Annotated in this window: 105 protein-coding genes, 4 pseudogenes and 2 riboswitches (1 of these 111 running past the window's edge); of the genes and pseudogenes, 88 read left to right on the top strand and 21 right to left on the bottom strand. The window is 27.8% G+C overall.

The annotated features are described in order from the left end of the window. Positions 1–228: PadR family transcriptional regulator (locus JOC62_RS09025; protein ID WP_204594941.1), on the bottom strand; the 228-nt coding region annotated here is incomplete at its 3' end. Positions 229–382: 154 nt separating this feature from the next. Continuing rightward, positions 383–499: riboswitch (FMN riboswitch) on the top strand. Positions 500–859: 360 nt separating this feature from the next. On the opposite strand from JOC62_RS09025, the gene ribD reads away from it, so the two are divergent. Genes ribD through ribH form a run of 4 tightly spaced genes read left to right on the top strand, consistent with a single transcriptional unit; the run spans position 860 to position 4,341 of the window. Then, complete coding sequence (gene ribD / locus JOC62_RS09030) at positions 860–1,948, top strand: bifunctional diaminohydroxyphosphoribosylaminopyrimidine deaminase/5-amino-6-(5-phosphoribosylamino)uracil reductase RibD (RefSeq protein WP_204594942.1); 1,089 nt, start codon at positions 860–862, stop codon at positions 1,946–1,948. A 5-nt stretch (positions 1,949–1,953) separates the two neighbouring features. Then, positions 1,954–2,610 carry a riboflavin synthase gene (locus JOC62_RS09035; RefSeq protein WP_204594943.1) on the top strand — a complete coding sequence of 219 codons (657 nt, stop codon included), beginning with the start codon at positions 1,954–1,956 and terminating at the stop codon, positions 2,608–2,610. 34 nt (positions 2,611–2,644) lie between these two features. Further along, on the top strand, positions 2,645–3,844 hold the full coding sequence (locus tag JOC62_RS09040) for a bifunctional 3,4-dihydroxy-2-butanone-4-phosphate synthase/GTP cyclohydrolase II (protein ID WP_204594944.1): 1,200 nt from the start codon (positions 2,645–2,647) through the stop codon (positions 3,842–3,844). Between the two features lie 35 nt (positions 3,845–3,879). Further along, on the top strand, positions 3,880–4,341 hold the full coding sequence (gene ribH, locus JOC62_RS09045; protein ID WP_204594945.1) for a 6,7-dimethyl-8-ribityllumazine synthase: 462 nt from the start codon (positions 3,880–3,882) through the stop codon (positions 4,339–4,341). A 239-nt stretch (positions 4,342–4,580) separates the two neighbouring features. On the opposite strand, the gene JOC62_RS09050 is transcribed toward ribH, so the two are convergent. Both JOC62_RS09050 and JOC62_RS09055 read right to left on the bottom strand, forming a co-directional pair. Continuing rightward, positions 4,581–8,981 (bottom strand): glycosyl hydrolase family 95 catalytic domain-containing protein, encoded by a 4,401-nt coding sequence (locus JOC62_RS09050; protein ID WP_204594946.1) that lies wholly within the window; start codon positions 8,979–8,981, stop codon positions 4,581–4,583. Positions 8,982–9,539: 558 nt separating this feature from the next. Continuing rightward, a complete protein-coding gene (locus JOC62_RS09055) occupies positions 9,540–10,280 on the bottom strand; it encodes a helix-turn-helix domain-containing protein (RefSeq protein ID WP_204594947.1) in 741 nt (246 codons plus the stop codon). Positions 10,281–10,476: 196 nt separating this feature from the next. Here JOC62_RS09055 and JOC62_RS09060 point away from each other — a divergent pair, with 196 nt between their 5' ends. The 9 genes from JOC62_RS09060 to JOC62_RS09100 all read left to right on the top strand — a co-directional run bounded on the left by JOC62_RS09060 (position 10,477) and on the right by JOC62_RS09100 (position 22,388). Next, the gene (locus tag JOC62_RS09060; RefSeq protein WP_204594948.1) at positions 10,477–12,231 is read left to right on the top strand and encodes an NEAT domain-containing protein; all 1,755 of its coding nucleotides are present in this window, start codon (positions 10,477–10,479) and stop codon (positions 12,229–12,231) included. A 21-nt stretch (positions 12,232–12,252) separates the two neighbouring features. After that, on the top strand, positions 12,253–13,101 hold the full coding sequence (locus tag JOC62_RS09065; protein WP_204594949.1) for an NEAT domain-containing protein: 849 nt from the start codon (positions 12,253–12,255) through the stop codon (positions 13,099–13,101). A 27-nt stretch (positions 13,102–13,128) separates the two neighbouring features. Further along, entirely contained in the window at positions 13,129–14,016 is an 888-nt protein-coding gene (gene isdE, locus JOC62_RS09070) for a heme ABC transporter substrate-binding protein IsdE (RefSeq protein WP_204594950.1), read from the top strand. Between the two features lies 1 nt (position 14,017). Next, a complete protein-coding gene (locus JOC62_RS09075) occupies positions 14,018–15,007 on the top strand; it encodes a FecCD family ABC transporter permease (protein WP_204594951.1) in 990 nt (329 codons plus the stop codon). 1 nt (position 15,008) lies between these two features. Further along, complete coding sequence (locus JOC62_RS09080) at positions 15,009–15,791, top strand: ABC transporter ATP-binding protein (protein WP_204594952.1); 783 nt, start codon at positions 15,009–15,011, stop codon at positions 15,789–15,791. 143 nt (positions 15,792–15,934) lie between these two features. Continuing rightward, positions 15,935–16,876, top strand: coding sequence for an FAD:protein FMN transferase (locus JOC62_RS09085; RefSeq protein ID WP_243425041.1), 942 nt, complete (start codon positions 15,935–15,937; stop codon positions 16,874–16,876). Then, on the top strand, positions 16,873–17,265 hold the full coding sequence (locus JOC62_RS09090; RefSeq protein WP_204594954.1) for an FMN-binding protein: 393 nt from the start codon (positions 16,873–16,875) through the stop codon (positions 17,263–17,265). The genes JOC62_RS09085 and JOC62_RS09090 overlap by 4 nt, the downstream gene beginning before the upstream one ends. A 14-nt stretch (positions 17,266–17,279) precedes the next feature. Then, entirely contained in the window at positions 17,280–20,975 is a 3,696-nt protein-coding gene (locus tag JOC62_RS09095; protein ID WP_204594955.1) for an FMN-binding protein, read from the top strand. Between the two features lie 558 nt (positions 20,976–21,533). After that, positions 21,534–22,388: a YitT family protein gene (locus JOC62_RS09100; protein ID WP_204594956.1), complete on the top strand. Its 855-nt coding sequence runs from the start codon at positions 21,534–21,536 to the stop codon at positions 22,386–22,388. 108 nt (positions 22,389–22,496) lie between these two features. Here JOC62_RS09100 and JOC62_RS09105 read toward each other — a convergent pair whose 3' ends face one another. Continuing rightward, positions 22,497–22,745 (bottom strand): CPF_0552 family protein, encoded by a 249-nt coding sequence (locus tag JOC62_RS09105; RefSeq protein ID WP_204594957.1) that lies wholly within the window; start codon positions 22,743–22,745, stop codon positions 22,497–22,499. A gap of 501 nt (positions 22,746–23,246) precedes the next feature. Between JOC62_RS09105 and JOC62_RS09110 the strand changes: the two genes are divergently transcribed. Continuing rightward, positions 23,247–23,588, top strand: a complete 342-nt coding sequence (locus tag JOC62_RS09110) for a zinc ribbon domain-containing protein YjdM (RefSeq protein ID WP_204594958.1) — start codon at positions 23,247–23,249, stop codon at positions 23,586–23,588. 120 nt (positions 23,589–23,708) lie between these two features. Here the strand turns inward: JOC62_RS09110 and JOC62_RS09115 are convergent, their stop codons facing one another. Beyond that, positions 23,709–24,092, bottom strand: a complete 384-nt coding sequence (locus tag JOC62_RS09115; protein WP_204594959.1) for a VOC family protein — start codon at positions 24,090–24,092, stop codon at positions 23,709–23,711. A gap of 362 nt (positions 24,093–24,454) precedes the next feature. Between JOC62_RS09115 and JOC62_RS09120 the strand changes: the two genes are divergently transcribed. The 6 genes and pseudogenes from JOC62_RS09120 (at position 24,455) to JOC62_RS09145 (ending at position 30,663) form a co-directional block, all read left to right on the top strand. Continuing rightward, complete coding sequence (locus JOC62_RS09120) at positions 24,455–25,723, top strand: hypothetical protein (RefSeq protein ID WP_204594960.1); 1,269 nt, start codon at positions 24,455–24,457, stop codon at positions 25,721–25,723. 20 nt (positions 25,724–25,743) lie between these two features. Continuing rightward, positions 25,744–26,403, top strand: a pseudogene (locus tag JOC62_RS09125) (response regulator transcription factor). Positions 26,404–26,409: 6 nt separating this feature from the next. Beyond that, positions 26,410–27,747: a sensor histidine kinase gene (locus tag JOC62_RS09130; protein ID WP_204594961.1), complete on the top strand. Its 1,338-nt coding sequence runs from the start codon at positions 26,410–26,412 to the stop codon at positions 27,745–27,747. A 95-nt stretch (positions 27,748–27,842) separates the two neighbouring features. After that, positions 27,843–28,124 (top strand): DUF2087 domain-containing protein, encoded by a 282-nt coding sequence (locus JOC62_RS09135; protein WP_204594962.1) that lies wholly within the window; start codon positions 27,843–27,845, stop codon positions 28,122–28,124. Between the two features lie 163 nt (positions 28,125–28,287). Beyond that, entirely contained in the window at positions 28,288–29,556 is a 1,269-nt protein-coding gene (locus JOC62_RS09140) for an FAD-dependent oxidoreductase (protein ID WP_204594963.1), read from the top strand. 234 nt (positions 29,557–29,790) lie between these two features. Then, positions 29,791–30,663 carry a hypothetical protein gene (locus JOC62_RS09145; RefSeq protein WP_204594964.1) on the top strand — a complete coding sequence of 291 codons (873 nt, stop codon included), beginning with the start codon at positions 29,791–29,793 and terminating at the stop codon, positions 30,661–30,663. Between the two features lie 109 nt (positions 30,664–30,772). Here the strand turns inward: JOC62_RS09145 and JOC62_RS09150 are convergent, their stop codons facing one another. Continuing rightward, positions 30,773–30,937 carry a hypothetical protein gene (locus tag JOC62_RS09150; protein WP_204594965.1) on the bottom strand — a complete coding sequence of 55 codons (165 nt, stop codon included), beginning with the start codon at positions 30,935–30,937 and terminating at the stop codon, positions 30,773–30,775. 560 nt (positions 30,938–31,497) lie between these two features. Here JOC62_RS09150 and JOC62_RS19345 point away from each other — a divergent pair. From JOC62_RS19345 to larA, 5 genes and pseudogenes are all read left to right on the top strand, one after another. Then, positions 31,498–36,228 carry a S8 family serine peptidase gene (locus JOC62_RS19345; RefSeq protein WP_204594966.1) on the top strand — a complete coding sequence of 1,577 codons (4,731 nt, stop codon included), beginning with the start codon at positions 31,498–31,500 and terminating at the stop codon, positions 36,226–36,228. Positions 36,229–36,438: 210 nt separating this feature from the next. Beyond that, positions 36,439–37,584 (top strand): annotated as a pseudogene (gene larC / locus JOC62_RS09160) (nickel pincer cofactor biosynthesis protein LarC); the annotation flags it as partial. Between the two features lie 57 nt (positions 37,585–37,641). After that, positions 37,642–38,436 (top strand): ATP-dependent sacrificial sulfur transferase LarE, encoded by a 795-nt coding sequence (gene larE, locus JOC62_RS09165; RefSeq protein WP_341534802.1) that lies wholly within the window; start codon positions 37,642–37,644, stop codon positions 38,434–38,436. Between the two features lie 19 nt (positions 38,437–38,455). Continuing rightward, positions 38,456–39,202: a nickel pincer cofactor biosynthesis protein LarB gene (gene larB, locus JOC62_RS09170; RefSeq protein ID WP_204594967.1), complete on the top strand. Its 747-nt coding sequence runs from the start codon at positions 38,456–38,458 to the stop codon at positions 39,200–39,202. Between the two features lie 58 nt (positions 39,203–39,260). After that, positions 39,261–40,535, top strand: a complete 1,275-nt coding sequence (gene larA, locus JOC62_RS09175) for a nickel-dependent lactate racemase (RefSeq protein WP_204594968.1) — start codon at positions 39,261–39,263, stop codon at positions 40,533–40,535. Between the two features lie 253 nt (positions 40,536–40,788). Here larA and JOC62_RS09180 read toward each other — a convergent pair whose 3' ends face one another. Continuing rightward, positions 40,789–42,147 carry an MATE family efflux transporter gene (locus JOC62_RS09180; protein ID WP_204594969.1) on the bottom strand — a complete coding sequence of 453 codons (1,359 nt, stop codon included), beginning with the start codon at positions 42,145–42,147 and terminating at the stop codon, positions 40,789–40,791. 235 nt (positions 42,148–42,382) lie between these two features. Further along, complete coding sequence (locus tag JOC62_RS09185) at positions 42,383–42,724, bottom strand: DUF1622 domain-containing protein (protein WP_204594970.1); 342 nt, start codon at positions 42,722–42,724, stop codon at positions 42,383–42,385. Between the two features lie 242 nt (positions 42,725–42,966). Here JOC62_RS09185 and JOC62_RS09190 point away from each other — a divergent pair, with 242 nt between their 5' ends. The 5 genes and pseudogenes from JOC62_RS09190 to JOC62_RS09210 form a co-directional block, all read left to right on the top strand. Then, positions 42,967–44,346, top strand: coding sequence for an FAD-dependent oxidoreductase (locus tag JOC62_RS09190; RefSeq protein ID WP_204594971.1), 1,380 nt, complete (start codon positions 42,967–42,969; stop codon positions 44,344–44,346). A 308-nt stretch (positions 44,347–44,654) separates the two neighbouring features. Next, the gene (locus JOC62_RS09195) at positions 44,655–45,557 is read left to right on the top strand and encodes a 3'-5' exoribonuclease YhaM family protein (protein ID WP_204594972.1); all 903 of its coding nucleotides are present in this window, start codon (positions 44,655–44,657) and stop codon (positions 45,555–45,557) included. A 176-nt stretch (positions 45,558–45,733) separates the two neighbouring features. Next, positions 45,734–46,192 (top strand): hypothetical protein, encoded by a 459-nt coding sequence (locus tag JOC62_RS09200; RefSeq protein WP_204594973.1) that lies wholly within the window; start codon positions 45,734–45,736, stop codon positions 46,190–46,192. A 19-nt stretch (positions 46,193–46,211) separates the two neighbouring features. Next, positions 46,212–46,637, top strand: coding sequence for a MarR family winged helix-turn-helix transcriptional regulator (locus JOC62_RS09205; protein WP_204594974.1), 426 nt, complete (start codon positions 46,212–46,214; stop codon positions 46,635–46,637). Positions 46,638–46,732: 95 nt separating this feature from the next. Further along, a pseudogene (locus tag JOC62_RS09210) lies at positions 46,733–46,984 on the top strand (family 1 glycosylhydrolase); the annotation flags it as partial. 102 nt (positions 46,985–47,086) lie between these two features. Here the strand turns inward: JOC62_RS09210 and JOC62_RS09215 are convergent. Next, positions 47,087–47,452, bottom strand: a complete 366-nt coding sequence (locus tag JOC62_RS09215) for a CoA-binding protein (protein WP_204594975.1) — start codon at positions 47,450–47,452, stop codon at positions 47,087–47,089. Between the two features lie 105 nt (positions 47,453–47,557). Then, entirely contained in the window at positions 47,558–48,157 is a 600-nt protein-coding gene (locus tag JOC62_RS09220; protein WP_204594976.1) for a hypothetical protein, read from the bottom strand. 219 nt (positions 48,158–48,376) lie between these two features. Here JOC62_RS09220 and JOC62_RS09225 point away from each other — a divergent pair, with 219 nt between their 5' ends. Beyond that, positions 48,377–48,526 carry a hypothetical protein gene (locus JOC62_RS09225; protein WP_204594977.1) on the top strand — a complete coding sequence of 50 codons (150 nt, stop codon included), beginning with the start codon at positions 48,377–48,379 and terminating at the stop codon, positions 48,524–48,526. 489 nt (positions 48,527–49,015) lie between these two features. After that, positions 49,016–49,759, top strand: coding sequence for a hypothetical protein (locus tag JOC62_RS09230; RefSeq protein ID WP_204594978.1), 744 nt, complete (start codon positions 49,016–49,018; stop codon positions 49,757–49,759). A 10-nt stretch (positions 49,760–49,769) separates the two neighbouring features. On the opposite strand, the gene JOC62_RS09235 is transcribed toward JOC62_RS09230, so the two are convergent. Further along, positions 49,770–50,114 carry a hypothetical protein gene (locus JOC62_RS09235; protein WP_204594979.1) on the bottom strand — a complete coding sequence of 115 codons (345 nt, stop codon included), beginning with the start codon at positions 50,112–50,114 and terminating at the stop codon, positions 49,770–49,772. A 203-nt stretch (positions 50,115–50,317) separates the two neighbouring features. Here JOC62_RS09235 and JOC62_RS09240 point away from each other — a divergent pair, with 203 nt between their 5' ends. Together JOC62_RS09240 and JOC62_RS09245 are read left to right on the top strand one after the other, a co-directional pair. Further along, positions 50,318–50,545 carry a hypothetical protein gene (locus JOC62_RS09240; RefSeq protein ID WP_204594980.1) on the top strand — a complete coding sequence of 76 codons (228 nt, stop codon included), beginning with the start codon at positions 50,318–50,320 and terminating at the stop codon, positions 50,543–50,545. A gap of 554 nt (positions 50,546–51,099) precedes the next feature. Then, positions 51,100–51,516, top strand: coding sequence for a MerR family transcriptional regulator (locus JOC62_RS09245; RefSeq protein ID WP_204594981.1), 417 nt, complete (start codon positions 51,100–51,102; stop codon positions 51,514–51,516). Between the two features lie 116 nt (positions 51,517–51,632). On the opposite strand, the gene JOC62_RS09250 is transcribed toward JOC62_RS09245, so the two are convergent. After that, positions 51,633–51,989 carry a winged helix-turn-helix transcriptional regulator gene (locus JOC62_RS09250; protein ID WP_204594982.1) on the bottom strand — a complete coding sequence of 119 codons (357 nt, stop codon included), beginning with the start codon at positions 51,987–51,989 and terminating at the stop codon, positions 51,633–51,635. Between the two features lie 213 nt (positions 51,990–52,202). On the opposite strand from JOC62_RS09250, the gene JOC62_RS09255 reads away from it, so the two are divergent. Further along, positions 52,203–53,024 (top strand): nitroreductase family protein, encoded by an 822-nt coding sequence (locus JOC62_RS09255; protein ID WP_204594983.1) that lies wholly within the window; start codon positions 52,203–52,205, stop codon positions 53,022–53,024. Positions 53,025–53,251: 227 nt separating this feature from the next. Here the strand turns inward: JOC62_RS09255 and mscL are convergent. Next, positions 53,252–53,692, bottom strand: a pseudogene (gene mscL / locus JOC62_RS09260) (large conductance mechanosensitive channel protein MscL); the annotation flags it as partial. A 255-nt stretch (positions 53,693–53,947) separates the two neighbouring features. On the opposite strand from mscL, the gene JOC62_RS09265 reads away from it, so the two are divergent. After that, positions 53,948–55,315, top strand: coding sequence for an FAD-binding oxidoreductase (locus JOC62_RS09265; protein ID WP_204594985.1), 1,368 nt, complete (start codon positions 53,948–53,950; stop codon positions 55,313–55,315). 78 nt (positions 55,316–55,393) lie between these two features. Here the strand turns inward: JOC62_RS09265 and JOC62_RS09270 are convergent, their stop codons facing one another. Further along, positions 55,394–55,537 (bottom strand): hypothetical protein, encoded by a 144-nt coding sequence (locus JOC62_RS09270; RefSeq protein ID WP_204594986.1) that lies wholly within the window; start codon positions 55,535–55,537, stop codon positions 55,394–55,396. A gap of 226 nt (positions 55,538–55,763) precedes the next feature. Here JOC62_RS09270 and JOC62_RS09275 point away from each other — a divergent pair, with 226 nt between their 5' ends. The 10 genes from JOC62_RS09275 to JOC62_RS09325 all read left to right on the top strand — a co-directional run bounded on the left by JOC62_RS09275 (position 55,764) and on the right by JOC62_RS09325 (position 69,837). Next, positions 55,764–56,351 (top strand): hypothetical protein, encoded by a 588-nt coding sequence (locus JOC62_RS09275; protein ID WP_204594987.1) that lies wholly within the window; start codon positions 55,764–55,766, stop codon positions 56,349–56,351. 131 nt (positions 56,352–56,482) lie between these two features. Then, the gene (locus JOC62_RS09280; protein WP_204594988.1) at positions 56,483–57,697 is read left to right on the top strand and encodes a PocR ligand-binding domain-containing protein; all 1,215 of its coding nucleotides are present in this window, start codon (positions 56,483–56,485) and stop codon (positions 57,695–57,697) included. Between the two features lie 21 nt (positions 57,698–57,718). After that, positions 57,719–58,732, top strand: coding sequence for a response regulator transcription factor (locus tag JOC62_RS19170; RefSeq protein WP_243425042.1), 1,014 nt, complete (start codon positions 57,719–57,721; stop codon positions 58,730–58,732). Between the two features lie 981 nt (positions 58,733–59,713). Then, a complete protein-coding gene (locus JOC62_RS09295) occupies positions 59,714–62,125 on the top strand; it encodes a glycyl radical protein (RefSeq protein WP_204594989.1) in 2,412 nt (803 codons plus the stop codon). A 112-nt stretch (positions 62,126–62,237) separates the two neighbouring features. Then, complete coding sequence (locus JOC62_RS09300; RefSeq protein WP_204594990.1) at positions 62,238–63,170, top strand: glycyl-radical enzyme activating protein; 933 nt, start codon at positions 62,238–62,240, stop codon at positions 63,168–63,170. A 94-nt stretch (positions 63,171–63,264) separates the two neighbouring features. Continuing rightward, positions 63,265–63,993: an MBL fold metallo-hydrolase gene (locus JOC62_RS09305; RefSeq protein ID WP_204594991.1), complete on the top strand. Its 729-nt coding sequence runs from the start codon at positions 63,265–63,267 to the stop codon at positions 63,991–63,993. A gap of 201 nt (positions 63,994–64,194) precedes the next feature. Next, the gene (locus tag JOC62_RS19430) at positions 64,195–64,923 is read left to right on the top strand and encodes a MerR family transcriptional regulator (protein ID WP_204594992.1); all 729 of its coding nucleotides are present in this window, start codon (positions 64,195–64,197) and stop codon (positions 64,921–64,923) included. 244 nt (positions 64,924–65,167) lie between these two features. Further along, a complete protein-coding gene (locus JOC62_RS09315; RefSeq protein WP_204594993.1) occupies positions 65,168–66,727 on the top strand; it encodes a ClC family H(+)/Cl(-) exchange transporter in 1,560 nt (519 codons plus the stop codon). Positions 66,728–66,964: 237 nt separating this feature from the next. Continuing rightward, a complete protein-coding gene (locus JOC62_RS09320; RefSeq protein ID WP_204594994.1) occupies positions 66,965–68,584 on the top strand; it encodes a sigma-54-dependent Fis family transcriptional regulator in 1,620 nt (539 codons plus the stop codon). Between the two features lie 179 nt (positions 68,585–68,763). Then, complete coding sequence (locus JOC62_RS09325) at positions 68,764–69,837, top strand: 2,3-butanediol dehydrogenase (protein ID WP_204594995.1); 1,074 nt, start codon at positions 68,764–68,766, stop codon at positions 69,835–69,837. 84 nt (positions 69,838–69,921) lie between these two features. Here the strand turns inward: JOC62_RS09325 and JOC62_RS09330 are convergent, their stop codons facing one another. Further along, complete coding sequence (locus JOC62_RS09330) at positions 69,922–70,872, bottom strand: D-2-hydroxyacid dehydrogenase (protein ID WP_204594996.1); 951 nt, start codon at positions 70,870–70,872, stop codon at positions 69,922–69,924. 188 nt (positions 70,873–71,060) lie between these two features. Between JOC62_RS09330 and JOC62_RS09335 the strand changes: the two genes are divergently transcribed. From JOC62_RS09335 to gloA2, 24 genes are all read left to right on the top strand, one after another. Continuing rightward, entirely contained in the window at positions 71,061–72,557 is a 1,497-nt protein-coding gene (locus tag JOC62_RS09335) for a YjjI family glycine radical enzyme (protein ID WP_204594997.1), read from the top strand. Further along, positions 72,550–73,386 carry a YjjW family glycine radical enzyme activase gene (locus tag JOC62_RS09340; RefSeq protein WP_204594998.1) on the top strand — a complete coding sequence of 279 codons (837 nt, stop codon included), beginning with the start codon at positions 72,550–72,552 and terminating at the stop codon, positions 73,384–73,386. Before JOC62_RS09335 ends, JOC62_RS09340 begins: the two co-directional genes overlap by 8 nt. Positions 73,387–73,681: 295 nt before the next feature. After that, complete coding sequence (locus JOC62_RS09345; protein WP_204594999.1) at positions 73,682–74,371, top strand: FadR/GntR family transcriptional regulator; 690 nt, start codon at positions 73,682–73,684, stop codon at positions 74,369–74,371. A gap of 232 nt (positions 74,372–74,603) precedes the next feature. Continuing rightward, positions 74,604–76,124, top strand: a complete 1,521-nt coding sequence (locus JOC62_RS09350; protein ID WP_204595000.1) for an L-lactate permease — start codon at positions 74,604–74,606, stop codon at positions 76,122–76,124. A gap of 25 nt (positions 76,125–76,149) precedes the next feature. Then, complete coding sequence (locus JOC62_RS09355; RefSeq protein WP_204595001.1) at positions 76,150–76,938, top strand: electron transfer flavoprotein subunit beta/FixA family protein; 789 nt, start codon at positions 76,150–76,152, stop codon at positions 76,936–76,938. 13 nt (positions 76,939–76,951) lie between these two features. Beyond that, entirely contained in the window at positions 76,952–78,142 is a 1,191-nt protein-coding gene (locus JOC62_RS09360) for an electron transfer flavoprotein subunit alpha (protein ID WP_204595002.1), read from the top strand. Positions 78,143–78,144: 2 nt separating this feature from the next. Continuing rightward, entirely contained in the window at positions 78,145–79,545 is a 1,401-nt protein-coding gene (locus JOC62_RS09365) for an FAD-binding oxidoreductase (RefSeq protein ID WP_204595003.1), read from the top strand. A 152-nt stretch (positions 79,546–79,697) separates the two neighbouring features. Next, positions 79,698–79,894, top strand: a riboswitch (cobalamin riboswitch). A 230-nt stretch (positions 79,895–80,124) separates the two neighbouring features. Then, positions 80,125–80,868 carry an energy-coupling factor ABC transporter permease gene (locus JOC62_RS09370; RefSeq protein ID WP_204595080.1) on the top strand — a complete coding sequence of 248 codons (744 nt, stop codon included), beginning with the start codon at positions 80,125–80,127 and terminating at the stop codon, positions 80,866–80,868. A gap of 1 nt (position 80,869) precedes the next feature. Beyond that, positions 80,870–81,196: an energy-coupling factor ABC transporter substrate-binding protein gene (locus JOC62_RS09375; protein ID WP_204595004.1), complete on the top strand. Its 327-nt coding sequence runs from the start codon at positions 80,870–80,872 to the stop codon at positions 81,194–81,196. Next, positions 81,193–81,966, top strand: a complete 774-nt coding sequence (gene cbiQ, locus JOC62_RS09380; RefSeq protein WP_204595005.1) for a cobalt ECF transporter T component CbiQ — start codon at positions 81,193–81,195, stop codon at positions 81,964–81,966. Before JOC62_RS09375 ends, cbiQ begins: the two co-directional genes overlap by 4 nt. Positions 81,967–81,991: 25 nt before the next feature. After that, positions 81,992–82,843: an ATP-binding cassette domain-containing protein gene (locus JOC62_RS09385; RefSeq protein ID WP_204595006.1), complete on the top strand. Its 852-nt coding sequence runs from the start codon at positions 81,992–81,994 to the stop codon at positions 82,841–82,843. A 165-nt stretch (positions 82,844–83,008) separates the two neighbouring features. Then, a complete protein-coding gene (locus tag JOC62_RS09390) occupies positions 83,009–83,155 on the top strand; it encodes a hypothetical protein (protein ID WP_204595007.1) in 147 nt (48 codons plus the stop codon). Between the two features lie 701 nt (positions 83,156–83,856). Then, positions 83,857–84,603, top strand: coding sequence for a TIM barrel protein (locus JOC62_RS09395; RefSeq protein ID WP_204595008.1), 747 nt, complete (start codon positions 83,857–83,859; stop codon positions 84,601–84,603). A gap of 95 nt (positions 84,604–84,698) precedes the next feature. Continuing rightward, positions 84,699–85,310, top strand: a complete 612-nt coding sequence (locus tag JOC62_RS09400) for a VanZ family protein (RefSeq protein WP_204595009.1) — start codon at positions 84,699–84,701, stop codon at positions 85,308–85,310. A gap of 301 nt (positions 85,311–85,611) precedes the next feature. Beyond that, on the top strand, positions 85,612–86,724 hold the full coding sequence (locus JOC62_RS09405; RefSeq protein ID WP_204595010.1) for a hypothetical protein: 1,113 nt from the start codon (positions 85,612–85,614) through the stop codon (positions 86,722–86,724). 274 nt (positions 86,725–86,998) lie between these two features. After that, a complete protein-coding gene (locus JOC62_RS19355) occupies positions 86,999–87,133 on the top strand; it encodes a hypothetical protein (protein ID WP_279381515.1) in 135 nt (44 codons plus the stop codon). A gap of 167 nt (positions 87,134–87,300) precedes the next feature. Beyond that, positions 87,301–87,828: a GNAT family N-acetyltransferase gene (locus JOC62_RS09410; RefSeq protein WP_204595011.1), complete on the top strand. Its 528-nt coding sequence runs from the start codon at positions 87,301–87,303 to the stop codon at positions 87,826–87,828. A 235-nt stretch (positions 87,829–88,063) separates the two neighbouring features. After that, positions 88,064–88,699: a pentapeptide repeat-containing protein gene (locus JOC62_RS09415; RefSeq protein ID WP_204595012.1), complete on the top strand. Its 636-nt coding sequence runs from the start codon at positions 88,064–88,066 to the stop codon at positions 88,697–88,699. Between the two features lie 262 nt (positions 88,700–88,961). After that, the gene (locus tag JOC62_RS09420; RefSeq protein ID WP_204595013.1) at positions 88,962–89,651 is read left to right on the top strand and encodes a response regulator transcription factor; all 690 of its coding nucleotides are present in this window, start codon (positions 88,962–88,964) and stop codon (positions 89,649–89,651) included. Further along, positions 89,626–90,639: a sensor histidine kinase gene (locus JOC62_RS09425; RefSeq protein ID WP_204595014.1), complete on the top strand. Its 1,014-nt coding sequence runs from the start codon at positions 89,626–89,628 to the stop codon at positions 90,637–90,639. The genes JOC62_RS09420 and JOC62_RS09425 overlap by 26 nt, the downstream gene beginning before the upstream one ends. A 248-nt stretch (positions 90,640–90,887) precedes the next feature. Next, positions 90,888–91,643, top strand: coding sequence for an ABC transporter ATP-binding protein (locus JOC62_RS09430; RefSeq protein WP_204595015.1), 756 nt, complete (start codon positions 90,888–90,890; stop codon positions 91,641–91,643). Beyond that, a complete protein-coding gene (locus JOC62_RS09435; protein ID WP_204595016.1) occupies positions 91,643–93,721 on the top strand; it encodes an ABC transporter permease in 2,079 nt (692 codons plus the stop codon). The genes JOC62_RS09430 and JOC62_RS09435 overlap by 1 nt, the downstream gene beginning before the upstream one ends. A gap of 212 nt (positions 93,722–93,933) precedes the next feature. Then, on the top strand, positions 93,934–94,950 hold the full coding sequence (locus JOC62_RS09440) for a serine hydrolase domain-containing protein (protein WP_204595017.1): 1,017 nt from the start codon (positions 93,934–93,936) through the stop codon (positions 94,948–94,950). Between the two features lie 142 nt (positions 94,951–95,092). Next, positions 95,093–95,476: an SMU1112c/YaeR family gloxylase I-like metalloprotein gene (gloA2, locus tag JOC62_RS09445; RefSeq protein WP_204595018.1), complete on the top strand. Its 384-nt coding sequence runs from the start codon at positions 95,093–95,095 to the stop codon at positions 95,474–95,476. 49 nt (positions 95,477–95,525) lie between these two features. Here the strand turns inward: gloA2 and JOC62_RS09450 are convergent, their stop codons facing one another. Beyond that, positions 95,526–96,320: a hypothetical protein gene (locus JOC62_RS09450; RefSeq protein WP_204595019.1), complete on the bottom strand. Its 795-nt coding sequence runs from the start codon at positions 96,318–96,320 to the stop codon at positions 95,526–95,528. 461 nt (positions 96,321–96,781) lie between these two features. Between JOC62_RS09450 and JOC62_RS09455 the strand changes: the two genes are divergently transcribed. Both JOC62_RS09455 and JOC62_RS09460 read left to right on the top strand, forming a co-directional pair. Further along, positions 96,782–96,928, top strand: coding sequence for a hypothetical protein (locus JOC62_RS09455; protein ID WP_204595020.1), 147 nt, complete (start codon positions 96,782–96,784; stop codon positions 96,926–96,928). Between the two features lie 498 nt (positions 96,929–97,426). Then, entirely contained in the window at positions 97,427–97,882 is a 456-nt protein-coding gene (locus tag JOC62_RS09460) for an immunoglobulin-like domain-containing protein (protein ID WP_204595021.1), read from the top strand. Positions 97,883–98,181: 299 nt separating this feature from the next. On the opposite strand, the gene JOC62_RS09465 is transcribed toward JOC62_RS09460, so the two are convergent. Further along, complete coding sequence (locus tag JOC62_RS09465) at positions 98,182–98,526, bottom strand: SdpI family protein (protein ID WP_204595022.1); 345 nt, start codon at positions 98,524–98,526, stop codon at positions 98,182–98,184. Positions 98,527–98,881: 355 nt separating this feature from the next. Then, positions 98,882–99,370 carry a hypothetical protein gene (locus JOC62_RS09470; RefSeq protein WP_204595023.1) on the bottom strand — a complete coding sequence of 163 codons (489 nt, stop codon included), beginning with the start codon at positions 99,368–99,370 and terminating at the stop codon, positions 98,882–98,884. A 389-nt stretch (positions 99,371–99,759) separates the two neighbouring features. Between JOC62_RS09470 and JOC62_RS09475 the strand changes: the two genes are divergently transcribed. The 4 genes from JOC62_RS09475 to JOC62_RS09490 all read left to right on the top strand — a co-directional run bounded on the left by JOC62_RS09475 (position 99,760) and on the right by JOC62_RS09490 (position 102,796). Continuing rightward, on the top strand, positions 99,760–100,458 hold the full coding sequence (locus JOC62_RS09475) for a 5'-methylthioadenosine/adenosylhomocysteine nucleosidase (RefSeq protein ID WP_204595024.1): 699 nt from the start codon (positions 99,760–99,762) through the stop codon (positions 100,456–100,458). A 140-nt stretch (positions 100,459–100,598) separates the two neighbouring features. Further along, on the top strand, positions 100,599–101,144 hold the full coding sequence (locus JOC62_RS09480) for a 2'-5' RNA ligase family protein (RefSeq protein ID WP_204595025.1): 546 nt from the start codon (positions 100,599–100,601) through the stop codon (positions 101,142–101,144). A gap of 52 nt (positions 101,145–101,196) precedes the next feature. Then, positions 101,197–101,772: a GNAT family N-acetyltransferase gene (locus JOC62_RS09485; protein ID WP_204595026.1), complete on the top strand. Its 576-nt coding sequence runs from the start codon at positions 101,197–101,199 to the stop codon at positions 101,770–101,772. Positions 101,773–101,962: 190 nt separating this feature from the next. Beyond that, positions 101,963–102,796 (top strand): MBL fold metallo-hydrolase, encoded by an 834-nt coding sequence (locus JOC62_RS09490; protein WP_341534801.1) that lies wholly within the window; start codon positions 101,963–101,965, stop codon positions 102,794–102,796. A gap of 204 nt (positions 102,797–103,000) precedes the next feature. On the opposite strand, the gene JOC62_RS09495 is transcribed toward JOC62_RS09490, so the two are convergent. Then, entirely contained in the window at positions 103,001–103,837 is an 837-nt protein-coding gene (locus tag JOC62_RS09495; protein WP_204595028.1) for a deoxyribonuclease IV, read from the bottom strand. 210 nt (positions 103,838–104,047) lie between these two features. Between JOC62_RS09495 and JOC62_RS09500 the strand changes: the two genes are divergently transcribed. The 10 genes from JOC62_RS09500 to JOC62_RS09545 all read left to right on the top strand — a co-directional run bounded on the left by JOC62_RS09500 (position 104,048) and on the right by JOC62_RS09545 (position 113,494). Next, positions 104,048–105,088 (top strand): hypothetical protein, encoded by a 1,041-nt coding sequence (locus JOC62_RS09500; protein WP_204595029.1) that lies wholly within the window; start codon positions 104,048–104,050, stop codon positions 105,086–105,088. Positions 105,089–105,433: 345 nt separating this feature from the next. Continuing rightward, positions 105,434–106,816: a dihydropyrimidinase gene (gene hydA / locus JOC62_RS09505; protein ID WP_204595030.1), complete on the top strand. Its 1,383-nt coding sequence runs from the start codon at positions 105,434–105,436 to the stop codon at positions 106,814–106,816. A gap of 25 nt (positions 106,817–106,841) precedes the next feature. Continuing rightward, on the top strand, positions 106,842–108,152 hold the full coding sequence (locus tag JOC62_RS09510) for a M20/M25/M40 family metallo-hydrolase (RefSeq protein ID WP_204595031.1): 1,311 nt from the start codon (positions 106,842–106,844) through the stop codon (positions 108,150–108,152). A gap of 182 nt (positions 108,153–108,334) precedes the next feature. Continuing rightward, positions 108,335–108,559 (top strand): hypothetical protein, encoded by a 225-nt coding sequence (locus JOC62_RS09515; RefSeq protein ID WP_204595032.1) that lies wholly within the window; start codon positions 108,335–108,337, stop codon positions 108,557–108,559. A gap of 170 nt (positions 108,560–108,729) precedes the next feature. Next, positions 108,730–109,101 (top strand): hypothetical protein, encoded by a 372-nt coding sequence (locus tag JOC62_RS09520; RefSeq protein ID WP_204595033.1) that lies wholly within the window; start codon positions 108,730–108,732, stop codon positions 109,099–109,101. Between the two features lie 123 nt (positions 109,102–109,224). Beyond that, on the top strand, positions 109,225–109,545 hold the full coding sequence (locus tag JOC62_RS09525) for a hypothetical protein (protein ID WP_207758169.1): 321 nt from the start codon (positions 109,225–109,227) through the stop codon (positions 109,543–109,545). 380 nt (positions 109,546–109,925) lie between these two features. After that, positions 109,926–110,624: a response regulator gene (locus JOC62_RS09530; protein WP_204595082.1), complete on the top strand. Its 699-nt coding sequence runs from the start codon at positions 109,926–109,928 to the stop codon at positions 110,622–110,624. Between the two features lie 142 nt (positions 110,625–110,766). Continuing rightward, complete coding sequence (locus JOC62_RS09535; protein WP_204595034.1) at positions 110,767–111,684, top strand: ATP-binding cassette domain-containing protein; 918 nt, start codon at positions 110,767–110,769, stop codon at positions 111,682–111,684. Further along, the gene (locus tag JOC62_RS09540) at positions 111,684–112,538 is read left to right on the top strand and encodes an ABC transporter permease (protein ID WP_204595035.1); all 855 of its coding nucleotides are present in this window, start codon (positions 111,684–111,686) and stop codon (positions 112,536–112,538) included. Before JOC62_RS09535 ends, JOC62_RS09540 begins: the two co-directional genes overlap by 1 nt. A 65-nt stretch (positions 112,539–112,603) precedes the next feature. Next, positions 112,604–113,494 carry a sensor histidine kinase gene (locus JOC62_RS09545; RefSeq protein WP_204595036.1) on the top strand — a complete coding sequence of 297 codons (891 nt, stop codon included), beginning with the start codon at positions 112,604–112,606 and terminating at the stop codon, positions 113,492–113,494. Positions 113,495–113,703: 209 nt separating this feature from the next. Here JOC62_RS09545 and JOC62_RS09550 read toward each other — a convergent pair whose 3' ends face one another. After that, positions 113,704–114,003, bottom strand: a complete 300-nt coding sequence (locus JOC62_RS09550; RefSeq protein WP_204595037.1) for a YciI family protein — start codon at positions 114,001–114,003, stop codon at positions 113,704–113,706. A 461-nt stretch (positions 114,004–114,464) separates the two neighbouring features. Between JOC62_RS09550 and JOC62_RS09555 the strand changes: the two genes are divergently transcribed. Then, entirely contained in the window at positions 114,465–114,836 is a 372-nt protein-coding gene (locus JOC62_RS09555) for an eL24 family ribosomal protein (protein WP_204595038.1), read from the top strand. A gap of 99 nt (positions 114,837–114,935) precedes the next feature. After that, complete coding sequence (locus JOC62_RS09560) at positions 114,936–115,172, top strand: hypothetical protein (protein ID WP_204595039.1); 237 nt, start codon at positions 114,936–114,938, stop codon at positions 115,170–115,172. 74 nt (positions 115,173–115,246) lie between these two features. On the opposite strand, the gene JOC62_RS09565 is transcribed toward JOC62_RS09560, so the two are convergent. Beyond that, on the bottom strand, positions 115,247–115,343 hold the end of the coding sequence (locus JOC62_RS09565) for a hypothetical protein (RefSeq protein WP_204595040.1). It continues 578 nt past the right edge of the window; 97 of the gene's 675 nt are visible here — the last part of the coding sequence; its start codon lies off the right edge, out of view; it ends in the stop codon at positions 115,247–115,249.

Consider the following 115,343-nt stretch of genomic DNA (forward strand, 5'->3'; position numbering starts at 1 on the left):
GTATTTGCGACGCTTTCCAAAAGTTTCATCTCCATAAAATGCTATTATATAGCCATTTTTCTCAAGCCTAGTAAAGGCTGAGTATAGTGTGGTTTCTTTGATTATATATTTATCATCAGTAATAGATTTTATATTTTTTGATATCTCATAACCATATGAATCTCCTTCAAGAAGAATACTTAAAATTATTGTGTCGTTATAACCGCGAATAATATCACTGCTAATCAATATAAACTCTCCTTTCAATTACTTTATCTGTCGTAGTAATTATATAATATCATAATTACTACGACAGATAAAGTAGTTTTTTTAATATAGTATGAAATTAATATTTAATATTGACACAGGATAAAAAAGGGAATAGTATATAAGTATAAATTTAATAGATCTTCAGGGCAGGGTGAGAGTCCCTACCGGCGGTAAAGCCCGCGAGCTATTTTTAGCATGATTCGGTGAAATTCCGAGGCCGACAGTATAGTCTGGATGAAAGAAGATAAGTATAATAATTAGTAATATATTATAAATATAATTACGTTTATTTAGTGTATTTAGCTCTGAAATATTATATATTTCAGAGCTTTTTTATTTTATTAAGAAAGTATTTAACTTATGATTTTTTATTAAATCAGTTTAAGAATTCTATAAAATATTTTCTAAATAGGTGAATTGTTTTTATATTAGATTACTATATGAAAATGTATATTTTTAGCTATATAAATATTTAGATTTAAAGATTGAATAAATACTTATATAGAAAATTTGTGCATAAAAGCCCTGAGTTTTTAAACTCAGGGCTTTTATTTTTCTAATAATACTGAAGGTTTGTTAAAACAAATTATTAGAAAGTGAGTTGATTTGGATGGATGAAGATTATATGGGACTAGCTTTAGATTTAGCTAAAAAAGGTAAAGGAAAAGTTAATCCCAATCCGTTAGTTGGAGCAGTTATTGTAAAAGATGGGAAGATCATAGGAAAGGGATATCATGAAAGGTATGGCAGAGAACATGCTGAAATAAATGCTTTTAATAGTCTAGAAGAAAATCCAAAAGATGCAACTATGTATGTAACATTAGAGCCCTGTTCCCATTATGGTAAAACACCGCCTTGTGTGAATAAGATAATTGAAAACGATATAAGACGAGTTGTAATTGGATCAGTTGATGATAATCCTTTAGTATCTGGAAAAGGAATTGAAAAACTTAAAGATGTTGGAATAGAAGTAACTGTAGGAGTATTAGAGGATGAATGTAAGAGGCTTAATGAAGTTTTTAATAAGTACATAAGTGAGAAAAAGCCTTTCGTAGTTTTAAAATCAGCTATGTCTCTAGATGGAAAGATATCCACATATTCAGGAGAATCAAAGTGGATTACAGGGGAAAACTCAAGAAAAGAAGTGCATAAGTTAAGAAATGAATTAACAGGAATATTAGTTGGGGTTGATACTGTTATAAAAGACAATCCTAAATTAACTTGTAGACTTGAAAATGGAAGAAATCCAATAAGAATTATTGTAGATAGTACTCTAAGAATTCCTATGAATTCAGAGGTTATAAGAGATGGTGAAGCTAAAACTATTATTGCAACAACAGAATTCGCAGATAAAGATAAGATTTTAGAACTAGAAAATAAAGAGATTGAAGTGATAATCACTAAGTCAAAAAATAATAGAGTAGATCTAAAAGATCTTATGAGTAAGTTATATGAATTGAATATAGATAGCATTCTTTTAGAAGGAGGAGCTACATTAAACTTTTCGGCCCTTAAAGAAAATATTGTAGATAAAATACAGATTTATATAGCACCGAAGATAATTGGAGGAGAAAAATCTAAAACACCTGTTGGTGGACAAGGCATAGAAGAATTAAAAAAAGCTTTTAAAATAAAAGACATAACATCAAGAGTAGTAGGAGAAGACATATTGCTTGAAGGCTATATAGATAAGGAGTGAAGTGTTTGTTTACAGGAATAATTGAAGAAATAGGAGAAATCCAAAGCATAAAAAAAGGAGATAAATCTTCAAGACTTTTAATTAAAGCTAATAAGGTTTTAAAAGATACAAAGATAGGGGATAGCATATCCACTAATGGAGTTTGCCTGACTGTAACAAGTATAAGTTCTAATAGCTTTGAGGCAGACGTTATGGCAGAGACATTAAGAAAAAGTAATTTAGGAGATTTAAATAAATTAAACAAAGTAAATTTAGAGAGAGCGTTATCTATTAAAAGTAGACTTGGTGGACATATAGTAAGTGGCCATATAGATGGAGTAGGAAAAATTGTAGATTTTACTAAAGAGGATAATGCAGTTTGGATAACAATAAAGGCTCCAATTGCAATATTAAAATATGTTGTATTAAAAGGATCTATTGCAATAGATGGTGTAAGTCTTACAGTAGCTTATGTTGATGATGAAATATTTAAAGTATCAATAATTCCACATACAGGCGAAGAGACAATACTACTTAATAAAAAGACTGGAGAAACGGTAAATCTTGAGTGTGATGTAATAGGAAAGTATGTAGAAAAACTTTTAAAGTTAGATGATAAAAAGACAGAAGTAAAAGAAAATACCATAACAGAAGATTTTCTTAAAAATAATGGTTTTTTATAAATGATAATTTTTAAAAATAAAGGGAGGATTAATTATGTTTAAATTTAATAGTATTGAAGAGGCAATAAAGGATATTAAAGAAGGAAAAATAGTTATAGTAATTGATGACCCAGATAGAGAAAATGAGGGAGATTTATTAATGGCAGCAGAGAAGGTTACTCCTGAAGCTATAAACTTTATGGCAAAGCATGGAAGAGGACTTATATGTATGCCAATAGAAGAAAAAAGAATTAAGGAATTAAACATAGGACCAATGGTACATAACAATACAGATAATCATGAAACTGCTTTTACAGTATCAATTGACCATATAGATACTGAGACTGGAATTTCAGCTTTTGAAAGAGCATTAACAATACAAAAGATATTTGAAGAAGGTAGTAAAGAAACTGATTTTAGAAGACCTGGCCATGTATTTCCTTTAGTAGCTAAAGATAATGGCGTTTTAGTTAGAAAAGGGCATACTGAGGCAGCTGTGGATTTAGCTAAACTTGCAGGTCTTAAACCAGCAGGAGTAATATGCGAAATAATGAGTGATGATGGAAGGATGGCAAGAACAAAGGAATTAATAGAATTTGCAAAAATACATAGCTTAAAAATTATTACTATAGCAGACTTAATTGAATATAGAAAGATACAAGAAAAATTAGTGGAAAGAGTAACTGAAGTTAAAATGCCAACGAGATTTGGGGATTTTACAATGTACGGATTTATAAACAAGCTAAATGGAGAACATCATGTAGCTTTAGTTAAAGGGGATATATCAAAAGTAACTTCAGTTCTAACAAGAGTTCATTCAGAATGTTTAACAGGAGATGCCCTTGGATCTAAGAGATGTGATTGTGGGGAACAATATAATGCAGCAATGAATAGAATCTCAGAAGAAGGTGCTGGAATATTACTTTATATGAGACAAGAGGGAAGAGGTATAGGGCTTATAAATAAATTAAAAGCATATGCTCTTCAAGATGAAGGACTTGATACAGTAGAGGCAAATATTAAATTAGGTTTTAAAGCAGATATGAGAAGCTATGATGTGGCGGCTGCTATACTAAAAGATTTAGGAGCTACAAAGGTTAAGCTTATGACTAATAATCCAATGAAAATAGATGGATTAGGAAGTTATGGAGTAGAGATAACTGAGAGAGTTCCTATTCAAATGAATCATAATGAGAAGAATGAATTTTACTTAAAAACTAAGCAAAGAAAATTAAATCATATATTAAATTATTAAATTTCAGGGAAAAAATGAGAGTGGAGGAAAGAAAAATGAGAATAATAGAAGGTAATTTAGTAGCAGAAGGTATTAAGGTTGGAATTGTAGTAGGTAGATTTAATGAGTTTATAGTATCAAAATTATTAGGTGGCGCATTAGATGGATTAAAAAGACATGGAGTATTAGAAGAAAATATAGATGTTGCATGGGTTCCAGGGGCTTTTGAGATTCCGCTAGTTGCTAAGAAGATGGCAAAGGGTGAAAAATATGATGCAGTAATATGCTTAGGTGCAGTAATAAAGGGCGCAACACCACATTTTGATTATGTATGTGCAGAGACATCTAAAGGTATTGCAAGTGTATCACTATCTACAGAAAAACCTGTAATTTTTGGAGTGGTAACAACAGATACAATTGAACAAGCTATAGAGAGAGCAGGTACAAAGGCAGGAAATAAAGGATATGATTCAGCTGTTACAGCTATTGAAATGGTAAATTTACTAAATAATATATAAGAGTATATATTATCTAAATATATTTAAGATGATGCATATGTTTAGATAAAAATAAATAATATAAAAAATAGTAGATAGATTTATTTTACAAAAATCTATCTACTATTATTCTAAAAAGGTGTATCTACAGTTTAAAATTAGTATAGCTATTATTTAAGCTTAATTGAATTGAATTTGAGCTTAGTTAGATTAAAAGTAATAAATAAAGTCATAAATGTAGTAAGTGAAAATAGATTATATTACTTTCTCTTTTTTATCATTAGAATTGTACCAGCAGCTGTCATTAATCCACCTAGTATAAGCCCGCCAATTGGAATTTGTCCACCTGTGTCTGGAAGATTATTAGAATTATTTCCGTTACTTGAATTGATACTAATATTAGTATTATTGTTATTAGGTTTGTTTACGTTATTAGAATTATTATTGCCATTGCCTTGATTATTATTGTTATTATCACCAGGCTTATTAGTATCATTTGGTTTGTTAGTGTCATCTGGCTTATTAGTATCATTTTGTTCAAGCTCTTTTAATTTTTCTTCAGCTTCTTCTATTAACTGAGCTAAATCTTTAGAAGCTTTATCAACTTCAAGTTTTGTTGCTTCATCATTTTTGCAAAGATCTTCAGCAGAAGAAATAGACTTTTCTATATTTTTTATTAAAGTATTTGTTTTATTATGCTTCTTTAATCTATCAATTAGTTCTTTAGCCTTTGTAATTTGAGATTTTAAAGGATCTTTACTAACAATCAGAGCTTGTCTAAATTTCTCTTGTGCCTTTAATAATTCACGTGTAGCATTATCTATTTTATCTTGAGTAGTATTTTCATCATTAAGTATTGTAGTTGCTGCATTTACAGCTTCTTTATACTTTTTAATTGATGAAGGAGTATAGACGCCTTCAGCATTTTTTAATTCTTTATTAGCTTCATTTATTAAAGTTTGTAATGCACTTTTATTAATTTCAGGTTGATTTACCTCACCTTTAAGTTCTTCTAATTTTTCTTCACATGTATTTATTATTTCATTTAATTTATTTAATACTTCTTGAATTTCAGCTTCTGTTGCATCATCATTAATATAAACTTTTTCTGATTCTTCAAGAGAAGTCTTAATTAGACTAACTAACTCAGAAGTTCCATTATATTTATCAAGTTCAGCAATTATTTCCTTAGCTTTTTCAATAGATGTGCCTAAGGAATCCTTATTTATAATTAATGATTTTTGAAATTCTTTCTGAGCTTCTAAAAGGGAACTTAAAGCAGAATCTATTTGTTCTTGTGTTACATTTTCATTATTTAAAATATCAGTTGCTATGACTATAGCTTCTTTATATGATTTAATTGAAGATGGAGTATAAACTCCTTCAGAACCTTCTAATTCTTTATTAGCTTCATTTATTAGAGATTTTAAATCTTCTTTATTAATAAGATTTATAGATTTTATAATTTTAGCATCAGCCCAGTCTGCATGGTCAGAACCTATACCATTTCCACCATCACCAGCAACTAATTTTAATTCCTTTTTACCTTTAATATCGAGTTTAATGTGCTTTTGTGGAGTGTTTAGAGTCATTAATCCTGAATCAAATACTTCTTCACCATCTAGATAGACTTTAAAATCTACTGATGCATTTGCAACCATTTCTTGATCGGCACCAACATAGGCTTCAAATGAATCATAGTATTTATAATCAGATAAATCATAAATTATAGTAGAGACTGCATGAACGCCAAGTCCTTTATCATAAGTTGTATTAGAACCATCTTCACTCTTTAATGTTAATTTATTGCCATCAATACTTACGTCTTTACCAATAGTTCCCCAGCCATTTGTTGCAGAGGTCCAGTTAAGATCACTTAAGTATAATAATTTTTGTTCTGATACTAAATCAGAAGCTTCACCTTCACCGAGAGAATTTACAGCTTTTATATAATAAACATAATTGAAAGAGTCATTTGTAAGCGCACTTTCATCTATAAATGATGTTTCAGTAACATTTTCAGCTATTTTTACAAAATCATTACCATTAGATTTTCTATATATATTATAAGATTCAGCGAATTTAGTATTATTCCAAGTCAGCTTTATACAGGAATCATCAGCTCTTAAAACTTTTAATCCAGTTACTTTTTCTACTGGTTGATTTGATATATTTTCAATAGTATAAGTCATACCTTTCTCAGTTTTAAATGTGATTCTTCCTTCTGTAGTTACAGTAGTATCTACAGTATTTCCATTTGAATCTTTAACTACTGCATCCTTAATTCCAGGATAATCTACAGTACAATCATTTCCAGAACCAGATAGTATAGTAGCAGATTTTAAATTGCTATTTTTCCAAGTTGCAGAAACTTCAAAATTACCTCTAGCTTTTAATCCAGAGAATGAACCATCAGACCAAGCTGTTGGAAGTGCTGGTATTAAGCTTATATAGTCCATATGACTTTGTATTAGCATTTCTGCCATACCAGAAGTTGCACCAAAGTTACCATCTATTTGGAATGGTGGGTGAGTATCAAATAAGTTATCTAAAGTACCGTTTTTTAACAAATTACCAAGTAGCATATGAGCTTTTTCACCATTTAATAGTCTAGCCCAAAGGTTAATTTTATTAGCCATCGACCAACCAGTTCCACCATCTCCTCTTTCTTTCATTGTAACTTTAGCAGCTTCAAATAGATCAGGAGTATCTTTATTTATTTCTTTGCCAGGATACAATCCTACAAGGTGAGAAATGTGTCTGTGTTGCTGCTCTCCAGCTACTATATCATCTTTCCACTCTTGTATTTGTCCACGGCTACCAATTTGAGTAGGTAATAATCTATCTCTTTTTTCTATTAATTCTTGTTTAAATGTCTCGTCAGATTTTAAATCTAAAGTATCAATAGCTTTAATTGTATCATTAAATAATTGTCTTATTAATTGTTGATCAAAAGTTGTTGCAACAGTTCTTGGACCATGTTCTGGTGAATAACTTGGAGATGAAACTAAATAAGTTTTTCCATCAGAATGAGTATATTCAACTAAGAATTTGCTCCAGAATTTAGCTGCTTCTTTCATAATAGGATATATAGTGCTTTTTAAATAATCTTTATTATCGGTAAATTGATAGTTTTCCCAAAGGTTTTGTGAGATCCAAGCATTGGAAGTAGGAGCCCAACCCCAGTCAAAACTCCAACCCATTGCAGTAAATCCAAATGGGTTATTCATTGTATTAACTGTCCATCCAGGTTCTCCTGTTCCATCATCAGAAATTCCACAATGCATTTCTGCTGTAACTCTACCAGGTTCTCTAAGGCCATCAACATATTCAACTAATGGAGTAGCACACTCAGATAGATTTGTTACATCAGCAGGCCAATAATTCATTTGAAGATTTACATTAAAGTGATAATCTGATTGCCATGGAGCAGCATTACTATTATTCCAAACACCTTGTAAGTTAGCTGGAAGTGATCCTTCTCTTGAAGATGATATTAATAAATATCTACCATATTGGAAGAATAAAACCTCTAAACTATTAGAAGGATTTTTTCTATAGTCAGCTAAAAGGTCATTAGTTGGTTTATCAAGTTTTAATTCACCTAAGTTTAAAGAAACTCTATTAAATAATTCTTTATAATCGTTTTCATGGGAAGCTCTGAGTGCAGTATAACCTTTATCTCTAGCATCATTTATTCTTTTAGTAACTGCATTATGAGGATCTTCACCTCTGTAAGTTGGATATTCATTTTTATAATCTGTTCCAGCAGACATTATTAGAGTTACAGAATTAGAGTCACTTACTTGAACTCTATCATCTTTATCTAAGATAGTACCACCTTCATTAATTACTTTAACTTGAGATTCATATTTCATACCATTACCAACATTACCGTCACTACCATAGACAACACCAGGAGTTAATGCTCCTTTTAAAGTAATGGTATTATTAGAAACTGTTACTTGCTCATTAGATTTATTTCCTTCGTGAACGCCTTCATTTCTAACATTTAATGAAATAGAACCAGGTTTATCAGAAGTTAATTTAACAACCATTACATTGTCAGGGTAACTAGTGAAATATTCTCTTGTGTAATTTACATTATTATAAGTATATTTAACTCTTGCAACAGCTTCTTCTATATCTAATTCTCTTCTATAATTTGATATAGATGCATTATTTGGAATATCAAAATCCATAAATATATTACCAAAATTTTGATATGATCCATATCCTTTAACATCTCCACAAACAGCTTGATATAAGGTATCGGATGGAGTTTGGCCATTTGCTAGTTTTTCTCTTATTTGTTTAAGTGCATTATAAGCACCTTCTTTATTACCTCCATTATAGCCTTCTACAGAACCAGGTCCTCCAGACCATAATGTTTTTTCGTTGTATTGAATTTGTTCAGTTTTAACACCACCAAATATCATACCACCCATGTAACCGTTTCCTATGGGAAGGGCTTGTTTTTCCCAATTAGTAGCAGGCTCATCATACCATAACATTAATTTATTACCTGTAACATTAGTATCAGTAGAAATAATATTATCTCTTTTACTTTTATCAGTTGTAGCGGCATAAGATACCATAGTTTGTGTAGTTAAAGATACAGTAAGGACAATTGCTAGCTTTTTTAAAAGATTAGCTTTCATAATATTCCCCCATTTAAAATTTTCTTTTTTAAAATAAGAAAGGTTTATATAAGTAAGGTTTATAAAGTAGACTTTAAGTTTAGATAAGCTTGGGGAAAAATATTCAATTAATAATATTAATTTAAATTAAAGTAAATGATATAAAAATTCCCTCCAATCTTTAAGATATAAATTATTAATTAAATATTAGGACAATATTATAAATTCTATATATTTCCTTATTTTCCTTTAATTTTAAATAGAAAAATGTTCTTTTAGATATGTATGAATAAAGATAAAAGATATAGTTAATCTTATTCAGATCTAAAGATTGAGTGGCGCTACATACATGTGCATAAAAAATCTTATCATACCATAACTCCTTAAGAACTATTATAAAAATTATAAATAGATTTCAAAAACTATACAAATATTTTAAAGTGTTTCATGTATATATGAAACACTTTTGAAATGCTTATTGACTTGAAATAGTAAAGGACTGATTTATTTGGTATTAATAGAGAATACTATTATCAAGTTTTTTTAGATACTTATGTTTCTAATTTTGTTAATTTAAATTTATATATTATGTAATGATCTATTTCTAAAATCTACAGGAGTTATGTTAGTAAATTTTTTAAACATAGTACTATAATAACTTTGATTTGTATATCCAACCATTAAGGCAATATCTAATATAGATAAATCTGTATTTGAGAGAAGTTCTTTACTCTTTTCAATCCGGAAGTAATTTAAATAATTAGTAAATGTATAATTAGTTTCTTTCTTAAAAATATTGCAAAAATAACTTTTATTTATATTAAATTGACTACAAATAAAATCTATTGTTATGGGATTTTGATAGTTTTCCTTTATATAATTTAAAGATCTTCTTACATATGGAGAATATGGTTTTATAGTAGATATTTTAACAGTATCTTTAAATATCAAGTTTAATAATTCATATATATATTTTATACTGGTTAAATTTTTAGTTGATATTGTGCATTTATAAGAATTTTCTTCAAATGTAAATGGGCCTAATAAAAAACATATAGACTTGTCATTATGTTTAAAATAAGGCGTTAATACAAACTTTATTTCTTTAGGATAATCTAAAAAAATAATATTATCAATATTTTTTAAGGGTTTAAAATTTAATCTTTTTAATTCTACTATTATATCAATTTCTTTAAGAATATCTTCTAATTCGATAGTGTATCCACATTTACAAATAGTATCAAGATTTTCATCTAATACACATATGGGTAAGGAACAGCAGCTGAAAAAAATATTTATTACAGAATTTATAAAAATCATAGAAACTCCTTTCAATAATATTAAAAAAATAATAAAAAAACTAACATATAGTTAAAAAAAACTATATACAGTTAAATACTAAGGATAAAGAATGTGATAATATAAAAAACAAAAGTGATTATCATTCTCAATAATATTGTTAACTATTATTAATAATATGTCAAATAATAAAAAAATACTAGGGGGATTTATTTTTATGATAAAAAGAAAAGCAAATATATTAATTGCAGTTGCATTAGTTACATCAGTGCTTATGGGAAGCGGTATAGGAGTACATGCATTTGCTTCAGAATTAAGCAATAACAAAGAAATAGCAGAACACCTTAATGGTGGCATTTATGAAGTTGAAAATAAGACATCCTATATAACTCCAGGAAATGAAACTGGAGAAAGTATGGCTAGAAAAACTTTAGAAAAAACTACAAGACTAACAATAAAAAATGGAAATACATATATGAAATTAAATTTCAATAAAGGCTTATATTCTTTTATGCAAAATATTAAGGTGAGTATTGATGGAAAAGATCTAAAAATAAAAGAAAATAAAGATGATAAAAGTATAGAATTTGAAGTGCCATCACCAGAGGCTAAAGTTCATATAGGAATGTTTATAACTGCGATGGGAAAAAATGTTGAAATGTTTGTAGTTAATGATATGAGTACTTTAAAAACAATAAATGAAATGCCAATAATAAAGGCAAAAGATATAACTGTTTCAAAGGAGGATAAGATAGATTTATTATCTAATGTAACGGCAGAAGATAAAGAAGATGGAAATGTTAAAGTTAAAGTTTTAGGAGATACAAGTTTTATAAAAAATGGAGTAGCAGTAAAAACTGGAACTTATAAAGTTACTTACAAAGCTGAAGATAAAGGTGGACTTGTTGCAACTAAAGATATAAAGGTTACTGTAAAAGATAAATCAGAATCTAATAAAGATAGCAATGAAGCTAAAAAATACAAAGATGGCGATTACTCAATACAAAACGATGTTAAATATATAGGCGATGGAAATGCTGAAATAGGAAACAGCATGGCAAGAAGAGTTTTAAATGAAAATAGTGAAATTAATATAAAGAATGGAAAGATTTATGCAACTTTAGAATTAGATAAAGTTCAATATGGATTTTTAAAGAATATAAAAATAAATGTAAACGGAAAGAATGTAAATTTTACTGAAAATAATAGAAAAGTAAAATTTGAAGTGCCTAGCTTAAATTCTAAAATTACTATGTCAGCTTTTGTAACAGCTATGAATAAAGATGTTATTTTCCAAACAATATTAAAAGAAAATACATTGAAAAAGGTAGATTTATCGAAAGATTATACAAATAAAGCAGAAGAAAATAAAGGTACTTCTTCAAGTAATGAAAAAAAATCAAATAATGAAGTTAAAGATAATACATCTTCAACTAAGGGAAATAAGGGAAATAATAAAAGGGAAGAAGTTATAAAAGGAAAAGTATACACTATAAAAAATAAAGTAACTCATAAAAGCCAAACAGGAATAGATATGGCAAGAAAAAATCTAGATAGCAATTCACAAGTTGAAGAAGTAAATGGAAAAACTTATGTAACCTTAACATTTACAGGTGGTCAATATATGAAGGATTATGAAATACATGTAGCAGGAAATAAAGTTAATCATAAAATTACTTACAAAAATGGAAATGTAACAAAGGTAAGATTTGAAGTTCCAAACTTAGATTCAAAAATAAAAGTAAAAAGCTTTGTAATACCAATGGGTATGAATGTGGAATTTGGAGTTGAATTATTAAAAGATACATTAAAATTTGAAAAAGAATATAAGGTAAGTGATAGTGAAGTAAATAAGGAACATGGGATAAGTAATAAATTACCTGCTACTGGAATGGATTTTTTAGGAAGTGTCTTAGCTGGATTAGGATCAATAGGTGCAGGTGCATTAGCTATTTTTTCAAAGAGAAAATAAAAAGATAAAAGGAGAAAAGTTGTGAAAAATATAAAACATTTAATTGTAGGATTTTTAGTATTTACAATTTTCTTTATAGGAGGAATTAGTAACAGTATAGTTGCTAATGCAACTAATAAAAATCTATCTCCTGGAATTTATGAGTGTGAAAACAATGTAAAACATGATTCAGAAGTTGGAATGTCTATGGCAAGAACTTACACGAATAAAAAAATGAAGGTAGAAATTTATAAGGATAAAGTAGAGTTTACTATAGGTTTTTCAGGCGTGGAATATATGAAGAATTTCAGAATCCTTATAAATGGAAAAGAAGCATCTATAAAGAATATGAAAAAGGATAAAGAAAATAATGCAGTAACATTAAAGGTTCAAGGGCCTGATGTAAATTCTAAAATTGAGACTATAATCTATGTTGAACCAATGGGAAGAGATGTTAGATTTGGAGTTGTTCCTAATTTAAAAACAATGAAATTAATTAAAAAAATAGATGAACCAAAATCAAAAAATGATAAAACAGCTTCTAAAGAAGAAAAAAAAGAATCAAGTGATAATAAAAAGAAAGCTAATGAAACAGATAAAAACAAGGCCAAAGAAGAAAAAGTAAAAAGTATGCAAAATAACACAGATAACGATAAAACAGATAGAAATAAGGATAAAGAAGAGAAGAAAGAATCTGAAAATAAATCAGATATTAATGAAAAGAAGGAAGATAAAAAGGTAGAAGATAATATGAATAAAAGTATAACAGAAAAAAGTGAAGATCCAAAAGCTAATGAATCAAATAGCAAGGTTAAATATGGAGCTATTTTTGGAGGAGTTATAATTGCTGGAATTATAGGGGGGATAGTTATAAAGAGATTTAAAAAATAACATTTAAAGTTTAAGGGGAAATGATTTATGAAAATAAAAAGGTATTTTTTATTAGCTTTGGCAATGATAATGACCTGTGCCTTTGTAGGTTGCTTAGATGAGGCTAAAGATAAGACAACAGAAGATAAGAATAATAGCGGAAATGTAGTGGCGACATCTGTTGCTGTAACTCAAATACTAGATAAGTTAGGAGTTAAGCTAAAAGGAGTTCCAACTACTGCTTATAAGTTGCCAGAAAGTACAAAAGATGCTGTTAAAATCGGTAATCCAATGAATCCAGATTTAGAAATAATAAAATCATTAAAACCTAGTGTGGTTGTATCTGTTGATACATTAGGAGAGGATTATAAAAATATTTTTAAGGATAATAATATACCTAGTGAATTTGTAACACTAACTAGCTTAGATGGATTGAAAAACAGTATAACTAAGCTAAGTGATATATTTTCTAAAAAGACTGAGGGAGAAAATCTATTAAAGGACTTAGAAAATAAAGAAAAGGAAACGAAAAAATTAGGCAATGGAAAAAGTAAAAAGCAGGTAATGATAGTATTTTCAGTACCAGGAAGTATGATGGTTGCAAGTCCAAAGTCCTACGTAGGTGATTTAGTAAAAATTGCAGGTGGAGAAAATGTAGTTAAGGAAGAAAAATTACCATTTTACACTTATAACAATGAAGAAATTACAAAACTTAAACCAGATATAGTACTTGTTATGACACATGGAAAACCAGAAGAAGCTAAAGATTCTGCAAAAGAGAAATTTAAAAATGATCCAACATGGAAAAATATAAAAGCTATAAAAGAAGAAAAAGTTACATATTTAGATAGTGAATATTTTGGAATGAGTGCAAACTTAAATGTAATGGAAGCATTAAATACTCTTGGCAAAATATTATATGGAGATAAGAAATAAAATGAGATTAGTCAAAAACAGAACAAAACATATATATATTTTAATGGCAATAATACTTTTAGTTGTAGCTATAATAATCTCTTTAAAGATTGGAAGTATAAAGATTAGTTATAGGGAACTTATTCTTGGATTATTTTCTGATAATCCAAGTGGAAATATTGAAATAATTAGGGATCTTAGGATGCCTAGAGTTTTTGTAGCTGGATTAGTTGGAGCAAATTTAGCTATATCAGGAGTACTCTTACAATCAGTAATAAAAAATCCGTTGGCAGACCCATATATAACAGGGATTTCTTCAGGTGCATCATTAGTTGCAGTTTCAGTAATAGTTTTTGCACCAAAGTTAATTAAATTTGGACCTGTGTTTGGTCTTTTAGGAGGGGCAATATCTTGCTTAATTGTATATGGAATGGCTTACAAAAATGGTTTATCACCAATTAGAATTGTTTTAGCTGGAGCTGCTGTAAATGCATTACTTGGTGGATTAACTGTAATAGTAACATTATGTGCAGGCCCAGGAGCATCTAATATGCAAATGTGGCTTGCAGGAAGTTTAGCTAAAATATCTTGGATAGATTTTAGGATACTAATTGGATATTCAGTTGTTGGAATAATAGTTTCGATACTTTTAAGTAAGTCTTGCAACATTATAGTATTAGGTAATAAAAATGCAAGTAGCTTAGGATATAATTCCACATTGCAAATGATAATTATAACAACTGTAGCAGTTTTTTTGGCTGGAATATCAACAGCTATAGCAGGGATAATATCATTTGTAGGACTTGTAGTACCACATATTTGTAGAATTATTATAGGCTCAGATCATAAATATTTAATTCCATTTAGCGGGGTTTTAGGTTCGGCATTATTACTTTTAGCTGATACTTTAGGACGAAGTATAATTAAGCCTTATGAAATACCAGTTGGAATAGTAATGGCTGTAATTGGAGCTCCATTCTTTTTATATCTTCTAAAAAGGAGTGATATTTAAAATGATAAGAGCTAATAATATAAGTTTTTGTTATGAGGGTAATAAAAAAATATTAAAGAATATAAATATTCAAATAAAAGAAGGAGAAATTACTACAATAATAGGTCCAAACGGAAGTGGGAAATCAACGTTATTAAGTATATTATGCAATTTAAACAAACCCAAAAGTGGAGAGATATTTTTAGAGGGGAATAATATTAATAAGTTAAGCAAAAAACAAATAGCAAGAAAAATAGCTACAGTTTATCAGCATAATTCTGTACCTAATGATATTACAGTAGAAAAACTTATTAGCTATGGAAGGTTACCTCATAAAGGATATTTTGAAGTGTTAAATGAAACGGATTTTAAAATTATAAATTGGACCCTTTTAAAGTCAGGACTTTTAGAGAAAAAAAATAATATGGTTATGAGCTTGTCTGGGGGTGAAAGACAGAGAACATTTATTGCAATGGCTCTAGCTCAAAGACCTAATATATTATTTTTAGATGAACCTACAACTTATTTAGATATATTTCATCAGATTGAAATATTAGAAACTATTAAAGAATTAAATAAGAAGAGTAGGCTAACAGTAGTTATGGTTCTTCATGATATAAATCAAGCAATAAAATATAGTCATAATATAGTAGTAATGAAAAATGGAGAAATAATAAGAAGTGGAAAAACAGATGAAATAATAGATGAAAATTTAATAAGATCTGTTTATAAAGTACAAGGAACATTAAATAAAGATAAAGAAACACATGAGCTTTATTTTATACCGAAAAGCTTATATAAATAGGAAAAACAATGAAAGTTATGGATGGTAAATAAAACAATAGCAATAGTAGTGGTATTAGCGGTAAGTGGGAGTTTAGTAAGTTTAAATACTTATATAATGATTTAATAAGAATGATAAATTTTTGTTTTAAAAGGAGGGATGAAATGGAAAAAGAATCGATTATAAATAGCAACTTTTCTATGCAAGGGTTTTATTTTGATACAGTTGTGGAAATTAGTATATATTGCAATTTAAGCAAAGGTGAATATATATTAAACAAATCCTTTGATTTTTGTAAATATTATGAGGAACTTCTTAGTAAAACAAAAGAAGGCAGTGATATTTATAATGTAAATAATAGTGGTATCAACGGGTTCGATGTTCACAATGAAACACTGAGCATAATAAATAGAAGTTTATATTATAGTGAACTTTCTCATGGAAATTTTGATATTAGTATTCAACCACTTTTAAAACTTTGGAATTTTAAAAGTGAAAAAAAGATTATTCCTGTTCAAAATGATATTGATGAAAATTTAGAGCTCGTAAATTATAAAAATATATTGATTAATAAAAATCATATTAAACTTATAAAAAATGGGATGTCAATAGATTTAGGCGGAATTGCTAAAGGGTATATAGCAAACAAGATAAAAGAGTATTTAATTTCAGAAGGTGTAAGTAGTGGAATAATAAACCTAGGCGGAAATGTATTATGTATAGGAAAAAAAGAGAGCGGAGAAAATTTTAAAATTGGTATTCAAAAACCTTTTTCAGAGAGAGGTGAAATATTAGGGGTTTTAGAAATATGTGATAAATCAGTTGTTTCTTCAGGAATATACGAGAGGTTCTTTAAAAAAGAGGACAAGATATACCATCATATAATAAATCCTAAGGATGGAAGACCTTTTGAAAGTGATTTAATTCAAGTGACTATAGTATCGGAGGATTCTATGGATTGTGATGCATTAAGTACAATAGCATTATCACTTGGTGAAGAGGAGGGAATGAAGCTTATAAATTCTATAGAGGGAGTGGAAGGATTATTTATAAATAAGAATGGTAATATAAGAGTTACTGAAAATTTTCAAGGAGTGTTGGGATGAATAAAAAAGTTATTTTTTCGATAGTAATTATTTCTTTAGGAGCAACATTTGCGGGATGCTCAGATAAAGATGTTAGTATAAATGATAGTAAAAATGAAAAGGGAAGTATTACTTCTAATTCACTTACTTTTAAAAATGGAAATTTTGAGGGTGAAGGAGAAGGATTTAATGGAAAAACTAAAGTATCTCTTGAGATAAAGGATGGAATGATTAAAAAAATAGATGTTCTAAGTTCAAGTGATGATGAAAATTATTTAAATGAAGCTAAAGATTTAATACCTAAAATAATTGAAAAACAAAGTTCGAATGTTGATTCAATAAGTGGAGCTACTTTTAGTTCTAAGGGTATAATTTCAGCTGTGGAAAATGCATTGAATAATGCTAAATAAGGGGGGATTTTATAATGAAAAAATCAAAGATAATTGCAGGTGGGATTCTTATTACAAGCGCAATTGGTGCAACTAGTTTTGCAATAATTGATCCTTACAATATACTTAGTAAGAAGAATGTAGATGTTCCAAAAAAAAGTTCGGATTCTACAGAGACTATTATTAAAGAAAAAGAGTCTATTAATAATGAGAGTGATATAAATTTAAAAGGAATAAAAGATGGTACATATTCTGGAGTTTCAAAAGGTTATGGTGGAGATATTAATGTAAAGGTTACTATAGATAATAGTAAAATAAAAAATATTGAGGTGGTTTCTCATTCAGAGACGCCTAAATATTATGAGAATGGTAGCAAAGTTATTGCAAGTATTCTAAAAGAGGGTTCTACTAATGTAGATTCTATTTCAGGAGCAACTTTAACTTCTAATGGAATAAAAAATGCTGTTAGAGATGCATTATCTAAAGCAGGTTTCAATATAGATAAAACTAATAAAGAAGAAGTAAGTACATCTAAAAGTAATATTAAATCTGACTACTTAAAAGCTAAAAGCATAGATTTAAAAGAATATAATCTTCAGGATGGAGAATATATAGGTGAGGCTATGGGCTTTAGAGGAAATGTAAAAGTAAAAGTTATAATAAAAAATGATAAGTTAGCAGATGTTAAAGTAATTACTCATAATGATGATGCAGAATTTTTTAATAAAGCTAAAGGGATAATAATTAAAATATTAAAAAATCAAGGTACTGCTGGAGTAGATACAATTTCAGGAGCTACTTATTCAAGTAATGGATTATTAAATGCAGTTAATTCAGCTTTAAATAAAATAGATAAAAAAAATAATGGTATAAACAATACAATAAAAATTTCTAAAAATAATAATAATGGAGTAAATAATACCCCATTAATTAATATAAAAGATATTATAAAAGATATATTAGATAAAAATGGTATTAATGAGAATGAAAATAAAAACAATAATGTAAATTTAAAAGAACATAAATTTAAAGATGGGGAATACATAGGAGAAGCTAAAGGCTTTAATGGAAATGTAAAAGTAAAAATTATAATAAAAAGTGGTACATTAGTAAATATTGAAATAATTAAACATAATGATGATGTAGATTTTTTCAATAAGGCTAATGGAGTAATACTTAAAATATTAAAAAATCAAAATACTGGTGGGGTAGATACAATTTCAGGAGCTACTTATTCAAGTAGAGGAATAATAGATGCTGTTAATAAAGCTTTGAAAGAAAGTATGAAGGCAAATAATAAAGCTATTGATGAAAGCCAACTCAATAAAGATGTATTCGTAAAGAAAATTGATAAGACAGCATTAGATGCATTAATTGCCAAAAAGGTTGATACAGAAAATAAAAGATCTGACATTATTGATTATTATAAAGAAAAATTAAATGCTGCAAAAGCTGTATCATCAGATAAAAAGGCAACACAATCAGATGTAGATAATGCTATAACTAAATTGGAAGAAGCAATTAAGGAGTTAAATACTAGTAGTATTTTAAGACATGGACAAGTTTATGATGTGTCAGCTAAGTTTGATTATAATGCTACCTCTAGTGGAGTAAGTGGAATTAATAAAATACTTCAAAAAACTGAAGTTAAATTAAATGAAAATGGAAAAGTAGATGTGACGATGATATTTAAACCACAAAAAGGATACTCATTTTTAAAGAAAGGTAGATTTATAATTAAAAATGGTGAAGAAAGCAAAAATTTAAAACCGGAAATTAAAGATGGGATGGAGATATTTAAGTTTACTTTACCTAAATTTGATGAGATATATAATGTAGATGTTTATCTTCCGGATGAAGGAGTATTTGGAAGCAATGCCTATATAATGAAATTATTATGGAATACTCTAAGACCATCAAGTACAGTAGCACCAGAAACTAATCCTCTAGAAGCAGGAAATGATTATACTGTAATGGTTGATATGAAAAATTACAAGAGTCCTGATGTCAACTCTATGGCTAATCAATATCTGGAAAAGCCAGCTACTATATCTGTTGATAAGGATGGTGTAGCTAGATTGACATTTCGTATGAAGCAGGAATTTTCTGGGACTAGTATATATAAAGATAAGAATTTAGAAAATGCGCTAAATACCAAAACTATAGGAAATAAAGAGGTTACCTTTAATCTTCCTACCTACGATAAAGAAGGATTGGTTTGGGGAACTAGTAATATTTTAGCCATGAAAATGGATGTAAAATTTGGATTGAAAATAAATTGGACAACTTTAAAGAACATAAAGGAAAGAACAAGTGTATTAGTAAAAGATGGAGAAGTTTCAGGTAAATTTGGATCTTATAATAGAAAATATCCGATTAATGTTAATATTTTAGTAGATGATGAAAAAGATATATTTAAAGATTTGATTGTTACACATAAAGGAGATACTGGTGACAATAGCTTTATGGATAGGGCAACTAAGGATATATTGGAAAAGATTTTAGATAAACATGCTACTATGGAAACAGTTCGAAATATTGATGCCGTAAGTGGAGCCACAATTTCAGCTAAAGCCATAAAAGAAACAATATTAATGGCTTTGGAGGAAAGGATGGAGAAAAGTAATACAGCTATTATTGATTTTGCTGTTGCTGGAAATGGAAGTTTAGAAGGGGAAAAATTATTTAAATCAAAATTAGGGGGTACTTGGAAGGAAAAAGGGGTCATAGCACCTAAACCAATAGCTGCTGAAGGCTATTTCTTTGATCATTGGGAGCCAGCTCTTCCTAACGGTGATGAAGTTATTAAGGGAAATAAGACATATAAAGCTATATTTGTAAAAAAAGCTGATAAGACAGAGTTAGATGCATTAATTGCAAAGAAGGTTGATACAGAAAATAAAGTATCTACAATTGTTGATGATTATAAAGAAAAATTGAATGCTGCAAAAGCTATATCAGTAAATAAAAAGGCAATACAATCAGATGTAGATAAGGCAAAGAAAGATCTAGAGTTAGCAATTTATATTTTAGAGCTTAATTTTAAAATTGGCCAAAGTTATGATGTACCAACTAAATTTTCTTATTCTGATAATGTAGGTGGAGGTGCAATTAATGAAGCACTTCAAAAAACTGAACTTAAGTTGAATGAAGATGGAAAAATAGATGTGACGATGACATTTAAACCACAAAAAGGACACTCATTTTTAAGTAAAGGAAAATTTATAATTAAAGATGGTGGAGGAAGCGAGAACTTAAAACCGGAAGTTAAAGGTGAGTTAGAAATATTCAAATTTACTTTAAATAAATTTGATACAAGATATAATGTAAGCATATATTTACCTAGTAAATCTCTTTATAATGGAATGGCATTTATAATGGAATTATCATGGGATAATTTAAGGCTAGTGGAACCTAGTATAGAAGTTAAACCAGAGATTAAACCAGAGATTAAACCAGAGATTAAACCAGAAGTTAAGCTGGAAGACAAACCGGAAGTTATTTTAAAAAGTGATGAATATAGACACTTATTACTGAATATATCTTATGGTGAAGTATTATCGTATAAAGATAAAGTATATACAAAAGAATCATTAAATAAACTAAAGCAGGAATTAACAAAAGCTAAAGAGGGGATTAGTAATCCGCAGAAACTAACTAAGAAACTAGTTGAAGATATAAAAGATTCCGTAGATAAAGCTATAGGGGATTTAGTTAAAATAAATTATTAGGATTAAATCACTTTATTTTTAAGTTATTACTCTAACAATATTAATATTTGAACTGGCATAGTATCAATTGCATATGAACCTAATAAATGTTTATATAAAACAAGGGAATTAATTAATGGAGCTTTGTATGAAAACAAAGCTCCATATTAATTTAAAATTATTCATTTTGAAATCTTGAAGTAGATTATCGGAAGCACAGTAAAAATTCTTGCTATTATTAAAATGAGAATTATATATTCAATTAATTATAATGAATTTAGATAAGATTGAGGAAAATATATTTAATTAACAATACTAATTTTTATTAAATGGTATAAAAACTCTCCCCAATCTTTAAAATATAGATTAACGACACTAAATTATTAATTAAATATTAGAATAATAGTATGAACTCCATATATTTACTATTATTCCTTTAATTTGGAATAGAAAGAGTATTTTTTAGCTATGTATGAATAAATATAAGAAATATAGTTGATTTTATGCAAAATTACTATAGATAAAAAATATAATAATAGGTATGATATAATAAAAAATAAAATATAAGGGGGCTTTAGTATGAATAGAAAAATATTATATAGAATAGTAGCAATATTATTTTATGGATTTTTAGCTGGTATTGGGATAAACACATTCTTAACTCCTGCACATGTATACTCAGGTGGAGTTACAGGTTTATCTCAATTGCTATCATCAATGGGCAATAGCTTTTTACATATTAATATTGGTATTTCAACATGGGTTTTACTTATTAATTTACCACTTATCTATTTATCATGGAGAAAACTTGGTAAGAAGTTTACTTTGTATACATTACTTGCAGTTGTATCGTCATCATTCTTTATTAGATGGCTTCCGGTAAATCCAATAACAAATAATCCACTTTTAGCTTCAATTTTTGGGGGCGTTTTAACGGGCGCTGGAGTTGGAATTTGCTTTAGACTTGGATTTTCTACAGGTGGAACTGATATTATAGTTCTTGTTGTACAAAAGTTAACAGGTAAATCTGTAGGTCAATTAGGATTAATACTTAATGGAATTATAGTATCAATTGCAGGAATAGCATATGGATGGGAACTTGCATTATATAGTTTAGTATCTATCTTTGCAAGTACAAAAATTATTGATTTATTGTATATTCAGCAGTATAAATTAACAGTTACAATATTTACAAGAAAAGAAAAAGAAGTAGTTGAAAGTCTTATTAAAAATAGTGTTCGTGGAGTAACAGTTAATCCAGGCTTGCATGGTGGATATACAAATGAAGGGTTAACTTCAGTAGTAACAGTTATATCAAAACATGAACTATTCTTTGTTAAGAAAAATATATTAGATATAGATCCAGAGGCATTTGTAAATGTACAGCCAACAATTGAGGTTATTGGTAAATTTGCAGATAATTCATTATTATAATACATATAATGAAATTAGAATAGAAAACACCCAGAAATATAATTAAAGATTTCTGGGTGTTTTTAAGTCAAATATATGTGAAAAAATTTATTTAAATAGCTTATATTATTAAATCTCCATTACTTTAGCAGTTACACCATCTAGAGAATTTAAATCTTCTTTTAAAGTTTCAATTTCTTCTGGATTTTCGTTTAAAAGATCTAAAATTACTAATCCAGATTTAGAGCAGCTACTAACACTTGCTTCATGAATACCAAGTCTTGTCTTTATAATGCAACCATGTTTAGTTAAAATCTCTTGAACTGTTGGTGCAATCTTATTTCTTGGTGATATTTTTATTGCCATAATTGAAAACATATCAATTCCTCCTAAGGTTTATTTATAAAAATTCTCAAAATATTACCCTTGCTAATATTTTATATTCTATATTATGGATTAAAATCCTTCAATTAATACTAATTTTAAACATAAAAAATATAATTTTTACAAGAACAACTTTTATTATAAATAATTTTTATATTTTATATATGGAATATTGATTAAATTTTAGTAAAGTATAAATAAAAAAATTCCTATATAAGAGATCATAATTAGGAAGGGGAATAAGCATTAGATATTACATAATAGAGTATAGATAGTAGAAGCATAATAACTTAATTATAATAGAAGAAAAATAAAAAGTTTTTATTAACATTTGTCAAAGCTAAAAGACTATGATATCATATAAACCTATAAGTAATTCCCTATATACATTTTGTAGACTGTAAGCTTGTAACTACTGATATTACAAAGCTTTATAAAGGGAAGAGGAAAATTTAGATATTATAATTGAAAAGAACGAATGGAGGAAATTAAATTATGGTTAATTTACCAAATTGCCCAAAATGTAATTCAGAATATACTTACGAAGATGGAAGTCTTTTTGTTTGTCCAGAATGTGCCCACGAATGGAATGCAGAAATGGAAGCAGAAAATAATGAAGATACACTTGTTGTTAAAGATTCAAATGGAAACATATTAAATGATGGTGATTCTGTAACAATAATAAAGGATCTTAAAGTAAAGGGAGCTTCATCAGCCTTAAAGAAAGGGACAAAGGTTAAAAATATCCGTTTAGTTGATGGAGATCATAATATTGATTGTAAAATTGATGGCTTTGGAGCTATGCAATTAAAATCAGAATTTGTTAAGAAGATATAATATAGATTTAAGTAATATTAAACTTAATAATTATTAAATTTAGTGAGCTAGGCATTATAAGCCTAGCTTTTTTACTTATATAGGTAGAGTAAATTTATTATGAAATATAAAGATAATTGCTTACTCAGTTATTTCAATTTGATTGCCTTCAGGTCCTAATACACAACTTTCGTAATAACCATCACCTGTTGTACGTGGTCCACTTAAGATTTCATAACCAGCTTCTTTTAATTCACTTGTTAATTCATCTACCTTTTCTTTACTTCCAACACTAAATGCTAAATGTATATACCCAGTGTGCATAAGTGATTTTTCTGAAGAAACTACATCAGGTCGTGTCATTATTTCAAGTCTTGTATTATCCTCGAATGTTAAGAAATAAGTTTGTAACCCCGTTTTAGGATTATGATATTTGTTATTAGATGATGCTTTAAAAAACTTAATAAAAAAGTCTTTAGTAGCTTCTAAATCATTTACATACATTGCAATATGTTCTATTCTCATTTTTATGCTCCTTTTTTACCCTTTATAAATTTAACTTAAATACTAACAATATAATAAATTGTTCATTATCGTTACATTAATTATACACGAACAATAGGGCCTTTAGAATAAATTTCGATATTTGCACAGATATTAGTTTTCTTATTTTAGAGACACATTTATATTTATTTCTTTTTCACATTTTTTTGATTTTATTGGAATATAAAAGCTATAATTCTTACTGGGATTAATTTTATAGTTTATTTCAAAATAAGTTTCATAAAGCCAAAATAAATATAAGAAATAATTATAGCAGGTAATAATTTTGTAATAACTTCCATTTAAAATAAAAATATAGAAATTAATTTTAAGGGGGGAAGGGTATGAAGAAAAGAAAAATAGTGTTTCTAATGAGTTGTGTTATGGGAGTAAGTATTATATTTAGTGGGTGTAGTAAAGAAAAAACTATAGTATTGGATCAAAAGGTTCAAGAGAGTAAGGAAATTGGAGAGAGTATCAATGAAAAGATTATAAATTTAGATGTACAGGTTAAGCAATTATTTATTCCACTTTATCTTGAAGGAGATAAAATATATGGGACATTTGGATTAAGCCAAGGAACATTTGGGGGAGAAGGAACAAAAGAATATCCTGTCTATGGAATCTTTAAAAAGAATTTATATGCTTTAGATACTAAAGGAAATCTAGAAGAAAGTAATAAAGTACCATTAAATTATACTTGGGGTATAAATGCTAATGCAGAGGGGGTATCAGCATATATATTCAATAAGAATCTAAATGAAGTGTACTATTATAATAATAAAACTAATGTTGAAAGACATATTGGAGAGTTTACTGAGGGAGAGATATATGAATTCAATCAAGATATAGTAGTAGAGCATGAAAAAAAAGGAAGTTATGATGCAAAATCCCAGATTATAGAAGGAAATACTGATTATGCATATATAATAGAAAATGAAGAAAAAAGTGATGAAGTAGGAGAAGATAAATTATTAAAATTAGAAATTATAAATATAAATGATAATAAAAAATATATTTATAAAGGAAAAGATATACTAAGGATAGAAGAAATTGTTTATAGTAATATTACAGATGAATTTTATGTTATAGATTATACAGGAAATATTTATACTTTAGTTCTAGAGAAAGATGAAATTACATTAAAAAACAAATGGGAGATAAATATAAAGGGAATAGGTAGATTAAGAAGTGAAGAAATATCTATCACAAATGAAGGTGAAATAATTATATTAAATACAGAGGGAGATGGAGAGAGATTATCTATAATATATAATCCTAAGACGAAGGAAACTAAATATATAAATAAAAGTAGTGATGAGAATTTAAGAGTAGCTAAATTTTTTAATGAAAATAATAAAGTTATTTTGAGTAAGCAAACTGAGAATAAAACTGCAGATATATATATAGGAGAAATAGATAATGATTCATTAAAGATAATTAAAAAATTAGATTTTAGATTAGAAAAGGATGAAAAATCATTACTATCATCAGCTATTATGAGTGAGGATGGAAAAAAAATATTAGTTGGTACACACATATATATTTATGATAAAGATAAAAAACAAAACATTAAAGATAGATATCAATATAACTTATTAGAAATAAATTAAGCAAGTGGGGGATATGCATAATGGATAAAAGGGTTTTAATAATTGAAGATGAAGCTAGTATAAATGATATTTTATCAAGAGCTTTAAGTAAGGAAGGATATATCATAAAATCAGCATATACAGGAGAAGAAGCCTTAGAGCATATGAAAGATTTTAAACCACATTTAGTTCTTTTAGATATTATGCTTCCTGATACTACAGGATTTGAATTAGCTAAACGTATTAGTAATAATTCATATGTAATTATGATTACAGCAAGGAATGAAATATCAGACAAGCTTAAGTGTATGTAATTAGGTGCTGATGATTATATAACCAAACCATTTGATATAAGAGAAGTTAAAATGAGAGTGAAGGTAGTTCTTAGAAGAGAAAAAAAGATAATAGAAAGAAAAAAAGAGCTAGGATTTTATATTGATATTGAAAGTAGAAGCGTAGTTATAAATTCAAAGGGTATAGATTTAAATAGAAAAGAATTTGATTTATTATACTTTTTATATAAAAACAAGAATAGAGTATTTTCAAGATCAGAACTTTTGGATAAAGTTTGGGGAATAGGTTTTGAAGGAGAAGATAGAACTGTAGATGTTCATATTAGAAGAATAAGAAGTAAGCTAGGTGAATATAAAGACTCTTCAAAAATTGAAACTATATTCGGTGTAGGATATGTGATGAGGTAAATAGTAATGAAGACAATAAGACAAAGATTAGCTTTAACTATTGGGTTCATAATTTTAATTACTGCTTGTATAGGACTTATAGGAATATATTTTATTATAGATGATAATGAAGAGGAGTATATATCAGAAGATATAGGACAAATAGCAGAGTTCTCAAAAAACTATATATACACAGATGAAGTTTTAGGAACAGAAAAAGATGATTTTAATATAGTAAAAACTATAAATAATTTATTTAATGTATATGCTTCTATTGATTCAGGTAGTGATACAGTATCAATGGGAAAACTTATTTTAAATAAAGATATTGAAGATTTAAAGATGTGTGAAGATAAAACAAAGTCAAAATTAAAATTATATAGAAAAGATAATTTAATGATAGGTACATTATATCAGCCAATTTATATTGATGGGAAATTTTATTGTAGATTAATTGTACAGAAAGACTATTCAAAAGTATATAAATTAAATAAATCAATATTAATTAGTATAGGTATTATTTTAATGTTAATGACTATAATACTGATGGCTTTTGTATACTTAATAATTAAAAAGACAACTAAACCTTTAGAGAGTCTTACAAGTTCAATGAGACGATTTGGAAGAGGAGAAGAAGTAAAGCCTTTAGAAGTTAAATACAATGATGAGGTAGGCGTATTAACAGAAGAGTTTAATGAAATGAAAGAAAATATATCAAGTCTTCAAGATGCATCAAAGACGTTCTTTAATAATGCAACCCACGAACTTAAAACACCTTTGACAGTTATAAGAGGTTATACGCAGTTGTTACATGAAGAAGAATTTGAGGATAAAGATATAGTTAAGATGTTAAATAACATAGAAGATGAGACTGTAAGGATGAATAATCTAATACAAAAAAATTTAACATTATCAAAATCTGAAATGATATTAAATAAAGAAAAAGAAGAGATAAATTTAAAAAATGAAATAGAAGATATATTAAAGATATTTGATGTAATTATTCGAGAAAATGAATACAAGATAAATTTAAATTTGGAAAATATAAATATATTTGGAATAAAAGAGGATATAAGGACTTTGATATCTAATTTAATAGATAATGCAATAAAATATTCAGAAGGGAATGAAATAAATATAAATCTTACTGATAATAAAGAATTAATTATATCTAATAAATACAAAAATATAGAAAGTAATATTAAGAATAGATTATTAGATCCATTTATCAAAGGAAATACAAAGCAACATGTAAATGGAACAGGGCTTGGATTATATTTATGCAAGAAGATAAGTGAAAAAAATAATTTTAAACTAACATATAAGATAAATGAAGATAAGATTATTTTTATTATAAAGTTTTAAGTTAAATGAGAATTTAAATAAATATGTGCAAAATAAATTATTAGTAAGATTAGAATTTAGAAAGGTTAAAAATAACATATAATCGGGGTGAGAATATGGGTAAAAAGGTAGTAGATATTGAAAGATACTTAAATAATAAGAAGAAAATAGTAGTATGGCCTTCAAAAAGAAATGCTAAAAATATAATTCTAGAGTATCTAATAACTAAATTTGAAGATGAAAGATATTATAGTGAAAAAGAAGTCAATGAGGTAATAAAACTATGGAGCAATCTAGATGACTTTGTTTTACTTAGAAGAGAACTTTTTGATAACAAATTTTTATCAAGAGAATCAGATGGATCAAAATATTGGAAAAACATAGAGATTAATGAATAAGAGCTAGATTTAAATATCTAGCTTTTATTTTATGTTAAATTTTATTTGATATTAATATCATAATAGATCTTTCACATAGGTTTGATGTTTTTTAACAATATATGAAATTAATAAGCATAATTGAATACTATAAAATATAAAAATTAGAGTTAAAGGAGCAGATATGAAAGTAGTAATTATAGGTGGGGGATGGGCTGGATGCCAAGCAGCACTTCAAGCAATAAAATGTGGAGTAGAAGTAGAACTTTATGAGAGAACAGATTTGCTACTAGGTGTAGGAAATGTTGGAGGAATAATGAGGAATAACGGAAGATTCACAGCTGCAGAGGAACTTATAAATCTTGGTGCTGGAGAGTTTATTAAAATTATGGATTCTATAGCACTTCACAAAAATATAGAATTTCCAGGACATAAGCATGCATCATTATGTGATGTAAGTAAGGCAGAACCTATTATAAGAAGATACCTTTTAGATAAAGGAGTGAAAATATGTTTTAATAGTAGAGTTGTAGATGTAGAAAGAAAAAAAGATAAAATAATATCAATAGTATTAGCTGATAAAAGAGTTGTAACTGGAGACGTATTTATAGAAACTACAGGGTCTACAGGATCTATGCCTAATTGCGTTAAGTACGGAAATGGATGCACAATGTGTGTATTAAGATGTCCAAGTTTTGGCACAAGGGTAAGTATAAGCGAAAAAGCGGGAGTAGAGGATTTAGTAGGATTAAGAAAGAATGGACTTAATGGAGCTATGAGTGGTTCTTGTGAAATATCTAGGGATTCATTATCAAAAGATTTAATTGATACTTTGAAAAAAGAAGGTGTTGCTATTATCCCTATACCTAAAGAAGATATACATTTAGAGAAGTTAGATAATAAGGTATGTCAGCAATATGCAACATTAGCATTTGGGGAGAATGTTATATTATTAGATACTGGACACATAAAGTTAATGACCTCCCACTATCCTATAGATAAATTAAGAAAAATTAAAGGATTAGAAAATGCAGTATATATTGATCCACTAGCAGGTAGTAACGGGAATTCAATAAGATACCTTGCAGCTGCAAAGAGAGATAATACAATGAAAGTAGAAGGGTTAGATAATCTATTTTGTGGAGGGGAAAAGTCAGGATTCTTTGTTGGACATACAGAAGCAATGACAACAGGAGCTTTAGCAGGATTCAATGCAGCACAATATTTAAAAGGAAATGGTCTTTTAGAATTACCAAGAGAATTAGTTACTGGTGATATTATTGCATATGCGAATGATAAAATAGCTGAAGGAAATTTATATGAGAGACCTACTTTCTCAGGTGCTGAGTACTTTGACAGAATGAAAGAAATAGCATTATATACTACAGATAAAGATAAAATAAAGGATAGGGTTAGAAAATTAAATCTTACAGATATTTTTGATGGGAAGTAAGAGGAAAGTATTTTTATAGTTTTAGATATTAAACAGACTTAAAAATAATATTTTGTATATTTTATAAAAAGAGCTAAATTGTTTTATGTTTAGCTTTTTTTTATTAAAAAATTGATTAATTTAGCACATAAGTAAATCTTTTAAGTTTATTATATTAAAAAATATATATATTTTTTAATTTTGGGGAAATATAAGTTTTGTAAAAATAATAATACGATATCTTAGGAGGTACATATGAAAAATTTTTCAAAAGGTTGTTTAGTTGTAGCTGCAGCTTTAGCAGTTCAATTATCATTAAGCAGTACTGTGAATGCTCAAACTATTAAGGAGAATAATATTAATTTTAAAATATCTATCCAAGATGATAAGGATAATAAAGATGAAAAAATTAAAGATAGTAAAGAAAGTAGTGCTTTAGAAGTTCCAGATAATAAGAGTGAAAAGTCAGAAGATAGTAAGAAAAGTAATGCTACAAAAGTTCCAGATAATAAGGCTCAAAAGACTGAAGATAATAAAGAGCAAAAAATTGAAGATAGTAAAAAGAGTAGTGCTTTAGAAGATCCAGATAATAAGAGTGAAAAATCAGAAGATAGTAAGAAAAGTAATGCTACAAAAGTTCCAGATAATAAGGTTCAAAAGCCTGAAGATAATAAAGCTAAAAAGCCTGAAGACATTAAGGGAGATAAGGTTCAAAATCCTGGGAAAAATGAGACTGATAAATCTCAAAAAACTAAGGATACTAATATTCCAAAATTAATGAAGGTTAATCAAATATCACCTAACCAAATAGAAATAAGCTATGATAGGGATGTAGATGTTGAACTTGGATCTAAAGCAACTAATTATTGGGTTCAAGACACTATGAATGATAAAGCAAAAGGAATAGCATCTCTTGGTAAAAATGATAAAGTAGATGCTAGAAATTCACTTACAGAGAATAAAGTAAGAGTAGAAGCAAAGGAAGATTCACAAAGAACTTTTGTATTAACTTTCAGTAAAGATATTCCTAAAGGAGCAGAATATAAGCTTATAATTTGCTATGTAACAGTTGAAGGTGCACCTCCTTATAATGGGGATAATGGAATGATGACTTTTGTAGGTAAATAACATTAAAATATCTAGTTGAAAATTAATATAACATATAGATAAAAGGACTTTTTCACATAATGAAAAAGTCCTTTTAATATTCTAAAAAATTTATTTATAAGCTAACAATTTAAATATTAATATCCTTTGACTTAAGTATAAATGATAGGACATTTTTATCCTTATCTGTAGAAGATTTTGCATTATCAAATTTGTCGTATTTGTATAATTTTAATTTTTCTAATTTTATAACATCCTCAATACTAGATTTTTTACTTTTGCCAAAGAATAACATAAAAATCACTCCTTTTATTACTTTTATATCTAATATGTAACGCTCTTTAGTCAAGAAATCAATTCTTATATAAAACTTAATTTATAATTTAATTTGATAAATTATAAATTAAGCATTTGATTTTGCTGGATTATTTTCCAAATAATTAAAATTATATTATAAAAAACATAAAAATAATAAATAATTCAAGGATGTATTGACTTAATTTTACAATAATAATAAAGTATTTATAATAATTAATAAAATACAAATTTTACAATTAATAATTAATAAAATACAAATTTTACAATTAATAATTAATAAAATACAAATTTTACAATAAAATGTTCGGGAAATTTATCTAGTTTATTTATAATTGGGGAATATATTACTTAAAAAAGTATATATATAAATAATTTAATGAATTTTGTTGAGCTAATATGAAAGATAAATAATTTTAAATATAAAATCAATTTTTATATAAAATATTTAGCTTAAAGGCATGCCTAATATTTATATGTATTTATAATTATAAAATTTCATATTGCTTAATAGATTTCAATTAATAAGGGGGGCTTTTAATGAAATCTAAATTTAGCAGGGTTACTTCTAGCTTAGTAAGTGGAGCCGTTTTGACTTCAATTCTAGTTACAGCAAATCCTAGCATGGTAAAGGCTGATGAACATAAAAATGTATCATCTATTGAACAAGAACTATTAAAGGAAACAGCCAGCAAGATTAAGACTGGAGATAAGTTTGCCCACAAAAATTCAACTGGGATAAAGAAGAATGAAGACTTAACAGACTCAAATAATCCAGATGAAGTAGTAAGACTTATTGTACAACTAAATGAAAAATCTGCTGCTGAAAAAATTGGGGATGCTAAAAAGGCAACAAAGGCAGATGTTAATTCTGTTGTAAAGTCACAATTAAATGTAAAGGCAAAGGTAGAACAAATTACAGATAGTAAAGTTAGAAATTCTTATGGGAATGTAATCAATGGATTCTCAATTGATGCAAAAAGAAAAGATATTGATAAAATTCAAGACTTGTCTGGAGTAAAAAAAGTTACAGAAGCTAAAGTTTATTATCCTACAATGGCAACAGCTAAGAAATTAACTCAAAATATAAATCTTTGGAAAGACTATAAATATAAAGGTGAGGGTGTAGTAGTATCTATAATTGATACTGGAATTGATTATACTCATAAGGATATGAAATCACCAGCAAATGAAGCAAAATTAAAAATAACTAATAAAAAGCCAAATGGACCTGGTAAATACTATACTGAAAAGATTCCATATGGATATAATTTTGCAGATAAAAATGATAAAATTATTGATCAGTCTGGAAGCATGCATGGAATGCATGTAGCAGGTATAGTTGGAGCAGATGGAAATGCTTCAGATGCTGAAAAAGGAGAGGCAGTTCAAGGAGTCGCTCCAGAATCACAACTTTTAGCAATGAAAGTTTTCTCAAATAATCCAAAGATAAAAGGAGCATACTCAGATGATATTGTAGCTGCAGTTGAAAAATCAGTAGAGCTTGGAGCAGATGTAATAAATATGAGTTTAGGATCTATAGCAGGTTATGTAGATGCCAATGATCCAGAGCAAAGGGCCATTAAAGAAGCAACAGATGCAGGGGTAGTATGTGTAGTTTCAGCAGGAAACTCAGCAACATCAACACATCCATTTGTACATAAAAATCAAAAAGATACTGCTACAGTAGGATCACCAGGACTTGCAGATGATGCAATTGAAGTAGCAAGTTATGAAAATACAAGTACTACTTTAAGTGCCTTAACATTGAAACAGAATGGAGAGACTTCGCATATAGGCTTTACTCAGGGGAGTGTAGACCCAAGCGATGTATTTAAAAGTGATAAAGAGTTAGAGATAGTAGATTGTGGACTAGGTAAAGAAAGTGATTTTAAAGGAAAAGATGTTAAAGGAAAAATTGCTCTTGTACAAAGAGGTGAAATAAGCTTTGTAGATAAACAAAATAATGCACAAAATGCTGGGGCATCAGCTGTCATTGTTTATAACAAAGAAGAAGGATATATAAATATGCAGGAAGCCGATGGGTTAAAGATACCGGCATTATTTGTTTCAAAAGATGATGGTTTAAAATTAAAATCTAATGGGGCAAAGATTAAGTTTGAAGGTAAAAATTCAAGAATTCTTAATGTAGATGCTGGAGAAATGTCATCATTTACTTCTTGGGGTCCAACACCAGATTTACAATTTGCACCTGAAATTACAGCGCCAGGTGGAAATATATACTCAACTTTAAATAATAATAAATATGGTAGCAAGAGTGGTACATCTATGGCAGCTCCTAACACAAGTGGAGTAACTGCATTAGTATTACAAGGTCTAAAAGAAAGAGGAATAAAACTTTCAGGAAGGGACTTAGTAACTTATACAAAAAATACTTTAATAAATACAGCAGAAATATTAAATGATAAGAGACATAAAAATAATAATTTACCATACTCACCAAGGAGACAAGGCTCAGGTATGGTTCAAGCTGAAAATGCTTTAAAAAATAATGTAATAGCGGTAGGCGATGATGGACAAGCAACAATATCTATTAAAGAAGTTGGAAATAGTACAAGCTTTAATATAACTCTTAAAAATTATGGAGATAAGGAAGAAACGTATAGTCTAGAAACTCCAGGAGGAGTATTAACGTCATATGAGCCAGAAAAGGATAAAACTCAAGTAATGAATTATGATATTCCTTTTAAGAATGCAAAATTAAGCTTTGATAATAAAAAGGTAACAGTTCCAGCTAATGGTACAGTGAAAGTTAAGGCAACTTTGCATATAGATAAAGGAGCAGATAAGAATAATTACGCTGAAGGATATATAAGATTTAAGAATGAAAATAAAGATGGAATTTCTTTAGTAGTTCCATACATGGGTTTCTATGGAGATTGGTCAGCTGAAAAAATAATAAGTCCTATGATATGGGATAAAGAAAGCAAGGACTATGATATTTCATCTTTTGCAGTAGTACCTCAAAGTGGTGATTACAATTATGCTGGCTTTGAAGGAAGAGATAAAGATGGTAAGGTTAAGGTAGATGAAAACAAGATAGCAATCTCTCCTAATAAAGATAATTTATCAGATGAAATAACACCAGCTTTATACTTATTAAGAAATGCTAAAGAAATTTCAGTGGATATATTAGATAAAGATAATAATGTTATAGCTAAAAATGTTAATAAGGATATAAATTTTCATAAGAAAGTTTTAGGAGAAAAGGGTGGAGAATCAGCTAGCATCAATGGAAGTATTTCTTGGAATGGTAAAGTTTATAATAAGGATACTGGCAAAGAAGAAGTTGCACCAGAAGGCCAATATTATATGAGACTTAACTCAAAAATAGATTTTAAAAATGCTAAAACACAAGAAACATTAATACCTGTAAAAGTTGACGTTACAGCTCCTAAAATTCATATAACTTCAAAAAGTGTTTCTGATAATGATGATTATAAATTAACATATACAGTAGATGAAAATAATTCAGGAGTAAATGCTAGCATGGTATTTGTTAATGGAGCCAAAGTTAATTCAAAATCAACAGATGGAAAAAACTATACTGCAGATGTTAAGCTAAAAGATAATACAAACAATGTAATTCAAGTTGCAGCATCAGATAATGCATTTAATATAGGCAAGGAAGAAGTTAGAGTATCAACTAAAAAGAATGTAGAGCCTAAAGTAACTTTCTATAATCTAGAATCAGGCTCTCAAACTAATAATAAAAATCTTGTTATTAAAGGAAATGCTAATGAGGGAATTGGAAAGTTAAAGGTTAAAGGAATAGATGTAAAAATTGGGACAGATGGAAACTTTGAAGTGCCAGTTACATTAGACGAGGGAATAAATTATATATCAGTATATGCAGAAGATACCGATGGAAATGTGGTAATGGATTCATCAGAAAAAATATATTGTGACACAATAGCACCAGTAATAACTCTTGATAATTTAGCAGCTTCAAAAGATGGAGTAATAACAATACCTTCAAATAAATTAGTGCTAAAGGGAAATGTTTCAGACAATACTATGGGATATAAATTCTCAATTAACGGAGAAGTACTGTTAAAGGTATCAGTTGATGGAGAGTATGGATCAGATGTAACAAGAAGAACATTCAATAAGGAGTTAAATGTTAATAATAATGAGGTTGTTACAGTAAAAGCAGAAGATTTATTTGGTAATACAACTATTAATAAGTATAAGATTAATATTAATCCTATGCTTGGAGTTTCATTAGGAAATATATCAAATGGACAAATTTATAACAAGGATGTTAACCCAAGTATTAATTTTGATGAAAATACTTATTATGTGAATACTACATTGAATGGAAAACCATACAAAATAGGAACTCCAATAACTAATGAAGGAGATTATATTTTAGAAATAAGTGCAGGGCTTAAAAATGTAAAAGTTCTAGAAGCTAGGCAAATTGTTAAATTTTCTATAGATAAAACTGCACCAAAGATAGAAGTTCAAGGCGTAGAAAATAATAAAGCTTATAATTCAGCAGTAGTACCTACATTAAATCTTGAGGATGGATCAAGTCTTGTTAGTGCGACTTTAGATGGAAAGCCTTATGATTTTTCAGCAGTTTCAGAAGAAGGAAATCATAAGTTAAATGTTAAAGCAAAAGATTTAGCAGGAAATATAGGTGAATACTTAATAAACTTTGCTATAGATAAGACAGCACCAATTGTTACTGTAGATGGAATAGAAAATAACGGTAAATATGCTTCAGAAGTAAAACCAACAATTAAAGTTAATGATCCAAATAGTAAAGTAAAAGCTACGTTAAATGGAGAAGACTATGATGGAAAGCCTATAAAGGATAATGGAAAATATATTTTAACTGTTTTAGCTACAGATCCTGCAGGTAACACATCAGAAAAGAGTGTAAGATTTGTAGTTGATAAGCCGATTCCTGCAAATATGAAAGAAAATCCAACTCCAGTACCAGTTCCAGGGGATAATAATGGTGATTATGGAATAAAGGTAGATCCAATAAATGATGATAAAGAAATGTCAAAAGATAAATCAATAATGTCCAAGGGAAAAAATATAAAAGGTAAGGTAGGAGATAAAGCTTCAGAAAACCTTGATCCTAATAATAAGGAGAGAAATGGAGATTCTACAGAAATTCCTAAAACAGGATACAAAGAAAATATATTAGGAATTATACTTGCAGGTATTGGATGTGTGTTAGTAACAGCTTCAGGAATCTTTGCAGTATTACGTAAAAGAAAAAGAAATCTTTAATATTTTAAGCCTGTTTAAGCCATAAAGCTTAAGCAGGCTTTTTACTTAAATATGAATTTTAAAGATAATAGAAAATATATATAAAGTCTTATTATATCAATGTAGTAGTGATTAGTGGCCTATAATAGCCAATTAGAAGAAATTACTATCATTTACAATGATAATGATTACATATATAATCAAAATATAATAGTAGGAGGTCATACCAATATGAGAATATTATATTATGATTGTTTTTCAGGGATAAGTGGAGATATGAATTTAGGGGCCTTAGTTGACTTAGGAGTTCCTAGTGAATATCTAATAAATGAGTTAAGTAAATTAAGTATAAACGATGAATTTAGAATTAGCATAAAAAAATCAGTAAAACAAGGAATAACAGGAACCAGTGTAATAATAGATGATAGTATTTTACATAACGGTTTAGAAAATCATCATAATCATCATCATGGCAGAAGTTATAAAGATATAAAGAACATTATTTTAGAATCTAATCTAAATGACAACACAAAGATGATAGCTTTAAGAATATTCGATCAAGTAGCTATAGCTGAAGGTAAGGTTCATAATAAAAGTATAGATGAAGTTCATTTTCATGAAGTAGGAGCAGTGGATTCTATAGTTGATATTGTAGGTGCTGCAATCTGTATAGATTATTTAAATATAGATTTAATAATATCATCCCCAATAGAACTTGGGTATGGAGTCTTAAAGTGTGCTCATGGAATATTACCAGTTCCAGCTCCAGCTACAGCAGAAATATTAAGAGATGTCCCTATAATTGCTAAAAATGTTCCTTTTGAAGCAACGACTCCAACAGGAGCAGCTATATTAAAGGCTCTCGCATCTAAGTTTACATATGAAAAAGATTTCGAAATAAAAAATATAGGGTATGGCTTAGGATATAAAGATGGTGTAAACATGCCTAATGTTTTAAGAACTATGATAGGCGAAAGCAAAGAAGCTTCTTCAAAGGAATATGTAATAGAATGTAATATTGATGACATGATAGGAGAAGAATTTGACCTACTTATGGAAAGATTATTTCAAAAAGGTGCTTTAGATGTATTCTATACACCAATATTTATGAAAAAAGGAAGACCTGCATATAAACTATCAGTTATTTGTAATAATAAAAATTTAGATGAGATAAAGAAAATAATTTTTCTTAATTCCTCAACAATAGGACTTAGACAACATGAGGTATTAAGAGATAAGTTAAAGAGAAAAGAAGAAATTATTAAATGTGAATTTGGAGATGTACCAGTTAAGGTTGCTTTTTATGATGGGAAGGTATCAAATGTAAAACCAGAATATGAAGTATGCAAAAAAATAGCTAAAGCTAAATGTGTTGCATTAGGAGAAGTTCGCAGAGAGGTAATAAAATCGTATTCAGAAAATAAAGATTTAAATATTAAATCAGTTTATAATAATAAAATAAATAATTTAAAAGAGTACATAAAAGATCTAGGAAAGGTTGCTATAGCTTTTTCAGGAGGAGTTGATAGTACATTTCTTGTTAAGGTATGCAAAGATGTATTAAAAGAAAATGCTGTTGCAATAACAATTGCATCTCCATATATTCCAAAGTGGGAAATTGAGGAGGCTAAAGAACTAACTGCTTCTTTAGGAATTGAACATATAATTATAGACATGCCTATTGCAGAAGAAATTAAATTCAATCCAAAGGATAGATGTTATAAGTGCAAAAAAAAGGTGTTTTCTAAAATCATAGAAAAAGCAAATAGTCTTGGAATAGTTAATATAATAGATGGAACTAATAAAGATGATGTCAATGATTATAGACCAGGAATGGTAGCATTAAAAGAGCTAAAAGTAAAAAGTCCACTATTAGAAGTGGGATTTGGAAAAGATGATATAAGAAGCCATTCTAAAGAATTAAATCTTCCAACTTGGAATAAGCCAGCATATGCTTGCTTATTAACTAGACTACAAATTGGTGAAGAGATCACAGAAGAAAAGTTATATAGAACGGAAAAAGCAGAGGTGTTTATTTCATCTTTAGGAATTAAAGGTATTAGAGTAAGAAATCATGGAGAGCTTGCAAGAATTGAAGTTCAGCCAAAGGATATTGAAAATATTTTAGATAAAGAAATATTAGAGGCTATAGCACTAGAGTTAAAGACCATTGGATATAAATATATAACATTAGATATAGAAGGATATAAGGTTGGTAGTTTAAATTAGAAGAAATAGAGGTAGAAATATGGACAAACAATCTTTAGAAAATTTACTTAAAGCTATAAAAGAAGACAAAGTTTCTATTAATGATGCTTTAGAAGAGCTTACAACACTACCTTTTACAGATTTAGGATATGCGAAAATAGATAATCATAGGGAACTGAGAAATGGTTATCCAGAAGTTATTTACTGTGAGGGTAAATCAACAGAACAAGTTGCTGGGATAATTGAGAATATGCTTTTAAGAAATAAAAATATACTAGCAACTAGGGCAAATGAAGAGATGTATAATGCTGTTCTTTCAATATGTGATAATGCTAAATTTAATAAACTGGGAAGAACAATAACAATAGAAAAATCTACTAAAAAGGTTAGCGATTCTTATATCGCAATAGTAACTGCAGGGACATCAGATATACCAGTTGCTGAAGAAGCAGCTATTACTTGTGAGATATTTGGTAATAGAGTAGAGAGGGTGTATGATGTTGGAGTTGCAGGTATACATAGATTGTTTGATAGATTAGATATTTTACGTGGTGCAAAGGTATTGATAGTAATTGCTGGAATGGAAGGAGCTTTAGCTAGTGTAGTAGGAGGTCTTGTAGATAAGCCAATAATAGCTGTACCAACTAGTGTTGGATATGGAGCTCATTTTAATGGACTAGCCCCATTACTTACAATGCTAAATAGCTGTGCTAGTGGAGTTTCTGTAGTTAATATAGATAATGGTTTTGGTGCAGCTTATACTGCAAGTATGATAAATAAACTTTAATAAGATACCAATAAAAATTATTTAATATAAAAATACATAATAATAAGGAGTTGTTAATATGGCAAACTTTAAAATACCATATCATACAAAAATGATGAGTATAGAAGTGGATGATGACAATCTTGTTGGAGTACTAGAATCTAAGGCAGATGAATACAAGACAGAATTAACAGAGCAGGAAATAGTTGAAAAGGCTTTGGATAATCCTATTGGAAGCGAAAGACTAGAAGATTTAGTAAAAGGAAAGAAGGATATGGTTATAATAACTAGTGACCATACAAGACCTGTTCCTAGTAAAGTTACAATGCCTATTCTCTTAAGGAGAATAAGAGAAGTAAATCCAGATATAGATATAAAAATATTAATAGCTACAGGATTCCATAGACCTACCACAAGAGAAGAGCTTATAAATAAGTTTGGAGAAGAGATAGTAGAAAACGAAAATATAATTATTCATGTATCAACAGACGAAAATATGTTAGTGAATGTGGGAACACTTCCATCAGGTGGAGATTTAGTTTTAAATAAGTATGCAATGGAAGCAGAACTTCTTATTGCAGAAGGATTTATAGAATCTCATTTCTTTGCAGGATTCTCAGGTGGAAGAAAAAGTGTATTACCAGGGGTAGCCTCTGCAACAACTATAATGGCAAATCATTGTGGCGAATTTATATCAAGTCCTCATGCAAGGACAGGTAAACTATGCCATAATCCAATTCATAAGGATATGCTATACGCAGCTAATAAAGCAAATTTAGCATTTATATTAAATGTTGTAATAGACAGTGAAAAGAAGGTTATAAATGCTTTTGCAGGAGATAGTGAAGATGCGCATAAAGAAGGATGTAAATTTGTACTTGAGCTTTCAGAAGTTAAAAAAGTTGATTGTGATATTGCAATAGTAACTAATGGAGGTCATCCTTTAGATCAGAATATATATCAAGCAGTAAAAGGAATGACTGCTGCTGAAGCTACATGTAATCCAGGTGGAGTTATAATTATGGTAGCAGCCTGTGATGATGGTCATGGTGGACAATCATTCTATGATAATTTAGCAAATGCAAAATCACCTAGAGAACTTTTAGATAGAATAGCTACAGTTCCTAGAAATGAAACTGTACCAGATCAATGGGAATTCCAAATACTAGCTAGAATTCTTGATAAGTACACAGTTTATATAGTAACTGATATGTGTGATCCTAAGATGATAGAAAGTATGCATATTAAACATGCATATACTTTTGAAGAAGCATTAGAGAAGGCTTATGAGCTTAAAGGAAGAGATGCTAAGGTAGCATTAATACCTGATGGAGTATCAGTTATAGTTAGATAAAGATATAAAAATAAACTCATAATAATATAAAATTAATATGTGCTTATTTTTAGATATATAATTAAGATTTAATTCTTATATAATTAAAAAATACCTCTTTAGACTTTGTTTAAAAATAAATTTTAAACAAAACGGCTTTGTAGATAAAAGCCAAAACCTCTACACTTATTTTTAGAATGTTAAAAAGGACTTTTTCACTAAGTGGAAAAGTCCTTTTGCCTATAAAAAAATATTAATTTAAAACTGATTTTCTCTAATTATCTTTAAATAGCTTTTTAGTTTTATAAAATCTTATTAGTACAATAATTATTAAAATACCTTTTAATATACTAGTTATACTTACTGCCCACCATACGCCATCTATTCCTAAAACTTCAGGCTTAGATAAAATATAAGCTAAAGGTACTCTAGCACCAGTTAGAATTATGCTGATTAATGATGGTATGTAAGTTTTTGAAACACCATTAAATATCCCTGATGTAGTTATCTCTATACACATAAATATTTGAGAATATCCAAGTATTTTAAGGTAAGATGTACCTTGTATTATGGCATCTTGCTCTGGTATAAAGATTGAGAAAATATAATTTCCAAAGAATATAAGCAAGATAGAAGCAAAAACACCAACACATAGTGCAATTCCAAGTATTGCTTTATATCCATCCATTATTCTATGATACTTTTTGGCTCCAAAGTTTTGTCCAACAAAAGCACCAAGAGATATAGCTAAACCTTCTGTAGTCATCCAAGATATAGATTCAATTTGAGAACCTACCTTTTGAACAGCAATAGGTACAGGACCCCAAACAGCTACGATTCTGCCTAGTATCATTGCAAATACTGTAAATAAACCACTTTGGAAAGCTGTTGGTATACCAATCTTGCATATTGTCCTTATATGATTGAAATTAACACCTTTTAAAATATTAACCTTTAAGAAGTCATGATTGCTTTTAAGTATATTTACTATGAAAAGCACAGAAACAACTATTTGAGCAATAACTGTTGCAATAGCAGCTCCTAAAACCCCAAGGCCTTTAAAGTCTCCAATACCAAGTATAAGAATAGGGTCTAAAATAATATTAACAATAAGCCCACAAGTATTTATAAAAAATGGCATTTTACTGTTACCAATTGCATTAAAGATTGAAGTAAATACAGGATTAATAAAATAAAAAGGTAGTCCAAAAACAATTGCAACTAAATAAGTTTCAGCCATATGTATAACAGTTGTATCTCCAAGGTTAAAGAATCCAATTAGTGGTCCTCTAAAAAGTACCATAACTAATGAATATATAATACCTAAAACTATGTTGATTTGGACTGATGCTTTAATATAATTTTTAGCATTATCATAATCTTGTCTACCTACACTTTGGGCTACCTTTACCTCAGCACCCATTTTTGAGACAATAACAAATGCCATAGCAAGCCAAGTGAAGAAACCAGCAGTTCCTACAGCTGCAACAGCAGAGCTACCAACTCTACCTACCCATATCATATCTATCATATTGTAAGCCATTTGAATAAAAGAAGTTCCCATTATAGGCAATGAAAGTGCTATAAGCTTTTTTATAATAGGTCCTTCTGTAAGATTTAATTCTTTTCCCATAAATTGATTCACCCCTATATGTTGTAAATTAAAATAACAATATATTATAGCTTTTAATATAAATTTTATCAATAATATATTAGTATTTTTAGTAAAATATTATTAGTGTATATGTTTAAGAGTGTAAGCTATAGAGATGATAGTTTTTTAATAAATTACAAAGCGGGATAAAGTTAATTACACACTATATGCAAATTACTATACAAAGGGACTGTCTTTAAACAGTCCCTTTGTATTATGTATTTGCTTTTTTATGACCAGATTCTATTTCTTTATTTAAGAAGTAAGATATAAAGGTCCTTATAACAACAATTGATGCTAAAATTACCATATCATTAATTGTTGGATTTAAAATAGATTCAATAATATCTGCACAAATTAAAATTTCAAGACCTAACAATATATATGATCCTAAATGATTTTTAATAGTACCAATTTTCATTACAGTATCTTCTCTATTTTTTACATTTATTTCTGATTTAATAAAGCTTATAAAAGTTAATGCTGCTCCCCAGACTATAACTATTATAGATAAAGCATTCAATATTAATATTAGAATTTCTAAAAGATGTTTCATATATAATTTAATTACCTCCTATATTTGTATTTATATATAATAAATAACATTATTTATAAAATGTATTATATCATAACAAGAATAGTATATAGATAAAAAAGAATTTTATTAAATCCAAATAAAAGTAACGACGGGTTACTAAAAAGTGCCTAATTGAAAGAAATATTATAAGTTGATAAAGTGTAAATATAATTAAAAAAGCAAAAGATAATAAATGAATTAGTAGTATAGGAGTGAGAATTATGGAAGAAAGATTTGATGGAATAATAATAGGATTTGGGAAAGGTGGTAAAACACTAGCAGCTAATATGGCAAATAGAGGTTTAAAGGTAGCGTTAATAGAAAAGAGCCCTAAGATGTACGGAGGAACTTGCATTAATTTAGCTTGTATACCAACAAAGAGCTTAGAAAATTCATCTAATGAAATTAAGAGACAAAAGTTTGAAAGTTATGAAGATAAGAATAAAGCGTATAGAGAAGCTATAGATAAAAAGGAAGTATTAATTACAGCTTTAAGAAAAGCTAATTTTAATAAAGCAGATTCTAATGAAAATATAACAGTTTTTACAGGGGTAGCATCTTTTGAAGATAATAGAACTGTAAAAGTTGTTATGGAAGATACAAAAGAAGTTAAAGTATTAAAGGGAGATAAAATATTTATAAATACAGGTACACTTCCTTTCATACCAAACATTGAAGGCGTAGATTCTGCAAAGAATGTATTTACAAGTGAAACATTAATGAATTTAAGAGAATTACCAAAAGAACTTATAATAATAGGTGCAGGATTTATAGGTCAAGAGTTTGCATCTATTTATAGTGGATTTGGATCAAAAGTAACACTGCTTAATAATCTTCCTCAAATTCTTATGAATGAAGATAAGGATGATGTAGAAGCAATATTAAAGTTATATGAGAAAAAGGGTATAAGCTTAATAAATGAAGTTAATACAAAGAAAGTATATAACAATGCTGAAAGAGTAGTTGTAGAAACTGAAGATGGAAGAACATTTGAAGGAGATGCTTTACTTTTATCAACAGGAAGAAAAGCAAATATAGAAGGGTTAAATCTTGAAAAGGCTGGAGTAGAAACTAATGAGAGAGGATTTATTAAGGTTTCAGATACTCTTAAAACTACAACTGATAATATATGGGCATTAGGTGATATAAATGGAGGATTACAATTTACTTATATATCACTAGACGATTTTAGAATAGTTTTTGATAATTTATTTGGAGAGAAGAAGAGAAAAGTTAGCGATAGAAAGAATATAGCTACTTCAACATTTATAGATCCAACTTTCTCTAGAGTAGGTCTAAGTGTAGAGAAAGCAAAAGAAGAAGGTTATGATATAATGGTAGCTAAGATGCCAGTAAATGCGATTCCAAGATCTAAGCAAATTGGAGAAACAGATGGATTCCTAAAGGTAGTAATAAACAAAGAAAATGAAAGAATACTAGGAGCTAGCTTCTTATGTGTAGATTCAAGTGAATTAATTAATGTTATAAAGATGGCTATGGATAACAACATTAGCTATAAATATTTAAGAGACAATATTTATACTCATCCAACAATAATAGAAGGATTCAATGAATTATTTACAGGAGCATTTATGAAATGATTTTAGCTAAGAATAATTTAAGAAAATCTCTCCAATATATAGTTAACATTCCTAATTATAAAAATTAAGCTTGAGAATAATAATAAATGAATATTTAAATTACTAAAAAAGCTACTCAATATAAAATGAGTAGCTTTTTTATTTTTTTACATAGATTATTTTAAATTATTTCTAAGAATATAGCTATGGTTTTTATTTTGTTCAATTAATTAATATAAAATTTTGTTATAATTAGTTAGTCTAAAATATAAATAATATATTTCTACATATACTATTTAAATGAAAATAAATATAAACTGGAGGACAATATGAGCGCAAAAGATAAATTTTTATGTGATATAAAAAATGGGGAGAATATAAAGTTATCTTTAATGGTAATGAAAATTATATATAAGGATGCATCTAAAACAGTATGTATGTTAGCTGATAAAAGTGGAGATATAAAGGCTAATATACATAGAAAAGGTGAGGATATTACAGTAGGAAAAGTATTAGCAGTTGAAGGAACTCGTGATATTAATTTAGATGTTAAAAAGTTTCAATTTGTATCTGAATATGATGTATCAGACTATCTTCCAACTGTAAAACAACCAATTGAAGATATAATGAATGAAATTGAAGAGTATACAAGAGCATATATAACATCTAAAGAAGGAAAAGCATTAAATGATTATTTCTTCAAAAATGAAGAGTTTGTAGAGAAATTTAAAAAGGGAATAGGTGGAGTATCTATGCACCATAATTACATTGGAGGACTTGCAGAACATACTTTAAATGTTATGCATTTAACTTCTGTTCTTTGTGATAGGTATGAATGTAGAAGAAGTGAAATAGCAATGCTCTCAGCAAAGCTTCATGATATAGGTAAGATTTATGAACTTTACTATGAAGGTCCTTTTAAATATACTCTTAGAGGGGAAATGGAAGGACATATTGTAATCGGAATACAAATGATTGATGAAGCAATTAGAAAGAATCCAGAGATGTATAGTGATGATTTTGTTTGTAGAATAAAGGGCTGTATAGCTCAGCATCATGGAAAGTTAGAATATGGATCTCCTAGAGAGGCTAAGATGGAAGAAGCTTTTATAGTTAATTTTGCGGACTCTATAGATGCTACTATGAACAAAATAACTCAAGTAAAAGATAAAACAGAGAGTGGTACATGGTCAGAATATGATAGAAGACTTGAAACAAGACTTTACCTATAAAATTATATAAATATTGATGAAAAGGAGCATATATGTGTTCCTTTTTTATTTATATCAATTTATAAAAAATTACATTAATATTATTGACAAATTTCTACAAGGAGCATAAAATGGTTTGCATAGGAACTAATTTGTTTACATACAAACAAATTTATGAAATTTTAGGAGATGATATTATGGATTTTAAAAAATATATATTTAGAGTAAATAAAAGAACTTTATTACTAATTGCAGGAATTGTTTGGATGTTCGCTGGATTTAGAGTATTAACTTTAGGAGGGGAAGATGTACAAACTAATCATGGTACATGGATTATTAGCTTAATATTTGCAGCTATTATATTTTATGTATTCTTCAAATTCATATTTAGCAAGATGTTTAGAAAACATACTACTAGAATTATAAATAGTAAATTAGATAAACATTGTATATTTTCATTTTTTGATGTAAAGAGCTATTTAATAATGGGATTTATGATTTTCTTTGGAATAACAATAAGAACTTTAAAGATATTTAATCCTGTTTATATAGGAACATTCTATATGGGATTGGGATTTGCATTATTTATGGCTGGAGTATTTTTCTTAATAAGTTCATTAAAATTTGAAAATACTAAATTAAAATATAGCAATTAACTTTAGGAGGAATACTAATATGAAATATGATTCTTTTGAGATAGCAATGCTAATAAAAGAGATATATGCAAGTACTATGGGGATAGTTAGTGAGAATTTAAAAGAGAGTGGTCTTACTAATCAACAAATTATGGTTATGAAATTAATTGCTCATAATGGACAAGTCACTATATCACAATTATGTGATGAGATGTTTTTAGCTAAAGGGACAGTATCAGGTATAGTAACAAGATTAGAATCAGCAGGATATGTTAAGAAAGTTAAAACAGAAGAGGATAAGAGAAATACTTACGTAGTCTTTTCAGATAAAGGAATAGAATTTGCAAAAAATTTCAGAAATCATATAAATAAGAGTTTTGACGAAGTATTTAAGAATTTTACGGAAGAAGAAATTGCAGAAGTAAAAGGTAACTTAATAAAGTTAAGGAATAAAATTAAGGAATAAAATTAATTGATAAGTACAAGCAAAGAAGAAAAATATAAAAATGATAAAAAGAAGAAAGCAATATTCCACAAGTTTAGTGGATCAGTATGGTTTGTATTAGAAGACACATAGTAGAAATGAAAAAAGCAGTAGAGATAGATGGTGTTGACCTAACGGGATATAATCATTGGAGATGTATTGATTTAATTAGTGTAGGTAGTGGAGAAATGAAAAAACGTTATGGATTTATATAAGTAGATAAAGATAACGAAGGTAATGGAACATTAGAAAGATTAGGAAAGAAGAGTTTCTACTGGTACAAAAAAGTAATTGAATCAAATGGAGAAGAATTAGAATATAATCTATAAATAAAAAGTCAGTAGATATTAAAGTTTCTACTGACTTTATGTTTGTTAATATATAAAATGTTTAAAGAATCTATTTATATTTATTGATAAATACCAATTAGATTATCTACCTAATTTAACTAATGCACAGCCTTGGATTGATTTAATATCATTATCTTTGCAGTACTGTAATATTTGAGCGCTTTCAGCACCAGGTTGAATTAATACATTTTCTATTCCAACTTCCTTAGCTTCTTCAATAAATTTTAACCCATCTCTAGGGTTAATACATAAATCTATAGCATCAATTTTATAAGGAACGTCATGTAAAGATTTATAAACATTATCGCCACCTTTAGGATAAACTCCAGATACATTATAATCTTTATCCTTGAATTTTCTTAGAATTTTATAAGCATATTTTTCGCTATTTGTTATATCCCCAATAACAACCCAATTTTTAAATGAAGTTATATCTTTAGTAGTCATATTAAACACTCCTTTCATATAATAAGTATTTTACAAACAGCTATAAAATATTTATTTTATAGCTTAGAGGATTATTTTAGTTATTTTTATAATATAAAAAATTATTTATTTAAATATAGAGTAAGATTTATCTCCTCTAATATATTTCAATGATCCAACTGTAAAGTCTGAGGCGATTAAATATCCTAATTCTCCATTATCAAATTTTACACTTTCATAACTATAACTAATATCATTTACTCTAATGCTTTCAGGTGTAGGGAGAAGTTCAAAAGAATCCTCCATAGGTTTATAAGTAGTTTCAATCAATGAATTATCTTCTAGAGTGTATACATACATTTTTTCACTTGAACTATTATGAAGTTGTATTATAGTACCATCCTTATTTACTAATACTTCACAAAAGTTATCACCTTGAGTAGAGCTACAATTAATAGGTTTTAGATCAATACTTTTAATTATCTTTGAAGCTTTTGTATCAAACACGAAAAGTCCAAAATATCCATGAAAAATAATAATATCGTCAGATGCATAATCTAGTGTAGTCATATCTGCACCTAAGGTATCGTTTGAAGATATTTTAGGTTCTTTAGGTTCAATTTTTAAATTAGTATTATCAGTGTTCTTCTTATCATTTACAAAGCTACAACTAATAATTAGTGATGAAAGAATTAATGTAAATAGTATTAATATAAATTTTTTCATTATTATCTACTCCTTTTTATAATAAACTTTTAATACTAATGATAAATGAAATATATTTAAAATATATGTTAATTATACATATTAAGTAATTAATTTCTAAATAAGTAAATGTTAAAAATATATTTTAAATAAGAGTAATATTTTATATAGAAAAGTCTGTATGGAGATTATATGAATATATAATAAGTTAAATGGAAAACTAATCTATGAGGTGATTATATGTCAAAGGATAGATTAAAAGGAAAAGTAAATCCTTATATGATGGGAAACTATACAAAGGGTGCTGTACAAAGCTTTGAAGAAAATATAGTGGAGCAAACAGATTACTTAGAAAAAGTAGATAAGGATTTAAAGAATAAAGAAAAATAAATCAATAGCTAGTAAGTATATTTATATGTTTAAAAAATATACTTACTATTTTTTATTAACTAAAATAACTATACTATAGAAACTTTATAGTATAGTTATTTTAATCTTAAATCTAAGATAAATAATATAATAATTATTTTAACAAGTGGTAATGATTATTTTCATCATCATTTCCAAGCGGAAAAAAGAATAGAATAATAGGCAATATAGATACAGGTAATAATGCCCAGCTCATACCTGCAAATGATAGTGTAATTAGGATGCAGGTTATAATTAATAATACTATAGCAGGGAGTTTTTGTTTTATATTAGTAGTTTTCATTATTTTATACCTTCTAATAAATACATCTATTGTTATGTTAATAATATCATTAATTACATAAAATTGTATTTGTATAAGAGGTGAAATATTAAAGTTTAATAATTATTAATAAATGAGATTAATGAATTTAAATATATTTTATTAAAAAAAATATTGAGGTGATTACTATGTTTTGTAATATAAGGTTAGGAGTATTTATAGTTATTATAAGTTTAACATCGGTATTATCAGGATTAAGTTATTCTCATTTATATAGTTATAATATACAAGATCTAAGTAGTAATTATAAAAAAGATAATAAATTATTAGCTAAGATACAAGAAACCCATATTGAACTATATTCTTTAGCTTCAGAAAAAGATGTAGAAAAGAATGGAGAGTATAGGAAAATAATGCTTAAGGTAAAGGATAAAAAGAAGGAATTTTCTTGGCATGTTGATATTGGAGAATCCTTTAAGCCGATATTAATATTAAGTGATATAAATAGTGATGGAGTAGATGAATTAATTATAATAATAACTACAGGACATGGAACAGGAGTATATACACAAGAAGTACATGTTGTTAAAGTGAATAGCTTAGATGAAATAAAGGTTATAAATCCACTTAAAGTAATATCTAAAAATGTTAAAACAAAAATGACTAAAGAAGATAATAATATTGATATTAAAGTTGATATAAATGGAAAGCTATTTAAGAAATCAATAAAGGAATCGGAATCAGAGTTATGGTTTGATGATGTTGTTTTTGGGAATGTTATAAATTATGATGTGGTAAACAATAAATTAATTGCTATAATAGCTGCAGGTGCATCACCAACATTACGGTTTGGAGAAGTTGTAATAAGTTATATGTTTAAGGATGGAGTATTACAGCCAAGTAATATATTTTTTAGAGAGTATAAAGAATAAAGAGTACAATTTATTTGTACTCTTTTATTATATCCTCTGTGAATTTGTAGATTAATTTATCATAATCTTTCTCATCATATTTATCTTCTAAATTTTTTTTATTTTCTTCAAAATAGGTAGCCTTATCTATTATTAATTTATCAAATTCTATATCAGTTAGAGAATTTAAATTAATATCTTTTGATATTTCAGTAAAAGCATTTTTCATAGATTCTTCATGCTTAGAAATTTGATCATTAACCATAGATTTTAGTGCTTCCTCCCAATTGTCAAATCCACCAATATTAGTAGGTCTATTGTCTTGCTTCTTATCTTCTTTTTCATCTTCAGTTTTGAAGAAGTTCATAAATGCCATATCTATCTCTCCTAAGTTAAATAGTTTAATTAATGATATTATACTCCTTTAAATAGTTATTTCAACTTACTATAGAAAGAAATAATGTAAAAAATAGGTTAAAAAATATGTCTTCATTAGTAAAGAATAATTTACATAATTATTTAAATGAAAAAGGATTAATTAAAGAAGTATCATCATATATTTTATAGAGGGGTGATTTTATGAATAAATTAGATATTGCTACGTCTATGAATATAATAAATTTAAAGTTTTTAATTATGATAGTATTTATATGTGGTTTATTTGCTTTTATAAATGGAATACTTAAATCATTAAATTTATACTCTAAGGCAAATTTAATTAATAAATGTAGCAATTTTATATTTGCTTTTGGATGTACATTTATATCTATTAAATTACTAATTTCATTGATTACAATCTTTAAATAGAAAAGAATTTTAGTATATTTAAGGATTTAACATATTAAAAAGGTTGTCAATATGACAACCTTTTTAATAATTTATATATTATTTAATTATGTTACTAGCTTTGTGTATAAGATCTAAAAACTCAAAATGAAGCTCAAATAAATTATAAAATGCAAATAACAAGCCAAAGATTGATAAGAATATACAAGACATCTTGCCAAGGATATCCTTACCCATATATTTCATTATAAAATACATGGTTCCAAGAATAAATAGCATGAAAATATAACACTGAATCACAGACAAAACACAACCTCCCTATTTTAAAATAGAATTATAAAATTATAATAAGTAGATTCTGATAAGTTTTTTATTACTTAAATAAAGAATTAATATAAGTATATTTTACATTTGAAAAAATTATGTAATAAATTTTCTGATAAATATTTTGAAAATTAGGTATATAAATAAATTTTATTTATATATTTTATTTATATTTTAATTAAAATTACTGATTGACTTATAAATTTCTCCAATATATTATGATATAGTCATAATTAAGGGAGGGGTAGCTTTTGGAATATACAATTAAAGAAGTGGCAAATAAAACAAATTTATCAACATATACAATAAGATACTATGAGAAGGAAGGGCTCCTACCAACCGTAAGTAGAGATAAAGCTGGAAACAGAGTTTTTTCAGATGATGATTTAGAGTGGATTTCTATAGTTTGTTGTCTTAAAAATACTGGTATGCCAATTAAGGATATAAAGACTTATATGGATCTTAAAAAAGAAGGGGACTCAACTTTAGAAGTTAGAAGAACTATAGTTACAGATCACAAAAAAGCAGTAGAAAATAAGATATCTCAACTTATGAAAGAACTTAAAAAAGTAAATGAAAAAGTTAAGTATTACGATACAGCTTGCGAAGATGGAACAGAAGCTTTCGTAAAAAATAAGTGCAAAATTCAAAAGATAAGAATGAAATAATATTAAATAAAAAACTCCTCTCAAAATTTATAAAAGGGAGGAGTTTAATCTATCTATTACCAATGTTAATTCATTAATGGAAAAAGAATGAATTAAGGGCTTGATTTTAGTGAATTTTATTTATCATTAATATTATTTGATTCTTTAAAAACTTTATATCCCCAATCTTCAAGAGCATGAAGTACAGGGCATAAAGATTTACCAAGATCAGTTAATGTGTATTCAACTCTAGGAGGAATCTCATTATATTGTTTTCTTGAAACTAAATTATGCTCACCAAGTTCAGTTAAAGAACGAGATAGCATAATACTAGAAATACCATCTAAATTTCTTTGTAATTCATTAAATCTTATAGTGCCAAGTTTAGAAATTTCCCACATAATCTGTAATTTCCATTTTCCATTTAATATATTTAAAGCATATTTTATTGCAAACTCTCTTTCAGAATAATTTTTTATATTACAATCAGACATAAGTAAACCTCCATTACTAACTTTTTTGTTACCTACTTAATAAACTTTCAGTACTTGTTTTACATTAATTGAGTTACTATAATAGCTTATAGAAAAAAGTAATCATTGTAAAGCTAGCTTATATAAATATTATTTTAATAGTAAATCATTTATAAACTTAGGATTAAAAATTGGAATTAAGATTATAAAAGATAAGAGGAGTGTATCAGAGTTATGATGAAAGTTGATAAGGAAAAGTGTATAGGTTGTGGATTATGTGCAAAGGATTGTTTTGTTAATGACATTCAAATAGTAGATAAAAAAGCTGAAATAAATAATGTTACATGTATTAAATGTGGACACTGTATAGCAGTTTGTCCAAAGAATGCAGTATCTACAGATGAATATAATATGGATGACGTAAAAGAATATGATAAAGAAACGTTTAATATAGAACCAGAAAATCTTCTTAATTTTATTAAATTTAGAAGAACTATAAGAAACTTTAAAGATAAAAAGGTAGAAGATGAAAAATTACTTAAAATTATAGAAGCGGGAAGATTCACTCAAACAGGAAGTAACAGCCAAAATGTTTCATATATAGTAGTAAAAGACAACATAGAGGAATTAAGAGAATTAGTGCTAGAGAGTCTTAAAAACCTAGGTGAATATATTCTAAATAGCAAAGACGAACAAAATAAACAATATAAGAGATATGCACAAATGTGGCTACAAATGTATAATAGTCATAAAGAAAACCCTGATGGGGAAGATAAATTGTTCTTTAAAGCACCAGCTATTATAGTTGTTGTCTCAGATTCACCAGTAAATGCCGCACTTGCTTCTTCAAATATGGAGCTTATGACAGATGCATTAGGACTTGGAACATTCTTTAGTGGTTTTTTTGTAAGAGCTTCAAATGATAATAAAAAGATTAGAGAATTCTTAGGATTGCAAGAAGGTAAACAAATAGTTACTTGTATGGTAATTGGATATCCAAATGTAACATATAAGAGAACCGTACCTAGAAAAGATGCAGTTATATCATGGAAGTAAAATTGAAATTTTTAAAATTAATAGCGTTGATCAGTACTTATATTTAAATTAAAATATAAAATCACAAGTTATAGAACTCTACATTACACGTATAAGTTCTGGTAATAAAAATAATGCTGTAACATTAAAATGTTACAGCATTATTTTTATTCTTTATGTACAATACCCTCTAACTTAGAGTCAGTATCTTCTAGTTTAGAATCAACATTTTCTAGCTTATTATTATAGTTTTCTAGTATAGAAGTACAATTAGGGCATCTAGTTGCTTTTATATCAATTTCAGTAAAGCAATATGGACAATCTTTAGTAGTAACTACTACCTCTTTCTTTTTCATAGTTAAATCTTTAAATTTATTAATTTGTCTTATAACTATAAAAATGGAGAAGGCTATAATTAAAAAGTTTATGACATTATTTAAAAATAAACCATAGTTAATAGTGGCTACTCCTGCAGCTTGAGCTTCTTTAAGTGAATTAAAGTGCTGTCCACTTAAATTTATATATAGATTAGAAAAATCCACTTTACCTACTAAGTTACCTATGATTGGCATTATAACATCATTAACAAGTGAAGTAACTATTTTACCAAAAGCACCACCAATAACAACACCAATTGCTAAATCTACTACATTACCTTTCATAGCAAACTTTTTAAATTCATTCCACATATTAAAATTCCTTTCTTTTAAAATTATTTTAAAGTATAATAATCATCTGATTTTATCTAATTTGCAATTAATATTAAATAAAATTAAAAATTATACAAAAATAAATGCTTAGAGGTATTATAACATTAAAATTCTTGTTATGCATAAAATAATTTTTTTAAATTTATATAAAACTTTAAAAACTAAGCTTAAATATAAGAAAGATATGATACCATTATAATAAATAAAAAATTGCTTATAGAGGGTGTGAGACAGATGAAAAAATTCGATTATAATAAACTAACTGGAATAATAATTACAAGAGATGATTTTGAATATGAAGAGAGTAGATTATCTTGGAATAGAGCTATTCAAAAGTATCCCTTAGTATTTGTATATTGCACAAAAAAAGAAGATATTATTAATGCAGTAAAGTGGGCTAGGGAAAATGAAGTAGAAATAAGAGTAAGATCTGGATGTCATAACTATGAAGGTTATTCAACAGGAAATGATGTATTAGTAATTGATGTTAGTAAGATGAATAACATTCATATTGATGAAGAAAGTAATAAAGTTACAATAAATGCTGGAGTTCGTAATAGAGAATTATATGAAGCTACAGGAAAGTTAGGATATCCATTTCCAGGAGGAGGATGTCCAACAGTTGGAGTTATAGGATTTGCTTTAGGGGCAGGATGGGGATATTCAAGTAGATTGTTTGGATTAGCTTGTGATTCTTTAGTAGAAGTTGAACTTATAGATTATAAAGGTGATATTATAATTGCAAATGATGTAGAAAATAAAGATTTATTCTGGGCATGTAGAGGTGGTGGAGGAGGAAACTTTGGAGTAGTTACCTCTATGACATTTAACCTACCAAGCAAGATTGAGATGGCCACATTAATAAGCATTGAGTATCCTCATATAGATATTGAAGAGAATATTGATTTAATTGAAACTCTACAAAATACATACAAAATATTAGATAGACGTATGAACTTAAAGACTGGAATATATAATTCAAAGGAAAAAGGAAGAGGAGTACGTATCACAGGATTATTTTATGGTAATAAAGAAGAGGCTAATAAGGTTTTAGAGCCTCTTAGAAATGTTACTAGTAGAGTAAATTTTGACTTAGATTATATAACTGTATTGGATGCAAATAGAGAGATACAAGATAGTCATCCAGATTACGAGAAATACAAATCAACAGGAAGATTTGTTTGTAGGGATTATACTAGAGAGGAAATAAGAGAACTAATTAAATTAGTAGAAGATAGACCTGAGGGGTCAGTATATGCAGCTCTTTCATTTTATGGGCTTGGAGGAGCAGTATGTGATATAGATAAAGATACTACAGCTTTTTATTATAGAGATGCTAAATTTATAATGGGACTACAATCAGTTTGGGAAGAGGATAAATATGCACCAATAAATAGAGAGTGGGTTAAAGCACAATTTAAATATATGAAAGATATGACTACAGGATCATTTGTTAACTTCCCTATAGCAGAACTTCCAAATTATGAAGAAGAGTATTATGGAAATCATGTAGAAAAGTTAAGAGAAATAAAAACTAAGTATGATCCACAGAATATATTTGAATTTCCACAAGGAATAACAGTAGACAATAAAAATATATAAAATAATATAAGAAAAATGCTAGATTAGATTTATAATCTAGCATTTTTTATTTAAGGTATTAGTAAATTAAAAAAATTATCATTTCATATTAATTTTTTTCAGCTTATAAATTTTGTATCCTACAAAGCAGATAATAAAGATAATAGCTAAAATAAATATTATATCAATTGTTCCAAAGTTATGTCCTGTTAAGGTTTTAGTTATTTCTTCACCTTTATACAAAAGTATATCCTCCTAAATTATAAATATAGTATATATAGAGTAATTACTAGTTTAAAAAAATTTTCGTTATATGTATATTAAAAATGATTTATAGAAGTTAATCCTTTATTATATGGAAAGGCAATATCTTTATAATGTATTTTAAATATGAAAAAAGTATTACAAATGTTAAAAAAATATTAATTATGTGATATTCTAATATTTGTGGTTAGGAGGTGACATAAGGATGAATAAAATTTTGAAAAATACAATAATATTTATATTTTCTATTAGTGTTACATTTTTAATATTCTATCTTTGTCTAGATAATATATTTACTAGATTAAGAATATGTACTTCAGATGTGTCTTTATTAGCTTTAAAGATTTTTATTGGAATTATAATGTATTTATTTATTTGTATTATCATAAATAAAAAAGTTACTAAATTTGAATTAAATATATTTTTTATATCATATTTTTTACTCTTAATGATGGTTATATTTAAAGAGGATCACTTATATGTAAGACAAGTTATGAGCTTAGGTGATGGAAATAGCTCAGATATAGGTCACTTGGTAAGTATAATTACTGTTATTGGAGGAAATTTAATAGCTTATATTCCCATTGGAATTGCAATGAAATTAAATTTAAAAAATATTACTAATGTCTGGTTAATCATAATTTTCTTTATATATATTTTAGTAATAAATTGTATTAATTATATATCTAGATTAGATATATTTTATATTAATAATGTTATATTAAATTTTGTTGGATTTTATATAGGGTTAATAAGCTTTAATCTATATAACAAAAAGAAATTAAACAAGTAAATAGTGCTATTTTATATAGGGAATAAAATTAGTGTAAAGCTTGACAGGTTAGGGTAGTATGAGATAATTATATTAAATTATTTATTGAAAAAATGCTAAAATTATACTTTCAAGAAAGCAGTTGATTTTAAATGTGTAGCATTAAAAAACTAAAAAATTTAATAGATATAGACTTACTACAAAGTATTCAAAATAGGTTAGCAGAAATAACTGGACTGGCTTTTAACATAGTAGATTTTAGAGGAGAGCCTATGAATGAATACTCAAACTTTTGTGATTTTTGCAAAGAAATGAGAAGTACAAAAGAGGGAATGAAATTATGCTACGAAGCAAATGCACATGCAGGGCTTGAGGCTGCAATAAGGCAGAAACCATATGTGTTTAAATGCCCAGCTGGATTAGTTGATGTAGCTACACCAATAATAATTAATAATCACTATATTGGAGCTATTTTTTTTGGGCAGGTAAGAACAAATAATGAGGAAATTAACATAATAAAAGAATCTAAAGATTGCATGAAACTTATAAAAAAGAATTCTAAATTAAAGAAATATTATGATGAAACTAAATTTATAGATTATAAAAAGATAGAATCTATACATTCATTAGTAAGTATATTTATAAATCAATTAGTAGAGAAATCAGAATTAGAATTAATAAAAGAAGAGGCGAATTTTAACAATATAAAGTTAAATAGAGAGATTCAGGTAAATAAGAATCTTAAAAAGGAATTATTAATTTCTAATCTTAAGTTATTACAAACTCCAATTAATTTAAACTTTGAACTTAACATATTAAACTCTATATCCAATCTTGCAGTAATTGAAGATGCACCAAGAGTTAAAGAGATGAGCCATTACTTAGCAGATTTAATTAGATATTCTTCCAAAAATATAGGCTGTGAAGTAACATTAGAAGAGGATATAGAAAATATTATTACATATCTAAAAGTGCAATCAATAAGATTTGGAAATAGAATAAAATATAAGATTAATATAGACGAAAATATAAAAGATAAAAAAATACTTCCAATGGTTTTACTATCATTTATAGAGTATTCAATAACAAGGGGATTAGCTCCTAAAATTGAAGGGGGAACTATATCTATAAATGGAGAAGTTTTAGAAAATGATGTCATAATAACAATTGAAGATGATGGAATGGGTATTTCAGAAAATGAATTATTTCATATATTGAATGGAATCTATAATGAGAAAACTATAGGAGCAAATATATATGGTATAAATGATATGCTTGTAAATTGTTATGGTGAAAAATATAGAGTCCAAATAGCTAGTAGAGATAATATAGGAACAATAATAAGAATAAAATTTCCTTTGAATTAAGTGATAAATAGGGGGAGTCTTATGATTAATGTAATACTTGCAGATGATGAGAATTTAGAAATAGAAGCATTAAAGATAATCATAAATAAAAAGTTTAAGAATGCTCGTGTTGTTGGAGTAGCAAATTCTGGAGAAGAAGCTTTAAGTCTAACTGAAAAATTAAATCCAGATGTTATATTTATAAGCGTATCAATACCAGGAATAAATGGGTTTGATGTGGCAAAGATTATAAAAAAGAAATATAATGATAAAAAGATAGTACTTATGAGTATTTATGATGATTTTGAATTTGTTAAAAAGGCTCTTAAGATAAAGGTAGATGATTATATTTTGAAGCCTATACGGGCTGAAAAAATAGTTGAGGTATTAGATGAATTTATAAATACTGATAAAGGTTATTGTATTAATAAAAATAAGAATAATTTTCTTGAAGGTTTAAGAGAAGGTGATTATAAGAAGTCTAAGGATAACTTAGGCGAATTGATAATTAATTTAAAAGAGCTTAGTATGTGCGTGGCTAAAGATTATTATGAGCAGATACTTTGCGATATAAATGATGCTGTTACCTTTAGAAATAATAAAATAAATAAAGCTATAGAATATAAGAATACTTTAAGGAGTTGTACAAGTATAAATGATATAGAGAATAATTTAATAATTATATTAGATGATTTATTTGATATTTTAATAAATGAAGAAGATGGAAGTAGTGACTATGAATTAAAATATATTTTAAATTATATAGAGAAAAACTTTAGAAGTAATATAATGCTTCAAGATGTAGCAAATCATATTAAAGTTAGTACACCTTATTTAAGTAAGACTTTTAAAAAACATATGGGTACTAATTTTAATAGGTATGTTACTAATAGAAGAATTGAAGAGGCGAAGCATATGTTATCTAACACAAATATTTCTATAAGTGAGTTAACATTTAACATAGGATATAATGAACCAAATTATTTTTGTAAGGTTTTTAAAAAAATAGAAGGAATGACACCATTAGAATATAGAGAAAAATTTAAGAATACATAAAAAGAACCCTTTTTTATAAAAGGGTTCTTTTTATTAAAAAATAAATTGTTTCATTTTTTAGAGAATATTAATTTAGTATCCTAAAACAATATTTAAAATTGATAAAATTATTTGTATGTAGTAGATACATGAACTTCACAGCCATATTCTCTTAAAGTAGCTTTTATATGATTCATATTTTTATTGGATAATACAATAGGTTTATATTTGGTATTATTTCTTGAATGAAAAACTAATTTAAATGATGTATATGAGGGCTCTTCTATTATGATATAGTCTAAGTTTGATATAGGAACTACAGAGAATAAGTTTGATATATATGAGCTACTTATTATCAAAATATTATTAGCAGTAACAGATGTAGATAATAGTGAGAAGAATAATATTATTTTAAATGTACTATTATCAGTAAATAATGTGGATATTAAGCCTAGAATAAAGATAATTGTAGTAAGAATAAATCTGGTAGTTAATGAAGAACTTTTTAAAGAAATATTCTTTTTAAAAACGCTTAAAATTCTGAAATCTTCATTTTTGAAAAGCCTATATGAATGAATCATCCTATACATTATAAATATGTAAAACAGAAAAAATAAAAGAAATGATATGTAATCTAGTATAAGTATTCCCCCTTTAAATTTTGTAAGTTATATATAAGTTTAGCACTAAACATATTAAAAAATGGATAATTTAGGAGGAAGTTTACACTTAATAAACTAAAAATTAACATTTATATTAGAGTGAAAAATTTTTATAAGGTAAATAGCACAAAATTAACATATTTAAATAAAAAAATATCATTAGATTTTAAAATTATAAAAAATAAATAAATTTAGAAAAAAAGTATACTAAAGTAGGCAATTAAGTATTAAAGAAATATTAGAATTTAAGATAACATAAAGGTGTAAGAAAAATTAATCTAGCAAAAGTAAACGTATTCTATAATGCTAGTTTTTACTATAAAACTTAGGGGGATGAAATATGGATATTTTAGCAAAAGGATTCAAGACACCTACTGAGAGAGTGGCAAAGTTAAAAGAAGAAGTAATGTCAGCTTTTCCAGAAATAGAAGCTGAGAGAGCTATCATATTAACTAATTCATTTAAGGAAACTGAAAATGAGCCTATTATTATTCGTAAAGCAAAAGCGCTAGAAGCTATTTTAAATGAAATTCCTATAGTTATTAGAGACAATGAATTAATAGTTGGAAGCTTAACTAAAAAGCCAAGATCAGCTCAAGTTTTCCCAGAATTCTCTAATAAGTGGTTAGTTGATGAATTTGAAAAATTTGAAAGTAGAACGTCTGATGCTTTTAAAATTTCAGAAAAGACTAAGGATGAGTTAAGAGAAGTATTTAAATATTGGGAAGGAAAGACTGTAAGCGATCTTGCTACGTCTTATATGACAGAAGAGACAAAGGAAGCTATGGGAGCAAATGTATTTACTGTAGCTAACTATTATTTTAACGGGCTTGGACATGTATCTGTAGATTATAAAAAGGTATTAGAAAAAGGCTTTAAAGGTATTATTGAAGATGTTAAAGAAGAAATAGATAAGGCAGATAAATCTTCTGCTGATTATATAAGAAAAAGAAAGTTCTGGGATGCTGTTATAATCTCATGCAAAGCTGCAATAAGTTATGCAAAGAGATATTCAAAGCTAGCTATAGAACTTGCTAAAAAGACAGATGATATTAAGAGAAAAGAAGAGTTATTTGAGATTGCTAGGATATGTGATAAAGTTCCAGAAAATCCAGCTGAGACATTTTATGAAGCATGTCAATCATTCTGGTTTGTACAATTAATCATAAGCTTAGAATCAAATGGACATGCAATATCTCCAGCTCGTTTTGATCAATATATGTATCCATATTATAAGAGTGATATGGACACTAAGATTGCAAGTAAGGAATTTGATATAGAGATTTTAGATTGCTTATGGGTTAAATTTAATGATCTTACAAAGGTTCGTGATGAGACTACAACTAAAGCTTTTAGTGGGTACTCAATGTTCCAAAATTTAATTGTAGGTGGTCAAACTCCAGAAGGAAAGGATGCAACAAATGATTTGTCATACATGTGCCTTGAAGCAACAGGTAGTTTAATGTTACCTCAACCTTCTCTTTCAGTTAGAATATGGAGCAAAACTCCAGAGGAGTTTTTAATAAGAACATGTGAATTGACTCGTTTAGGCACAGGGCTTCCAGCATTTTATAATGATGAGGTTATAATTCCAATGTTAATAAATCAAGGATTAACATTAGAAGATGCAAGAGATTATGGTATTGTAGGGTGTGTTGAGCCTCAAAAACCAGGAAAGACAGATGGGTGGTATGATGCTGCATTCTTTAATTTAGCTAAGGTTTTAGAACTTAGTATAAATAATGGAATAAATGGTGGAAAGCAAGTAGGACCAAAAACAGGTGAATTTACTTCATTTAAAAGCTTAGATGATTTAATTGATGCATATGAAGGTCAAATGAAATATTTTGTTAATAACATGGTTTCAGCAGATAATTGTGTTGATATTGCACATTCAGAAAGAGCACCATTACCGTTTTTATCATGTATGCTAGATGATTGTATAAGCGTAGGTAAATCAATTCAAGAAGGTGGAGGACATTATCGTTTCTCAGGACCTTTAGGAGTTGGCGTTGCAAATGTTGGAGATTCATTTATGGCCATAGATAAGCTTGTATTTAAAGAAAAGAAGATAACATTAGAAGAACTTAAAAATGCTATAGATACAAACTTTGGTGAGTTTGAAGAAGATAACGATAAAAGAATGCGTTACGAAGATATTAAAGAGATACTTCTTCATAGAGCACCTAAATTTGGTAATGATATAGATGAAGTTGATGAACTTACTCGTGATGGATCACTTATTTATTGTACAGAAGTTGAAAAACATACTAATCAACGTGGAGGTAAATTTATACCAGGCTTATATCCAGTTTCAAATAATGTCCATTTAGGAAGCCTAGTTGGAGCAACTCCTGATGGAAGAGGGGCAAAAGAGCCAATAGCAGATGGGGTATCACCTACTAGAGGAGCAGATGTAAATGGACCAACAGCTGCGGCAAATTCAGTAGCTAAGTTAGATCATTTTAGTGCACCTAGTGGAACATTATTTAATCAGAAGTTTAATCCACGCTCACTTGAAGGGGATAATGGACTTAAAAATTTAGGAGCTTTAATTAGAAGTTATTTTGATAAAAAAGGAATGCATGTACAATTTAATGTAATAGATAAAAATATATTGATTGATGCACAAAAGAGTCCAGAAAAATATAGAGATTTAATAGTACGTGTTGCTGGATATAGTGCACAATTCATTTGTTTAGATAAAGGAGTTCAAGACGATATTATAAAGAGAACAGAACAATGCTTATAGATTAAAAGTTACACTAAAGCTCTGCGTTAAAAGAGATATTTTGAATTTAATATTTTCTTAATGCAGGGCCTTTATAAAATACTTATATATTTAAGGGGAGATAAGTAAAGTCATGATAAATAATGATATTAATTATAATGAACATGGAAGAGTTTTTAATATACAAAGATTTTCTGTAAATGACGGACCAGGAGTCAGAACAATAGTGTTTTTAAAAGGGTGTCCATTATCTTGCCGTTGGTGTAGTAATCCAGAATCTCAACATGAATATAGTGAATTAATGTTCAACGAAGTTAATTGTATAAGTTGTGGGAAGTGTGCAAAATTATGCAAGGAGAATGCTATAGATTTCGGTTCTAAATATAGAATAGATAGAGAAAAGTGCATAAACTGTGGAGAGTGCATAGAGGATTGTTATAGAGGTGCACTTGTAATGTCAGGTGAAGATATGACAGTAGATGAAGTTATTAATGAAGTTAAAAAGGATGAAACTCAATTTAGACATTCAAATGGAGGAATTACATTATCAGGTGGAGAGCCATTAATGCAACCAGAATTTGCGCTTGAAGTATTAAAGATGAGTAAATCTAAGGGATGGAATACAACAATTGAAACTACAGGGTTTACATCTAAAGAAGTTATAGGTAAGGTAATACCTTGGGTAGATTTAGTTCTTTTAGATATTAAGAGTATGGATTCAGATAAACATTTGGAATATGTAGGTCAAAGAAATGAAATTATATTAGAAAATGCAAAGAGAATATCAGACCTTGGAGTTAATATGATAATTAGAGTTCCTGTGATTCCAGGATTTAATGGAGATTTAAAAAGTATAAAGAAAATAGCTGAATTTGCAAAAGAACTTAAAATGGTAAAAGAGATGCATATATTGCCTTATCATAGACTTGGAGTAAACAAATATAGTTGTATAGGTCGAGAATATAAAATGGGAAAAGATATAAAAACGCCAGATGATGAATTTATTGAAGAATTAAAGCAGATTGTAGAAAAAACAGGGGTAAAGTGTAATATTGGCGCAGTATAAAAGATTACTGACTTAGCGTAGATTATCTTATATGAGAAAAATAGTATAAAATTAAGATAAGTAAGAAATTTTAAAAAATTTAGAGGGAAGAAACTTGTTAGTATCACTTAGTAATAGAATATATTACTTACCACATAATGAAGAAAAAGATAGACCAGTATTAGGTTATGTAAGAGGGAATAAATATTCTCTTATGATTGATGCTGGAAATTCAGATAAGCATGTAAGAGCATTTATGGAGGAAACTCAAAAGAATAATTTACCGTATCCAAATTATGTAGGTATTACCCATTGGCATTGGGATCATACGTTTGGACTTTCTTCTATTAAAACAACTGCAATTGCAAGTAGAGTAACAAATAACCAGCTTAAAAGAATGACTTTATGGAAGTGGGATGATAAATCCATGGAAGATAGAGTTAGAAATGGTTATGAAATTGAATTTTGTGATAATATGATAAAAAAAGAGTATGAAGATAGAGGTTACATAGATGTAAGAACAGCAGATATAGTTTTTGATGACGAGTTAACTTTAGATTTAGGTGGAGTTAGCTGCGAGATTATGAGAATAGGAGGATCCCACTCTAAGGATTCTACAATTTATTATATTCCTGAAGAAAAGGTTTTATTTTTAGGAGATGCTTGTTGTGAAGATATGTATAACGGAGAGCCACATTTCCGTATGGAGAAATTATATAAATTAATTAAGGATTTAAAAAATATTGATTTTGAAATATGTATTGAAGGACATAGTGAGTATACGACTAAAGAAGAATTAATTGAATATTTAGAGAGTGAGCTTAAGATAGAAAATATAAACTAATAAAGACATGTTCAGAACATCATAAGATATAATAAGTACATTTTAAGAACTTGAATTTGTTTAAAGGGGATTAAGTTATCTAAAGCTTAATCCTTTTATATATTTATAACATATATAGGATAAATATATATTAAATAGTAATTTAGTTATATTTAAGAACTATATAAGATAAATCTATATTAAACTAGGGAGGTAATTGATGTGAAATTAGTAAATGAGGTAGCAAGCCTTGCAGGAATTAGTAAAAGGACACTTCAGCATTATAATGACATTGGGCTCCTTGTAGCAAGTGAAAGTACGAGAGAAAAATATTTAGAGTACAGTAATAGAGATGTTGAGAGGCTTTGGAAGATTCTTTTATATTTAGAACTTGATTTTACTATTGATGAAATAAAAGAAGTATTAGATGGAGAAAAGATTAAAGAAGAAGCTATACTTAAAGAGCATAAGAACATTTTATATAATAAGAGAAAATGTCTAGAAGGACTTATAGATTCTATTGATAGTGCTATTTTAGGAGAATTTAAAGAAAGTATGCTAGAAGATTTTAATAAAAATCGGGTAATAAGAATTGAAGATGCATGCAGGAGTGATGGGTTTAAAGAGGAGTATTTAAGGAATAGTAAAGTAAAGAAAAGCAAAGGGGATGATGTTTTGGAATCAAATTTATTAGCAATAAAAACAGAAGGTGAAAAAATTCATGATTTATTTGTAGAGGTAATGCCTTATGGAGTAGAAAGTAAGAAGACACAAGTAGTTATGGAGGATTTTCAAAAGTATATGAATAATACTTTCTCTATATTTTCAATTGAAGAATTTGAAAAGCTTAGCGAAGTTTACATAAAAGATAAGAGTTTTAGTACTATATTAGATAGTAAAAAGACAGGGCTTGGAGAATTTATAGGACAAGCTATAGTATATTGGTTTTAAAATAAAATCCACATAAAAATATCTTTATCTATATAGATAAAGATATTTTTATTAAATTAAAGTAGGAATTAATATGAATTTAGGAATATGATTAAATATGAATAATAGATATTTATCTATAAATAGTTAAATAAGTTCTTTAAGTTATTCACCAAATATTAAGTCTATGTTAATAGTATAGTCTTTGAGTAAAACCTTATATAGGAGATATAATTAATCTATAAGAAATTATAGGAGGATAGTAATGGATAATAAAGCATCTAATATATATGAGATGATACAGACTTTAAAGCTAAGAACAGTATTAGAAAGTGTTTTAGTTGGAGCTATTACAGGACTTATAGTATCTTTATATAGGCTTGTACTTAAGTATTTCGGAAGCTATGGTTTAAAAGCTTATGACTTTATGTCAACTCATAAAACATATATTATTTTGGGGCTTATAGTGTTATTAATTATAGGATATGCAGTTGGACTTATTCTAAAACATGACACTATGATAGGTGGTAGTGGTATTCCACAGATTGAGGGTTTATTAAAGGGGTATTTTGATATAAAAAATCCAGTTAAAGTTCTTATAGGAAAGTTTGTAGGTGGTGTTCTTGCAATTGGTGCTGGATTATCACTTGGAATAGAAGGACCATCTATTCAATTAGGAGCTAGTGCTGCACATATTTATGGAAATATAACTAAAAGGTTAAAACTTGAAAAGAGATTTCTAATATCAGCAGCATCAGGTGCTGGACTTGCAGCTGCATTTAATGCACCATTTGCAGGCGTGATGTTTGTTCTTGAAGAGGTTCATAGAAGCTTTTCACCAATTCTGTTTGTATCAGCTATATCAGCTTGTGTGACTTCTGATTTAGTTACATGGATATTCTTTGGCGGACAACCTATTCTAGATGTACATAAATTATTAGTATTACCATATCAATATTATATATTATTAATAATACTTGGGATAATAGTTGGAGTATGCGGAGCCGTATATAATAGTACTTTACTTAAAACAATAGATATCTATAAAAAGATAAATGTGTCTTTACAGGTAAGAATGATGATTCCATTTGCAATTGTATTAATATTTGGGATATATCTTCCAGAAGTTTTAGGTGGAGGCAATGATCTTATAAACCATATTTTGGTGGATGGAGTAATATTAAAATTTGCAATTATATTATTAGTAGGTAAATTTATATTATCTATGACTAGTTTTGCATCTGGTATTCCAGGAGGAATATTATTTCCGCTATTAACACTTGGAGCTTTAGTCGGAGCAATATTTGGACAGGTGTCAATTGGTATGCTTGGAGGAGATAGTGGATTTATAATTAACTTTATTCTTCTTGCAATGGCAGGAATGTTTGCATCAATAGTTAGAGCACCTATAACAGGGCTTGTTTTAGTATGTGAAATGAGTGGATCATTTACTCAGCTTGGACCACTTGCTGTAGTTTGTGGTGTTGCATATTTAGTTGCAGATTTACTTGGAAGTGAGCCAGTATATGAGTCATTATTAAAACTTAGAATAGCATCTCAAAAAAAAGATAATCTTGAAAAGGATGCAGGAAAATCTGTTGTTGAATATGTTGTGGATTTAGGTTCACCTATTGTTGGTAAAAGATTAAAAATGATTAAATTAGTGGATAACGCATTAGTTATTACTATTGAGACAGCAGGAGAAGAAATAATTCCTAATGGAAATACTATAATAAGAGCAGGAGATACTATAACAGCTTTAGTAGATGAGTGTGATGAATCTAATTTGAGAGATAAGTTAGAATCTTTATGTAAATTATCATAAGTTTATGTTTGGTTTGAGAGATAAAATTCAAAGTTTTATCTCTTTTTTAATTCACTGAAAATTTTAGTAGATAAATTAGTTTTTAATATTTGGTAAAATTACTCTTATAATACATATGAACTTATTTATTCCACTAAATTGTGATATATTAAAAATAAGATAGTTATTTATTATGAGAAAGCCTATTCTAGAATCTCAATTAATAATAAAAAATTAGTTTAATATGAGGTGAGGATTTTGGAAAGTTATATTAAGTTCATGGCTAATGAGTGGAATGAGTTTATAAAAACAGGAGATATAAGCCATAAAGTAAAGAGAGAAATTGCAGATTCCTGGAGGAGATGCAAAGGTTATAAAGTAAATCCTATGAGTGGAAAGGGATTAGATACAGAAAAGCTAAGCATTAGGGCGATAACTGAGAAAAACAAAGAGTTAATGTCTGTAGCTAAACCTATAATGGAGAATATATATAGTATTGTAAAGGGGTCAGGCTTTGCAATCTTTTTAACAGATAGAGATGGATACATAATAGATATAATTGGGGATAAAGAAATATTGGAAGAGGCAAATAATTTAAATTTTAAAAGAGGAGCTTTATGGTGTGAAAGAACTGTTGGAACTAATGCAATAGGAACAGCCATTTATCTGAATAAGCCAATTCAAACTGTCGGAGCAGAACATTTTGGATTGGATCAACATTCATGGACTTGCTCAGCAGCTCCAATACATGATGATGCAGGAAATGTTATAGGGTGCATTGATATGTCAGGATGTTGTAATAGTGTACATTCTCATACCCTAGGAATGGTAACAGCAGCAGCACAGTCTATTGGTATACTTATAAAATTTAAAAATAAAAATTATAGAATAAATAACAAAAATAATACTAAGAATAAAGCATTATATAATTTTGATGATATTATAACTGAAGATAAAGCAATGATTGAAATGATAAGTCTTGCAAAAAAAGCAGCTAAAAGTGAGTGTAATATTTTAATTGAGGGAGAAAGTGGAACAGGAAAGGAATTAATCGCTCAATCTATACACAATTGCAGCAATAGAGTATCGGAACCTTTTATTGCAATTAATTGTGGTGCAATACCTAGAGAATTAGTCGAAAGTGAATTATTTGGATATGAAGGTGGAGCTTTTACTGGAGCATCAAGAGACGGAAAAATAGGAAAATTTGAGCTTGCAGATAAAGGAACTATATTTTTAGATGAACTTGGAGAATTACCATTAGATATACAAACAAAATTATTAAGAGTACTCGATAGTGGTAGAGTAAGTAGAATTGGAAGTGAATTTGAGAGACAATTAGATATAAGGGTAGTTGGGGCTACAAATAGAGTGCTTAAAGATGAAATAAAAAAGAAAAACTTTAGAGATGATCTTTATTATAGAATAAATGTAATAAACATAAAAACAGCTCCTTTAAGAGAGCGAAATAATGATGTAGGTGTTTTAGCAAGATATTTTATTAAGGAATTAAATTCAAAAAATAATTCTTATATTAGGCATATAAGCAATTCTTATATAAATGAACTTAAAAAGTATGATTGGCCTGGAAATGTTAGAGAACTTAAAAATGTAATAGAGAGAGATTATTATTTAAGTGATAATGATTTAATAGAAGAACATAATAATTTAGAAATAGAAAAAAGTGAAACAAAAAATAGAGAAAGAAGTAGAAAGCTAAATATAATTCCTATGAATGTAGCTGAGAAAAAGATAATTAAAAATGCTTTAGATAAATGTGATGGTAATATAGTTAAGGTAGCAAAATTTCTAAATATGAGCAGGTCTACATTATATAGAAAAATTAAAAAATATAATATTAATAATGATAGAAAATAAATTGTATTAAATTGAGAATTTATATTTTAGTGTATCATATTGCTACATAGAAAGTGTGTCTTATTGAAACAGATTTATTTAAGATAGTTGATATATAGTAAATTCTTTTATTGGCATAGCAATTGCTTATTATATATGTGAATAATTTAACAAATACATATATATGAGGGGGATGCGTAATGAAAGCAGCATTATGGTACGATAAAAAGGATGTAAGAGTAGAAGATATTGAAGAACCAAAGGTAACAAAAGATGGAGTGAAAATCAAGGTTAAATGGTGTGGAATTTGTGGTTCAGATTTACATGAATATTTAGGAGGACCTATATTTATTCCAGTAGGAACACCACATCCTTTAAGTAAAAATGTAGCACCAGTAGTATTAGGGCATGAATGTTCAGGGGAAGTAGTTGAAATAGGTGAAGATGTAACTAAATTTAAGATTGGCGATAGGGTAGTAATTGAACCAATAGTAGCTTGTGGAAAATGTCCAGCATGTAAAGAAGGAAAGTATAATCTTTGCACATCATTAGGCTTCCATGGACTATGCGGAAGTGGTGGAGGGCTTGCAGAATATACTGTATTCCCAGAAGAGTTTATTCACAAAATTCCAGATGATATTTCTTATGAACAAGCAGCGTTAATAGAGCCAATGGCAGTAGCACTTCATTCAATAAGAATTGCTAATTTTAAAGTAGGAGATACTGCATTAGTATTAGGTTCAGGCCCAATTGGTCTTGCAACAATAGAATTATTAAAGGCAGCAGGTGCTAAGCTTATTGTGGTACTTCAAAGAAAATCAATAAGACAAGAATATGCAAAGAGAGCTGGTGCTGATTTAGTTCTTGATCCTAATGAAGTAGATATAGCAGAGGAAGTTAAGAAAGTTACAGGTGGATTAGGTGTTGATGTAGCCTTTGAAACTACAGGAGCAAAAATAGGATTTGATACAGGAATTAATAGTTTAAAATTTGAAGGAACTATGGTTATAACAAGTATTTGGGAAAAGGAAGTAAGCTTTAATCCTAATTCATTAGTATTTAGTGAAAAGAAAATAGTTGGGACATTAGCATATAGACATGAATTCCCAGCAACTATTGCACTAATGAGTGATGGAAGAGTAAAGGCTGAAGGTTATATAACAAAGAAGATAGCACTTGATGATATAGTAGAAGAAGGCTTTGGTACTTTAACTGGACCAGAAAAGAAGAAACATGTGAAAATACTTGTAACTCCAGACAAGTCACTTTTATAATTAACAGATAGAAATATATTAAATTTATAAAATTAAAGGTGGTAACTTAAATAAAGTTACCACCTTTAATATTTACTTTTATTTTTAATAGCCTTCATCAAAGCTAACTAATTTTTTAGGTGATTTTCCATCAAGGACACGTTTTATATTTTCGCAAGCTATATCAAAGATAAAATCTTTAGTCTGAGGCATAGTAAATCCACCTGTTATGTGTGGAGTTACTAATGCAGAAGATATACTCCACAATCTATGATTTTTAGGAAGTGGTTCTGGATCTGTTACATCTAAAGCAGCTCCGCCTAATTTACCTGATATAAGAGCATCACAAAGAGCCTCTATATCTATAGAATTACCACGACCAACATTTATAATAAATGCACCATCCTTTAAAGAGGTTATAGTTTCCTTTGATAAGAATCTATCTGTCTTTTTAGTGTTTGGAAGAGATAATGCAATTACATCTCCACGAGAAAGAACATCTTTGCATTCATCTTGAGTATATACCTCATCTAAAAAGTCTGGTTTCTCACCTTTAGTTCTACGGATACCAATAACATAAGCTCCAAGAGCTTTAAGTTTTTTAGCATATCTTGAACCGATATCTCCAACACCAACACAGATTACTGTACTGCCACTAATTGAAGTTATAGTACCAGCACTTTCCCATAAGCCTTCTTTCATATTATCTCGATATATTGGAAGTTTCTTTATCATACTAAGATGCATAGCAAGCATATATTCAGATATTGCAAAACCGTAAGCACCAGATGCATTAGCTAAAATTACATCCTTATTTGCATATATATTTCTATCTGTATAATCATCTGCACCAGCACTACAAAGTTGTAAAAATTTAAGAGAAGTAGCCTGTTTAAGTTTCTTAGGGTATACATTCCCAACTATTATAGTATATTGATTAAGATCTCCTACAGGAGTATCTCCACCTCTAAAAACAATTTCTGTATTACCACAGGCCTTTTTAAATTTTTCTTTTTGTGAATCATCAGTACTAATTAAAACTGCAATTTTATGCATATTATAAACCTCCTTTACTCCTAAATATCTATTTATCAGTAATTATAGCATTTATAAATAGTAAGAAGGAGATAAAATTATAATATGCAATATCGTTATATATTATAGACTTAGAAAAGGTTTGCATAATAAAAGATTTGAATATACAATAATACATAATAAATTTTATAAATAGGAGTTGAGGATTCTTGAATAATACTTTAAATATAATAAAGGATAAAACTTTAACTTATGAGCAAAAGGTTTTATCTCTTGCTAGAGAAGCTGAAAATTCATTAGATGTACTAAACCTTTCAAAAGAGATTCAAAGTTTAAGAGATGAAGGTGTAATATGTGATTTATACGAAGGAAATGCACCATATAGACCTAGATATATCTGTCCAGATTATGAGAAATTTATCAAAGAAGGAAGTGAATTTCTTAATTTAAATCCACCAAAGGACATATGGGAGGCTACAACTAATTTACTTATTTTGTACAAGCATGTACCATCTATAACTTCTATGCCAGTATACATAGGAAATATTGATACTCTTTTAGAGCCTTTTGTAGTGGATGAAGAGGAGGCTTATAGAGCTATAAAATTATTTTTACTTCAAATAGATAGAACAATAACAGATTCTTTCTGTCATGCAAATATTGGTCCTATAGAAACAAAAGCTGGAAGGATTATATTAAAAGCGCAGAGAGAACTTGAAACTGCAATACCAAATATAACATTAAAATATGGAAAAGAAACATCAAAAGAATTTGCTATAGATTCTATAAATACAGCTTTAGTTACAGCTAAGCCAAGCTTTGCAAATGATGAGATGTTCTCAAAGGAATTTGCACCATATAAATATGCAATAGCTAGTTGTTATAACGGATTATACATAGGGGGAGGTAGTCTTACACTTGTTAGACTTAATCTTTATAGAGCCTCTAAGAAGGCTACATCTAAAGAAGATTTCTTAGAGAATATATTACCTTATGTTATGGAGCAAATGAGTGAATATATAGATAAGAGAATAAAGTTTATAGTAGAGGAGAGCAATTTCTTTGAAAGTAATTTCCTAGTAAAAGAAGGATTGATACATAAAGATAGATTTACAGCTATGTTTGGTATGTTTGGACTCGCAGAGTGCGTAAATAATCTACTTAATGCAAAAGAATTAAAAGATAGATTTGGACATAGCGAAAAAGCAAATAAATTAGGCTTAGAAATAATAGATAAAATGTATGAGATAGTAAATAGCAGAGTTAATAAAGATTGTTCTATTACAGGTGGACATTTCTTACTACATGCACAAGTGGGAATAGATACAGATAATGGTACAAGTCCAGGATGTAGAATACCAATAGGAGAAGAGCCAGATTTACCTATTCATCTTATGCAAAGTGCTAAATTCCATAAGTATTTTCCATCAGGTATAGGTGATATATTCCCATTTGAATCAACAGCAAAGAAGAATCCAGAAGCTATCCTTGACATAATAAATGGAGCATTTAAAGAAGGTATGAGATATTTCTCATTATATTCTTCAGATTGTGATGTAATAAGAATAACTGGATATTTAGTTAAGCTATCTGATATAAAGAAACTAGAAGAGGGAGAACAAGTACTGCAAGATACTGTAGTATTAGGACTTGGAGCTGTTAAAAATTCTAGGATTTTAGATAGAAAGGTTAGAGATAATGACTAAGGGGTTAGTTAATAAGATAATTCCTTTTAGTTCAGTTGATGGACCTGGAAATAGAACGGCTATATTTTTTCAAGGGTGTAATTTTAACTGCAAATACTGCCATAATCCTGAAACTATAAAAACTTGTATAGTATGTGGTAAGTGCGTAGAGATATGTCCTCATGGTGCTGTAGAACTTTTAAATGGTACTATAAAATGGGATGAAGATAAATGTGAAAATTGTGGTTTATGCCTTGAAAATTGTACAAAAAATTGTGGACCAAGAACTAAATATATGAGTGTAGAAGATGTAGTAAGTGAGATATTAAAGGTAAAACCATTTATATCTGGAATAACTGTATCAGGGGGTGAGTGTACTCTTTGGAGAGATTTCCTTGTAGAGTTATTTAAGAAAGTTAAGGAATTAGGACTTAGTATTTTTGTAGATTCAAATGGATCATTAGACTTTTCTAAAGATAAAGAATTTATAGATCTTATAGATAAAGTTATGTTAGATATAAAATCATTTGATTCAGAAGAGCATGAAATGTTAACTAAGAGAAAAAATGATATAGTTCTTGAAAATGCTAAGTATTTAGCTAGTATAGATAAATTATTTGAGATAAGAACTGTTATAGTTCCAGACCTTTTAGACAATGAGAATAATGTATATAAGATAAGTAATCTTTTAGTATCTTTAGATCCTAAGATAAGATATAAACTTATAAAATATAGACCTATGGGAGTTAGAAAAAATGAGGTTAATTCTAAAACCCCAACAGATGAATATATGGATTATTTAAAAGATATAGCTATTAAAAATGGTTGTAAAGAAATATTGATATTATAACTTATAGAGAATAACCTTCCAATTTGGAGGGTTATTCTTTTGTGGTCTTGATAAATTTATCCTTAATTTATAAAAAAGTTAATTAAATAAATAAAATATCCAATAATGTATATAGTTGATTATAAAAATTTATTTTTGTTATAATCATGTTAATATTATAGTAATACTAAAATGGCAATTTTAATTTATAATAAGAGTTATGAATTAAATAATTGAGGCTATGAATTAATAAGATGATGACTATAAATTAATATAATAGAATCAAAGTAGAGAAGATACAAGGAGATGAAAAGGTATGGACGCGCCAGCAAAGAATACAAAGGTCTATGAAGAAGTCGTAGAGCGTATAAAAAAAATGATTGAAGAGGGCGAGCTTAAAATAGGGGATAAGTTACCAACAGAAAGAGCTATGGCTGAAGAATTAAATGTTAGTAGAGCTTCTATAAGAGAGGCTATAAGATCTCTTGAGGTTATAGGCCTTATAGAAAGTATACAAGGAGCTGGAAATTATATAAAAAATGATTTTAGTGAAATTCTTTTAGAGCCATTATCAATGATGTTTATGCTACAACAAGGTTCAGCTATCGATATATATGAGCTTAGAGAAGTTTTAGAACTTTCAACAATAATGCTATCAGCTGAAAGGATAAGCAAAGAAGAACTTAAAAAGTTAAAGGAATTAATAGAGAAGTTTAAAGAAAGTGATATAGAATCCAATAATGTAATTATAGATAAGGAATTCCATTACACTATAGTTAAGTCTGCAAATAATCCACTTATAACAAATCTTTTAAATGTTTTATCACAAGTAATAGATAAGTTTATAACTGACTCAAGAAAAAATATTCTAGAGAGTAGTGAGAATAAAGAGAGATTATTAAAATTACATGAAAGAGTATATATCGCACTAGAAAACAGAGATTCTATGGGAGCTTATACAGCTCTTAAAGAGCACTTTGAATTAATAAAAGAGTATATTAAATAGAATAGTGTTAAAAAAATAACGATTTAATAAGGAAACTAATGGAAACGAAGAGTTTACAATTTATTCTTAAAGAGGAGTTGCCAAAGGCGACTCCTTTATTTGTACTTAATACGTTTACAAATGTTTATAGTTAAAAAAATAACAATACTGGTAATGCTTAGAATAAAGGAGTACAATGAAATTGGAAATTGGTCATACCACCTAATTAGTATATAATAAGAAGGAGGAAATGATGGATATTTATTTAAAATTTATAGTTGCATTATTACCAATAATTCTACTTATGGTGGCACTTGGAGTCTTTAAAGTTCCAGGACATATAATTTGTCCTATAACTTTGGTAGTTACTATTATACTTGCAATACTTATGTGGGAAATGCCATTTGGTATTACAGCATCAGCAGCATTAGAAGGCATTGCACTTGCAGTGTGGCCTATAATGATAGTAATTATAGCGGCAGTATTTACTTATAACCTTTCAATCTACACAAAGGGAATGGATGTTATAAAGAAAATGCTAACAGGTGTTACAAATGATAGGAGAATTTTAGTATTAATTCTAGCCTTTGGCTTTGGTGGCTTCTTAGAAGCTGTAGCAGGGTTTGGAACTGCAGTTGCAATACCAGCAGGAATACTTGCAGCACTCGGATTTGAACCAATGTTTGCAGCGACTATATGCTTAATTGCAAATACAACACCAACAGCCTTCGGAGCAATAGGGCTTCCAGTTAACACTTTAGCTAAAGTGTCAGATATTTCTGTAGGACCTTTAAGCTACACAATATCACTTCAACTTTTTGGTTTCATTGTAATATTACCTTTCGTTCTAGTAATGATAACAGGTAAGGGATTCAAAGGGTTAAAAGGAGTTATTGGAATAACTATTGCATCAGGCCTTTCTTTTGCTATAGTACAAATGATTGTTGCAAAATACTTAGGCGCAGAATTACCTGCGGTGCTTGGGTCAGTCGTATCAATGGGAGTTACTATATTCATTGCAAAGGTATTTTATAAAGATAAGAGTTTAGAGGAAGAAGAAAAAGTTTCCTTTAAGCAAGGAGTCATAGCATGGTTACCTTTCATACTTATATTTATATTTATAATTTTAGTCAGTCCATTATTTCCAGCAATATATGAACCAATAGCAGCAGTTAAAACATCTGTAAGCATTTATAAAGGGGCTGGGGCGCATCCATATACATTTGTCTGGCTTGCAACACCAGGTACTATAATAATTGTAGCAACCTTTATAGGTGGTTTAATACAAGGAGCTTCTTTTGGAGCTATTGTAAAGGTTTTCCTAGAAACTGTTAAGCAGATGTTTAAATCAGCAATAACAATAATAGCAATAGTAGCACTAGCGAAGGTAATGGGATACAGCGGAATGATAAAATCTATTGCTTTAGTTTTAGTAATGGCAACAGGAAGCTTCTATCCAGTAATATCTCCATTAATTGGAGCTCTTGGAACTTTTGTAACAGGTAGTGATACCTCAGCTAATGTATTATTTGGAGGACTTCAAGTTGAAGCTGCAAAATCATTAGGAGTAAATTCTTATTGGCTTGCCGCAGCAAATACTTGTGGTGCAACAGCAGGTAAAATGATCTCACCTCAAAGTATAGCGGTTGCAACAGCAGCTACTGGACTTGAAGGTAGTGAAGGTAAAATTTTAAACTCAACACTAAAGTATTGTGTTTCATATGTAATTCTCTTAGGAGTACTAACATACATCGGAACATTAATAGGTATGTGATAAAAAGAAATGGAGGAAATGTATTATGAATACTATAGTTTGTATTAAGCAAGTACCAGGAACATCAAAAGTTGAAGTTGATGAAAAAACAGGAGTGTTAAAAAGGGATGGAATAGATACAAAAATGAATCCTTATGATTTATATGCTTTAGAAACTGCACTAAATATAAAAGAAGAAAAGGGTGGAGTTATAAAGGTAATAAGCATGGGACCACCTCAAGCTATGGAAGTAATAAAAGAAGCTTTCGCAATGGGAGCTGATGAAGGAACTCTAGTTTCAGATAGAAAGTTTGCAGGAGCAGATGTACTTGCAACATCTTATACATTATCACAAGGAATAAGACAATGTGGAGATTTTGACTTAATAATTTGCGGTAAACAAACAACAGATGGAGATACTGCACAGGTTGGACCTGAAATGGCAGAATATCTTGAAATTCCTCATGTTGCAAATGTAAGAAGAATATTAGAAGTAAATGATAACTTTATAACAGTAGAAATGGATATGCCAAATACACTAGAAATAGTAGATATTAAGTATCCATGTCTTATAACAGTAGAGAAGGATATATTTGAACCAAGACTACCTTCTTATAAGAGAAGTATAGAATCTAAAGATAGAGAAATAAGAATGATATCTTTACAAGATTTTGAGGATAAAAATGAGAAGAAGTATGGATTAAATGGATCTCCTACTCAAGTTGAAAGAATATTCCCACCAGAATCAAATGATGACCACGAAATGTGGACAGGTAGTTCAGATGAGATAAGTGAAAAAATGACTAAAAGATTAAAGGAATTAAAGTTTATTTAAGGGGGAGTAAGTTATGGCAAAGTTAGTAATAAACCAAGATAAAGTAGGCAATATAGAAGAAATTATAAAGATTTGTCCATTTGGTGCTTTAGAAGAGAAGGACGGAAAACTTGAAATAAATGCAAGTTGTAAAATGTGCAAAATGTGTGTGAGAAAAGGTCCTAAAGGGGCTATAGAATACATAGAGGAAGAAGTCGTTAAGATAGATAAAAGCAAATGGAATGGAGTAGCTGTATACGTAGATCACGTAGATGGAGATATACATCCAGTTACATTTGAATTAATAGGTAAGGCAAGAGAACTTGCAGATAAAGTAAACCAAAAGGTTTATTGTATATTCATAGGAAGTAACATAGAAGAAAAAGCAGGAGAATTATTACACTATGGTGTAGATGAAGTAATGGTATATGACAAAGAAGAACTTGAAAACTTTAGAATAGAACCATATGCAGCAGTAATTGATGACTTTATAAAGAAGGTTAAACCAGCTGTGCTTCTTGTTGGCGCAACAACAGTTGGTAGATCATTAGCTCCAAGGGTTGCTGCAAGATGTAGAACTGGGTTAACAGCAGACTGTACAATACTAGATATAAAAGATAATACAGATTTAGTACAAATAAGACCAGCATTTGGTGGTAATATAATGGCTCAAATAGTCACTCCAAATTCAAGACCACAACTTGCAACAGTTAGATATAAAGTAATGTCAGCACCTGAAAGAAATGAAGAGGGTAGCGGTACATTAACAATCTGTGATATAGATTCTTCTAAATTAGCTTCTAATATAGAAGTAAAAGAAGTTGTAGCTAAAGAAAAAGAACATAGCATATCAGAAGCTGAGGTATTAGTAGTTGCAGGTAGAGCTGTAAAATCAGAAAAAGATATGGAAATGATAAAAGAACTTGCAGATCTATTAGGTGGAGAACTTGCAGTAACTAGACCATTAATAGAATGTGGATGGGAAGATGCTAAAAAGCAAGTTGGTTTAAGTGGTAGAACTGTAAGACCAAAACTTATAATAACTTGTGGTGTATCTGGTGCAGTACAATTTACAGCAGGTATGAATAACTCAGATTATATATTCGCAATAAATAAAGATGAAAAAGCACCAATATTTAAAGTAGCTCACTACGGAATAGTTGGAGATATATACGAAATAGTTCCAAAATTAATAGAAGAAATAAAAGGAAATAAGGGGGAATAGTCATGAGTTACAGCAAAGTTTCAGAAAATACTATAAAAGATATAGAAAAGATAATCAATGATGAGGACAGAGTATTTTATGGAGAAAATATAAATGAAGATTATAGTCATGATGAATTAGGCTCTATAAAAGAGTTTCCTGATATAGTAGTTAAGGTAGCTACTACAGAAGAAGTATCAGAAGTAATGAAGTATGCTTATGAACACAATATTCCAGTAACTGCAAGAGGTTCAGGAACAGGACTTGTTGGTGCAGCTGTTGCACTTCACAAAGGAATAGTTTTAGATTTAAGTGGTATGAACAAGATACTAGAACTTGATGAAGATAACTTAACATTAACTGTAGAACCTGGTGTGTTATTGATGGAAATTGCAAAGTTTGTAGAAGAAAATGACTTATTCTACCCACCAGATCCAGGAGAAAAAACAGCAACTATCGCTGGTAACATTAGTACAAATGCCGGTGGTATGAGAGCTGTTAAATACGGAGTAACTAGAGATTATGTAAGAGGATTAGAAGTTGTATTACCTAATGGACATGTAATGAACTTAGGTGGTAAGGTTGTTAAAAACAGTTCAGGATATAGCCTTAAAGATTTAATTGTAGGTTCTGAAGGCACTTTAGCAATAATAACAAAAGCTACACTTAAACTATTACCATTACCTAAAAAGGCAATTAGCTTACTTGTGCCTTTTGAAGATTTAGAAACTGCAATAGAAACAGTTCCTAAGATAATTAAATCAAAATCAATACCAACAGCTGTTGAATTTATGCAAAAGGAAGCAATAGTTGCAGCAGAAGAATATCTAGGAAAGAAATTCCCAGACCATACTTCAGATGCATACTTACTTCTAACTTTTGATGGAAATTCAAGAGAAGAGATAGAAAAAGATTATCAAAAGGTTGCAGATATATGCCTTAAAGAAGGTGCTATAGATGCATTCATATCAGATACAGAAGAAAGACAAGAGTCAATCTGGTCTGCAAGAGGAGCATTCCTAGAAGCTATAAAGGCATCAACTACTGAAATGGATGAAGTTGACGTAGTTGTACCAAGAAATAGAGTTGCTGAATTTGTTAAGTACACTCATAAATTAGAAAAAGAACATGATATTAGAATTAAGAGTTTTGGACATGCTGGTGATGGTAATCTTCATATCTATCTATTAAAAGATGCATTAGATGAAAAGACTTGGCATGAAAAACTTCAAAAGGTTATGCAATGCATGTATGACAGAGCAAAAGAATTAAAAGGACAAGTATCAGGAGAACATGGAATAGGATTCGCTAAGAAAGGATACTTAAATGAATCATTAAGTGATGAATTAATTGGTATCATGAGAGGAATCAAGTTGACTTTTGACCCTAAGAATATTTTAAATCCTGGTAAAGTTTGTGAATAGAAGATTGTAATATTATCCCTAAGTGTTACTTTAAAAATGATGCTTAGGGATAGTTTTATGGGGAAAATATATTTTAATTAAACAAATACCTGAAAAGTTTAGGTATTTATCTTGTGTAAGATTGTGAAATAATGTACAATTAATTTAGAAAATTTAAATATTTGAAAATAGGTTTAACAAATATTAATATATTTGAAGATTAAAAGGGAAGTGGGTTTGAATCCCACGCGGTCCCGCCGCTGTAATGGAGGAGCTTATTGTAAACTATGCCACTGGATTATTCTCTGGGAAGGCTTACAATAGGTGTTGATACTTGAGCCAGAAGACCTGCCTATTTTTAAAAAGACCAAAAACTCTACGGGATATAGGGGGGTGCTTTGCTTATGAATAAATTATGTTTTTTGAAATTCATAGGGCCTCTTGATTTTGAGTCAAGGGGCTTTTTTATATGCAATTTTATTGGTTTTACTTAAAGTAAGCTGACTTTAAAAAAGATAATTTAGAAAGCAGTATTAATAATTTATAATCTTTATATTTTAATAATTTATATTTAAGGAGCGGATTTATATTATGTCAAATATGTCAAAAAGAATTCAACTTTTTGTTGGTATCACATTAATGATATTATTTATACCAACTAAGGCATCAGCTATGCACATTATGGAAGGATTTCTTCAACCAAAATGGTGTATAGAATGGGGAGCATTCACTATTCCATTTGTAATTTTTGGAATATTCTCAATTAAAAAGACAATAAGTGCAAACCCTCGTCTTAAGATATTACTTGCAATGGCAGGAGCATTTGCATTTGTTTTATCTGCATTAAAATTACCATCAGTAACTGGAAGTTGTTCACATCCAACTGGTGTGGGTCTAGGCGCAATTTTATTTGGACCTACTGCTATGACTGTTTTAGGACTTATAGTACTTTTATTCCAAGCAATACTTTTAGCACATGGCGGACTTACAACTCTTGGCGCAAACACATTCTCAATGGCGGTAGTTGGACCATTTGTATCATACGGAATTTATAAATTAGTTAAAAAATTAAATGGACCAAGATGGCTTGGAATATTCCTTGCAGCTGCACTTGGTGATTTAGCAACTTATATGACTACTTCAATACAACTTGGAATTGCATTCCCATCAGAAGCAGGTGGTGCTATGGCGTCTATAATTAAATTTATGGGTATATTTGCAGTAACACAAATACCTCTAGCTATAAGTGAAGGTATATTAACTGTTGTAATATTTAATGCAATAGCAGCTTATGATAAAGAAGATTTAATGGATCTTAACATCCTATCAAAGGAGGGAATTTAATTTGAGTAATAATGTAGAAAAGAAAGAAAAGACAAGCAGTCTAAAGACTAATATTATACTTATATTAATAGTTGTAGCACTTGCAATAGTTCCATTTTTCATTGCAAAAGATGGAGAGTTTGGTGGATCAGATGATGCAGCAGAAGCTGCTATAACTCAAATAGATAAGGACTATGAACCTTGGTTCTCACCAATATTTGAACCTAAAAGTGGAGAAATAGAAAGTTTATTATTTGCACTTCAGGCTGCAATTGGTGCTGGAGTTATAGGATTTGGTCTTGGATACTTTAAGGGAAAAAGAAAGAGATTAGATGGAGAAAATAAATGATAAATATTGATAAGTATGCCTATTCATCAAAACTAAAAAAGATAAACCCAATGGAGAAGTTTGTATTTGCAATACTTACTCTAATAGTTTGTCTTTTTGCAGACAGGCTACCAGTATCAATAGCTGTATTTTTAATTATGGGAGTTGCCACACTAAAATGTAGTGGCACTCCTAAAAAAGTTTATTTTAAGCTTTTATTAGTACCAATGGCATTTTTAATTATTGGAGTACTTACTATAACAATTAATTTCTCTAAAGATCAGAGTATGTTTTTGTTTTCATTACATATATTTAATACATTTATAGGAGTATCAAAGTATGGATTATATAAAGCTTTAGGACTATTTTTTAAGGTTTTAGGGTCAGTGTCATGTCTTTACTTTTTATCATTAAGCACACCTATGGTTGATATACTTTCAGTACTTGAAAAACTTAAAGTGCCAAAGCTTATGATTGAAATGATGGGACTTGTATATAAGTTTATTTTTATACTTCTAGATACAGCAAATACTATGTTTACAGCTCAAAACTCAAGACTTGGGTACATGAATTTAAAGTCAGGATATCGTTCTTTAGGTGCACTTGCATCTACACTTTTTATTCGTTCTTTTAAAAGAGCAAATGATCTTTATATATCATTAGAATCAAGAGGATATGATGGAGAGCTTACTGTACTCCAAGAACCATATAAAAAGAGTGGAAAGATATATATTGCAGCAATAGTTATAAACGTGATTTTGATAGTGATTGCATTAATGTTAAAGTATTAGAAGACATAGGAGGAGAAGATAAAAAATGTATGAAAATATAATAAAATTAGAGGATCTTCATTACAAATATCCTGATGGAACTAATGCATTAAATGGGATTGACATGGAGATAAAAAAAGGTGAGGTAACAGCTATATTGGGTGGAAATGGAGCCGGTAAATCAACTTTATTTCATCATTTAAATGGAATAGTAAAACCTACTAAAGGAAGAGTTTTATTTAATGGAAGTCCTATAGATTACTCAAGAAAAGGGCTTATAAAGCTTAGACAATCTGTTGGAGTTGTATTTCAAGATCCAGATAGTCAGTTATTTTCAGCTAGCGTGTATCAAGATGTTTCTTTTGGAGCAGTTAATATGAAGCTTCCAGAAGATGAGATTAGAAGACGTGTTGATAATGCAATTAAAAGGACTGGGATAGAGCATCTAAAAGATAAACCAACTCACTGTTTAAGTTTTGGTCAAAAGAAACGTGTAGCAATTGCTGGAGTATTAGTTATGGAACCTGATGTTCTTATATTAGATGAACCAACAGCAGGGCTTGATCCAGTTGGAGTTAGTGAGATAATGAATCTTTTAAAAGAGACTCAAAAAGCTCTTGGTATATCAATAATTATATCAACTCATGATATAGATATAGTTCCACTTTTTTGTGATAATGTATATGTTATAAATGAAGGTAAAGTAGTTTTACAAGGTACTCCAAAGGAAGTGTTTAATGAAAAGAAGGCCATTAGAAGTGTTAAGTTAAGGCTTCCACGTATTGGTCACTTAATGGAGATATTAAAAGAGAAAGATGGCTTTGGCTTTAAAGATATTCCTGTTACAATTTCAGGTGCAAGAGAAGCTATAAAGGCTTGGAGAGATGAAAATAAATAGTATTGTGTTCTAGGATATTTCCTGGGACACTTTTTTATTTATATACTTATAAATAATTTAGAAAATATTATATGGATTAATTATACATAAATGTTTATTATTAATATATGAGATGATGAATAGTTATTTTATATTTAAAAATAAAAGTATAATTGGAGATTAGATATGAGTTTACGTATTGAAAAAGAAAGATTGATTATTAGAGAACTTGAAGAATTGGATTCAAAAGATTTTATTGATATGGCATCAGATGGAACATTATCAATAATATTTGATGAATGGGAGATATGTGCTGAGTGGATTATATTATAAATACAATAGAGCTTCATAACAAGGATATATTGGAACTTTGATGAGTTTCTCAAATATAATAATTCTAATATTGTTTATGGATATAATAAGGGGCTAGAGGGAGCAAATTATGAATTGGGTGTTATAGATACTTATAGTCACAAATTTAATTTACCTAAGAAAGAATATTTTATTGATATTTTTAATGGTCAATTTATGAGGAATAAAGGGAGCATGGGGGGAGTTGTGGAAGTAATAAAAATCAGTATTTCTTGGATTAATTTATTTTCTTATATAATTAATAACCTTAATAAATAGAAAAAGTATATTGATTTTAGTATCCTTTTTCTATTTTATCTTTTAAAAAATTAGTGCAAACAAATAATGTTGATAAAAGTGATGAAAAGCCAGTTAATAGTAATACCGTATCAAAATCTGAGAAGATATTTTCAATTATTATATTTGATAGGACTGATGATATAAAAAATAATGAGATCCATATAGTTACTGTTAGTAAAATTCATAATATAATATATTTTTTCATAGTAGTGCCTCCTAGATACATATCGGATATTTTGTTAGATACATTATATTATAATTACAAAGCAAATATTAATAAAAATGTAGTTTAATACCATTTAATGTTTTGGTAAAGTATATTTATATACAAAATAATATTTTACACAGAGAGAATTGAAAATAAAACTGGAGGAAAATTATTAATGATAAAAATAGGATGCTTAGCAAGATTCTTTAATAGATATGAAGATGAAGTTATATTTGCTAAAGAAAATAAGTTTGATTTTATGCAACTATGGTATGACAATAGAGGATTATGTTTACATGAAACTGATAAAGAATTTGTTGATACAATAAATAAGTACAAGTTTCCTATAATTATTCATGCAGTTCTAAATATAAATGAATTTAAGGAACATATACCAAAATTATTAGATATATTAAATAAATTAAATCATAAGGAATTAATAATTCATCCAATTTGTGAAAATGAGAGAATTGATGAAAAAACAATATATAAATTAGATGAAAGTATTAAATATGCTTTAGATATATTTATGACAAATGGTATTACGGTGTATTTAGAAAACAATAGCAAATTGGATCCAATATTTACAGATACTCATGAGATAGAAAAGATATTTAATCAAAATAAAGATTTAGAATTTTTATTAGATGTTGCACACATAGACGATCTTAATCATTTACAGGAGATGATTAAGATTAAGAAACCTAAAATACTTCATATCTCAGATAGAAGATTTAATGTGATTCATGAACATTTGCCTATAGGAAATGGAGATATAGATTTTGAGTATATATTTAGTAATTTATTACCTAAATATAATGGGAAGATAATACTAGAAATTGTAAATAGTAATTTAGATATAATAAATTCAAAGAAGATTATAGAAAGTTTAATAGATAAAAATATTAAATCAACTAAGTGAGATTAATTTATATGAGTTTACGTATTAAAACAGAAGATTTAATTATTATAAAATATATTTGTAGATAAAATAATGTTTTACACAGGAGGAAAAATATGAAAAGTATAGTAAAAAATATATGCATATTTATAGGGTGTCTTTTTATAACTTGGTTTTTATATTATAACTTTTTAGGAGATATAGTTTCTAGAGTTATTTCAGATGCACCATTAGCATATTTGTCTATAATGGTTATTACAGCATTAACGTTATTTATAATTGTTAGATCCATTATAGATAAGAAATTTAATAAGGGGTATACTGATATAATAGCTATTATGTATTTTATTATAATAATGATTTTAACTTTTTTTAAAGGGAATTATTCAGGTGTAAATCTAAATCCTTTTGAAATAATAAATGAATTTAATGATTATTTTGGACATGCATTGCTTCTTTTAATTTCTAATATATTTATATATGTACCAGTATCAATTTATATTAAATTTAAAACAAGAATCAGCAATAAAAATCTAGTATCAGTTTTTTTAGTCTATATAATAATTGTAGAAATTACTCAATTTACTTTAAATAGAGGAATCCTTGATATAAATGATATAATAACAAATACTTTAGGTTTTACTATGGGAATATACATTTATAGTTGTATTATAAGAATGATTAAATCAAAGAGTAAATATTTAGAATGTAAATCAGTATTAGATTAGCTTATGTTAGTGATTAAATTATTAGAGTATAGGAATTACTTTCTTTAGTCTATAAACATGAAGGTATTATACATTAAACCTAATATCTATAATTATATATATTGAGTTTTTACATTATAAATAAATTTATATTAAAAATATGTAGTTTAAACATGAAACATACAGTTTCAGTTTCAATATGAAAAATGTGGTAGAATAAATTTGAAATTTTAACCAATGATCGTGTTGGTTTGTTGATTATTTAATGGGGATAGTGGATAAATTTAAATTGCGTTTTACAAAATTAAGGGGGAAATTAAAATTGAAGTTAACTTATGAAATAAGTAAAGAAAGATATGAGGAGATATTAGAAAAACCTTTAAATAAAAAACTTGAATCACTAAATACTATAAAGAAAAGTAAATTCTATAGAGTATTTTTAGCTATTGCTATACCATTATTTTCTCTTGTGCTTTTAATAGGCATATTGGCAGATGGCATAGAATCAACGGTGAAATTATTTCCTAGAATAGTATCCTGTATAGTTTTACTTTTTATTTATTTCGAGCTATTATTTAAGATTGTACCTAAAATTCAAAGAAAGGTAATAATGACGAAAGGGAAATCTTTGATCGAAAATAGATTATTTAATGTCAACAAATTAATAAAATTTGTAATAGAAATTGATAAAAAGAGCATAAGGCAATATGGTGGGGTAAAAAGTACGGAAATATCTTATTGTGCGATAGATGAAGTAAATATTTTTGAAGATTTTATTCATATTGAATATTTAAAAAGCAATATTATTTATATTCCTTTAGAGGCATTTAATAATGAAGATGAATTAGAGCAGTGTTATAAAATAATAAAAGAAAACATAAAGAGTTCTAAAGATGAAAAGTTATCTATAGATAATTCAGATTTTTCTTATATAAAAAGAGAAGATGATATTAGAAACTTAAATAAATACATTTTTACTACAAAGGAAGGCGATCTTATTATAAAAGCTACTAAAGAAGTATTTTTATATTCTTTAATATTAGTTGCTGTGTTATGTTTAATTATAATTACTTGTCTAATTAGCTTTAAATATGGGTGTATGTCTCTAATAGTCTTTGCTATAGTAATACTTCTTACAAGAACAAAAATGTCAACAGATAGAATTAAAAAAGCGGTATTAAAAGAAGAAGTTAAAAATTTTAATAACCAAAATAAAAATATAAGTATTACTTTTAAAGATGATGGTATTCAATTTTATCAAGAAGATAATATTTGTACTATTAAATATGAGGGAATTAAGTCTATAGAGGAATCAAATGGATTAATTTTATTAAAAAATGATTTATTGCTTGCGTATATACCAAATAGAATTTTTAAGAGTGAAGGAAAACAAAAAGTAATAAATATATTGAAAAGTAAATGCAATATTTTATAAAAACATTACGCTATGTTCAATACGTATGTTGATATTTGATTAAATTATCATAAATAGGTTATTAGATAAATATAATATAAACTTATTCAATTAGAAAATGTGCAGAAATAGTTGGAATCAGTATACCTACATTATTTTTATAGAGACATAAAATTTTAGATGCTGTAAGAGCATATATAGGAATTGGTCATGTATCAGGGGTAGTTGAAGCTCATGAAACATTTTTTAGGATTTCTTATAAAAGGGAAACCATAGTAAAAGTAGTACCTTTACTATGCCGCGTAAGCCGTATAAACGTGGTCCTAAAAGTAAACCTTCAAGCCAAGAGGCAAAGAAAAAGAGAGGTATCTATAATAATCAAGTATCTGTAATTTGTGATACCGATAGGGAAATGTTATGTCAGAATTAATTTGTAATGGTAAATAATGTTTAATGTTTACTGTTATTTGTGTATAATTAAATAAGAAAGTAATTCGTAATAGTATACAAGACGAGTTAGTTTTACTTCTAAACTGTCAATAAATTCTAATTTATCAAACAGCTTGTAATAAGATTACTTATACTTTGGAGGTTTATATGAAATATATTAAAATAGAGACAGAAAGCATAAATCGGAAACTATTCGCTCACTTTCTACGTCATCAAAGGGTAACAAAATGTTGGAGAAAAATTGATGGTAAGTGGTTTATCAAAGAAATTACTTTTATCGATGACTGGACTGAAGAAAAATACGATAAACTGTTTATCAGTTTAAAAGATACTGTGGCAACTGGTGGATTAGTACTTGGAGCATTCTTGAATAAAGACTTAAAAGGCTTCATATCCATAGAGCCTAATCTCTTTGGCAAAAACAAAGAGTATTTGGACTTAGCTAACATTCACGTTTCAGAAGAGATGCGAGGAAAAGGTATCGGGAAAGAATTATTTCACAATGCAAAGATATGGGCAAAAGAGTGTGGAGCACAAAAACTATATATTTCAGGACATTCGGCAGTAGAGACCCAAGCATTCTACCGTGCAATGGGATGCGTGGAAGCACAGGAATATAGTATAAAACATGTAGTGAAAGAACCATGTGATTGTCAGTTGGAATGTAAAGTATGAGTATAAAATGTAATGACTAAATTCTAATTTGTCGATTATATTTTAATAAACAATCTTAAAAATAACGAACTAAAAGGACTAATAATTCATTGGTCCTTTTTAAATATCTTATTTTCAACATTATTCTTAAACATATCGAAACATTAAAATATTACTTTAAATTGACTTTTAGATGAATTATATATATGATTTAGTTTGAAATATAAACTATTATATTTTCGATGGAGGTAAATATATGGCTAGAAACCAAAATGGTAATGGAAATTTCCATTATAATAATACAGAGAAAAAAGATAAGAATTTTATGTATGCAGATATGAAAAGAGCCAATTGTTACAATTGTAATTTTTCAGGATCAAATTTTGATTATGTAAGTTTTAGAGGAGCACATTTTAAATCATGTAGTTTCTTAAATGGTACTTTTAAGGGAGCAGAATTTGTTGGTGCAAACTTAAAGGGAAGTAAGTTTAAAGAAGCAGTATTTGAAAATACTATATTTGATTCAGTAAAATTAGATGGTGCTAACTTTAAAGATGCAACATTTAAAAATGTTGTATTCTTAGGAACTGATTTAAAGACTGCTAAAAATTTAGATAGAAGCAATAAAGAGATTAGAATATTTGAAGAAATGCCAAAGATAGAAATTAGCGAAGAATTAAGGAATGCAGTTTTAGGTGCAATGGAAAATGAATTCGTTAAGAAGGCAAGAATTTTAGATACAAAAGATGGAGACATACATTTACTTAATCTAATGATTTTATTAGAAAACTTTGATGAAAAAACTTTAATTGAAGGGTTAAATAAGATACAAACAGAATTAGATAGAGATTTCCATACTTTAAGTTACATAATTAGATATTTAAATAAGTAATAAGAATTTATAAAAGATTAGATGTTTTATCTAATCTTTTTTATTTTGAGATAGAATTGTATAAATAAAAAATAGTAATTATACAGTATTTAAGTATTATTTACCAGTAGGGTTAAATCTTAATTATTATCAATGGTAGTAATGGGTGGTATAGGTTTTAAAATAATTTAATTAGGAGTAAATATTGTTTATTTATGTAAAATGCTATGGTAAAATATAGTAAAATTGAGCTTGAGCGTATTAAGCTATAAAGGGGTTTAAGATGGAGATTTTATTGATTGAAGATGATATTAAATTAAAACAATATATTAGTGAATACTTAGAAGCCTATGACTACAATGTAACAGTAATACATGATTTTGAAAGGGTCATGGAAACTGTTGAGGAGATAAGTCCAAGCTTAATAATATTAGATATTAATTTACCTAAGTTTGATGGATTTTATTTCTTAAAACTGATAAGGAAAAAGTATAAAACTCCAGTAATAATACTTTCAGCTAGAAGTGAAGAGGGAGAGCAGATAAGAGGTATGGAACTTGGGGCAGATGACTATGTGACAAAGCCATTTGTTATAGGGATATTACTTGCCAAAATTAATGCTTTATTAAGAAGAGTAAGTGAGTATAAAGATGATTCTAGCATTACAAATTATATAGATGAGAATGACTTAAATTTAATTCATGAAAGTATGAAATTAAAGTATGAGGGAGAGATAATAGAGCTTACAAAGAATGAATATAGAATATTAAATATACTATTACATAATAAAAATAAAGTTGTAACTAGAGAAGAGATACTAGAAGCTTTATGGGATGACACTACATTTGTTGATGATAATACTTTAACTGTTAATATGACTAGAGTTAAGAAGAGATTAAGTGATTTAGGAATAAAGAATTCTATTGTAACAAAAAGAGGAGTTGGGTATGTCTTTAATGGAATTGATAATTAGAGTATTTAAGATAAAGAGTAGAGATTTATTAATGTTTTCAATAAACACCTCTATAATATTATTATTTTACTATTTATTTTTTAAAGATAGCGAAACCTTATATCCACTAATACTTAGCATAACTGTGATAATTGTATATTTTATTATTGAAGTTATATCATATAAAAGATTTATAGAGAAACTAGAAGATAGCAAGGTAAGTCCTGATTATAATAATGCAGATGTTAATTACAGAGAAGAAGAAATATTAAATGTAATTAGTGATGTACATAAGAACTATCTTAATGAGATATATACATTGAGACAAGAAGTGAAAAATAGAGATATGGTATTTTCTAAATGGATTCATAATATGAAAACTTCAATAACTGTAATAGATTTAGCATGTGAAAAAAGCAATTTAGATATAGGAAGTAATAAATATATTAAAGATATAAAAGAAGAAAATAATATGCTTAAGAAGAATCTAGAAGAGTGTTTAAATGTAATAAGATTAGATGATTTCTCAAGGGATTATGTAACTGGTAAGTGTAATCTTAATGAGCTAATAAACAGTGTAGTTAATTTAAAAAAGAGAGATTTTATATATAAGGGTGTATTTCCTAAGGTTTCTATAGATAAAAATATATTTGTTTATACTGATAAGAAATGGTGTGGATATATGTTAGAGCAAATAATATCTAATGCTATAAAGTATTCAAAAAATGAAAAAGGAAATAAAATAGAGATATTTTCTATAGAAGAAAAAGACACAATAAAACTATTTATAAAAGATAGTGGAATAGGAATAAAAGAAGAGGATTTACAGAGAGTATTTGATCCATTCTTTACGGGGAATAATGGAAGAGAAGATAGAAGTGCAACCGGCATTGGTCTTTATATGGTGAATATAATAGGGGAAAAACTTGGGCATAATGTTGATATAGAATCTGAATCAGGGGTAGGTACAACAGTTAGAATTATATTTAGAAATGAAAGTGTTATCTAAGTTTAATAGAAATAGGGTTACAATGTTTCTAATTAATATTTATAATTTATAAAAGCTAATTAGAAACAGGTATTTAAATTATACTTTAGATTAATGGAAGTATAAAAGTATTATTAAATAATTATAAACCTTTCAAAAATGTAAGGTTATGTAAGGGGAATCCATTTGAGAGCTATGGGTTCCCCTTTATACTAAGATTATAAATAGAAAATAAATATAATTTTTGGTATAGAGAAAGGGAGAAAAGTATGGAGATTTTAAAAGTATGTGATTTAACTAAAGTTTATAGTTCATATAAAGGAGCGAAAGAGGTTAAGGCTTTAAATGGATTAGATCTATCAGTAAATAAGGGTGAATTTGTTGGGATAATGGGTCCAAGTGGTAGTGGTAAAACAACATTACTTAATATTCTTTCAGGAATAGATAAGAGTACATCAGGAAAAGTTATTATAAATAATAAAAATATAAGTAATATGAAAAAAGATAAATTAGCTTTATTTAGAAGAGAAAATATGGGATATATCTTTCAGGATTTTAACTTATTAGATAGTTTGACGTTAGAAGAGAATATAGGCTTACCACTTATTTTAGATAAAAAGAATGTAAGAAATATTAAAATGCGTGTTAGTGAGCTTATGAAGTTTTTTGATATTGAAGGTTTAAAAAATAAATATCCATATCATATTTCAGGTGGACAAAAACAAAGGGTAGCAGCTGCAAGAGCCTTAATAAATGATCCTTCTATAATATTTGCAGATGAACCAACTGGAAATTTAGATTCAAAGTCAGCTAATAATATAATGAATACAATGAGTAAGATGAATAATGATATAAATAGTACAGTCTTAATGGTAACTCATGATCCTTTTGCAGCATCTTTTTGTAAGAGAATTATATTTATTAAAGATGGACAAATCAAAATGGAAATTACATCAAATGGTGATAGAAAGAAGTTCTTTGATAAAATACTTGAGGTTCAAAGTGTTATAGGAGGACAAAACTAATGAAGTTTTCTTCTATAGTACGTAAAAATTTTATTTATAATTTTAATAAATATATATCATTTTATTTTGTTAATTCAATGATTATAGCCATGCTATTTATGTATGGAAGTTTATTATTTAATGATGAAGTAGTAGATAGTATAGGAAAAACATCATTATATGAAACAATTAATATGGCACTATTTGGGGTTATACTATTTTCTATAGTTTTCATTACTTATACTAACATGTCCTTCTTAAAGAATAGAGGAAAAGAGTTTGGAATGTATCTAACATTAGGTATGACAACAAAGGATTTAACTAAGCTTATTTTTGTAGAGAACTTAGGAATAATGTTAGCATCATTAGGAACTGGTATTTTAAGTGGAGCTATACTTGGAAGATTATTTTATATGGGATTAAATAAGGTGTTAAATAGTGTTGAAATCCCATATTCACTTAATTATAAGAGCTTTTTACTTAGCGTAGGAATTTTTGCATTAATATTTATAGGAAATTTTATATTTAATATATTTTATATAAAAAAAGTATCAATAATAGATGTTATAAAGTCTTCAAAGAAAAAGGAAGCAGGTAAATCTAATATGCTTATAGGATTAATATCTTTGGGGGTATTAATTATATCATGCTACTGTTTACCTAAGGTTATGCTTGGAGAAATATTAGGTGGAAAATCCTATATGATTGCAATTTTTGTAGGATTAACTTTAATATGTCCATATATGGTTATAGGCTCTGGAATAGCTGTAGTAAAAAATATATTAAGTAGATTCCCTAAATTATATAATAATAATTTATTGGTTTTATCAAACCTATCTCATAGATTTACAGCATATAAAAACATACTGTATATGGTATCACTTTTAATTGCTGGTGCAACATTCTTTGTTGGGTATAGTTACTCTATGTACACATCAGTTAGAGAGTTTACTGATATAGGAAATCCTTATGATATTATGTTTGTTGAAACAGCTCAATATAATAAAGCTGATAAGGATAAGGTTAAAGAAGTAATAAAAGATAACAATGGGAAAATGGAGAAGTATGATGTGTTAGAGTATGTAGAAGTACCAAGGTTTAAAGAGGATGATGGTATGATGACATATAATAGTGATAAGGAATCTATAGTAAGTGAGACAAATTATAATAAGCATATGGGAACGGAGATAGATGTAAAACCAAGTGAAGCTACTTATATAAGTTCATTAGATGAAAAAGTAGTAGATTTTTCATCATCTATATTAACTATTATGGATAAAGATCAATTACAAAAAATACAAGATGTATCAGCAGAGAATGGATATAAATTAAGTAAAGATGAGTATAAGAAAATTGCAGGAGAGTCTAAAAGCCTATATTTAGATGGAGATAATATAAGTGGAAGAAGTAATGTGCAATTTGCGAACTTTAGACATGGTGCAGATTATGCCGCAGGAAATGCACTTGTTTTAGATGATAAAGATTATGAACTGTTAAAAAATAATTCTAATGAAAAGTCATATAAAAAATTACACCTAATTAATATTAAGAATGGAGATAAAGCCTTTGAAGGATTACTTGGATATCTAATGAATATAAATAACCTTGATAATTCATTTTGGGCTGATGGTAGTTTGTTTGGAAAATATTCATATGATGAAAGAGGAATTAAAGAATCATATAGACCTATTTATAAAGAGGAGCTTATAAGTTTACAACTTGATAATAGTGGAATAATATTCTTTACTATGATATTTATAGGATTATTATTTGTAATAGCAAGTGGGGTAGTTTTATACTATAAGGTTTTATCAGATATAAATGAAGAAGAAGAGAGAATAACATCATTAACTAGAATTGGTATATTACAAAAAGAAGTTAAAGCTATAATTAGCAAAGAACTTGCAATAGTATTCTTTGTGCCTATTATTGTAGGCGGAGGAATGGGGATATATTATTTATATCTTATGAGCTATAATTCAGGAATGACAGACACTATCATGAAAAAATCAATGTTCATACTTATAATTGGAGCGATTATTCAATTCATTGCTTATTTAATAAGTAGAAAAAAATGTATTAGAGAAACTATTTCTTAAGGTTTTAATTTAATATACTGTATGTCAGAAATTAATAGATTATTAATTATATAAATCTTGAGAATATTTTAGATATTTATGAAAAAGATTAGATATTTTATCAACAGAACCAATTGATAATTTATCTAGTCTTTTTATTTTTAGATGAACTAGCTGGCAATAAAAGGTATAATGAAAGATAGAAATCTAAGGGTTATTAAGGGGGAGATAATATGAGAGATATTGATACTAATATAATTATTGAAGGTGATTTTAATGGGTGTATATCTATACAGAAAAATTGTACTACTATTTTTGAATCAGCTTATGGATATTCTGATTTAGCTAACAAAGTAGCAAACACAATAGATACAAAATTTGCAACTGCATCTGCTGGAAAAGTATTTATAGCAGTAGCAATTTTACAACTTGTTGAAAGAGGAAAATTAAACTTAAATGATACTATTGGTAAATTGCTAAATTTTGATTTACATGATATTGATCCAGATATAACAATTGAGCAATTACTTACTCATAAGTCTGGAATTCCAGATTATTTTGATGAAAGCGTAATGGATAACTATGAAGAATTGTGGATAGATTATCCTAATTATAAAATTCGAACATCAGAAGATTTATTGCCATTATTTATTACAAAGCCTATGATGTATACTAAAGGTGAAAGATTTCAATATAATAATACAGGGTTTGTTGTACTAGGTTTAATAATTGAAGCTATTACTAAAAAGCCTTTTGATCAATATCTTAAGGAAAATATATTTGATGTTATAGATATGCAGAGCACAGGATATTATGAATTAGATAGGCTACCAGCAAAATGTGCAAATAATTATATCTTTGATGAAGATAGAAAAGAATATTATACTAATATTTTTAGTGTTGAAGTAAAAGGGACAGGCGCTGGTGGAGCCTTTACTACTATTGGAGATATTGAGTGTTTTTGGAATGCATTATTATCTAATAAATTATTATCAACTGACATGACAGAAAAAATGTTAAGTGTACAAAGTTCTTGTGAGCATGATGATAATTACGGGTATGGTATTTGGCTAAATAAGAATTCTAAAGATAATAGTTTGCCATATTTTACAGGCTGCGACCCAGGTGTTAGCTTTATTAGCACTTATAAATTAGATGAGAATATTCTTATTACAATTGTAAGTAATTTTGGTGATGATGTTTGGAAAATTATGAGTGATATACAAAGTCAATTATTTGGAACCCATTAAAATTATATTAAATAAATATTTATGAAAGCAAAATGGTACCCATTGATATTTTATATAGTCTTCTTATTTTTAGATGAATTAATTAGTAAGAAAAAGTATAATGAAAATTAGGAATTTAATTAATTATTCAAGGGGGTATAATATGAAGCTTAATAAAATACATCATACAGCAATAATAGCATCAGATTATAAAAGGTCTAAGAAGTTTTATGTTAATATATTAGGGCTTGAAGTTATAAGAGAAGTTTATAGGAAAGAGAGAGATTCGTATAAGCTTGATCTTAAAATAGGAGATAGCCAAATAGAATTATTTTCATTCCTAAGTCCTCCCAAAAGACCAAGCTATCCAGAGGCTTGTGGGCTTAGACATTTAGCATTTGAAGTTGAGGATATAGAGGAAGTTGTAGAAGAATTAAAAACAAATAATATTTTAGTTGAACCTATAAGAATAGATGAATTTACAGGACGTAGATTTACCTTCTTTGAAGATCCAGATGGGCTTCCATTAGAATTATATGAATTATAGCTCTTAAAAAAGGGCTTTCCTATTGTAGGAAAGCCTTTTAAAGAAATCTTTATTTAATTTCTATTATATCACATTTAATACATGGAATAGTTATCTCGTTGCCTATAACTGCGGTATAGCTTACTAAGTCATAGAAAGTTCCCATAATAGTAACTGTATCATTTTCTAAAAGATTTCCTTTTAGCATATCATCCGTATATTCTATCAATATAATAGTATCATAATTATCATCAACAGCTAATCTAGCTTGCTTAAATCCAGCACCGTTCATAACTTGAAGAATTTTACCTGTAAATTTAACTTTTTTTCCTTGGTAATTTTCAGGATTTCTAGCTAAATTACTATATGTTATTCCTGTATTGTATCCTTTTTTTTCTTCTGCTAGTCTTTTAGCCTCAGCTTCTTTTTCTTTACGCTCTTTATCAGCTTTTTCTTTTGCTAGTCTTTCTTCCTCAGCCTTTTTTTCTTTTTCAGCAGCTTCTTTTTCTTTACGCTCTCTATCAGCCTTTTCTTTTGCTAGTTTTTCTTCTTCAATTTTTCTTTCTTCTTCTTTTTTATCGAACCAAGGCTTAGCTTCATCTACTTTCCCTTGTAATTCTTTATTTGTTTTTTGAAGATTTCTAATCTCCTTTTCGAGCTCTTTCTTTTCTAATTCAGCAGTATTAATATTTGATTTTAATACCTGTACTTCATTAACTGCATCTTGGGAAGGAGAGCTTACTATATTACCTATAATAATTCCTATAACTAAGCTAATAATTAATCCCATTATAAATTTACCTTTAGTTGATTTTAAAAATAATTCTCCTTTTTTCATAGTAATTTTAAAACTTCCTTTATTCATATATAGATCTCCTTGAATGTAATTATTTACTCTGCTTATAATATGATTGCACAAATATTTTGGTGATGAATGCAAATTACTGAAGATATCCCTGTAATATTATTAATTCTAGATTTATACAATATAAAATAATATAAGATGAAATTTTTTAATATTAACTAATTATTAAAACTAATACTAGATATTAAATTTACTATTTATTAATCAAATATTAAAATTAATATCATAAGTTTTTAAAAAATTTACAGACTATAATTAACTTTGGAAGTATATTTATTACGGAAAGCAGGTTAAGAGGTAGAGTTCTAATTATATAGTTACTATATAATTATTAGAATTTAGAAGAGTAGTATGGTTTTTAAAATTTAATAAAAAGATATAAGTTTAAAACTTATTGGAGAAATCTTTATATTACTTTTAATATAAAGAAATTTAGAATTATTTAAAGTAGGATGAGTAGTATGGTTAAGAATATTGATAGTTCTAATATTGAGATTGGAAGAAGACTTAAGACATTAAGGGTTTTAAAGCTTATAATTTTAATATCAATTATGATCTTAATTTTATATGGCTTTATTTACAGTAATGGGTGGTTTTTTAATACCTAAATTACTAAAATATTAAAATCTAGATAAAATAAAAACTTCTGTATTTGATTATGCAGAAGTTTTTTTATATAAATTTATTTTTTTGAGGTTTGAAGAATAGGTTGGATTATAAAGATACATAAAAGTGACCAAGTTATAGCGAGTTTGAAGTTATTTAAATAAATTAAAAGTATATTTGGAAGTAATAAAATAGCTAAGTATAAAATTTTGAACTGTGAAGTAAGTGAAAGTTTTGAATTACAAAAAGGACAGGAATTACTTAAATTAAAAAACTTTTTTGATAATGGAATTTCTTTTCTGCACTTAAAGCAAGTGGTAGATTTCATAATTATAACAACCTTTCTTTATAAGATATATATTAAAATATGTTAATGGGTTTCACATTTATTTACTATAATATTCTATAAATTAAGTATTAATTCTTTAGAATATTATATAATTATTATATGTAATAAAATTACAATTATAAGATGTTTAAATAAATGTAGGGGTAGATGTATGAAGAGAATTTCACTTGTTTCTTATTTATTAATAATACTAGTTACATTGATATCTTGTTCTCAAAAAATAAATTTTAGCAAATTAGAGAAATCTAAGTATGGAGATATAGGAGAAAGTAAAGAGATATCAGTAAGTATAAAGGAGACTGAAATAACCACTGATACTAAAGATATAACATTACTTTTTACGAATAATTCTGATATAGAATATAGTTATGGTGAAGAAACTCATCTAGAAATAAATCATAATAGAGCTTGGTATGTAGTTCCAATTTCGCAAAAAGTAATGTGGAATGATATAGGGTATATAATGCCTAAAAAAGATAAAACAGAGAAGAAGATTTTATTAAAGGATTACTATGGAAAATTAGAAAGTGGAAGATATAGATTAATAGATAAATTTTATTCTAATGGAAATGAAGTATTAGTATCAATAGAATTTAATGTTAAGTAAGGTTGAGATATAAGATTATCTACTATGTTAATTGATTATAAATTAAGCAAAGAATGCTATGATAGGAAAGTCATTCGTATATAAAAGGATAAAGAAATAAAATAAAAAATCTAAGTATTATAGTGCTATTTTATTAGTTAAGTTATCAAGTAAATAGAAAATGGATACTTATGTTAGTATCCATTTATATTTTCAGGTGGATATCTCCTTAGTATGAATCTAAAGAAAATAAATATAAAGCCAGCTATTAAAGAAATCAAGATTATCATCTCCTTATAGTTTTAAAGGATTTATATAGTTTATATATTAAATTTTGATTTTAATTTGCTTTCAACAAAAGGTATAGGAATTATTAGTGCTGATATTCCGAGCCCTGTATTTATAAGACTTAGATATTCAGGTTTCATATGAGAATTTGTTTTTAGAATAACAACAAAAATTAATAAGGCTAATCCTAATACACCCCATATCCTTCCAATCAAATGATTTGCATAGTTCCAAGCTTTTTTAGATGACATAGATCGTGTTGTTCTATAACCAGATAAACTATTTATTTGTTTACATGGATTTATACTATATGTTCTACCTACAATTATCATCGTTAATGGTATTATTAAATCTACAATCCAGAAAAAAATCTCCATAAAAACCCCCTGAAATAAAATGTTTTATTCCATATTATTATCCAGTATTTGTATATAAATATTATACTGAATTTCAGTATTATTTATCTAATGATAAATTCCTTAAATTTAGCTTTCATAAGAGAAATTATGCTGTTAATCATCATTTATTTAGATTAAGTACTTGTACATAACGTTTACAAATTTATTCGGGGTTTTACATTAAATAAAGGATATGCTTTAAACTAGTGTTGATTTTCAGGTAGAGCTGTAAGTACATCGTAATTAACACTTAAAATACAGCCTAAAATAAAAATGCAGATTAACTTTAAAATATAGAATTAATGTTGTAAATTAATTCTATATTTATATATAGCTATTTACTCTTTATTTCTTGTAGTTCTTTCTGTAATTCATTTATCATTTCATTGTGGGCATCTGGTTTACTAAATATTTTATTTTGTACTCCTTTTGGGAACATCTCTTTTATATCTTTTCCATAGTCATCACCAGAGCCTGGCATTTTGTATGACAATATATTTAAATTATCATTTTCTTTTTTAATTTCCAATACTAGAGGTACAGAACCTCCACCACCACTTTCATTTTCTTTTAAAACCCAAAGATATATTTCATTATCACTTGATCCTAAAATTTTAAAAGCACTATATGTCTCCTCATCACTCACAACTATATCATTTTCTGTTTTATTGTCGATATATTCCCTAATAGTCTCTTCATCTTTTTCTGTAATAGTCATAGTATTAATATTTTTTTCATTAATATTTTTCTTAGTAATAGCAGTACATCCTAAAAATAAAGTTACAGTAAGTAAAATAATAAATATACTAATTTTCTTATTCAAAGAACCCCTCCTCACTTTAATTTACCTTTATTGTATAATAAGTACAGTGGTGTCTCAATACTAAACTGATTTTTAAAAAATATATATTAAAAATATTTTCTATTATTTTGCTTTAATCACTTTCCCATCAGTGAAATTTTCATTGTCTTACAAGCTTAATCTTTTTAATTTCCAACCACTTTACACTTACATTACTTTTAATTTTATAGTATTACCTTTACTACACAATAATTTAAAACAAAGCCTTTTAAAAAGAGTATTTAAGTATTAGTGTTAAAATTTTAAATCTATATAAAATAGATAGAATTTTTATATGATATAGGATTATAATTAATACATTACTGGAAAATATGGAATAAATTTATTAGGTAATTTAAGGGGGAAGTTTTATGAGAATTGGAATTGTTGGACCATCAGAAGGCGAGATTATGCCTTTTATAGAATGTATAGAGAATAAGGAAGTAGATGATTTTGCTAGATTGAAATTTTATAGTGGGAATTATGGAAAAGTAGATGTCGTAGCACTTTACTGTGGAGTGTGTAAGGTTAATGCGGCAATAGCAACTCAAGTATTAATAGATAAGTTTGATGTTACTCATATTATAATAACTGGAGTAGCTGGTGGTATTGATGAGAGATTAAATGTTTGTGATACTGTAATATCAACAGAAGTTGCATATCATGATGTGGATGAAGCAATTTTAACAGAGTATCATCCATGGATGGAAAATATATATTTTAAGGCTGATAATAAGATGCTTTCTATATGTGAGGATATAATAAAGAAAAATAAATTTAATCAGAAAGTAGTATTAGGTAGGATAGTTACAGGAGAGGCTTTTATAACTAAAGAGGGTAGGACAGAGATAGTTTCTAAGTATAATCCACTTTGTGTAGATATGGAAACTGGGGGCATTGCACATGTGTGTTATGTAAATAAGATTCCTTTTATAGCAATAAGATCAATAACAGATACTGAAGGAGATTGTGGAATAGAAGTCTTTGAAGAAAATTGTAGCAAAGCATCACATAATTCTATTTATGTATTAAAGAAATGGTTAGAGACTATAACTGGATTTATAGAATAATTAATAGTCTCTTATATTTATGATGATAAAATTCAAGAAATCTATTTAATTGCTTTACCAATTCTCTTTATTATAATAATAGGAATGGTTTTTTAAAGTGTAATAAAACAATAATAATAGGTGAAAAAGGGGAGATTAAGATGGGATTCAATATTCAAAAAAGAACTATAATGATATTTCCACAATTTAAAAATATTAATATAATAGATGAAATAAGAGAAAGATATGATCCACTTGCGAAGCATGTTAGGCCTCATATTACTCTGGTATTTACATTTGAAAGTAATCTTACATCAATTGAACTTAAGAAACATTTGAAAAAAGTTCTTTCTGGGACAAGATGTTTTAGATTAACTTTACAAGAAATAATAAAGATTGATAATGCTTTAGGAATGTATCTATTTTTAGATATAAAACAAGGTAATAAGGAAATAAAGAAATTAAATGAAAAATTATACACTGGAATTTTAGAAGCATATAAACCAGAGTGGTTAAATGAAAAAACATTTATGCCTCATATGACTATAGGTAGTTTTACTTCAAGAGAATCTTTAAATAAAGCATTTAAAGATTCTGAATCTATTAAAAAAAGTTTTGAGACAATAGTGGATAAAGTTTCTGTTGAAATTATTGATGAAAATGAAGACTCTATTATTGAGATGGAAGTGGATTTAAGTGATGAGTAACGTAAGTTTTATATGAAAATATATTATATAGAATTAAAGGGGGATGATGAGAATGATACACAAAGGTACTCAAAGAATATATACAAACAGGCTATCATTAGAAAAATTCAAGTTAGAAGATAGCAAGGCTGCTTTTAAGAACTGGGTTAATGATCCTGAAGTTACAAAATATTTAACATGGAATCCACATGGTGATTTAAGTGTCACAAACTCATTAATAAATTTGTGGATTAATGAATATAAGAATCGTGATAATTACAATTGGGCTATCAACTTAAAAGATGAGAATGAAGTTATTGGTAGTATCGCTGTGGTAGAAATTGATGAAGAAAATAAATCTTGTGATATAGGATACTGTATGTCAAAGAAATATTGGGGCAAGGGAATAATGACTGAATCTTTAAAGGCTGTAATTGATTATTTATTTGAAGAAGTTGATTTTAATAAGATAACAGCAAGGCATGATACAAGAAATGGTGCATCAGGCAAAGTTATGGCTAAGAGTGGAATGGAATATGTTGAAACTTTAAAGGATATTGAAATACCTAATGATAAGGGAGTTTGTGATGTGAAAATTTATGAAATCTCTAAGGAGGAATGGGAAAAAGCAAGGAATATTATTGATTAATTTATATAAAGTATTAATAAAAGGGATGTTAAATTGACATTCCTTTTATTAATAATATCATCTCAATATAGAAATTTATTTATGATACTAAATTATATAGAAAATAAAAATATATAAAATTTATGGAATTGAAAGATTGTACTTATAATATAAATTAATTAGAATTAATAATAAAATTTTATTGGTAGAGGTGAAATATTTGAAAGTAACAGCATTAGTAGAGAATACTACTGTATCAACTGACTATAGGTGCAAGCATGGATTATGTTTGAATATAAAAACTTCAAATCATAATATATTATTTGACTTAGGATCAGATGATCTATTTATTGAAAATGCTAAAAAGTTAAATATTGATATAAAAGATATAGATATAGTAATTATATCTCATGGGCATAGGGATCATGGTGGAGGACTTAGTACATTTTTAGAGGAAAATAAAAAAGCAAAGATATATATTAATAGAAATGCTTTTATGCCACATTATGTATCTATATTTGGTATATTTAAAGGTTTTATAGGACTAGATATTTCTAATAAATTTAATGATAGAATTATATTTGTAGATAAAAATTTGAAGATAGATGATGAGCTATATTTATTTTCAAATGTATCAAGGAGAGAGTTAGTAGCAAAAGCTAATAACTCATTACTTATGAAGATTGACAATAAGTATATTAAGGATAATTTTAAACATGAGCAAAATCTAATAATAACAGAGAATGATAGACATACATTAATTACTGGATGTGCTCATAATGGAATAGTAAACATCTTAGATAAAGGTGAAGAAATAGTAGGACAAAACCTAAATACTGTAATTGGTGGTTTCCATCTATTTAATCCAGCAATGAGAAAGCATGAGAGTAAGGAATTAATTAAAGCTATAGGTGATATTTTAGCTATTAAAGATACTGAATTTTATACTTGTCATTGCACTGGGATAAGAGCTTTTAATATTTTAAGAGATGAACTTGGGGAACAGATTAAGTATTTATCAACTGGGGGTATTATAAATATTTAGAATTTAATGTAGATATGATATCTAAGGTGCTTTTATTATATTTTTAAAAGTATAGATATGTAATAAAAAGAGATAGTAAGATTAAGGTCTTACTATCTCTTTTTATTACAATATGTTTTCTATGATAAGTAGAAAAATATTTTGATAAATAATTTACTTAAAGTAGGTACATCAGTATAAGAAGATCATAGGCTAAGCTATAATTTAAATGTAACCTAAAATATTTTTTAAAGTTTGTATCTCTTTTTTGTGACCTTCTAGTTCAAGTGGAGTCTCTAAGAAAAATGGTTTACCTTTTATACTAGGATGAGACATAAAATTAATTATAGCTTGCATCCCAATTTGACCATCACCTATTGTTGTATGTCTATCTTTATTTGCCCCAAAGGGCATCCTACTGTCGTTTAAATGAATTGTTTTTAGATTATTAAGTCCTATAATTTTATCGAAATTTTCAAGAACTTTATCTAGGTTATTGACTATATCATATCCGGCAGAAAATACATGGCAAAGATCTAGACATATTCCTAATTTTTCATCGAGTTGTACACCATCTAATATTCTTTTTAAATGTTCAAATTTAAATCCTATCTCAGTACCTTTTCCGGACATAGTTTCTAAAAGCACTGTTATATTTTGATCTTTAGTTATACCTTGATTTAAACCATTTGTTATCTTATCTATTCCAGTATCAATGCCACAACCTATATGACTTCCGGGGTGCATACAAAGATATTCTATTGAGAGTGAATCCATTCTTTGTATATCTTCTTTTATAACTCTATTTGAAAATTCATACACTTCATCCTTTGCACTTGCAAGATTCATAGTGTAGGGTGCATGAGCTGATAGAGGACCAAAATTATTTTCTTTTCTTATTTTCTGAAACTTTTTTATATCATCTTCATCAAGAATCTTAGAATTACTTCCTCTTGGATTTCTACTAAAGAATTGAAAGGTATTTGCACCCATTTCTAAAGCAGTTTCTGCTGCCTTTGTAAATCCTTTTGCAATTGATAAATGAGAACCTATTACTAGCATTTTTATGTCTCCTTAAAATGAATTTATATATAAATAATTGTTCCCAATAAGGCTATATATAATTATTAAATATACAAATTAAGATTAGGATAACTTTCATTAGTATTGTTAAAAAATTGCACAATAAAATGTGAAATATAGAAAATAGATTCTATATATAATAAAATAACCATGTGTTTTATAAATTAAATAAATTAAAAGGGGAAATATATGAAGAAAAAGACTTTAACTTTAATAATAGGGGGATTAGCTGTAGTTATAGTATTAACAGCTGGGATATTAGGTTATAAATATAAGGAGTATAAAAAGTACTTGGTTCTAAGTAGGCAAGCTATTGATAATAAAAATTATTATGAGGCACTTAAAGATTTGCAAGCAGCTGCAAATATATATGATAAAAATTCAGATATTAAATTACTTCAAAATATAATTTCAACCTATGAAAAGGCAAATGAAAGCTATAATAAAAAAGATTATAATGAGGCTAAAAAGTACATAGATGAAATACCAAAGGAATATGAAGAGTATTCTATAAAGGAAGATATAGATAATCTTAAAGATAATATAGATAAAGCTCAAAAAGGAATAGAGACTGCATCAAAAGATATAGAAGAAAATAAAAAAATATTAAAAACTCAAGAGTTTAAAGAAGGTAAGAAGGACTTAATAAAAATAGATACAGCATATGCTACAGATGAGCAGAAAAAAGAGATAGATAATATTATAAGTGAAGGGAAAAAGATAAGAGAAGAGCAAAAGAAAAAAGAAGAAGATATAAAGATACAAAAAGAAAAAGAAGTAAAGGAAAAGGCAGCAAAAGAAAAAGCTGAAAAAGCCAAGGAAGAGGCAAAAGCAAAGTCTATAGATAGTTTTGCTGCAACTAATATACCTTTACAAGGCACCACTCAAGGAGGTTCAATTCATGTTGTTTCTCCTAAATTGGGGATACAATTTGATCTACCAGCAAGCTATAGAGGTAAGTATAGAATAGAGTATGTCAATGATGGAATGACTATATATTATAACAAAGCACGAGAAGGTGGACTTTTAGTTAAGATATATAAAGGTGACAAAAGTGATTTTGTTGATGGAGGAACAGTGAGTGTTGGAGGAAAAGTATTTACAGTTGGTGGCCCAATGGACTTTAATATCCCTCCAGATGATCCAAATATAAATGAGTTTGCAACTCTTTCATCAGGTGAGATAGGACCTATTAAAGTTTCAGAAACTATAAGACCTTATAAAGGATAAGATAATAAATAAAGATAACTTTAGTAAATAGAGCAAAGAGGGATTTTTTAATCTCTCTTTTTTATCTGAGAGTACTAAGTTTCTTATTAAAAACTATTAAATTGAGTTCTTTTAGTATAGTAAAATAAAGTTTAAAAAAACTAGATATCTAGATATATAGAGAAAAGTGGATTAAATTGAAGAAAATCTATATATGTATTATAAAAAAGAGAATAATTGACTACTAGTCAAATATAATGAGGGATATTGATATTTAAGTTCAGGAAGACATTTACATATAACTGATATAATGTAAATATGGTAGCGTGCTATGTTTAACTAAATATTAATTAAGGAGGAGATTATATGAAGTTTGATACTATTATTAGAAATGGAACTATTATAACTGCTACCGACATTTTTAGAGGTGACATAGGAATAAAAAAGGGAAAGATAAATAAAATAGGTATTTCTTTAGATGAGGATGGAGATATAACCATTGATGCCACAGGGAAATATATATTTCCAGGGGGAATAGACCCACATACTCATCTAGATATGCCTTTTGGTGGAACTTTTTCAAGTGATGATTTTGAAACCGGAACCATAGCCGCGGCCTGTGGAGGTACAACTACTATAGTTGATTTTGCAGTTCAACCAAAGGGTGCCAATCTAAAAGAAACTGCAAGGATTTGGAGAGAAAAAGCAGAGGGGAAAGCTGTAATTGATTATGGAATTCATATGAATATAACTCATATGGATGATGAAATTCTAAATGAAATTCCATTAATGATTAAGGACGGGTATCCAAGTTTTAAGGTGTTTATGACTTATGAAGGTATGAGAGTAGATGATGGAATCCTATTTAAAACTTTAAAGCAGGTTAATGAAAGTGGTGGACTTACTTGTGTACATGCTGAAAATTTTCATATTATAAAATGCAATGTGGAAAGATTACTTAATGAAGGAAAGATAGAGCCTAAATATCATGCTATATCAAGGGGGCCACTAGTTGAAGGAGAGGCTGTAGGAAGAGCTATCAAAATTGCTAAGATGGCAGAGGCACCACTATATATAGTTCATAATACTTGCAAAGAAGCTGTAGATGAAATAGCTAGAGCAAGGGAGGAAGAATATCCTATAATGGGTGAAACCTGTACTCAATATTTATTGTTATCAGAAGATGAGTATTTCAAGGATGGATTTGAAGGAGCAAAATGCGTTATGTCTCCACCTCTTAGGAATAAAGAGAATTTTAAATACTTATGGAAGGCTATAAGGAATAATACACTTCAAGTTGTTGCTACAGATCATTGTCCATTTTTTATGAAGCAAAAGGAACTCGGAAAGGAATCTTTTGATAAAATTCCAAATGGAGCACCTGGAATAGAGCTTAGAATGGCTCTTTTATATACTTATGGTGTTCTTAATAAAGAGATTAGTGTAAATAAATTTGTAGAAGTTACATCAACAAATGCAGCAAAGATTTATGGAATGTATCCTAATAAGGGAACTATAGCTGTTGGTAGTGATGCTGACTTAGTTATTTTTGATCCTAAAAAAGAAGTCGATATTACTTCAGAAAAGCTTCATGAAAATGTAGATTATACACCTTATGAAGGATTTAAGCTGAAGGGATTTCCAGAAGTTACATTAAGCAGAGGGGAAATTATTGCAAATAAAGGTGAGTTTGTTGGAAAGATTGGAAGAGGAGAGTTCTTAAGGAGAAATTCTCCTATAATTTTATAAACTACTAATTAGAGGAGGATTTTTTATGAACATATATGAAGAAATAACAAGGCTTGCAAGGGATATGCATCCAATGGCTGTAGACTTTGCAAAAAGGCTTTTAAAAGTGCCAGCTCTTTCAGGAGATGAAAAGGGAGTTGCAGATCTTTATATAAAAGAAATGAAAGAATTAGGTTATGATGAGGTATTTAGAGATGATTTTGGAAATGTTGTTGGGATAATAAATGGAGAAGAAGATGGTAGAACAATAATGTACAATTCCCACTTAGATCATGTGGATACAGGAGATTTAAGTGAATGGGGCGGATATGATCCTTATGGAGGAGAAATAGATATCTGTGAGATATTTGATCAGGACCAAATTAAAATAGAGAAAACAGAAGTTATACATGGAAGGGCAGCAGCTGATGTTAAAGTTGGTGGAGCATGTCAAATATATTCAGGAGGCATTTTGATAAAGCTTAGGGAAATGGGATTTAAATTTAAAGGAAGATATATGTTTACAGGAGTTGTACTTGAAGAACCAGCTGAACAGTTAGGGATGAAAATGCTTTTAGATAATACCTTTAAAGAAAGAGGAATAGAATATGATGGAGTTGTTTCAAGTGAAGCAACAAGTTTGAAGTTATATTTAGGACATAGAGGACGGGTTGAAATTTTAGTCACAGTTGAAGGAGTGACCTCACATGGCAGTGCCCCTTGGCTTGGAGTAAATGCAGTTAATAAATCCACAAAGCTCATAGATAAAATTGAAGAGGTTGTTAGTAAAAATGCAAAGAAAGATGAGCATCTAGGAAAATCAAGTATAGCATTAACAATTATTAATTGTACACCTGGTTCTATGTGTATAGTTCCTGACAGATGTTATATAACTTATGATAGAAGATTTATCCCAGGGGAGGAGTATAAAGATTGTATAAAGCAAATACAAGGTGTAATTGATAAACTTTCAAAGGAGGACAAAGATTTTAGAGCTAATGTTAAAGTTGCATCAGTTCCTAGAACAACTTATACAGGAAAAACTGTTGAGGTACCAAATATTAAAGAGGCGTGGAAGATTGATAGAGATAGTGAATTTGTAAAGGCAGCAGCTAAAGCTTTAGAGAATGTAGGACAAGAAGTTAAGTATGGCTATTGGGATTTTGGAACAGATTTATCTGTTATAGCAGGAAGAGATAAGAAGCCAGCTATTGGATATTCACCAATGCAAGAATTTTATTGTCATAGACCTGTAGATAGAGCTAGAATAGACTTCATGGAAAAGGCATTAGCAGGTAATGTTAGTATATTCTTATCTCTTAGTGAAGTATCAAAAGAGGAATGTCATATTAAATAATTCTTTAATACAGCAATCAAATATATATGTATAAGTAAAAGTAAGGTAAGTTATAGATTAATATAATTTACCTTATTTTTATTTATTGAAAATAAGATTCATATGTTTATGGATGGTGTGATTAATATATAAAATATAGAGTAATAGTAATAACTTATTCATTAATAAATATGGAGGTAAGTATGGGAAGACGATTTACAGGGTCAGTATTTTGTTTAATATCAGCAATTTTATTTTCAACAAAATATATAAGCGCTGCAATATTCGGATCTAATGTTGTATCATGGAATGCTGAATTATTTGGTGCTATGTTGGAATATGTAGGGGCAACTCTTAATATATTAAGCATAATTTCTTTAATAATAGGTATTGCCTATCTTGTTGCTGTAGAATTTAAAAAAGAATAAAATATTGTTAATATTTCCCTAAAAGATAAATAACATTTCGGTTTTTAATAAGTTTACTAAGTAAAATAATATTTATAAATAAACTTAATTATTAATATGATAGAAACGTTTGTTGGATAATAAATAATATTTAAGATACAATGGAAATAAGAGGAAAGAGATGGTGGCTTTTGAATTGTATTTACTGTGGAAAGAGATGTACAGAAACTAGTAGAAAAGTATCTATAGATAATATCACTTTGTGCACATGCTGTGATGAGTGTGAGAAGAGATTTAATAAATATTATAATGATATAAAGAAAAACAAAAATAAATTTTTATTATTAATAATAATTAGCTGCATTATATCTATATTTAGTTGCTTTTTAAATGGAGTATGGGGATTCGTTTTACCTTTTATATCTTTTGGTTTGACAATAATAAATTATCCCTATACAACTTTTGGTTTTATAGAGTTAGTTGGGGCAAGGAAAAGTATAACTATTACAAGAACATTTGGGTTGATGCTTATAATTATAGGAATTCTTATATATGCTTTTTAAAAATAATATATTTTTGTATATATTATGTAGAAAGACTAGTTCACAAGTAGCGTGTTACATAGGGAAAAAGAAATATTAATTTACTAAGGAAAAATTTTTATAAGAGTTACAGGGGGAGAAGTTATGACAGATTTTATTTTAGCGGCTTTGCCATGGGTAGTTTTTGGAATCACTATTGCAGTAGTTCTAACTAATTTCAGTAAGAAAAAGAAAAGTAGAAATACTACAGAAAGTCAAAATGATTTTGAAGATACAAATGTTGTGAAGGAAAAAGAAAATACCGAAGAAGATTATATGTCAATTGGAATGAGTCTTGGAATGTGTTTTGGTATAGTAATAGGTTCAGCATTTATGGAGGCAGTTGGGACAAGTGCTCTTACTTATGGTATCTGCTTTGGAATGCTTGGTGGAATGGTTGTAGGGATGAACGTTAAGAGAAAGTAATTTCTAATTTATTTGAGAAATTAAATTATAAAAAGTAGTAATAATTGATTGTTTAATAAAAATGTTATATTAATAGTTCCAGTATTTAATAAATCATAATTTATTGGTACTTTTAATGGTTAAATCCAAAGAATATAAATGTATAAATTAAAATTATTGATAAAATTAATGGTACTATAGTATCATTAATTTTATAATATGGGTATTTTTATGATATATATTTACTATAATTGCAATTGATACAAGAACAATTTATAGAAACTTAAAAATAGATGATAAAGAAAATTTAATTGATGTAGATAGTAATAAAATAGTAGAGAAAATAAGTATTATAAATATTTATATGTATAAAATTAATATTTGAGTATGGTTATGGGGGGATAAAATTGAATATTTTAATTGTTGAAGATAATGTTGATATAAATAATCTTATTTCTAGAATACTTGAGACGGAAGGGTACTCAGTAAGGGAAGCATATTCTGGTTCAGAAGGAATGATGTGTATAGAGCAATTTGAGTATGATCTTGTAATTCTTGATTTAATGCTACCTGGAATTAGTGGAGAAGAGCTTATAGAAAAGATCAGGGATAAGAGTGTTGTTCCAATAGTAGTTATATCTGCCAAGGAAGGAGTTCAGAGCAAAATAAATGTACTTAAGCTAGGAGCTGATGATTTTATAAGTAAACCTTTTGACAATGATGAAGTTCTTGCTAGAGTAGAGGCTCAGCTTAGAAGATATAAAAAGTTTTCTAAAAAAGAAGTTAAAAAAACTAAGTTTACATATAAAAATTTAGTTCTAGATTTAGAAACTAGACAAGCTTTTATAGGAAATAAAGAAGTACTATTAACTGCAAGGGAATTTTCTATAATAGAACTTCTAATATCAAATCCAAAGAAGGTTTTTACAAGAGCAAACTTATTTGAATCCGCATGGAACAATGAATTCTTAGGTGATGATAACACAGTAAATGTCCATATAAGCAATTTAAGAACAAAGCTTTCAAAACTAGACCAAGAAAACGAATATATAAAAACCGTGTGGGGTATAGGCTTTAAATTAGGTGAAGAGATTAATTAACTAGTTATTATTAAAGCCTAGATATAAAATAAATATCTTAAGAGAGCTAAATAAAAACTTAAGATTTGCTTAATCTTTGATTTATGATATCTTACAAAATTCTCTATAGAATAAGCCATAAGATATCAGGAGGGGATTTTAAATGAGAGATTTAGTTTTAAAAACATATGGCATAACTAAAAAATACGGAAATCAGCTATCAAATGATGATATAAACATCACTGTTAGAAAAGGTGATATTTATGGATTAATAGGTAAAAATGGAGCAGGAAAAACAACTTTGATTAGAGTTATAACGGGTTTGGCTCATAAAACAAGTGGACATATTGAGCTATTTGGTAGAAATGGAGAAAGGAAATTAAATGATTCTAGAACTATGATAGGAAGTTTAATCGAATCTCCTGCTTTTTATCCTAATATGACAGCAAGGGAAAATCTAGAGGTTTCAAGAATATTTAGGAATATAGCAGGCAAGGAGTGTGTTGATGAAGTTTTAGATTTAGTTGGATTAAGTGATACAGGCAAGAAAAGAGTTAAGAATTTTTCTTTGGGTATGAAGCAAAGATTAGGGATAGCAAATGCTTTACTTGGAAATCCAAAACTACTTATATTAGATGAGCCTATAAATGGGTTAGATCCAATGGGAATAATTGAAATAAGAGAGCTTCTTAAAAAATTAAATAAAGAAAAAGATATGACCATAATAATATCAAGTCATATTTTGGGGGAGCTTTCAGAACTTGCAACTTGCTATGGGATTATGAGTGAAGGTAAGCTTATAGAAGAGATTTCAGAAGAAGTGCTTAATGAAAAATGTAGACAAAATGTAGAGATTAAGGTTGATGATAAAGATAGAGCTGTTGTTTTAATTGAGAAAGAAATGGGAATAAAAAATTATATAGTACTAGAAAACAATATTATAAAAATCTTTGATAACTTAGACCAAGTTGGATTAATAAATTCAACACTTTCAATAAATGGAGTTATAGTTGAAAGTATAGGTTTAAAGGGTGAAAGTTTAGAAGAATATTTTATGACACTAGTTGGAGGTGCTAAATAATGAATAGATTAATTAAAGCAGAAGTATTTAAACTAATGAAAAATAAGGCTTTTAAGGTATTATGCATGATTTGTGTTATATTCGCTTTTATAAGTATATTTTCAATTTCAGATACAATGAATAATTTAATGAAAGAATCCATGTCTAATATTCCTGAGGAGGTACAGGCAATGGCTCAAACAAGCGAAGCCACTGGATCAATTGTTACTCCAGGAAGAATTGGATTTAATATGCCAAGAGGAAATAGTCCATTAGATGTTTATTATGTATCTTTTGGAGTAGGTATAATTGAAATTTTAATAGGAGTTTTAGTTGGTGGATTCTTAGCCAAAGAATATTCGGAAGGAACTATGAAAAATATACTAGCTTATGGAAAGAGTAGAACAAAATTTTATTTATCAAAGTTTATAGCTATGGTGGTAGGTGTTTCTATATTCACATTAATTATAACTTTAATATCTTTTATAGGAACGGGTTTTATTAATGGTTTCGGAGATATATTGTTAGCTGATGTAGGTAAAATGGCGATGACATTCTTAGCTTCAATAATGGCAAGTTCAGCAGTAATAGCTTTAATTATGATAATAAGTTCCTTGGTAAAAGGAAATGGAGCAACCATAGGAATTACAGTGGTTTTATTTGTATTAATTCCAACAATAATAAGTATATTCTATGGAACTTATCCTACATTTGATTCCATATATGAAATGACTCCATATTATAATAATGCTTTAGCAACATCACAGAATGCAGAGACTAGCGATTTAATAAGATCTATAGGAATTTCTTTAGTAACAATGGGTCTTTCTTTAGGAATAGGAACTAAGATATTTGATAAACAGGATATAAAATAAGATTTTCACTAAATTAAGGTGCTTCTTTTAGGAGTCACCTTATTAGTATTTTATGGGAGAGTAGTATGGTTATAAAGAGCGTATTGATTTTTCTTATTATATGTTTAGTATTTTACATAGTAAGGATTAAGTTGGAAATTAAAAATATATCAAGACAGATAAGGGAGTGGAATGGGGAAAATATTAATATAAAAACTAATTATATAGATAATGAAATAGAGGAACTTGTAAAAGATATAAATGGTATTTATGATGAGAATCAAAAGGTTAGAGCAGAAAATAAAAGAATGGATGAGGAGCTTAGAAGAAGTATATCAAATATGTCACATGATTTAAGAACACCTCTAACCTCTATTAGTGGATATATACAACTTATAAAAAATGATAAAAGTAGTGAAGCAGAAAAAAGGAAGTATCTTGATATAGTAGATAAAAGAGCAAGAAGTTTACAAAGATTGATTACAAATTTCTATGATTTATCAAGGCTAAACAGTAATGATTATATATTTAACTTTAAGAATATCAATTTAAAGGATATTTTGGTTGAAAACATAGCTACATATTATGGTAGTTTTATAAGTAATCATATTGAACCTAGTATTGAAATTCAAGATAATACTTCAAATATAATTTCTGATGAGAATGCTATCAATAGGGTATTTTCAAACCTTATTGGAAATATGATAAAGCATGGAGGGAAATTTATAAGTATTAATTTAAAAGAAGAGGAGAATTTTATAGTAACTGAATTCATAAACTCTGTTGATCATAGTGAAGAGATACAGGTTCATAAGATATTTGATAGATTTTATATAGGAGATAAATCAAGAACAAAAAACAATACAGGCTTAGGATTAGCTATAACAAAGACATTTGTTGAAAAACTTGGACATAATATAAGCGCTAAGTTGGATAATGATAAATTATATATTGAAATTATTTGGAAAAAAGTTTAACTTTTATAATAATTAAAAATCATCATGTCTACAGACTAAAATTAGATGAAATTTAATATGAAGAAGCGAAACTATAAGGTAGCCCAATGGTGGACTACCTTATAGTTTTGCTGAAAATTAACAAGTTACTCTATATAAATTTTATATTATTCGTTAAAGTGAATTATATAAACGAGAAAATAATAAGATAAGAATTTAAAATCACTTTATTAATTATTTACTAAATCATTTGCTAAGGATTGATTAAAGTAATGAGGAGTAAATTCTATAATTTTATAATCTTGTATCCCATGAACTTTTAATGGTTCAATAGATAAGTAGTCATCTATCTTTTCAATAGAATCTGCTATCATAACAAATAGTCCACCACTCATATTTGACTTAAGAGCAGACATTAATATTAATCCGTTATCTATTGCTTTTTGAGAATAGGCCATATGTTCTTTCATAATATCATCATTAATTAAATCTGGATTTTTTATTATTCCTTCAACCATAAAATATTTCATTTTTCTTCTCCTTCAACTATGAATTATAACTAAAGTTTTTAAATATATTTGATCTTATCTTTAGTTTAAATACTATCTTGTTTAATTTTATTATATCATATTTTAAACTTATAGCTAAGATAACAAAATATATAAGTGCTACAATATTTGGCTCTAATACTGCATCATAGAATGTTAAATTATTTGGTGATATGTTGGTGTGTATAGGGGACACTTTTAATATATTAAACATGATTTCTTTAATAGTAGGTATTTAACTATTTTGTTGTTACAGAATTAAAAAAGAATAAAATATCGTTAGTATATTCCTAAAATATAAATAATGTTTTAGTTTTTCATAAATTTCCTAAGTTGAATAGTATCTATAAATAAATTCAGTTATTAATATGATATAAGAACTTGTTGGATAAGAAATAATATTTAATATATAATGGAAATATGAGGAAAAAAGGTGGTGCGTTTTGAAGTGTAGTTACTGTGGAAATAAATGTACAGGGATTAGTAGAAAAGTATCTATAGATAATAACACTTTTTATACATGTTGTGATGAGTGTAAGAAAAGGTTTGATAAAGACTATAATGATGTGGAGAAAAACAAAAATAAGTTTTTATTACTACTAATAATTAGCTGTATTATATCTATATTTGGTTGCTTTTTAAGTGGAGTATGGGGATTAGTCTTACCCTTTATATCATTTGGTTTGACAATAACAATTTATCCATATACAACTTTCGGTTTTATAGAGTTAGCTAGAATAAGGAAGAGCATAAATATTGCAAGAACATTTGGAGTCATACTTATAATTATAGGAATCCTTATATATACTTTTTAAAAATAATATATTTTTGTATATATTATGTGGAAAGAACAGTGTGTAAGTAGTAGGTTACATAGAAAAAAGAAAATATTAATTTACTAAGGAGAATTTTTTATGAGAAAAACTAAAGTAGATCAAGGTTTTGAGCTAATATATTGGAATTTAAGTCATAGAAGAAAATTTATTAGGAATTTATGGGGGACACCTATATGTATTATTTTGTTAGCATTTATGTGGTATATAAGTGACAATATTATTTTAAATACTACATTTACAATATTGATTGCTGTAGTATGTTCAATAGGACTAATTTATAATTATATTGAGTGGAAGAAAACAGAAAAAGAGTAGATTTCTACTCTTTTAAATTTAAAGTATACACTTGTCTATTTTTACTACTATACCATCATTATGCACTGTATCAGTTATCGAAAAAATTTAACTTGTCCATTATTAGATATTGTACCTTTATCAATTAATCCATTACCACCATTTTTAATAGCATCATAATCCTTTATTATA

Source organism: Clostridium sardiniense, assembly GCF_016907995.1.
Taxonomy (GTDB): domain Bacteria; phylum Bacillota; class Clostridia; order Clostridiales; family Clostridiaceae; genus Clostridium; species Clostridium sardiniense.

Coding starts and splice junctions, on each gene's coding strand:
- ribD (WP_204594942.1), top strand. CDS start 860: ATGGATGAAGATTATATGGGACTAGCTTTAGATTTAGCTAAAAAAGGT.
- JOC62_RS09040 (WP_204594944.1), top strand. CDS start 2,645: ATGTTTAAATTTAATAGTATTGAAGAGGCAATAAAGGATATTAAAGAA.
- ribH (WP_204594945.1), top strand. CDS start 3,880: ATGAGAATAATAGAAGGTAATTTAGTAGCAGAAGGTATTAAGGTTGGA.
- JOC62_RS09050 (WP_204594946.1), bottom strand. CDS start 8,981: ATGAAAGCTAATCTTTTAAAAAAGCTAGCAATTGTCCTTACTGTATCT.
- JOC62_RS09055 (WP_204594947.1), bottom strand. CDS start 10,280: ATGATTTTTATAAATTCTGTAATAAATATTTTTTTCAGCTGCTGTTCC.
- JOC62_RS09060 (WP_204594948.1), top strand. CDS start 10,477: ATGATAAAAAGAAAAGCAAATATATTAATTGCAGTTGCATTAGTTACA.
- isdE (WP_204594950.1), top strand. CDS start 13,129: ATGAAAATAAAAAGGTATTTTTTATTAGCTTTGGCAATGATAATGACC.
- JOC62_RS09075 (WP_204594951.1), top strand. CDS start 14,018: ATGAGATTAGTCAAAAACAGAACAAAACATATATATATTTTAATGGCA.
- JOC62_RS09080 (WP_204594952.1), top strand. CDS start 15,009: ATGATAAGAGCTAATAATATAAGTTTTTGTTATGAGGGTAATAAAAAA.
- JOC62_RS09085 (WP_243425041.1), top strand. CDS start 15,935: ATGGAAAAAGAATCGATTATAAATAGCAACTTTTCTATGCAAGGGTTT.
- JOC62_RS09090 (WP_204594954.1), top strand. CDS start 16,873: ATGAATAAAAAAGTTATTTTTTCGATAGTAATTATTTCTTTAGGAGCA.
- JOC62_RS09095 (WP_204594955.1), top strand. CDS start 17,280: ATGAAAAAATCAAAGATAATTGCAGGTGGGATTCTTATTACAAGCGCA.
- JOC62_RS09100 (WP_204594956.1), top strand. CDS start 21,534: ATGAATAGAAAAATATTATATAGAATAGTAGCAATATTATTTTATGGA.
- JOC62_RS09105 (WP_204594957.1), bottom strand. CDS start 22,745: ATGTTTTCAATTATGGCAATAAAAATATCACCAAGAAATAAGATTGCA.
- JOC62_RS09110 (WP_204594958.1), top strand. CDS start 23,247: ATGGTTAATTTACCAAATTGCCCAAAATGTAATTCAGAATATACTTAC.
- JOC62_RS09115 (WP_204594959.1), bottom strand. CDS start 24,092: ATGAGAATAGAACATATTGCAATGTATGTAAATGATTTAGAAGCTACT.
- JOC62_RS09120 (WP_204594960.1), top strand. CDS start 24,455: ATGAAGAAAAGAAAAATAGTGTTTCTAATGAGTTGTGTTATGGGAGTA.
- JOC62_RS09130 (WP_204594961.1), top strand. CDS start 26,410: ATGAAGACAATAAGACAAAGATTAGCTTTAACTATTGGGTTCATAATT.
- JOC62_RS09135 (WP_204594962.1), top strand. CDS start 27,843: ATGGGTAAAAAGGTAGTAGATATTGAAAGATACTTAAATAATAAGAAG.
- JOC62_RS09140 (WP_204594963.1), top strand. CDS start 28,288: ATGAAAGTAGTAATTATAGGTGGGGGATGGGCTGGATGCCAAGCAGCA.
- JOC62_RS09145 (WP_204594964.1), top strand. CDS start 29,791: ATGAAAAATTTTTCAAAAGGTTGTTTAGTTGTAGCTGCAGCTTTAGCA.
- JOC62_RS09150 (WP_204594965.1), bottom strand. CDS start 30,937: ATGTTATTCTTTGGCAAAAGTAAAAAATCTAGTATTGAGGATGTTATA.
- JOC62_RS19345 (WP_204594966.1), top strand. CDS start 31,498: ATGAAATCTAAATTTAGCAGGGTTACTTCTAGCTTAGTAAGTGGAGCC.
- larB (WP_204594967.1), top strand. CDS start 38,456: ATGGACAAACAATCTTTAGAAAATTTACTTAAAGCTATAAAAGAAGAC.
- larA (WP_204594968.1), top strand. CDS start 39,261: ATGGCAAACTTTAAAATACCATATCATACAAAAATGATGAGTATAGAA.
- JOC62_RS09180 (WP_204594969.1), bottom strand. CDS start 42,147: ATGGGAAAAGAATTAAATCTTACAGAAGGACCTATTATAAAAAAGCTT.
- JOC62_RS09185 (WP_204594970.1), bottom strand. CDS start 42,724: ATGAAACATCTTTTAGAAATTCTAATATTAATATTGAATGCTTTATCT.
- JOC62_RS09190 (WP_204594971.1), top strand. CDS start 42,967: ATGGAAGAAAGATTTGATGGAATAATAATAGGATTTGGGAAAGGTGGT.
- JOC62_RS09195 (WP_204594972.1), top strand. CDS start 44,655: ATGAGCGCAAAAGATAAATTTTTATGTGATATAAAAAATGGGGAGAAT.
- JOC62_RS09200 (WP_204594973.1), top strand. CDS start 45,734: ATGGATTTTAAAAAATATATATTTAGAGTAAATAAAAGAACTTTATTA.
- JOC62_RS09205 (WP_204594974.1), top strand. CDS start 46,212: ATGAAATATGATTCTTTTGAGATAGCAATGCTAATAAAAGAGATATAT.
- JOC62_RS09215 (WP_204594975.1), bottom strand. CDS start 47,452: ATGACTACTAAAGATATAACTTCATTTAAAAATTGGGTTGTTATTGGG.
- JOC62_RS09220 (WP_204594976.1), bottom strand. CDS start 48,157: ATGAAAAAATTTATATTAATACTATTTACATTAATTCTTTCATCACTA.
- JOC62_RS09225 (WP_204594977.1), top strand. CDS start 48,377: ATGTCAAAGGATAGATTAAAAGGAAAAGTAAATCCTTATATGATGGGA.
- JOC62_RS09230 (WP_204594978.1), top strand. CDS start 49,016: ATGTTTTGTAATATAAGGTTAGGAGTATTTATAGTTATTATAAGTTTA.
- JOC62_RS09235 (WP_204594979.1), bottom strand. CDS start 50,114: ATGGCATTTATGAACTTCTTCAAAACTGAAGATGAAAAAGAAGATAAG.
- JOC62_RS09240 (WP_204594980.1), top strand. CDS start 50,318: ATGAATAAATTAGATATTGCTACGTCTATGAATATAATAAATTTAAAG.
- JOC62_RS09250 (WP_204594982.1), bottom strand. CDS start 51,989: ATGTCTGATTGTAATATAAAAAATTATTCTGAAAGAGAGTTTGCAATA.
- JOC62_RS09255 (WP_204594983.1), top strand. CDS start 52,203: ATGATGAAAGTTGATAAGGAAAAGTGTATAGGTTGTGGATTATGTGCA.
- JOC62_RS09265 (WP_204594985.1), top strand. CDS start 53,948: ATGAAAAAATTCGATTATAATAAACTAACTGGAATAATAATTACAAGA.
- JOC62_RS09275 (WP_204594987.1), top strand. CDS start 55,764: ATGAATAAAATTTTGAAAAATACAATAATATTTATATTTTCTATTAGT.
- JOC62_RS09280 (WP_204594988.1), top strand. CDS start 56,483: ATGTGTAGCATTAAAAAACTAAAAAATTTAATAGATATAGACTTACTA.
- JOC62_RS19170 (WP_243425042.1), top strand. CDS start 57,719: ATGATTAATGTAATACTTGCAGATGATGAGAATTTAGAAATAGAAGCA.
- JOC62_RS09295 (WP_204594989.1), top strand. CDS start 59,714: ATGGATATTTTAGCAAAAGGATTCAAGACACCTACTGAGAGAGTGGCA.
- JOC62_RS09300 (WP_204594990.1), top strand. CDS start 62,238: ATGATAAATAATGATATTAATTATAATGAACATGGAAGAGTTTTTAAT.
- JOC62_RS09315 (WP_204594993.1), top strand. CDS start 65,168: ATGGATAATAAAGCATCTAATATATATGAGATGATACAGACTTTAAAG.
- JOC62_RS09325 (WP_204594995.1), top strand. CDS start 68,764: ATGAAAGCAGCATTATGGTACGATAAAAAGGATGTAAGAGTAGAAGAT.
- JOC62_RS09330 (WP_204594996.1), bottom strand. CDS start 70,872: ATGCATAAAATTGCAGTTTTAATTAGTACTGATGATTCACAAAAAGAA.
- JOC62_RS09340 (WP_204594998.1), top strand. CDS start 72,550: ATGACTAAGGGGTTAGTTAATAAGATAATTCCTTTTAGTTCAGTTGAT.
- JOC62_RS09345 (WP_204594999.1), top strand. CDS start 73,682: ATGGACGCGCCAGCAAAGAATACAAAGGTCTATGAAGAAGTCGTAGAG.
- JOC62_RS09350 (WP_204595000.1), top strand. CDS start 74,604: ATGGATATTTATTTAAAATTTATAGTTGCATTATTACCAATAATTCTA.
- JOC62_RS09355 (WP_204595001.1), top strand. CDS start 76,150: ATGAATACTATAGTTTGTATTAAGCAAGTACCAGGAACATCAAAAGTT.
- JOC62_RS09360 (WP_204595002.1), top strand. CDS start 76,952: ATGGCAAAGTTAGTAATAAACCAAGATAAAGTAGGCAATATAGAAGAA.
- JOC62_RS09365 (WP_204595003.1), top strand. CDS start 78,145: ATGAGTTACAGCAAAGTTTCAGAAAATACTATAAAAGATATAGAAAAG.
- JOC62_RS09370 (WP_204595080.1), top strand. CDS start 80,125: ATGTCAAAAAGAATTCAACTTTTTGTTGGTATCACATTAATGATATTA.
- cbiQ (WP_204595005.1), top strand. CDS start 81,193: ATGATAAATATTGATAAGTATGCCTATTCATCAAAACTAAAAAAGATA.
- JOC62_RS09385 (WP_204595006.1), top strand. CDS start 81,992: ATGTATGAAAATATAATAAAATTAGAGGATCTTCATTACAAATATCCT.
- JOC62_RS09390 (WP_204595007.1), top strand. CDS start 83,009: ATGAGTTTACGTATTGAAAAAGAAAGATTGATTATTAGAGAACTTGAA.
- JOC62_RS09395 (WP_204595008.1), top strand. CDS start 83,857: ATGATAAAAATAGGATGCTTAGCAAGATTCTTTAATAGATATGAAGAT.
- JOC62_RS09400 (WP_204595009.1), top strand. CDS start 84,699: ATGAAAAGTATAGTAAAAAATATATGCATATTTATAGGGTGTCTTTTT.
- JOC62_RS19355 (WP_279381515.1), top strand. CDS start 86,999: ATGCCGCGTAAGCCGTATAAACGTGGTCCTAAAAGTAAACCTTCAAGC.
- JOC62_RS09410 (WP_204595011.1), top strand. CDS start 87,301: ATGAAATATATTAAAATAGAGACAGAAAGCATAAATCGGAAACTATTC.
- JOC62_RS09415 (WP_204595012.1), top strand. CDS start 88,064: ATGGCTAGAAACCAAAATGGTAATGGAAATTTCCATTATAATAATACA.
- JOC62_RS09420 (WP_204595013.1), top strand. CDS start 88,962: ATGGAGATTTTATTGATTGAAGATGATATTAAATTAAAACAATATATT.
- JOC62_RS09425 (WP_204595014.1), top strand. CDS start 89,626: ATGTCTTTAATGGAATTGATAATTAGAGTATTTAAGATAAAGAGTAGA.
- JOC62_RS09430 (WP_204595015.1), top strand. CDS start 90,888: ATGGAGATTTTAAAAGTATGTGATTTAACTAAAGTTTATAGTTCATAT.
- JOC62_RS09435 (WP_204595016.1), top strand. CDS start 91,643: ATGAAGTTTTCTTCTATAGTACGTAAAAATTTTATTTATAATTTTAAT.
- JOC62_RS09440 (WP_204595017.1), top strand. CDS start 93,934: ATGAGAGATATTGATACTAATATAATTATTGAAGGTGATTTTAATGGG.
- gloA2 (WP_204595018.1), top strand. CDS start 95,093: ATGAAGCTTAATAAAATACATCATACAGCAATAATAGCATCAGATTAT.
- JOC62_RS09450 (WP_204595019.1), bottom strand. CDS start 96,320: ATGAATAAAGGAAGTTTTAAAATTACTATGAAAAAAGGAGAATTATTT.
- JOC62_RS09455 (WP_204595020.1), top strand. CDS start 96,782: ATGGTTAAGAATATTGATAGTTCTAATATTGAGATTGGAAGAAGACTT.
- JOC62_RS09460 (WP_204595021.1), top strand. CDS start 97,427: ATGAAGAGAATTTCACTTGTTTCTTATTTATTAATAATACTAGTTACA.
- JOC62_RS09465 (WP_204595022.1), bottom strand. CDS start 98,526: ATGGAGATTTTTTTCTGGATTGTAGATTTAATAATACCATTAACGATG.
- JOC62_RS09475 (WP_204595024.1), top strand. CDS start 99,760: ATGAGAATTGGAATTGTTGGACCATCAGAAGGCGAGATTATGCCTTTT.
- JOC62_RS09480 (WP_204595025.1), top strand. CDS start 100,599: ATGGGATTCAATATTCAAAAAAGAACTATAATGATATTTCCACAATTT.
- JOC62_RS09485 (WP_204595026.1), top strand. CDS start 101,197: ATGATACACAAAGGTACTCAAAGAATATATACAAACAGGCTATCATTA.
- JOC62_RS09495 (WP_204595028.1), bottom strand. CDS start 103,837: ATGCTAGTAATAGGTTCTCATTTATCAATTGCAAAAGGATTTACAAAG.
- JOC62_RS09500 (WP_204595029.1), top strand. CDS start 104,048: ATGAAGAAAAAGACTTTAACTTTAATAATAGGGGGATTAGCTGTAGTT.
- hydA (WP_204595030.1), top strand. CDS start 105,434: ATGAAGTTTGATACTATTATTAGAAATGGAACTATTATAACTGCTACC.
- JOC62_RS09510 (WP_204595031.1), top strand. CDS start 106,842: ATGAACATATATGAAGAAATAACAAGGCTTGCAAGGGATATGCATCCA.
- JOC62_RS09515 (WP_204595032.1), top strand. CDS start 108,335: ATGGGAAGACGATTTACAGGGTCAGTATTTTGTTTAATATCAGCAATT.
- JOC62_RS09525 (WP_207758169.1), top strand. CDS start 109,225: ATGACAGATTTTATTTTAGCGGCTTTGCCATGGGTAGTTTTTGGAATC.
- JOC62_RS09535 (WP_204595034.1), top strand. CDS start 110,767: ATGAGAGATTTAGTTTTAAAAACATATGGCATAACTAAAAAATACGGA.
- JOC62_RS09540 (WP_204595035.1), top strand. CDS start 111,684: ATGAATAGATTAATTAAAGCAGAAGTATTTAAACTAATGAAAAATAAG.
- JOC62_RS09545 (WP_204595036.1), top strand. CDS start 112,604: ATGGTTATAAAGAGCGTATTGATTTTTCTTATTATATGTTTAGTATTT.
- JOC62_RS09550 (WP_204595037.1), bottom strand. CDS start 114,003: ATGAAATATTTTATGGTTGAAGGAATAATAAAAAATCCAGATTTAATT.
- JOC62_RS09560 (WP_204595039.1), top strand. CDS start 114,936: ATGAGAAAAACTAAAGTAGATCAAGGTTTTGAGCTAATATATTGGAAT.